This is a genomic window from uncultured Dysosmobacter sp. (genome assembly GCF_947631165.1).
Classification (GTDB): Bacteria; Bacillota; Clostridia; order Oscillospirales; family Oscillospiraceae; genus Oscillibacter.
The window spans coordinates 56,410-154,139 of sequence record NZ_CANRKH010000004.1 but is presented as its reverse complement, the minus strand read 5'-3'; the positions used below and the strand labels follow the sequence as shown (position 1 = coordinate 154,139).

The following is a 97,730-nucleotide window of genomic DNA, read 5'->3' as shown; positions in this document are numbered from 1 at the left end:
CTTGAAAATCACGATGTAGTGGGGCGGCTGGGTGGTCTTGTCCTTTCGCAAGGTGAAGTCCACGCCGTATTTCTTGGCGCAGGGCTTGAAAGCGGCGATATTGGCGTCCGTGATCTCGATGTTGGACAGCGCCGCCCCGTGCTGTTTTAACTGTTTTAGGCTCTGCTGGCCGTGGTGGAGCTTGGGGCCGTGCTTCTGGGCCTCCAAAAACTTTTTCAGGGCCATTTGTAGCACTTGGGCCGTCAGCTTCCCGGTTTTCATGGATAACGCGATGGTCTTTTGAGTGACTTCCTCCTGCAAACCTCATACCTCCTTTGCCAGAAGTCAGAAAGGGGCGGCTAAGGTGGAACCACCAGCCGCCTAAGATAAATCCGCATTAGATACGCACCCGCAGGCCGTTCAGATCGTCGGCCCGGATGCCCACCAGATACCAGGCGTGGCCGTACTCAATGCGGGTGGGCTTCCACCGGCCTCCCACCATTACGTCGAAGCACTGTCCACAGTGCAAGCTGCCATAGTAGTCCGCCAGGTCAAAGCGGATGTCGTAGCGGTCTGCCCGCTCGTCGAAGATCAATGCGCCCTGTTTCATATTCGGGGCCTCCTTTTTCAGATTTTGCCCTCCGCCATGTCGTGGGCGACGAGGGCTGTGTAATAGCTGCCCATTGTGCTGGGGGCGTTGAACAGCACCGCCAGCAGGTATTTCTTGATATTGCGGATTTTCGTGGTGTTCTGCCGCATACAGTCCATGACAAACTCGATATGCCCACTGTTCAGTTTCAACAGCTTGGCCTTTACCAGCTCGGCGGGGTAGTCGTCACCGGCCACCCGGATCGTCTTGCGGGCCGTGCAGACGGTTTCCACCAGCAATTCCACGATGCCGTCCAATTCTTCCCGGTCGATCTTGGAGTAGCGCAGGAGGTGGTCGTACTCGATGTTCTCCTTGATGATGTCCTGATAAATCTCTACCGCGCTCTGCGAAGCCGCTTCCGTTCTTTTCCTTTCCGGCGGCGAAGCCGCTCCTGCCTCGACGGGAGGGGCAGAATGGGAGGGAAAGGAATGGGTACTTGATGCGTCAGTAATAGATTGGTCTTTAGTTACTCTATCTTTAATTTGTTGCGTTGGATTTTCCGACGTCGGTTTTTCCGTTGTCGGGTTTTCCGACGACGGTTTATCCAACGACGGCGGCAAGGAAATGGGGCTTTCGTGGATGATGTACTCGTTGCTGCTGAACTTGCCGCCCTCGTCGGTGGTCTGGTGGCGCTCGATGTACCCGGCCCGTTCCAGCTCATTGACGGCGGAACGAATAGCGTCCTTGCTCTCACGGTTGATGTAGCACAGCCCGGACAGGGTGTAGTCCCAATCTTCCGGGAGTGAGAGGATTTGCGACAGCAGCCCCTTGGCTTTCAGGGACAGCCGCTTGTCCCGCAGGTGGTAGTTTGACATCACCGTATAGCCCGTGTTCTTTTCCACGCGGAATACTGGCATGGCTTTCCGCTCCTTTCGGTGTTTGGACATGAAAAAACGCCGCAGATTTTTTGAAACCTGCGGCGTTGGCCGGGACGCAGAAACGGGCGTTGTCTTGCCGACATCGCCCGTTTTCTGTGCTTGTTGTTCAGTTGTTTGCGCCGCCCCGTTTTCCGCTGCCCTTAAAAAACATTGATTTTACTGGGTTTTCTCATGTTTTCTTATGGCACCATGGCTAAAGCCGTTCCTTTTTTCGCATCCATTACGCCGGGGTCTTGGGGAGATTGATGCGCTCATCGATGGGGGTCAGCAGGTACAGCCGCAGGAGCTTCGCCCAGCCCTCCTGCTCCTCCGTGAAAACGCCGCCGTCGATGGCGCTGTCCAGGGCGTTCACTGCCGCGTCCAGCTCCACCGGGTACAGCTCCGCGTCATAGGCGGTGTCTCTGATAGCGTGCCATTTTACCTCCTCGTCAACCCCATCTACGGCAAGGGCTTTGGCGAAAGATACCGGGTCATAGAACATTGCGTGGGAGAGAATTCCATCATAGGAATCCATGTATGCGCCGTCAAGTCCTTTCGCTGTACATCCCATTTGAATGTCCAGCATTTCGCTCTGTGAGTAGCTGTCCTGTCTCGCCAGCCAGTCCATGAAAGCGAAGGCCGTATCGTCTGGGTACCCCGTGCCGCCGAGGGTCATGAACTCCTGCCAATCCAAATAGGGCAGGAGGGTAAACGCGTCCCGGCGGTAGGCGTACCGCTCCTCGGCGGAGAGATTGTTATTGGTCACTAACTGGTTCCACGCGATATAGGCTCTGCGGGTGTCGTCGATGTCCTCCCGCTCCGGTTCCCGGCGTTGGGAGAAATCCGGCTCGCCGTTGATGGTTGGGAAACGGGAGACATTGTTGGGCAGGAAGAAGTTGTTTCCCGCGTCAATCAGATCCTCCACCCACAGCCCGGCCACCAGGCCGTCCCGCATGTAGATAGCGAGATAGCGGGAAAAGGCGGATTCGGGCTGATAGATGTAGTAATAATCGTGGGACGTCAGGGTATAGCCGCCCTCTTCCTTCAAACAGTACACCAGTTCGTCGCCGTAGGCTGCCGCCACGTCGGCCTTGGTGCTGCCGGCGTGGATGCCGCGGGGGGTGTGGACGCTGGGGGCGATGGTAGACAGACGGATGACGGATTCACACTCCACAGATGGCGGGTCCGTTTCCAGGTCTTGCTCCGTGTGCAGATAGGAGAGGTTGATGGCGCCGCAGACGGCGTCGTGCAGGACTGTCAGGTGAAAGTCCGTGTCCAGGACCTCCTCCGGCGCAGTCAGCTCCAGAGAAGTCCCAAAGGGGAAGAAGTCCTCCTGTTCCCCCAGCTCCAGAAATTCCTCGTTCCCGTCGCGGTTGGTCCACAGCAGGGCGAAGTCTGTGGCGGGATAGGGGACCGGGGACGTTTCATCTGCGGCAGGCGGTTCGCCTGCGACGGCCTCCTCGCTGGGGAGGATCCGCTGAGAGCGGATGTGGAGAAAGACCGCTGCCAGTACCACCACCAATAATGCCGCCAGCACGCCGCACAGCACCGGCCAGAAGAAACGGGGCTGTCCGGCGGCGGGACCTGAGAACGGCGACGTTTCCGGCGCGGGAGCGTCCTCCGAGGGCGTCCCCTCCGGCGTTTCCGTCAGCTCCGCCATGGAGATGTGGAACTCCCGGGCCAGCGCCATCAGATTATTCATATCCGGCGCCGCCGCGCCGGTCTCCCACTTGCTGACGGCCTGACGGCTGATGCCCAGCCGTGCCCCCAGCTTCTCCTGGGAGATGCCCAGGTTTTTCCGATACTGAGCGATCCGATCTCCCAATGTCATAGGCATCCCTCCCGAAAATCTTCACGTTAAACGCTTCAATCTTCCATCTTTTCAAGAACCAGTATGCCATATTTGAGCTTGTAAATCTACCACCCGCGTGTCAAATATCGGTTGCGGGACCTAAAAAAGCGGGGGAGGAGCCGGTTTGTGCCTCCGAAGGCGGGGAGAGGGTCCTGTGCTTTTTTTGTGAAAATCTGGCCGGACCCCCTATGCAAACGAAAAAAAATACGGTAAAATAGAAACGATATAACTTCCAAGGAAAACAGGGAGGTCATTTACATGGCAAAACCGGTATACAAGCGGGTCCTGCTGAAGATCAGCGGCGAGGCCCTGGCCGGCGGCAAAGGCTCCGGCCTGGATTTTGAGATGATCGGCAGCGTCTGCGACGTCATCAAGGAGTGCCTGGACATGGGCGTTCAGGTGGGTCTGGTGGTTGGCGGCGGCAACTTCTGGCGGGGCGCCAAAAACAGCGGCGGCGGCAAGATGGAACGCACCCGGGCCGACCACATCGGCATGCTGGCCACGGTGATGAACTGTCTGGCGGTAGCTGACGTGTGCGAGCAGAAGGGCATTCCCGTCCGGGTCCAGACTGCCATCGAGATGCGGGCCGTGGCCGAGCCGTACATCCGCGGCAGGGCGATCCGGCATTTGGAGGAGGGCCGTGTGGTCATCTTCGGCGCGGGCACCGGCAATCCCTATTTCTCCACCGACACGGCGGCGGTGCTGCGGGCGGCGGAGATCAACGCCGACGTGATCCTGCTGGCCAAGAACGTAGACGGCGTGTACACCGCCGACCCGGCCAAGGACCCCTCTGCCGTGAAGTACGACAGTATCAGCTACGACGATGTGCTGGCCCAGCACCTGATGGTGATGGACACCACCGCTACATCCCTCTCCATGGACAACCACATCCCCGTGCTGCTCTTTGCCCTGAAGGACCCCCGGAACATCATCCGCGCCCTGTGCGGCGAGAAGGTCGGCACCATCGTCAAGGAATAAGACCGCGCGTGTCCGCGCTTTCCATTTAAGAAACGTGAAAGGAAGGACCCTATTATGTTGAAGGACGAATACAAAGTATATGAAGAGAAGATGAAGAAGAGTATTGACTCCGTTGCCGCGGACTTCGCCTCCGTGCGGGCGGGCCGCGCCAACGCCGCCGTGCTGGACCGCATCATGGTGGATTATTACGGCAGCCCGACCCCCATCCAGCAGATCGCGGCCATTTCCTCCCCGGATCCCCGGGCGCTGGTCATCTCTCCCTGGGACAGCAAGGCACTGAAGAATATTGAGAAGGCCATCCAGAACTCTGACCTTGGCATCAACCCCCAGAACGACGGCCGCTGCATCCGCCTCACGTTTCCTCAGCTGACGGAGGAGCGCCGTAAGGAGTTGGTGAAGCAGATCCGCAAGTACGCGGAGGGCGGCAAGGTGGCCGTCCGCAACATCCGCCGGGATGCCATGGACAACTTCAAGAAGCAGGAGAAGAAGTCCGAGATCACGGAGGACGAGATGAAGCAGGTGGAGAAGGATCTGCAGAAGCTGACAGACGACAGCTGCAAAAAGCTGGACGAGCTGCTGGCCAAGAAGGAAAAGGAACTGATGGCGGTCTGAGTTCTTTTCTTGAAAGAAAAGAACCAAAAGAATTTTAGCGCGCTCTGGGGCGTTGGGCGATTGACCAGCGACCCTACGACGGCAATTGGGGGATAGAAGAAGCTTTCAGGATTTTCGTGTTTTCAGGAACGGGGCTGCCGAAACCGGCGGTGCGCTTTTCAGCAGCAAAATACCAGTTCCTGGGCGAGCGAATTCTGATTCAGCCGAGGGCCGGCCTCTGGGCCGGCCATTGGTTCGTTTTGAGCGGAAAAGGAGGATGCCGTGGCAGCGAGAGAAGTGGACCCCATGCAAACGCCCCGGGCGGACAGCTGGGCGCTCTATCACCGTGCGCCCATGCCCATGGTCACGCTGTTCAAGACCCTGGACATCACGCCGCTGATGGCGATAAAGGAACGGGGATATAAGCTGAACATGCTGCTGTGCTGGTGTGTCGCCCAGGCGGCGGAGGCTACGCCGGAGTTTCGCCTGCTGCCGGTGGGGGATACCCTGGTCCAATATGACCAGCTGGGCGTCAGTGTGATCGTGGCCAATGACAAGGGCGGCCTCAATTCCTGCGACCTGCCCTGCCTGCCGGACCTGGAGGCTTTCAACCAGACCTATCTGGAGCTGACGGCGCGGACCCGCCGGGACTGCGCGGACCACGAGCTGCCGGACCGCATGATAGTGGGCACCTCCAGCCTGGTCCGGTATGACATCGACGGCGCGGCGAACATGTACTCCGGCATTTTCAACAATCCCTTTCTGATTTGGAGCAAATACCGGGAGGAGGACGGCAGGGCACTGCTGCCCCTGTCCTTCCAGTTCCATCATGTACAGATGGACGGCCTGGGGGCCTGCGCTTTTTTGGAGCGGCTCCAAGAGGCTGTCCGCGAGACCGGGCGGGCGTGAGCGCCCACCGGAAGGAGAGAAACCATGTCAAATGAGACCGGGCGGGCGGCGCAGCCGCCCCGCCACATCGCTATCATCATGGACGGCAACGGCCGCTGGGCCACGAAACGGGGCCTGCCCCGCACCGCCGGACACAAGGCGGGGGCAGAGACCTTTCGCCGTATTGCCACCTACTGCAAGAATATCGGCGTCAAATACTTGACGGTGTACGCCTTTTCCACGGAGAACTGGAAGCGCTCCACTGATGAGGTGGGGGCCATTATGGCGTTGCTGAAAAAGTACCTGCTGGAAGCGGTGGACACCATGGAACGGGACCATATCCGACTCCACTTCTTCGGGGACATGACGCCCATCAGCCCTGAGCTGAGGGCATTGGCCCGGGAGACCGATGAGATTACAGAGCATCTTTCCAAGGATGATTTCCAGGCCAACGTCTGCTTGAACTACGGCGGGCGGGACGAGATCCTGCGGGCGGCGCGGCGGTTTGCCGCCGACTGCGCAGCGGGGAAGAGGCAGATCGAGGACTTGGATGACGCCCTGTTCTCCGGTTATCTGGACTCCAGGGGCATCCCGGACCCGGAGCTGATCATACGGCCCAGCGGGGAGCAGCGGCTGAGCAACTTTCTGCTGTGGCAGTGCGCCTATTCCGAGTTCTATTTCACAGACGTGCTGTGGCCGGACTTTGACGAGGCGGAGCTGGACAAGGCCATCGCGGCCTATCAGAGCCGGGACCGGCGCTTTGGCGGCGTGATGAAATAAGCCTTTATAGAAAAGAGGGCGGTTATGAAATCAAGAATTTTGGTGGCTGTCATCGGTGTGCCGGTGTTGGTATGGGTTGTTCTATGGGCGCCGTCCGTCGTGATGCTGGCAGCGCTGTGCCTGCTGGCCGGCATTGGCGGCATGGAATTACAGCAGTGTGTCAGCGGTGTGAAGCGGAGCGAACTGGTGGGACTCAGCGGCATCTGCGCGGTGTTCACTGTGGAATGGTACTGTGACCGGCCGGAGCATATGGCAATGCTGTTTATGATTGAAGCCGCACTGTTTTTTGGCTACGCCATCATAAAAGCGGGCGAGGTGAAGTTCGCCCAGCTCATGGCGGGACTGTTTGGCAGCATCGCAATCGGTTGGTCCTTTTCCGCATTTTTGCGCATGGAAGCCTCCGGCATCCACCGGGCCTATCTGCTGCTGCCGTTCATTCTCAGCTTTGCCTGTGACACGTTTGCCTATTTTGCGGGCCGGGCCTTCGGCAAGCATAAGCTGGCCCCCAAGGTCAGTCCCAAGAAAACCATTGAGGGCAGTATCGGCGGTATGGCAGGGAATGTTGTCTGCGGACTGCTGTTTGCTTTTGTGGTGGACCGCGGGTTCGGCGGCAGCATCGGCTATGTCCCCATGGTGCTGCTGGCCCTGCTGTGCGGCGTAGTGGCCCAGATGGGTGACCTGAGTTTTTCTCTCATCAAGCGGGAGTACGGCATCAAGGACTATGGCCGTTTGTTCCTGGAGCACGGCGGCGTGCTGGACCGGTTTGACAGCGTACTGTTTGTCACGCCGCTCATTGAGATCATTTTAAATTTTGTGAAATAAGATAAGCTATGACGAATACGATTTCTATACTTGGTTCCACCGGTTCCATCGGCCGCCAGACCCTGGACGTGGCGGAACAGATGGGCCTGCGGGTGGCGGCCCTGACGGCCAATTCCAGCGTGGAGCGGATGGAGGCCCAATGCCGTCGGTTCCGCCCCAGGCTGGCGGTGATGACCGATGAATCGGCGGCGAAGGACTTGGCGGTCCGACTGGCAGACACCGATATAAAGGTGCTGGGCGGCTTCAACGCATTGGAAGAGGCGGCGACGGCTCCCGAGGCCGGCACCGTGGTCACCGCCGTGGTGGGCATGGTGGGGCTGAAACCCACTTTGGCGGCCATCCGGGAGAAAAAACGCATCGCCCTGGCCAATAAGGAAACGCTGGTCTGCGCCGGAGAGCTGGTGATGGACGCGGCGGATACATACGGAGCGGAGATCGTGCCGGTGGACAGCGAGCACTCCGCCATTTTCCAGTGCGTGCAGGGCTGCGCCGGCCGGCGGGAGATACGTCGTCTGATCTTGACCTGCTCCGGCGGACCGTTTTATGGTATGACCCGGGCGGAAGCGGGCAAAATGACAAAGGCGGACGCTTTGAAGCATCCCAACTGGAAGATGGGACCTAAGATCACCGTCGACTGCGCGACCCTGATGAACAAGGGCCTGGAGGTCATCGAGGCCATGCGCCTCTACCGCCTGCCCCTGGAGCAGGTCAGTGTGGTGATCCACCGCCAGTCCATCGTCCACTCTCTGGTGGAGTATCGGGACGGCGCGGTGCTGGCCCAGCTGGGCACGCCGGATATGCGATTGCCTATCCGCTACGCCATGACGTATCCCCACCGGGGCGAAAGCCCTGAGGAGTCGCTGGACCTGCTGTCCTGTCCGCCCCTGACCTTTGCGGCTCCGGACCGGGAGACCTTCCCCTGCCTGCGGCTGGCGGAGGCGGCGGCGGCCGCGGGCGGCACTGCCTGCGCCATTCTGAACGCCGCCAACGAAGAGGCGGTGGGCCTGTTCCTGGCAGGCCAGATCGGCTTTTATGACATTCCCCGGCTGGTGGAAAAGGCCAGGGCGTCGGTGTCTGTGACGCAGGCTCCGGATTTGGAGGAGATCTTGGCGGCGGACCGGGAGGCCCGGCGCGCCGTCCTTGGGAAATAAATGATGCAGGAGCTTTTTGCATGAAACCGATTTTTATCCTGGCAGCGATCTTGATCTTCGGCGTTCTGGTGGTGGTGCATGAGTTCGGCCACTTCATCACGGCGAAGCTGTGCGGCGTGCGGGTCAACGAATTTTCCATCGGCATGGGTCCCGTGCTGTTCAGCAGGGCCAAAGGGGAGACCCAGTACTCCCTGCGGGCCTTTCCCATCGGCGGCTTCTGCGCCATGGAGGGAGAGGACGAGGACACCGGGGACGCTCGGTCCTTTGTCCGCCAGGGCTTTTGGAAGAAGCTGGTCATTCTGATCGCCGGCTCCCTCATGAATTTTCTGGCCGGCCTGCTCATCATCGCGGCGCTCTTCGCCGGCAGAGAGAGTTTTTACACGGATCAGATCGTGGGCTTCGCCCCCGGCTTCCCTCTGGAAGGGGAGGACGGCCTGATGGTGGGGGACGTGTTCCACAAGATCGATGGCTATCGAACCTATGTGAACGGCGACGCCGCCATGTTCCTGGCCTATCATCAGGGCGACAGCATCGACCTGGAGGTCATTCGGAATGGCCAGAAGGTGGTTTTGAAGGACTTTCCCATGAACCGCGGCACCTATAACGGGGAAGAGGGAAAATTTGGCCTGACCATCGGCCCACGGGAGATCCCGGCCACGCTGGGAGCCAAGCTGCGCTATACCTGTTATCAGGCGCTGGACTTTGTGCAGCTGGTGTGGTTCAGCTTGGTGCAGCTCTTTACCGGCGGCGCATCTATGCAGGATCTCAGCGGCCCGGTGGGCATCGTGTCCGCCATTACGGAGGTCGGCTCCGCTGTGGAGGCGGAAAACGGCCTGATGGCGGCGTTTTACAATGTGTTCTACTTTGCCGCCCTGCTGGCGGTGAATCTGGCGGTGATGAATCTGCTGCCCATTCCCGCGCTGGACGGCGGCCGGGTGTTTTTCTTGGTGGTGGACGCCATTGCGCTGCGGCTGTTCAAGCGGCCTGTGCCGGAGAAGTATCAGGCGGCGGTGAACACCGTGGGTCTGGTGGTCCTGATGGGCTTCATGCTGCTGGTGACATTCCAGGATGTGCGCCGGCTGTTCCGATAGGGAGAGACGAGAGATGACAAAACGACTGATGGTGGGAAAGGTCCCCGTGGGCGGCGGCGCTCCGGTGAGCGTCCAATCCATGTGCAATACAAAGACCGACGACGTGGCCGCCACCGTGGCCCAGATCAAAGCTTTGGAGGCTGCCGGATGTGAGATCGTCCGGGTCGCTATCCCGGATCAGGCGGCGGCGGAGGCGGTGGACCGGATCAAGGAGCAGATTTCCATCCCCCTGATCGCCGATATCCATTTCAACTACAAATTTGCCCTGGAATGTGCCGAGCGGGGCATCGACGCCCTGCGGATCAACCCCGGCAACATCGGCGGGGAGGAGAAGGTGAAGGCCGTGGCGGACGTCTGCCGCCGGAAGGGCATCCCTATCCGCGTAGGCGTCAACGGCGGTTCCCTGGAAAAGGAGCTGCGGGCGAAATACGGCGGCATCACCGCCGAGGCCCTGGTGGAGAGCGCCATGGGCCACGTGCATCTGCTGAACAAATTTGATTTTGACGATATCTGCATCTCCGTCAAGTGCTCCGATGTGCCGCTGACCATGCGGGCCTACACGCTGCTGAGCCAGCAGACGGACTATCCCCTGCACCTGGGCGTCACAGAGGCGGGCACGCCCTCCATGGGCATGGTGAAATCTGCCATGGGCATCGGCGGACTGCTGTGCATGGGCATTGGCGACACCATCCGGGTGACGCTGACTGCCGATCCTGTAGAAGAAATCTACGCCGCCCACAAGATCTTGAAGGCCGCCGGAGTGCGGAAGGAGGGGGTCAACCTCATCGCCTGTCCCACCTGCGGCCGCACCCGCATCGACCTGATCCCTATGGCGGAGGAAGTGGAGCGGCGGCTGGCGAACTGCAAAAAGAACATCACGGTGGCTGTGATGGGCTGCGCTGTCAACGGTCCTGGCGAGGCTGCCGCCGCCGATATCGGCATTGCCGGCGGCAAGGGCGAGGGACTGCTGTTCCGAAAAGGGGAGATCCTTTACAAGGCGCCCCAGGAGCAGCTTGTAGACGCACTGATGGCGGAGATCGAAAAGCTGTAGCGTTTCAGGAAGGGAATGTTTTTATGATGATAGTGATCTTAGCACTGGTATTGGGTGTCCTGCTCAACATGTCCACCGCCGGAGGCCAGGTCTGGCCATAGGCTCTGTTGTGGCTGTTGTGATGATGGGCGTGTGGCTGAAGGGCCATATCGATCGCCGGTTCAACGCGCTGGAGGCCGGGCTGAAAAAAGCAAAGAGAGTTTATTAGAGAATTTGGAAGAGAAGTAAAGGAACGATATGTCGAGAAACATCCCATTTTTTGAAATGTTCACGGAGCTGCAGCTCTCAGGCGAGCTGCGGCTGAAGCTGGCAGGCGCGGTGCTGACGGGGGCCTGCATCGACCAGGGCGCCATGAGCATCACCCTGCATTTGACCACAAAATTTCCCCTGACGGCGGCGGATATCCAGGGCATTGCGGACTGCCTGAAAGCAGTCTATGGCTTTGCCAAGGCGGACATCGACGTTACCTGCAAGGCCCCGGAGCAGCCCCGGCCCGTGCCCCAGGCCGCTCCCGACCGCGGAAAGAGCGGCGGGAAGCCGGTGGTGGGCAAGGTACTGATGGGCAATGCCATCAAGGGAAAGCCCGGCCCTATGAAGGACCTGAACCTGAAAATGGGCAATGCCACTGTGGCGGGCAAGGTGTTTGCCTTTGAGTGCCGGGAGACCCGTCGCCCCGGCATGTGGCGGCTCAGCTTTGACATGACGGACTACACCAACTCTGTAACAGTCCAGAAAAACCTGACCGCCAAGGAGGCGCAGACGCTGGAGAGCGCCATCAAGCCCGGCATGTGGCTGTGCGTTCAGGGAAAGATGGAGCCTACCTGGGACGGCAAAGACATCCAGCTCAATCCCTACCACATCAACGTCATCCAGCACCAGGAGCGGCAGGACACCGCCCCAGTAAAGCGGGTGGAGCTGCATCTACATACCAAAATGAGCAATATGGATGCCCTGACGGACACCAAGGAGGTCATCCAGGAGGCCATCCGCTGGGGCCATCCCGCCATCGCCATCACAGACCACGGCGTGGCCCAGTCCTTCCCAGACGCCTGGCACGCCGCGGGGGATAAAATAAAAGTCCTTTACGGCGTAGAGGGCTATTTCGTCAACAACATCGACGACCGGGTCGCGGTCCACGGCAGCCAGGACTGTTCTCTGGATGATGAATTCGTCTGCTTTGATATCGAGACCACCGGTCTGAAGGTGGACCGGGAGGCCATCACAGAGATCGGCGCGGTGGTGCTGAAAAACGGCGAGATCGCGGAGCGGTTCCAGACCTTCGTGAACCCCGGCCGCCGCTTGACACCGGAGATCATCGGCCTGACGGGCATTACCGACGATATGCTGAAGGACGCGCCGCAGCCGAAAGAGGCGCTGGAGGAATTCCTCAAATTCGTGAATGGCCGCCCCCTGGCGGCCCACAACGCGGAATTCGATATCGGCTTCATCCGCAAGGGCTGCCGGGACTGCGGCTTGGAATTCCAGCCCACCTATGTGGATTCCCTGATCCTGGCCCAGAACTTGCTGCCGGACCTGCACAAATACAAGCTGGACATCGTGGCGGAGCATCTGGACCTGCCCGCCTTCAACCACCACCGGGCCAGCGACGATGCCGCCACGGTGGGCTATATGCTGATCCCCTTCTGGAAAACGCTCCATGAGCGGGACGTCCACACCCTCCAGGCGGTGAACCGGGAAATGGAGAAGCTGCGGCCCCTGGGGAGCAGGACCAACCGCTTTCCCAAGCACATCATCCTCATTGCCCGGAACAAGACGGGGCTGAAAAACCTGTATCAGATGATCTCCGCCTCCAACCTGAAGTATTTCAAGCGGGTCCCCACCATTCCCAAAAGCTTGCTGCTGGAGCACCGGGAGGGTGTCATCGTGGGGGCTGCCTGCGAGGCTGGCGAGCTGTTCCGGGCGGTGGCAGACCATAAGGACTGGGAGGAGCTGAAGCGCATCGCGTCCTTCTACGACTATCTGGAGATCCAGCCCCTGTGCAACAACATGTTTATGCTCCGCAACGGCGATGTGCAGAGCGTGGAGGATCTGAAGGAGTTCAACCGCGTGATCGTCCGCCTGGGGGAGGAGATGGGAAAGCCTGTCTGCGCCACCGGCGACGTTCACTTCCGGGAGCCGGAGGACGAGGTGTATCGCCATATCATCCTGGCCTCGAAAAAATTCCCCGACGCCAACGAGTCCCTGCCTATCTACTTCAAGACCACCGACGAGATGCTGAAGGAGTTCAGCTATCTGGGGGAGGAGAAGGCCTATGAGGTGGTGGTGACCAACACGCGGCTGGTGGCGGATCAGGTGGAGACCTTCGAACTGCTGCCCAGCGAGCTGTTTCCGCCCCGACTGGAAAACTCCGAGGAGGACCTGAACCGCTTGGTCTGGGAGAAGGTCCACCGGCTGTATGGTGAGGACCCGCCCAAGCTGATCGTGGACCGGCTGAATGTGGAACTGGGCGGTATTCTGGGCAAGTACGACGTGGTGTACATGTCTGCCCAGAAGCTGGTGCAGCGGAGCCTGGAAAACGGTTATCTGGTAGGCTCCCGGGGGTCCGTCGGCTCGTCGCTGGTGGCCTATATGTCCGGCATCACGGAGGTCAACTCCCTGCCGCCCCACTACCGCTGTCCCAAGTGCAAGAACAGCGAATTTATCACCGACGGCTCCTATGGCTGCGGCGCGGACATGCCGGACAAGGTGTGTCCCGTCTGCGGCACGAAATACGTCAAGGACGGCTTCGACATCCCCTTTGAGACCTTCCTGGGATTTGGCGGCGGCAAGGTGCCGGATATCGACCTGAACTTCTCCGGCGAGTATCAGGCCCGCGCCCACCGCCACGCCATCGAGATGTTCGGCGAGACCCAGGTGTTCCGGGCAGGCACCATCGGGACCCTGGCGGAAAAGACCGCCTACGGCTTCGTGAAAAAATACCTGGAAGAGAACGGCATGACCGCAGGGCGGGCGGAGGAGAACCGGCTGACCCTGGGCTGCGTGGGCGCCCGGCGCACCACCGGCCAGCACCCCGGCGGCCTGGTGGTGGTCCCCGACGACAAGGACATGGAGGATTTCTGCCCCGTCCAGCATCCGGCGGACGCTGATGATTCCGACACCATCACCACGCATTTTGAATATCACTCCATGGAGGCCAATATCCTGAAGCTGGACATGCTGGGACACGATGACCCCACCATGGTCCGCATGATGCAGGACCTGACTGGGATGGATCCCCACGACATCCCGCTGGATGACCCGGATACTATGTCCATCTTTACCTCCAGCAAGGTCCTGGGCTATGAGAACGATGAGATCCTCGGCCCCACCGGCGCCGTGGCCATCCCGGAGTTCAACACCCGCTTTACCCGTCAGATGCTGATCGATACCCAGCCCAAGGACTTCAATACCCTGGTGCGGCTGTCCGGCTTCTCCCACGGCACCGATGTGTGGCTGGGCAATGCCCGGGAGCTGATCGTCAGCGGCACCGCCAGCGTTCTGGAGACGGTGGGCTGCCGTGACGATATTATGCTGTATCTGATCTCCAAGGGCCTGGATCCCAAGATGAGCTTCAAGATCATGGAAAAGGTCCGAAAAGGAAAGGTGAAGAAGGGCGGCTTTGACGAAGGCTGGGTGGAGGCCATGCGGGACCACGAGGTGCCGGAGTGGTACATCGAGTCACTGGCTAAGATCGGCTACCTGTTCCCCAAGGCCCACGCGGTGGCCTACGTCATGATGGCCTTCCGCATCGCCTGGTACAAGGTCCATGAGCCGCTGGCTTTCTACGCCACCTTCTTCTCTGTCCGGGCCAAGGCCTTTGATGCGGAATTCTGCTGCGCGGGAAAGGATGCGGTGAAACGGAAGATCCGGGAGATCGAGAACAACAAGGATGCCACGGCGGTGGAGCAGAACCTGCTGACGACCCTGGAGGTCTGCTATGAGTTCTATCTTCGGGGCTTCCACTTCGACACCATCGACATCTATAAATCTGATGCTACCAAGTTCATCGTGACGGAAAACGGCCTTCTGCCGCCCTTCACCACCGTCCATGGCCTGGGCGAGGCCGCAGCCATCGACACGGTGGAAAAGCGGAAGGGGAAACAGTTCATATCTATCGAGGAGTTCGCTATGTGCTGCAGCAAACTGTCCAAGACCCATATCGAGCAGCTCAAGGCCCTGGGCGCTTTCGCCGGCATGGCGGAGACCAGCCAGATCACGTTGTTTTGAATAGAGTAAAGATTTGTATTTGTGCATTTTAGCAATGGATTTTTGCAAAACGCAGGTGTAAAATAGACCAGAAAATTCAATAAGAAAGAGGTATGCCAACATGCTGAACGCAAACGTCAAGGACCTGCTGAACCAGCAGGTGAACAAGGAGTTTTACTCCGCCTATCTGTATCTGGACTTCTCCAATTATTTTGAAACCCGTGGACTGGACGGCTTTGCCAACTGGTATAAGATCCAGGCCCAGGAGGAGCGGGACCATGCTATGCTGTTCTATCAGTATCTGCACAACAACAACGAGAGCGTGACCCTGGATGCCATTGCCAAGCCCGACAAGGTGCTGGACAGCGACATGACCGTGCTGAAGGCCGGCCTGGAGCACGAGGAGTATGTCACCAGCCTCATCAACGGCATCTATGCCGCCGCCTATGAGGTGAAGGACTTCCGCACCATGCAGTTCCTGGACTGGTTCGTGAAGGAGCAGGGCGAGGAGGAGACCAACGCCAACGACCTGATTTCCAAGATGGAGCTGTTCGGCTCCGATCCCAAGAGCCTGTATATGCTCAACAGTGAGCTGGCGGGCCGGACTTACAGCGCCCCGTCCCTGGTGCTGTGATACCGGGATAGTCTACATAGAAAAAGTGGCCGCTCATGCGGCCGCTTTTTTATTTATACGGAGGAAGATGGAGTCAAACACTGATTTTTGATTCTTCATTTTTGATTTCCCAGTGAATGAGGAAGGTCAGGGCGCCTCGCAGTAGGATGATGGCCCCCAGGGTTATCAGTTCCTGGGGTTCCCGAACAATGGCCGTGCGGAGGACCTCGCCGCCCAACTTGAATTCCAAGGCCAGGGCGATGCCCTGAGCCAGAACAAGGCGGACATGAGGGTCCCTGCGGAAACAGCCGACGATGCTCCGCACAGCGGACACCAACAGCACCGCCACGCCTACGAATTCCAAAAACAAAACGCCGAATTGTACAATGAACTGAAATTCTTTTTCTAAATATTCAAGTATGGCCAAAAATCTCACCTCAAACGTTTGCGTTAATGACATCATACCATAAAATGGGGAAATTGCAAGAAGAAACAGAAAAAAGCGGAAAAACAGGCCACGGGTGGCCTGTTTTTCTATGGGAGCGGCGGAAGGCTTACCCCTCCAGCTTGGCGTTGCATTTGTTCAAAAAGCGCGCTTCGCTGATGATGGCCCGGGTGTGGGTCCCGGAGCCAATGGGGCCTTTTTCGTCCCAGGCCTTCACGTTGAACTCCACCATTTTGCCGTTTTCAGACACAGCAGTGATCTCTGCCTCGGCCCATACGGTCATGCCGACGGGAGTAGGGGCGTCGTGGCTGATGTCCAGATGGGTCCCCACGCTGCCCTGGCCTTCCTCTAGAAAGCTCTGAAGGCAGGTCTGTGCGGCGTTTTCCATCATGGCGACCATGAAAGGCGTGCCGAACACCGGCAGGGAGCCGGAGCCCACGGCGTCTGCCGTCAGCGACGGGGTGACGTTCTGCTTCAATTGACATTTTGTTCCGATCAGGATCATGATCAATTCCTCCTTGTGTATCATAGACAGCTAATGGTTCTGTGTTTCTTTAGCAGGGGATCCCCGCGTAAAACGGCTCCAGTCAAACGTTTTGATACCGTTTTATAGTCAAATAACTTGAAAAAACGCAAACGATTTTTCAAGTTATTTGATTATAACACAGGGAGGCGTTGGGTTTCAATGGTTTCTGTTTTGAAGCAATCCATGCTTGAAAGACCGCCTCAAAGGGATTTTTTTGATGGCCCGTTGCGGAAATCTTTTGTTCCTTCAGCAAATTTTTAGACCCGTCCATTTATCATGGTCCAGCGGGCGAAGGCATGTGAGGTCCGGTGGGAAGAACGGGCCGTCATTGTGCCGGTGATCCAGAAGAAGTAAGCGGGCGCCAGTCGCGGCGCACAGCTGCCGCGAGTTCAGCGGCGCTGTCAGGCAGGACCGGGTAGATCCAGCTCATTACGCCGGAGCTTTCTGGACGCGACCGGATATCATCCTTCTGGACACCTGAATATACAGCGCCAGAGCCAGTCCGATGGAGAGAATGTCCGCCGCCGGCTGCGCCCACACAAGGCCGGTGATCCCCAGGGCAGCCTGCAGCAAAAACAGGGCGGGGATAAAAATGATCCCTTGGCGGCTCAGATTGATGACGAGGGCGGGCGCGGCGGCGCCCATGGCCTGCAAGGTATTGATCAGGACGTAGAATACGCCGAACAGGGAGCTGGTAGTGAGCAGGATGCGGGAGAAGTCCACGCCGTAGTCATAGGCACGGGGATCGGTCAGAAACGCGCTGACGATCTGACCGGTGAACAGACAGCACAACAGGGTCAGCACGCTCCCCAGGACCAGGGCAAACAGAAGTGAAAATTTTAAAGACTGCTTGAATCGTTTCCACAACTGAGCTCCCACACAGTAACCCAGCAGGGGCTGAACGCCCTGTCCCAGTCCCATGCAGACCATGCCGGTGATGGTGACGACTTTCATAGCCACGCCCATACCGGCCACGGCCATAGCGCCGTCGGGATAGGCGGAGAGCCGGCTGTTGATGATGATCTGCGATATACTCATCAGAATAGAGCCCAGAGCTGCCGGAATGCCGATGGACAGAACGGCGGTAGTGGCCTTCTCTGGACAGGCCAGCGCCTGTAAGCCGATGCTGAGAGACGAACCGCCCCGCAGAAAATAGAGAATATAGCAGCCTGCTCCCGCCGCGCTGCCAATAACGGTAGCGATGGCGGCACCGGCAATATTCCAGCCGAAGCCCAGGATCATAATGGGGTCTAGGATCACATTGAGCAGATTTCCCAGGAGTTGTCCCATCATGGCCTGGCCAGACCGCCCCTCCGCCCGGATGACGTTGGAGCAGCAATTGGAGATCAGTACGAAGGGACCGCCGCAGCTGACGATGGTGAGATAGGTTTTGGCATATTCCCAGGTATCCGGGCTGGCTCCCACCAGGGCCAGGATCTTTTCTATAAAGAGCAGGAAGAGAAAAGACATCACCAAGCCGGTGACAATACAGCCCCACATACAAAAGGCGCAGGCCTTTTTAGCGTACTCTTGGCGGCCCTCTCCCAAAGCTCGGGAGATCACGGATGTGCCGCCCATGCCAAACACGGTGTCTGCCGCCATAAACAGCAAAAACACAGGCATGGCTAGCGATACCGCCGCTACCTGAAAATCATCGTGGGTCTGACCAATGAAAAAGGTGTCCGCCAGATTGTAAATGAGCACCATCAGCATGGCCGCCATGGCGGGCAGGGCATTTTTCAGTACTGCTTGGCCCACTGGGGCCTTTTCAAACAGTTCTGCTGCTTTGAGATCGTTCATCACATATAACCTCCTCAATTTGTTTGTGAAAACAATAGCATGCTATTAATGCGCGAAAAATAAATGTCCAACAAGGGACATTTATGGAATTCAGGGAAGGGAGGAGCATAGCTTTTCCAGCAGGCGGAGCAGAGTATCCTGCTCTTGAGCGGACAAGGCCGACAACATAGATCTCTCTGTTGCTTCCATATCCTGGTCGGCATATTGCAAACGCTTTTCACCTGCCGCGGTGATACGAACCAGCTTGATCCGCCGGTCTACCGGGTCGCCGAAGCACTCCACTAGTTTTTTCTGCTCCAAGCGGACCACGATGCCTGCCGTTGTAGACTGGGCCACATGGAGCCGTTGTTCCAGTTCTTTCAACGTCAGTTGTTTTTCAGCAGTCAATGACAACTCCACCAGCACGCCAAATTGAGCCATGGTCAGGTCCTGTGTACGAAGAAGAGAATTGGCCTGTTTTTCAAAGCTGTCATAAATTCGTTTCACCAGCGCCCCCAATGCTGTTCGGTTTTTCATAGTATCGCCTCCTTCAGGCAAGAATAATAGCATGCTTTTATTATAATGTCAATAGCCTGCGTTTGATTTTCGGTACGCCGGTCAAACGGAGAAGAAATCCTCTCGTAAACCATATTATGAGAGGATTTGCCGCGGCTGCTGGATCTGGGCTGGCAGCTCACGGAGCGGATCGTTCAGGCCGGTAAACGCCCCGAAAGATCTTTTATAAGGTGAACCCCGCGCATTCTCGATAAAGCTCGATCATAGCGGCGGCAAAATATCCGGCACGGTAGAAGAACACAGGCCGCTTCTCTTTCGTGTGATTTTTGGCGCAGCCTGCGGTACTGCTGATGCGGGAAATGACCTGAGCCGATCAGTCATTGCTCTTGAACATATCGGCCACCTCTTTGATCGTGACAAAGGCTTTTGGGTCTATGGTACGGACGATGGTACGCATTTTGGAGATCTGAAATCGGTTCACTACAAAATAGATGATCGTCTTTTCGTGATTGGAGTACCCACCGATGGCGGCGATCTTAGTAAGGCCGCACCCAAAGGTCGACATCAGCGCCTCACCGATCTCCTTGGGGCGGTCGGTCACGATCATGACTTCCTTGGAGCGATCGATGCCCTCTACAACAAAGTCCACGGTCTTTAGCCCGGCAGCGTAAGTCACGATGGAGTAGAGGGGAAGGATCCAGCTGCCCATCACAAAGCCGCAAATGACATATAAAATCACATTGTAGACCATTACAAAGGTCCCAACAGTTACATTGAGCCGCTTGGCAAAGATGACCGCCATGACCTCAATGCCGTCGATAGCGCCGCCGTAGCGCATAGTGAGACCGCTCCCTACGCCGGAGATCACCCCGCCAAACAGAGCGCACAGCAGCAAATCATCCCCCGCTAAAGGAGAGGCCAGGCTGACGTCGATCGGCAGTACGTCGGTGATGAGCCAGGAACCGGCGGAATAGACAATAACTGTAAAAATGGAGTACACTGTAAAGACGAGCCCCTGCTTCCGCAGGCCAAATAAAAATAGGGGAATATTCAGCAGCAGCAGGAAAAACGGCAGGGTCAAATGATCCGGCGTGACCTGGGAGAGCAGAATAGAGGTTCCGGAAATGCCGCTGTCATAAAGCTTGACTGGGGCCAAAAACACCGTCACGCCGAAAGCGTTGATGTTTCCCGCCAAGAGAAGGAACAGGAAATTTTGCCACCGCAGAGTCTTTAGCTCCTGGATCGATTTTTTCATAAACCCTCCATGATTAGATATGTTAGATATATTTATCATATGGCCTTGGAGGAAAGAAAACAAGTGAAAGATTGTTAAGGAACCACTGAATAAATCGTGACGCATGTCTTGGCGGCATCTTTTCTGCCTGAACTGCCGTCAATTTTTTGAATGTTGCTATAAATTTGCAACCACCGCAGACAGCGAAGTATCACAAGGGATGAAACCTTTTCATTTGGGTATAACGCTGGAGGGCAGGACGATTAGGGAGAGAGATGTAAAAAGGAAGGTCCCACAGGGGGGCCTTCCTTTTATGATAGCGGCAGTATCTCTATAAAGAGCAGATCTGCTCACTTTCGAACGCTGATGTATCCTTTATGAAAATATCGGGGTCCTCACGCTAATCTTGCCGGAGTTAGTCAAACTCGCCGGGGAACGCGGCGGCCCTAACCGCGGAAGGGACTGGCCACCGCAGGCTACAAAACTGCATAGCATTGTCGGTTGGAAGAAACTGTGTCAGACTATGATAGGTTCTTATGGATTCTGTAAGAACGGTGGAACTTTGTACCTTCCAGCGGTATCCGCCACTCAGTCACGCAGGTGGGCTTCCGCCCGGTATTCCGCCGTATCGGAAAAGGGGTAGAAATACGCCGGTACATGGCGGAAAGGCAGTGCGTTCAAGTCGGGGGAGGCCGCTCCCGGTGCGTCCGCATAGAAAATCTTCTCCGCAATGCGCTCAAAGGCCGCGCGGAAGGAGGTACACGCTTTGACTACCAGCATCTGGTAAAACAAAGGCTCGATTCCGAAGTGGCGGAAGAACTGGGGATCGCCAGGCTGAGAAACAGTGGTGGTCACCAGTACGTCGATATTGCCCACAGTCAGAACAGCGGTCCGGCCCAGGTTGCGGGATTGGCCGGCGAGGGCGGGACCCTCGTTGATGAAACAGCCGTCGTGGAGGGAACGGACTTGAGCCTCCGCCTCCACAGGGGAGGTCAGGCGGGCATCCTTGGTAGCGCCCAAGCAGAACTTGCCTTTCCATCCCACACCTACCTGGAACGCTTTTTCCACAGCCGGAACGTCAACCACGGGAAGCGCGGCCTTGATGGGAGATCCCGTTTCAAGCAGCTTTTGAAGCACGAAAGCACTGTCCCCGCAGGCACCAGCGTGGACTGAGTCAGAGGAGTCCACCAGCAGCACGGGTTTTCCCGAGGTGTTCCTTTCCGCCTCCTGGATTACTTCCTCAACGCTGGAGGAGTTGCTCCGGAAAGTCCCGCGCATCCTCCACAGCCTTGATGTGAGCTCCTCGACATAGGAACGGGCCGGTCCGTCTTTGTCCGCGAAGATGATGACCTCGGCACCGGCACAGCAGGATACATCCAGCCAAGGCTGAGCTTGGAACACTGAGAAATCTGCGATTTTCCCACCGGCTACCAAACGCTTTCCGTCTTGAATCAGTTCCCCAAAGGGTCCCCGCATGGTCGTATAGGTACTGGCGGATACGAGCATAGGTGCCTCGGCGTAGAACAGTCCCAGATTGTCCCCGCTTTGAAGCCGCCTCACACACAGCTCCGCCGTCCGGTGGCCTGTGTCATAGAAGTCCACATGGGGATACGTATGGAACCCGCATATAAAATCCGCATTGTCGCGGATTCGCTGGGTGATGTTGGCATGCAGGTCAAAGCTGGCGGAGATCACCACATCCGGCCCCAGTTCCTTGCGGAACTCCTGCAGGATATACCCGCACACATCCTCCATCTCCGTGGATTGGGTGGCGCCGTGGAGGGAAACACAGGCACCGTCAAAAGGCTGGTTGGCCCGGATGACTGCTATCGTGTCACGTACGAACCCGTCCACAACAGCTTGCTCTACCGGTCCTCCGGCTGTGCTGTACATGGCGCAGGAGGGGATGACCTCCGCCCCTGCAGCATCCAGAACGCCAAGTATTCCTCCCAGCATCGTCTGTGTGTTGCGGCACTTTTCCAAGAGTTCTCCATCCGTATAGATATAAGTGTACGCGAAATTCTCCCGAGTGGTAAGCTCCGGATTGAATGAATTGCTCTCTTGGAAGAACTCACAGATTAATATTCTCATAGCTATATCCTTTCCATTTTTTCGGCTGCTGGAAGCATGCGCCATATGGCCGCTGCTTCACCAGGTGGCAGGCGACGAAATGGCCCGGCCGCACCTCGATGAATTCCGCGTCATGTTTCCAGCATTCCTCCACGCATTGGTTGCAGCGTTTTACAAAACGGCATTCATTAGTCTGGTTCATCGGGCAGGGAATCTTCCCTTTGAACTGAATCCGCTGACGGCAGTCGTGGAGGGCCGGAACAGGAATGGTTGACAAAAAAACGTCTGTGTGGAGGGATGCAGCGGATTCTTAAAAGCAACATCGTAGAATTAACCATTGAGCGGGAATTTCAATGCTAGCAGGCAATGCCATCTGTAATATCGCTGGGATAGTGGGCAAGGGCACACCTAATCAGGCTGGCAAGCAGCGCTTGTTTGCCAGATACAGATTTGCTAAAGCTAAAGCAAACGTCATATTCAACTTTTCTCTTTGCTTCTTCGGCCCTCGGTATTGCGTTTTTCAAAAGTGAAATAATCGCTTGACCACAGCAAATATGTGCTCCACCTTGGCGCGTACCGGTGACTTCTCATGCTCCCACTGCTTGCTCTGTGCCTGGGAGCGATTAGAGTATTCGCACCTGTCACTTCCACATGCACATGGTGGACCAGACCTGCGTCCTTGTCTAGCGTCATTCCGCACTGGGGCAGCGCACCTGTAATGTCAACCGGGCGTTATGAAAAATTATTTGCCGTATGCAACGCTTGGCAACCACATGGAAATCGGTTCAATAAAAGTAACAAGCAACAGGCAAATCACCAGAACGCCGATCATGGGCACCAGCTTTTTTGAAATCTGTGCCACAGATATCCCCGTGATACCGGACGCTACAAAGAGATTAGCACCATAAGGGGGCGTTACGAAACCGATCGCCAGGGCGATGGTCATAAACACGCCGAAATGGGTCAGACTGTAGCCCAAACGTGTCACGATCGGGATCAGGATGGGGGCCAGGATCGTTACGGAAGTCACATTATCAATAAAGCATCCGATTACCAGCAGGAACCCGAGAATCAGCAGGATGATTACATATTTGTTATCTGTAACGCTTAGAAGGAATGACGCGAATTTAGCAGGCATCTGCATAGTGGTGAGCATATAGCCAAAGCTGGTCGCACAGGCAATGCAGATCAAGCCAGTACTGGTTGTCAGTGCAGCTCTTTTGGTCGCTTCGAAAAATGTTTTGAGAGTCAACTCTTTATAGATGAACACACCAGCAAAAATTGCCCAAATGCACGCGACGATCGCCGCCTCTGTTGGCGTGAAGACACCGGAATAGATACCACCGAGAATGATCAGCGGGGTCAGGATTGCGGCAAACGAATCCTTGAAGGTCGCCCATAGTCCCTTGTCGTCCTCATGTGCAACTTCAGCATCGGCACCAAAGCCAGACTTTTTGCAGCTGAAGTAGCTGTATACACACAGCGCAGCGGCAATCAGAAGGCCGGGGACTATGCCGGCAACGAACATCTCACCGATCGAGCAGTTGGCGATCACACCGTACAGGACCATGGGAATAGACGGGGGGATGATGGGGCCAATCACTCCTCCACAGCAGGTGATCGCCGTGGCCCAGGTCTTATCGTACTTTTCCTTGACCATCTCTGGGATCATCATCGTGCCAATGGCGGAAACGGTGGCCGGGCCGGAGCCGCTGAGCGCCGCAAAGAAAGCGCAGGCTCCTACGGTAATCATAGCCAAGCTTCCCGCTGCTTTCCGGACAAAACATTTGGCCAGACTCACGATACGCCTGGAAATACCGCCGGAGGACATCAGATCCCCTGCCAGGGTAAAAAACGGAACCGCCAGCAGCGCAAAGCTATCCAAGCCGGTGACCGCCAACTGAGCGGAAACGATCGTATCGACATTGCTGAAGAGGGCCATCGTGATAATGGAGGCTCCGCCAAGACAGAATGCAATGGGAACACCGGCGAAAATCCCGATAAACAGAACGATAAACAAAAATGCCATCGCCATGGATCATACCTCCTCTTTAATACAAATAGTCTCGCCCTTGGCCACCTTTATGATATAGATGATGGACCGCAGGATGATGAGTGAGCAGCAGACAGGAACGCTCAGATACACAAACTGCATGGGCAGGTGCAACGCGCCGGATATCTGTCCGCGCATTGAGATCATTGCTACGACAGCGCTCCCCTTGTAGAACAGGAAGCCGCAAAATACGATGTTGACAAGGGCTATGAAAATCTCGTAGATTTGCCTGACTTTTTTGGGCATCTTGTTTATAAGAATATCAATGCGGATATGGCGGTTTTCCTTTACGGCGTAGCTGGCGCCCAGCCAAATTTCCCAGATAAACATATATCGGGCAAGCTCTTCGGCCCAGCGGAAGGAATGCAGAAGCACATACCGGGAAAACACCTGCACCGCCAAAATTACCAACATGACGATATAGGCGATCGCCAAAACGGTTTCCTCGAACTGGTCGCAGTACTTTATCAGTTTCTTCCACATTTGAGAATTCCTTTCCCTTCAAACGGCAGGGGCCTGGAGGCATTCTCCAGGCCCCTGTCCAGCAACTTTTATATCATGCTATTTTAGAGTACACCCGTTATTTACTCTGGAAGGACAGCGCCATATCGATCACTTCATCGCCAAACTGCTCACGGGCATCCTCATAGACTGGGGCACATGCGTCAATAAATTTCTGCAGGTTTTCCTCCGTAAGTTCATTTGTTTCCATATGTTCCATCAAATAGGCCAACGCTTCCTCATTTGCCGCATCACACAGCTCATATTGAAGCTCGCTGCAAGCGGTCATGGCATCCTTCACAATAGTTTGTAGGTCCTCCGGCAGACTGTCGAAGAATGCTTTGTTCATAATAACCGGCAGTGTGCAATACCAGTGGGGAGTCAGCAACAGATAATCGGTGACCTCTTCAAAACGGGAACTCTTGATTAGGAAGATGGAGTTTTCCTGGGCATCAACGACACCCTGCTGCAAAGCTGTAAAGAGCTCGCTGTAGGCCATCGGATTTGGGGAAGCGCCCCAAGCACTGAAGAAGTTCATCTGGATCTCATTCTCAATAGTGCGGATCTTTATCCCCTTCATATCATCCAGAGTATTGATGGGGTGCTTGTTGTTGCTAATATACCGCACGCCATTTTCCAGCCAGCCCAGACTCACCAAACCGATGCTCTCCAGATTGACCGTGAGCAAATCACCAAAATCACCGCTCAAAGCGGAGCGAGCGGTCTCTGCATCGGGGAACAGGAATGGCAGGGACAAAACGTCAAGCATGGGGTCAAAGGTCGCAACAATGGCGGAGCTGGGAAGTGTTACCTCCAGTGTACCCATCTGAACAGCCTCCGTCATTGCCCGCTCTGTCCCGAGTGCGCCGTTGGCATAGATCTGTACATCGATCCGGCCGCCGCTCTTCTCTTCAACTTCTTTCTCAAAAGACAGCAGTGCCTGATGCGTGGGGGTTTCTTCCTGGATAGAATGGCCGACCTTGAGGATGAATTCCGCATTGCCGGAATCCTTTGAGGTGTTACCGTTTGCGCTGTCAGGCTGCGTGGTGGAACCGGTGGTATTTCCGCCGCAGGCGGCCATAGATACTGCCATGAGCATGACAAGAACGAGCGCTAAGATCTTTTTCACTTTCATTTCTTTTCCTCCTTAAATCCTTTACATAATTTTTCCGCACCAATTCTGAAGCCCGAAAAGCGTTTGTAAACAAGGGACCCAGGGTGTGGAATCAACTGACCATTCTCCGGTTTAGCGGTATAATAGAATCACAAGCAACAACTAACCATAGCCGAAGAAAGAGCCATGCGAAATAAATGCGCGCAGATGTCGCTGTCCGGCACCTACAAGAGCGAGAACGTTGGTATAAATGCCGCCGGAATCATCGGCATTATACCTGGCAGATGTGTGCAACCTCAGCCAGACCTCCTTTTTTCAAGAATGCGATGTCTTTGCAGACACTCTCAACTGAATTAAAATCCGCCACATATTCAATTGTGTAATCGGCATCTGGGGTATATTGGCGGGCGCTCCGCAGAAATTGCTTTATATCGAGGGTCCCGTCCAGAATGCGCCTGTGGGAATCGTGGAAACCATCATTATTATGCACGTGATAACCAACAATCTGGTCCTTCAGAGTCCGGATTAACTCGAGAAGGTCCCATCCCGCACAATTAGCATGGCCAATATCAATCAGTGCTTTGCAGCCTGTCTGTTCCAGAACAATGCGGATAAATTCCTCCTGCGTGAACATATTTTCCGCTGGATTTCGTGTGATTTCTGTATTTTCCAGTGCAAGCGCCACACCGTATTCCTTTGCGAGGGCCTTAAAGCGGACAAGATTTTCCATCGCAATATCTTGCTTTTTTTCCCGCTCTTCGACTGCAAAATGAAAGTTATAGAAATGGTGTACCATGTATTTCGCATTCAACAGTTGAGCGCACGCAAACGCTTTTTTGTAATAGTCCATATTGAGGTTGTATTCCATGGTCCCAGGTGAAAAGCAGGGATCTGTTGAAAAATATGGACAGTGTACCGAAATAGGACAGCCTTTTAATCGTTGAACATTTTGCTTCAGTACCTGTTCAAAGTACGTAAGGTGGTAATAGGGAAAAACTTCAATTCCAATCTGACCGCTCCCCTCCGTCTCCAATAAAGGCCACACGGCATCCAGATGATATGGTCCATACATGATTGTACTGACTGAAATAGACATCGTTGAGTCTCCTTTCGTATCCATATTATTTTTAGGACAACACTGCATAATTAATGCCGTGGTAACACGGTCTCACCATAATAGTGTGGGTCAATGATGACTTCCCATCCTGCCGGCGACTCTCCGCTTGCGCACGCTGGAACAGTCATTCCTAGATTGTTCGATTTTGTTCTTTTAATAAATGTTTTAGTTCTTTTTGCACTGGAATATGTTACATAACATATCATATTTGGATTTAACTGTCAACTAAACTTCTACTATAATAACATTTTTGTTCATTTGCATAATTTCTTCTTGCTTTTTTGTGTACATATGATATACTAACTTTGGAATTCTATGGCTCCGGCCGCTAAAATCACATCATATAAGGGGAATCACGCATGTTATCGCAAGAGCGTCACGCTATCATCCTAGAAATGCTCCGTGAGCATAATATCGTCAAGATCTCTGATATCGCCGCCCGCTTCAACATTTCCAATCTCACGGCCCGGCGGGATGTAGACACCTTGCAGAGCCAGAACCTTGTTCGCCGGATCCATGGGGGCGCAATCCTGGTCTCCCCGTCTGCCATTTCCACGGAGTCCCCGAAAGCGTACCGCAGCACCATCCACAAGGAACTGCGGGCCATCGGCAAGCTGGCCGCCTCCCTGGTACAGGAGGGGGAAAGCCTGTTTGTGGGCAACGGCTCCACCACGCTGGCCGCTGCCCATTACCTCCGCGGCATGTCCAGCCTGACTATTTTGACCAGTTCCCTGTCGGCCATCAATGAATTGGTGGGCACGGACAACACGCTATATGCCTTGGGCGGCTACCTGGACTACAACGAGCTCTTTTTTAGCGGCACTTTTGCCCAGGCGATGCTGGAGCAGTTCAGCGTGGATAAGGCCATCATCGGCTGCGGCGGCATCTCCATGGGGCTGGGCGTGCTTGAATACAATCCGGACGGTGCCAATCTACACCGCACAATTGTACGTAATTCCTCCCGGACGATCCTGGTGTGCAGCAGCAGTAAATTCCGCAACAACGCCCTGTCCATCGTCTGTCCCCTGACCGATATCGATGTGCTCGTCACGGATGAGAACCTCTCAGATGTGGACCGGGAAAAGATCCGCCAGCTGGGCATTGAACTGTACTTGGCGCCGGTCCACACCCCAGGGGATGAGGAGGAAGCTCCTTGAGCGGGCTTTCCCAGTGATGCGCATAAAATGATACCCACAAAACATGGCCGCCGGGAAATCCCGGCGGCCATGACCGTTGTCAGGGTCCTGCTATATCCGCAGTGTATCTGTAGTAAAGCGTGGTGCGCTTATTTTCCTCAATACCACCGGTAAAATGGCGGAAAACCCCCGATGTATACCACATAGGGCTGAGTGCCCAAAAAAGAGGTTTGCTGTTGGTGCGCCGTTTTTTCTGAAAGATGTTTATGGAACTGGAAGGCAGAAAGAATGCGCTGACAGAAGCAATCGGCGTCGGGGAGATCAAACATGCCGTCACAAAGAACGATATCAGTATCCAGTACTTTTTAGCGGGTACGCACATGTCGGCCTCAACGGTCCAGTTGTCCTGGCTTATCTGCTGGTCTACTTTGCGGAGAAGAATTTGTCAACTTATCATGGTACGCCCGACTGGATTCGAACCAGCGGCCTTCAGAGTCGGAGTTATCAGACCGTCAAATGGGAAAGCATTGCGGCACAGGCGTTTTATTGGTTTCGTACAAATTGAGCCAATTTTACGATATCCTGCGAGCCATTGCAACGCAATGGCTCGCAGGATATCTCATTTTCCCCAAATAGTAGTCAAACAGTGGCCGGCGTGTGCGGCGTATCTCTGCCGACAATACGGCCGTGCGTTTTTTATATGGAAAAAACTATATCATTTCAGAATACCAGAGAGAATACGCATGGGGCGAAGAACAGATTCGTGATACCGACTATTTCATTTCATGTTTGTGCTGCTTCGTATACACCGCAGTTACTTTGCCAGCCGGTTTTTTTCACCCCACTCACACATTTCGTCCAGTATTGGTATCAGAGACTTCCCGCGCTCTGTTAGACTGTATTCAACTTTCGGAGGAATTTGCGGATATTCTTCACGGTGAACAAGACCGTCTGCTTCTAATTCTTTCAGTGTGGCACTTAAAGTTTTATAAGAAATCGTTCCTATATACTTTTTCAACTCATTAAAACGGACAATTTCAAAGCCCATCAAGGCATATAGGATGAACATTTTATACTTTCCCTGAATAAGAGACATTGTATAATTGAACCCGGTTTCTTCCAGCTTTGCATCTTTAATGCACGCGATACTCATTTTACACTCTCCTTTTGGTAAGTACTTAACATCAATGTAAGTACCATACTTATATGTGCGTACTTGTTTTTTCTATTATTCTTGCTATGATTATAATATCAGCAACGGGAAAAGTCAATCCCGCAGAATTGGAGGATATATTTATGCGTAAGAAAATTGTAGTGATTACCGGAAGTCCCCGTAAGAACGGCAACAGTTTTGCCATGACGGATGCTTTTATCAAAGCAGCAGAAGCAAAGGGCCATACCGTGACCCGGTTTGATGCCGCCATGAAAAATGTGGGCGGCTGCCATGCCTGTGAAACCTGCTTTAAGACAGGAAAAGCCTGCTCTTTTGATGACGATTTCAATATCATTGCACCTGCTATTTTGGAGGCGGATGCAGTGGTCTTTACCACACCTGTCTACTGGTATTCCATTCCGGCACAGATCAAGGGTGTCATTGATAAATTGTTTTCTTTCTGTGTGGCAGGTAAGGATATTGCAGGCAAGGAATGTGCCCTGATCACCTGCTGTGAAGAAAATGATATGTCTGTTATGGACGGTGTACGTATTCCAATCGAACGTTCCGCCGCTTTGATGAAATGGAAAATGGTTGGCGAGGTGCTGGTTCCCGGCGTTTTGAACACCGGAGACATTGAAAAAACGGACGGCTGCAAACAGGCCGCTGCGCTGGCAGAGAAGATTTAAGCGAAGGGACGATTACAAGTATGGCAAAGAAAATTGTGATATTGAATGGAAGTCCCCGCAGAAACGGGAATACTTCCGCATTGGTAAAGAGATTCACTGAGGGCGCGGAAAGCGCTGGTAATACAGTGACTGAATTTTTCCTTGACAACATGGATATCAACGGCTGTAAGGGCTGCTTTGGCGGCCACAGCAGCCGGGCATGCCCCTGTGTCCAAAAGGATGATATGTCGCAGATCTATCCTGCTGTCAAGGACTGCGATGTAATTGTGCTGGCAACACCGCTTTATTATTGGAATATGAGCGGTCAGATCAGAACGGCGGTTGACCGCCTGTTTGCCCTGGAGGAAGGCGACGGCAATCTGCTCCGTGGACACGGCAGAGCATGTGCCCTTTTGATGGCGGCTGAGGGAAATGGTTTTGATGATGTACTGCTCTACTTCAACCACCTGATGGAGCATTTGCAGTGGAACAACCTGGGAGCCGTTCTCGCTGGGGGCAACGGGGATGTAGGCGACATTGCGGGAAAACCCGAGCTTGAGCAAGCCTATGAGCTTGGAAGAACCATTCAATAAATCACAGAAGGGAAGAAATTGCGAAACAGACAATCTGAGCTGCCTGCGGGCGTTGGATTTTTAGTTCTGCAAGTACATGGTCAGTAAACCGACACTCAAACAGGAAGAGTTGGAGTGAGCCATCCAGCCGCTTCAGAAATATTCCGAGGCCTGTGGGTTTCTTAATGGTGTCGCCTGCTCTAAATCCCGCGGACGTACCGGCTGCCAAGAGGAGGGTAGCAGTGTATCGGGAGTAAATCGAAGACATGCCGCCAGAAAAAATCGCCCATGTGGATGAATGAGGCATTGATACATACATGGTCAAGACCATGGGTAGAAATGCATACATACAGTGGCCATTACACGAATTTTAAAACTATTTGCTTGTTATAGAGATGTCAGGCGGAAAAACTTAACCTTGCCAAAGTGCAAAAGCTGCGCTACAATTTTAAATAAAGCAGACAGTAGAGTGGGCGGCACGATATATCGAGTACCGGTGTTCTGTAAACGGTGAATCGGTGAGGCAGGGCGGTGATCATATGAAAAAGCATCGAGTAACGGCAAAGGATGTTGCGGAATTGGCAGGTGTGTCCCAGTCCACAGTGTCTATGATTTTGAATAGTTACAAGAATATCAACTTTTCGGATGAGACGAGGGTACGGGTTCTGGATGCTTGTGACCGTTTGGGTTACCGCACACTAGGAAACAGCCGCCTGAACAGTGTGATGGGCCGCCTTTTACTGGTGGTATACCCCACCTTCCACAATGCGCTGTATTTGAATATGATCGATGGGATCCAGCAGCGGGCCGGTGAATTGGGATATTCCGTGCTGACGGTATGTACAGAGCGGAAAGAAGAACAGGAAGCCGACATTGTGCGGATCTGCCGGGAATTTCAGGTGGCGGGGGTCCTGCTGGTCTATCAGCCGGACAATATTTCCGCTGTCCAGCTGTTGAGTATGGAAGTACCGCTGGTCCAGCTTTACGATAAATCCGCTACAATGGGTGTCAATACGATGGAACTGGACAATTATAAGATCGGGCAGCTGATCGCGGAACATCTCATAAGCCTGGGCCACCGCTATATTGCCCACATTTCAAAGCCGCTCACCAAAACGCAGTCCGCCCGAAGCCGCCGGATCGAAGGACTGCGCAGCTGCATGTGGGAGCATGGCCTTGATCCGGATGAATATCTGCACATAAGTACAGTGGAAACGGAGCATCTGGAGAATGCGGAAAATCTGGAGGGCTATGAGACGGGGCATTTGCTGGTAAGCCATCTGCTTGACATTGGGGCGCCGGTTACAGCTTTTGCGGCCACGAATGATATGATGGCCTATGGTGTTATGGACGCGATTTTGGAACGTGGGAAGAAGATCCCGCAGGATTATTCCGTCTGTGGATGCGACAATCTGTCTTATTCTGCGTTTCAGCGGATCGCGCTGACGACGGTGGAGCCATATACACGGCAGAAAGCGCTGGACTCTGTGGATCTGCTGATCGGAAAGATCCGGACGAGAAACAGCAGCGACAGGGAGGACTCTCCGGTCAGCATCACCAGGATCGAATATGCTCCCCGCCTGATCTGCCGCAAAAGTACCGCCCGATGCTCGGAGCGATATATGGAGCAGGATCCGGCAAAAAATAACAAGTTGTAAACAGAAAAGGAAGTTCAGGAGCTATCAGCGCCTGAGCTTCTTTTTTCTCCCAAGATCAAAAAAATTTATTGAAATTTTTGCTAAAAATTTTAGTAACTATTTATCAGAAAATGGTCAACATTTCCGATACAAAGAGCCGAAAGCCCCGCAGGAGGCGTTTCTTTTTGATTTCACGCTAAAAAATTTAGTAATAATTTTAGAAACTTTTTTGAAGAGAAAAGATTTATTGAAAATTGTGAAAACTGTGTAAAATTCTCGGGTATTGACAACGCTTTTAGTGTATGATATACAAAATACTAAAGACTGAATGCAGGTCAACCTCATGGACTCTGGCATAAGTAAAAGATAAAAGGGGAGAAGCATACATGGAGGTGAAAATAGGCCGATGAGGTGTGTTGTCAATATGTGCGGCAATCATTCTTTCCATCGCGGCATCTGCCGCATATTACAATACTTATAATGTGCTTGTGACTATTCCAGATGCAAATGGATGTTCTAAGATGCAAGGCTTTGCGGCTGGAGATACATACCTGTATTGTGCAAAAATCAACGGTGCAGAAACCAAGCAGATCATTTATAGAGCGAGACAAAGTGATGGGACTTTGACTCAAATGAAAAATGGCGATACGAATAAAATGTTTGCAACTTACCTGGGACATGCAAATGATATTGTTTTAGCCAATGATGGAACCAGCAGCTGTATGTATATACCCACAATGAAAAATGACGGTCAGGGTTTTGTAAAACTCAGGTATTCAGGAACAACTTATTATCATGCGGCGGATTATGATTTACGGTACAATGGAGAGCCGATTCGCATGGGGGGTGCCGAACTTCTTGGCAAAGACACGGACAATTTATACTTCTTGTTTTTCGAATGGCCGGGAGATAATACGGGACATTCGTTTTACAAAGCCACTGTTGAAAAGAATCAGCCAAGCGGCATCGTGAATGTAACACATGCGTTTGATATTGATTATGAAAATGCAAAGGTGAACGGAAGTGTGATCGACAACATTTCTGCATATCGCCATCAAGGAATTGGCTATAAGGCAGGTACAGATCGGCTTTATGTTCCAATGACCTATGACAATATCAGTGTGATCTTGGTTTATGATAATGTATCTCAAGCGAGCGGAACGATCATGGCCTCTGAGGATTTATCATTCCGCATTACATCCAAAGCATTTCCGACGTTGTTTGAGATCGAATCCTGCGACAACGCAAACGGTAAATTATGGTTTAGCTGCAACCGCAAAACCGATCCGGATGACTTGGAGCATGACGCCATTTGTTATTTTAAAGAATATACCCCCTAATGTGTTCCCCTGCAAATTCCGTTGAATTTGTAAAAGATGAAGAAGGAGAGGTTTCAATGAAACGCATTACAAAGAAGTTTTTCTCACTGTGCCTGGCCCTGGTTTTGGCGGCAAGCTTGGCTGCCTGCTCGAAATCCGACTCGCAGCCTCCGGCAGATGAGCCTGCCCAGCCTTCGGTGAATGAGCCTGCCGCGGCACCCGAACCCGGAGCAAAGCCTGATGACTATCCCACAAAGAATATTTCCTGGATCGTTCCCGTGGCCGCCGGTTCTCCCACTGATTTGGCCAGCCGCCAGCTGGCGGATGCACTTCAAGCCAGTATTGGTACCAATATCAGTGTTGAAAATGTGACCGGCGGCAATCAGACGATTGGCATTAACGACGCACTGTCCCGCGGCAGTGACGGCTACACGATCTTCTCTCTGGCGAATGCCGGCCTGATCACGCAGCCATTGATGAATCCGGATATTGGTTACGGCTTGGAGGATATCAAGCTGATTGCGATGATCACGCCTGCCTGCATGGCTACCATCACAGTTCCGGTCGATTCCGATATCAAGACCTATGACGACTTTGTGGCCTTTGTTACATCCCATAATGAGTTTTCCTATGCGGTGCCCAACAGCGGAGGTTACGGCCATTTGAGCATTCTGTCTCTGCTGGGCCAAATCGAGGGAGCCAGTCTTGGCAAGGCGATCGCCTATGATGGCAATAATGGCGCCTATCAGGCTCTGCTGACCGGCGAAGTGGATTTCGCGATCTCTGATGATAACTTCATTTATACCCACTATAACGATGGCGAGTGCAATACCATCGCCTGCCTGGCCAATGAGCCCTCTTATTATCTGCAGGATGTTCCCGCCGTCGGCGATTACGGCATCAAAAACATGGACGCGCTGGCCGGCTGGAAGATCGTTGGCGTCAATGCGGATACGCCTGATGAGATCGTCTCGTATCTGACGAAGGAGATCGATGGTATTCTTGCTTCGGACGCTTACGCGGAGTATCTGCTGAACAGCGGCTGCGGTTCCTTCGCCTCTATTCAGGACTCTGAAGAGATCACTGCTCTTGTCAAAGACGCGTTTGTTTTGTATGAGGAGATCCTGACCAGCGCGGGCTTGATGTGAGTGTGAGTGGCTCCCCCGCATTCAGATTTTAAGAAGTAAGGGGTCAGGCTGCGCTGCCGCGGCCTGACCTTTTCCAATATGAGAGGAGGCGTTCGATTTGGATCGAAAAAAGGCAAAAACAGATATTTATATGATGCTCTTCTTTATCATTTTATCCCTTGTGCTGCTTTTTTGGGTCATCCCAACACAGATCAAGGTCACGGCCATGATGGAAGTGGAGTCCTTTACTCCCAAATCATTTCCCCAGCTGATCGCCAGTGGCCTGCTGCTGGTATCGGTGATCGGCTTTGTCAAGAGCCTGATCGTATATTGGAAGCTGGGCGTGTGTGGAGAGCGGGAGACGGCTGAGAAGAGGACCGCCGGACAGTGGCGGGAAGCGCTGTTTCCCTACGTTATTTTTGCACTTATTGTGATTTACGGGCTGCTGTTTAAATGCTTCGGTATCATTCCCGCAACGATAATCGTCCCGCCAATTATCCTTTGGTGCCTGCGCTGCCGGAAGTGGCAGATGTATGCCATATTTTATGCGTTCACAGCCATTATCTACTTGTTGTTTACAAAAATCCTGTTGGTACCGATTCGTTAAAGGAGACGCTTATGTCACTTGCCGTTTTAGCCGAGATCTTTACGATCCATAATCTTTTGATGATGAATCTTGGCCTGTTCGCAGGCATTGTAATTGGTGCCATGCCGGGCCTCTCTGTGTCCTTTGCGGTCACAGTGCTTTTGACCATGACCATCGGGATGGAGTCCATCCCAAGCATGTTCATGCTGTTGGGCGGTTATGTCGGCGGTATGTACGGAGGGAGCATCACCGCCATCCTGATCAACACGCCCGGCACGCCCAATTCCGCGGCAACGACGCTGGACGGCTATCCCCTTGCAAAGCAGGGCCGTGCGGGCGATGCGCTGAAAGCCGCCTTATACGGTTCTACGATCGGCGGGCTGATCAGCGCGGCCGCACTGCTCTTCCTGGCACCCCAGCTGGCGAAGATTGTGGAGGTGATCGCGTCCCCGGAGATGTTTGCGATCTGCCTGTTTGGCCTGTGCGCGACAATCAGTCTGTCAAAGGACAATATTATAAAGGGCCTGATCTCGGCGCTGCTGGGCCTGCTGGTCTGCTGTGTCGGGCTGGATCCTATTTTTGGGACGGGCCGCATGATCTTTGGGAGCCGCAGCTTGATGGCCGGGTTTCGCCCTGTTACCTGTATGCTGGGTGTGTATGCGTTGAGCCAGGTGCTGTTTGAGTGCAATACGGCACGTCAAAAGGGCGACAGCGGCACGCGGGGCTATGAGATCAGCAAGTCTGCCCTGCGGCTGCGGGATCTGCTGAAATATTGGAAAACCATTTTGAAATCTTCCGTTATTGGCGTCATTATTGGCGCGATTCCCGGTACTGGAGGCGGAATCTCCGCCATGTTTTCTTACAATGAGGCCCGTCGGGCCTCTAAAAACCCCGAGAAGTTCGGGAAGGGGAGTATTGAAGGTGTTCTGGCACCGGAAACCGGCAACAACGCCGTTACCGGCGCAACATTGATCCCCATGCTGACAATGGGGATACCTGGCGACGCTGTGATGGCGATCATGCTGGGTGCGCTGACCATGCAGGGCATTACACCGGGCGCAAAGCTGTTCAGTGCCGGCAGCATTTGGGTTTATGCCATTATGGGCGGTCTGCTTGTGATCAATATTTTCATGCTGCTTCAGGGGTCTTTGTTTATCAAGCTGTTTGTAAATGTGTCCCGCATCCCGGAAAATATTTTGCTGCCATGCATCGTTGTGCTGTGTACGATGGGCGCGTTCGCCATCAGCAACAGCATGATCGAGGTCGCTGTACTGATCGTGTTTGCGCTGATCGGCTTCCTGATGAAAAAATTTGGGATTCCTGTCATCCCGTTTACGATCGCACTGGTGCTTGGAACACTGTGTGAAACCAATCTGCGGCGCTCACTGATGGTGTCCTATGGCGATCCCATGATCCTTGTCAGACGCCCCATCTGCTTCTGCATTCTGCTGTTCTCTTTGCTGCTGTTGGTATATCCCACGATCTCCAAGGCAATCAAGGCCCTCAGGAAAAGAGCTGGAGAGGCGGCGGAAAAATGAGATACAGCATCAGTACCTGCAGCTTTTACAAATTTAAGATCAGACAGCTGCTAAAAATCGAAAAACCCTTTGGCGTAGAGATCTTTTATGAGTTTGGCAGTGAGGATCAATGGAACTGCCTGCTCACGGAATTATCTGTGCGTGATCCGGGGCCATTCAGCATTCACGCACCCTTCGCGTTCGTTGATATTGCTGCGGATTGCAGTGAGAGCAAGCTGTTTGAAACGCTGAAAAAGCCGTTTGACCTGTACCATCGATTCAACGGCGAGTTCTATGTCGTGCATACCTATGGTGAAGTGGAACGCCCTGACGACTCCGTATACAGGAGCGATTGCCGGCAGCGTGCCTTGGAACGCCTTGCCCGGTTCCACGAGATCTGCAAGGCGGAAGAGGTCGTCCTCGGCGCGGAAAATCTTTGCTCGGGAAGGGTTCCGTTGTTTAATCAAGAGCAGTTCCTGCGGCTGTTTAAAACGATTCCCGAATTGCGATGTGTGATAGACGTAGGACACGCAGCCGTTGCCGGCATGGATATCGCGCAGCTTCAAAAGACGCTGAACCACCGGGTTTGCGCGTATCATCTGCACAATAATAACGGCAGACAAGATTCCCACGAAAGGCTGCGGGACGGGATTATTGACTGGAGTGCCTTCGCGGAGGGGTGTGCAAAGTACACGCCGGACGCCGTGGGAGTATTCGAGTACATGAACTATACGGATATGGCTGTCTATCAAGATGATATGCGCTATTTAGAATCACTCTTTTGCAAAAGCTGAAGCATCCTCGCAGCATACAGAGGACATTGTCGCCCATCTCCGTATACGGCGGTCCTTGGTGCTGGAAGCCGCTGTTCACATTCCCCTGATGATCCGGGGCCAGAGAAAGACCGCGGAAGTGCCACGGCGGATGATGCGTCAGGCGGAGGAACTTGCCCGGATGCCGGCAGGCTATTCCATTGATCTCTGAAAATCGAGGCGAGAGTATGAGCAAACGTAAAAATATTTTGTTCATTCTGACCGATGACCACGGCGCATGGGCTATGGGCTGCGCGGGAAATCACGAATTGAAAACGCCGAATCTGGACCGCATCGCCGCCCATGGCGTGCGCTTTGATAACTTCTTCTGCGCGTCTCCAGTGTGTTCACCGGCCAGAATGTCCATTTACACAGGGAAGATCCCCTCCCAGCATGGCGTGCATGACTGGCTGGCTAAGGGCCATCTGGACGAACGGGTCCTGTCGGATGAATTGAAAAAAGCATTTGCATCCGATACGATCACTTGGGAGTATCGATGGCCCAAAAGCCAGCTCCATGGCGATAAGCCCATCCGGTATCTGGACAGACATGTGGCCTTTACCCAGCTTCTGGCGGAAAATGGCTATGAATGCGGCCTTTCCGGCAAGTGGCACATGGGCGACAGCTACACGCCGCAAGCTGGCTTCAGCTATTGGAAAACCACCGCCATGGGCGGCGAAAACTACTTCTATCCGGTGGTGCTGGAAAACGGCGTCATGGAATTGAAGCACGGCCAATATATCACGAACATCATCGCCGATAACGCCATCGCGTTTCTGGACCTCCGCCAGCGGCCGGAGGACCCGTTTTTCCTGGCAGTCCACTTCACGGCCCCTCATTCCCCATGGTCTGAGGTCAGTCATCCCAAGGAATATATCGATCTGTACCGGGACTGCCCCTTTGACTCCACGCCCAATGTCCCGCCGCACCCTTGGGCGCCCAATGGAAAAAAGACGCTGGCACAGTGGAACAGCGAGTCTCATGAGGGCATCCGCTTTTCCTCCGCCAAGTATGGGCCGATCCCGGAAACCTGGCAGGAGCACCGCAGAGAGAGCCTGACCGGCTACTATGCCGCTGTTACGGCGATGGACGCCCAGGTGGGACGCTTGCTGGACGAGCTGGAAGCGCGCGGGCTGGCTGAGGACACCATGATCGTATTCACCGGCGATAACGGCATGAATATGGGGCATCACGGCATATGGGGCAAGGGCAATGGCACGTTGCCGGTCAACATGTACGATACCTCCGTGAAGGTGCCGGGGCTGTTCGCCTGCCCGGGCGTTATCCCAGAGAATTGGGTGTGCCATGAGATGGCCAGCCATTATGACCTGTACGAGACGATTTTGGACATGGCGGACGTACCCTTTCAAAAGCCGGCCGAAATGCCGGGAGTCAGCTTTGCGAGGCTGCTGACCGGCAAAGCACAGCGGGTGCGGGACAGTGTCGTGGTGTTTGATGAATACGGTCCCTGCCGCATGATCCGCACTATGGAGTGGAAGCTGGTGCTGCGGTATCCCGACGGTCCCAACGAGCTTTACGATTTGGCAGGTGACCCCGGCGAGGAAAAAAACCTCTATGGAAGATCTCAGTATGCGGAGGTCCAGGCAGCTCTCGCGGCCCAGTTAGGCGATTGGTTTCAGCAGTATGTGGACCCCCGCTTTGATGGGAGAAAAGAGGCTGTTTGCGGCAGGGGACAATTGACCAGCCACTCCTTCCAATAACACGGGAGCTGAGACAAGACGGATAGGAAGCCTGCGTGGCCGCTCAAGAGCAAGCTGGTCGCCCCAGCCTATAATGTGCCCTGTCTGCATTGTTTTGTGTGGATGTGTCCAGCCTGTGAGAAAGCATGTGGGGGCACCGTGTTTTAAAGATGGCGGTGGACACCATGTTCATGCCGGAGGCGTTCATGCCCAGCGCCGCGCCGGTGTCGCCCACGGTCTGCAAAACCGGCAGAATGCTGTCTGCGCCATAGCTGTAGGTGGCCAGGGTCTTGCTCATGGCTGTCAGATCGTCATAGAGGAACGGCGTGTTGTTGGCCATTTCCACCAGGTCAGAAAGGTATTTGTCTGCGATCCCGGCGTCCTTGAACAGCGTAGCGAAGGAAATGCGGTCCGTTTCCCGCTGAGCCGCCAGAGCGGAGCCGGTGGTCAGACTGTCCGCCTGCTCCTGGGTCACAGTATCATACCGCTCTTGAACAACGGATTTAAAGGCATCGTCCTTTTTCTCAAAATTTTGGGCAATACCGTTGGCGGCACCTAATGCCGCGCCAGCCATAGCACCGATTGCTGTTCCAACACCTGGCCCCAAAACTGCGGTTCCCATTGCAGCACCAGAGGCTGTAGAAGAGAATGCATTAGATGCAATTGTGCCGCCATTAGAACCGAGTAAGCTTCCAACCATGGCATTACCGAGGTTAAGGGCAGTATCCCCAACCATTTGCCCGATTCCACTGGCGGCAATTGCAGAAACAATGGAATTGACTGTACCAGAACCACCACCAGATGCACGGTTGGTTACTTTAGAAATTGCTTTCTCTGTATCTCCTGCGGTCTTTGTGACTGCTTTGAGATTGCGAACAATACTGTCATAGTTAGCTTGCGCTGTTTCCATCTACAGCTTATCTGCAGCAGAGCGGGTTAAATCAAATTGCTTTTCTGCTGCACGCAGCTCAGACCGAGCCTTTTTTAGATCTAGTTTTAGAGAATGTTTGTTTTTATCCAACTTATGTAGCGTATCTTCCAACTCATCGATGTCTTTGCTGAAAGACTTCGTTACTTTTGACATTTTTTTACTGCATCCGAATATCTGTCTGTTGTTTTAACAACAATAGAGGTTTCGGCCATCAACACACCACCTTTCTTGACATTCTGCATAGGCTGTGTTATCATAATTTAAAACATAGGGGGTAATTATATGATGCGTCATATAAAAGAGCTTATGGCGGAAAGTCCAGTTATGGCCTTTTTTGTTTGCATGAGTTTGGGATTACTCCTGTTGGCTCTCTCGCTCTTATTTCTCTGATTTATTTGAAGCCGCTTCTCTCCGAGGCGGCTTTATTTTTTTGCCCTGGTCTTCACGATCTTGACCTTCGGGCGGTCCGTCAGACCTTTCAGATGCTCCGCCCGCTCGTTGGCCTCATAGGATGCCAGCGCGTAGATCAGGTCATGCCAGCCTGTCTATCCCTCCCATAGGGCCCGGAGATTGTGAAGTCCCCAGTGGTGGGCGGAGAACAGGTAGTACAGCAGGCCCAATTCCGCGTCGTCGCCGTCCCTCAGCCGTTTTTTACTTCACTGATGGTCTTCCGGCGGTAGCCGGTCAGCTGCTCCACAGCGTTGGACAGATCCACGATCTCGCCGGGCAGAAGCAGCTTCTTCACCGCCTCCGCCGGCGTGGGAGCGTTGTACTTTTCCATCAGCCGGGGATCCTTCAGGTCCGGCTCCGCGCAGCCCGCCAGCAGGATGTTCACGTCGGCGGCCTGGGTGAACCGCTCCCGCAGTATGGCAGGAAGTATACAAAATTCTGTTGGATAATTGTTGCTTCTGGTAATAGCTTCCTGAATTTTCTTTCGGTATATTGTGCTTATATAACCGGTCTCGACAGTGCCGAGGTCAAGAAAAGGGCGGAGAACCAGTATAGCAAGTATCCGAAAGAGAGGAAAAGGAACGCACCATCCACATCCAGAGGAACGTGGTCAAAGTCACCGGCGAGGACATCATCGTAAAAGACCCGAAGACCACAGCGGGAGATCGCTATGTGTACTTCTCGCCGGAGATGGCATCTCTGCTGAAGGAGTACCGTAAGGAGTGACGCTGGCAGACGGAAACCTATGAGGAACGGAAATTGACCGAGGATGACTATGTGTTCCGCCGCAATGGATTCCAACGGCCCATGACGCCCAACGGCTTCACCTGGCGGTTCAAGCTGATTCTAAGGAAGCACGGTCTGCCGGAAAAGCTGAATATCCATTCCTTCCGCCATACCAACGCCGGCCTCCTGATCGCCAACGGAACAGATATGGCAACGGTGGCTGGACTGCTGGGGCATAGTCAGCCTTCCACAACGCTGGATATTTGCATCCACGCCTTCGACAAGAAAGCGGCAAGTACGGAATTGCATCAGGGACTGGAAATTTAACGGAGGATACGATTATGAAAAAACAGATTCCCGTTACACGCTGTCAATACTGCGGCTCCGAGGACATCGGCCTTGGCTGGCAGCATGGTGAAGCGCTGGTAACCTTCAAATGCCACGGACTCTTTGGCAACCGACTTCGGCTTTATATCTGCCGCCGCTGCGGAGCGGTGCTGTGCCAGTGTGTGGCGGAGCCGTACAAATTTCCTCCAGTAAAAAATGGTCGCTACTAAGCATAGATTCACACAGAGCAAAAATTCCCTTGCAGCCGATTGATCTGCAAGGGAATTTATAATCGGAATTACTACAATTCTTCGGCCCTGAAGGTTGTATAACCCTCATAGTAGTAGCTGTGGTCAATACCTTTCATATACACTTTACGGCTGTCAATTTCGTTCGTAAGTGCATTTTTCAGGATATGCTTGATCTCCGTATCCCGGATAGGACTGCGCTCCATGGCCAGCAGATAATCCTCTTTATCCACATGGCTCCAGTCTACTACCTGATGCAGCTCGGCTTTCAGCAGCAGATCCAGCCAGATGCGGGTGCTGCGTCCGTTGCCCTCACGAAAGGGGTGGGCAATGTTCATCTCCACATACTTTTCGATGATCTCATCAAAAGTGGCCTGCGGCATCTTTTCAATATTTGCAATCGCCGAAGTTCTCCGGCAAAGTCGTAAATCTCGTCAAAGAGGTACTTATGGATGAATTGCAGGGAGGAGAAGGTCCCGGCCACCAGCTGATCCAGCAGGCCCCTGTCAAAAAGCTCGACAGCTTTCTTTTTGCTGATCCGCTCTTCTTCGCAGGCGAGGTCAGCAGAGGATGTGATCCCCAGTTTATTTTCAAGAGCCATGGCAATCCCTCCTTTGTCTGCATTAAACCAAAAGACACTTGCTTGCGCAAGTGTCTTTTAAGTGGTACGCCCGACTGGATTCGAACCAGCGGCCTTCAGAGTCGGAGTCTGACGCGCTATCCAACTGCGCCACGGGCGCGTTAGCAAGAGACATGTATCTCACACATCTTTTGGTAGTATAGCAGAAAAGATTTTCGATGTAAAGAACTTTTCAGAAAAAATATAAAAAAGATTGTTAAAAAAATTGACAACTTGAAGCTTTTGAGATAAACTATATATTGAAAAATATTTAACAAATTTCGTGGTTCATTGAAAAATACTTAACAAGACCTGTGACTTAGGAGTGAGTGCTTTGAAAAAAGAAAATATTTCTGACGCTGTCATTCGGCGGCTGCCCCGATACTACCGGCAATTGACGGATCTGTGCGCCAGCGGTGTGGTGCGGATATCATCTCATTCTCTGGGACAGGAGATGAACATCACCGCGTCCCAGATTCGGCAGGATTTCAGCTGTTTTGGTGAATTCGGCCAGCAGGGCTACGGCTACAATGTGGAAGAACTGCGTGCGGAGATCGGACATATTCTGGGCGTGGACAATGACCACCATCTCATTATGATCGGCGTGGGCAATCTGGGCCATGCGCTGCTGCAAAACTTCAAGTTCTCTCACGCGGGCTTTACCGTAGACGCGGCCTTTGACATCTCGCCGGCGGTGATCGGCTCCGTGGTGAACAGTGTGCCGGTGTATGCCATGAGCGTACTGGACAGCTACATCGAAAAGCACAGTGTGGATGTGGTGGTGCTGACCATTCCTCAGGCTGTGGCCCAGGATACGGCGGATCACCTCATCGAGCTGGGCGTCAAGGGCTTTTGGAACTTCACCAATGTGGAGCTTTCCAGTACGGACCCCAATGTAAAATTTGAGAACATCCACTTTGCGGACAGTCTGCTGACCCTCAGCTACCGCATCGCCAACCGCTGATGCCGACCCAGTCATGGGCCGCCAGACCGACGAAAGGATACATACCCGCTTATGAAAAAGAAATTCGCGCTGCTGGCGCTGTGCGTCGTGCTGGCTGCCGCCGGATGGGCGGTGGCGGCGGGAGACGCGGGGGACCCGCTGTCGTCCCTGTCCTATCTGAACGGCGTGTTTACGGCTCTGGTGGACAGCCGGGTCGATGAACGGCTGGATATCTCGGATCAGGCGCTGCTGGAGGCCGCGGAGAGCGGCGCTCTCAGCGCCGACCCCGCCGTTTGGACGGAGACCCGGATGAAAAAGGCCGATGTACTGGTGGGAGAGACCGGCGCCAATGTGCTGCTGTTGGCCGGAAGCGGCCGGATCACCTACGATTCCGGGGCAGTGGTGGATACTACCACCGGGACTGTGGCCGCCAGCGGGGCGGCGCTCCAAGCGAACCATCGCTATATCGTGGCGGAGGATACCGCAGCCTCCTTTATGATCACCTCGAAAACGGCGGTGCTGGATCATCAGGGCAGCGCCAGCCGCATGGAGTCCGGCGAAGTGGATTACAACGCCATGGCTGCCGCGCTGAAGGAGCTGCACCTGTTCAAGGGCAGCTTTACCGGCTATGGACAGGGCTTTGACCTGGAAGCAGCGCCCACCCGGCTCCAGGCGCTGATCATGTTCATCCGCGTGCTGGGGGAGGAGGATCAGGCACTGTCCTGGTCCGGAGCTATCCCCTTTACGGACATTGCCAAAGGCTCCGATGCGGAGAAATATGTGGGATATGCATATGAGATGGGCTACACCAACGGCTATACCGCCACACTGTTCAAGCCAACCGGAGCGGTGAATGCCTATCAGTACACAGAGTTCATGCTGCGGGCCATGGGATACAGCTCCGCCGCCAACACGGACCTGTCCGATACCCTGTCCCGCGCCCAGACGGCGGGACTGCTGACTGCCGGAGAGGCGGAGATGCTCAGGACAGACCGCTTCCTCCGGGCGGAACTGGTGTATATCTCCTGGTACGCGCTGGAGACATTTTTGCCTGACGGGAGCCGGACCCTGGGGGATATGCTGACGGAAAAGGGTGTGTTTACCCAGATGGAGCGGGAGAGCGCCGCCATGCTGGTGACCGGCTGGCGGCTGTGAGCTGAAATTTTCGGGAACCCCTGGCTGGGGACCGCATACTATGGGGTGAGGCCGGCAAATACGGCCAACATTTCATAGGAGGTCTCCTGTATGTGCAATAACGGCTTTGGCGGCGGCAACTGCTGCTGGATCATCATTCTGCTGATCATCATCTGGTGCTGCTGCGGAAACAGCGGCTCCGGCTGTGGCTGCAACAACAATTGCGGCTGCAACAACAATCCCTGCTGCTGATCGTTCATGAGTGAACAGCGCCCCGGACCCGAAAGGGTCCGGGGCGCTCAGATGTCAGCGTGTTTAAGAGAGGGAGGAGTCACTGCTCCTCCCGTTTGATTTTGCGGAGGGCCGCCCTCGCCAGTCCTGCCTGGGAGTGGAGAATGCGGAGGGGCAGTCTGTGCCCAAGAGCTGTTCTTCCGGCGTTCCACTGCAAAATCCGGAGTGACAAAATACAAAAATCGTGATATAATAAACGCTAAAGTGTAAATATATGAGGAGTGTTTCATGGAAAACGATTTTGCGCCGTGTCTCACGAATGATCAGCTTCGGGCCATCAGCTCCATCGGCCTGGCCCACATGGGGGACGCGGTGTTTGAACTTCTGGTCCGATCCTGGCTGTGCGCCCACGGCAAGGCCACCGGAAAGGGACTGCACCAAGCCACCATTCGGCTGGTGTGCGCCGAGTCTCAGGCGGAACGGGCTGAGCGCATCCTGCCGCTGCTGACAGCGGAAGAGCTGGCAGTATTCAAGCGGGGCCGCAACGCCCAGGTGAAGTCCATTCCCGGCCACGCCAGCCGCGCCCAGTACGGCGAGGCCACGGCGCTGGAAGCGCTGCTGGGCTGGTTGTTTCTGCGGGGGGAGCGGGACCGGATCAATGAGCTGTTTCAAAAGATGATGGAGGAAACTGACTGATGGCACTGGACGCGATCTGTTTACAGGCTGTTGTGGAGGAGCTGCGGCCCCAGCTGTTGGGCCTGCGCATCGACAAGGTCCAGCAGCCTGCCCGGGATCAGGTGATCCTGCTGCTGCGGGGAAACCGCCGGTTGCTGCTGAACGCCGGAGCCAATGCGTCTCGCATCCAGCTGACGGAGCTGAGCCGGGACAATCCGGCGGAGCCGCCCATGTTCTGCATGCTGCTTCGCAAGCATCTGGTGGGCGCCCGGGTGGCTGCCATAGCTCAGCCGCCCCTGGAGCGGCTGGTTCGGCTGGAGCTGGACATCACCGACGATTTTGGCCAGCCGGGCCGCCGGACCCTGGTGCTGGAGGCCATGGGCCGCCGGTCCAACCTGATCCTGCTGGACGGGGAAGGACGGATCATCGACTGCATGCGCCGGGTCGACGCGGACATGTCCGCCGCCCGACAGGTGCTGCCGGGGCTGTATTATGAACCGCCGGCCTCCACAGGCCGCCTGCCGGTGACGGAGGAGACTGAGGCGGGCTTCCGGGAGAAGCTGGCAGCCGCCGACCCGGAACAGCTGTTGGACGCCTTCCTGCTAGACCAGTATTTTGGCGTTTCGCCGCTGATGGCCCGGGAGCTGGTTTTTCGGACGACCGGGGAGACGGACAGCCGCGTCTTTGCTCTGAACGGGGAAGGCAGAGAATGCTTCTGGCGGGAAATACAAGGATTTATCAATGTAATACAGGAAAATCACTTTACACCTGTCTGCCTGAAAAAAGAGGGATATCCGGCGGAATTCGCCTGCCTGCCCATCACGCAATACGGCGCGGCCATGGAGCTGGAGCGGTTTGACAGCTTCTGCAAACTGCTGGACAGCTTCTATGAGGCCCGGGAGCGGCAGGAGCGGGCGCGCCAGCGGGGAGGGGACCTGCTCCGCACCGCCGCCACGGCCCGGGACCGCCTGCGCAGGAAGCTGGCGCTGCAGGAGAAGGATTATGCCGTGATCCAGGACCGGGACAAGCTGCGGATCAGCGGAGATCTGATCACCGCCAACCTCTACCGCATGGAGCGGGGACAGAGCAGGCTGACCTGTGAGAATTTCTACGACGAAAACTGCGCCAGCGTCACCATCCAGCTGGACCCGCTGCTGACGCCCCAGCAGAACGCCGCCAAGTATTACAAGCGGTACGCCAAGGCAAAGACCGCGGAGAAGTATCTGCGGGAGCAGATGGAGATCGCCCGCCGGGACCTGGAATATCTGGAAAGCGTGCTGGAGGAGATCGAGCACGGAGAGACAGAACAGGATTTCATCGATATCCGCAGCGAGCTGAAGGAAGCCGGATTCCTGCGGAAGCAGGGGAAGGGCAGGAAGGAACTGAAGCGGACAGCAAAGCCCCGGGAGTTTCGCACCACCAGCGGCTTCCGGGTCCTGGTGGGCCGCAGCAACCACCAGAATGACAAGCTGACGCTGAAGGACGCGGACCACCGGGACATCTGGTTCCACACCCAGAAGATCCACGGCTCTCATGTGATCCTCTGCACCGGCGGCCAGCCGGTGGACGACGACACCATCGTGGAGGCCGCCAAGTTGGCAGCCTACTATTCCAAGGCCCGGGAGAGTGGGAATGTTCCTGTGGACTACACACCGGTGAGATTTGTGAAAAAGCCTGCCGGCGCCCGCCCGGGCATGGTGGTCTATTCCACCTGCCAGACAATAAACGTCACCCCGGAGGAGGCCCTGGTCAAGCGGCTGTTGGTAAAGTAACATATGGAAAGGCCGCTGGGATGCCAGCGGTCTTTTTGACAAATATGACAAAATAGAACTGGTTCTCTTTGTGCGATTCGTTGCTTGTAAATCCATTCAAAAGGACTACAATAATGCCTGCCGAATAAACCGCTTTGCGGTTTATTCACGTGGCGTATGCCGCGTAATTCCATAAAAACGGCTCATTCAAACCGTTTTTATAGAATTTAGACATTGTTGCAATGTGTATTTCCATTGGTGTATCGCACTGCGCCAATGGAAGGTACAAGTTTTTTGCGCTAACTGGCGTAAAAACCTTGCACTTGAACAAAGCCATTTGACCTTGAAAGCCTCCAAGGTATACGGCTTTGTTCAATACACATTACAATAGGAGACCCCGGGAAAGAGGCCGTCGTGTTCGGGCAGCCGGGCGCTGTCCATTTCAAAGAGGTGACTTGTAATGTCCTATCATTATTTGTTAGACCTGGCTCTGATCTTATTGAGCACAAAGGTCCTGGGGATCTTGACCCGAAAATTCCAGATGCCCCAGGTGGTGGGGGCGCTGCTGGCAGGATTGATCCTGGGGCCTGCCATGCTGGATGTCCTGACTGAAACGGAGTTCCTCACCCAGCTCAGCGAGCTGGGCGTCATCGTGATCCTGTTCACAGCCGGCATGGGTACGGACCTGCGGGAGCTGCGGGAGGCCGGAAGGGCTGGATTTTTCGTGGCCCTGTGCGGCGTGCTGGTGCCGCTGGCCATGGGTACGGTGTTTGGCTATCTGGCAGGAATGGCGGGCTGGCTGCCGGAGACCAGTCTGCTGGAATCCGTGTTTATTGGCACCATTTTGACGGCCACCTCCGTCAGCATCACGGTGGAGACGCTGAAGGAGCTTGGCCGCCTGGATACCAAGGTGGGCGGCACGATCCTGGCCGCCGCGCTGATCGACGATGTGCTGGGCCTGATCGCTTTGACGGTGGTCACCAGCTTTGCGGGACAGGGCGTGAGCCTGCCGCTGGTGCTGCTGAAGATCGCACTGTTTTTCGTGTTCACTGTGGCGGTGGCGTTCGGGGCCATCCGCTTTTTCTGCTGGATGATCTCCCAGGCAGATGGCAGAAATCTCCGAAGGTACTCCGTGTTGGCCTTCGTGCTGTGCCTGTTGCTGTCCTACTGCGCCGAGGAATTCTTCGGCGTGGCGGACATCATAGGGGCGTTTGCGGCGGGGCTGGTCATCGCGTCCACGCCAAAGGCAAAATATGTCCAGTCCCGCTTTGAGCCGCTGAGCTATCTGCTGCTGACCCCGGTGTTTTTTGCGGGCATCGGTATCCAGGTGGTCCTGCCTGAGCTGAACGGGCGTTTACTGCTGTTTTCTCTGCTGCTGCTGGCGGTGGCGATCCTGTCTAAGATCGTCGGCTGCGGCCTGGGGGCCAGGCTCTGCGGCTTCAGCGGACAGGAGTGCGTCCAGGTGGGCGCGGGCATGGCCTGCCGCGGCGAAGTGGCCCTGATCGTTGCCAACCGGGGCCTGTCCATGGGCGTGCTCAGTCAGGCGGTGATGACGCCGGTCATCATCACGGTGGTGGGCTGCGCCATCCTGACGCCGGTGCTGCTGAAGCTGGTGTTCCGCAATGATCCCAAAGCGGCGCTGCAGGAGAACAATCTGGTGGACCATTACCGGGAGGGAGAGCAGCTGGATATCGTGTCCGCTCATCTGCTGGAACAGAATCAGGAACTGATGCGGAAAAAGAAATGATACCTGTGTAAAAAAGAACGGGACGCCTGAGAAGCGTCCCGCTTTTTTACGCAGCGTGGGGCGTGTGGCCCGTTTCCTCTCCCGTCCGAAACAGCAGAGTGATGCACCACAGGCCCGCCAGTCCCACCAGGGCGTAGATGACCCGGGACAGCAGGGCCAGTTGGCCGCCGCATAGAAAGGCCACCGTGTCAAAGGCGAACAGGCCGATGCCGCCCCAGTTCAGGGCGCCGATGATGACCAGGATCAGCGCGATCTTGTCGATCAGCATGGACAAACCTCCATTCAAGCCCCATACAGGGGATTTGCCAGTAGGTTTCCCCGATTTGCGGAAACTATGCAAAAAAAGGTAGACCTTTTTTGAAAAAAGAGAAAAGAGGATTGAAAGCGGCGGCGGGATATTGTATAATGACGGCAAGCATGATGTCCAATTGCTGTGATAGGGGGAATACTGATGAATGTCGTATGTTTAGATATGGAGGGCGTTCTGGTGCCGGAGATCTGGATCGCCTTTGCCGAGGCCAGCGGTATCCCGGAGCTGAAGCGGACGACCCGGGACGAGCCGGACTATGACAAGCTGATGCGCTGGCGGCTGGGTATTTTGAAGGAGCACGGATTGGGCCTGAAGGAGATCCAGGCCACCATCGCCAAGATCGACCCGCTGCCCGGCGCCAAGGAATTTCTGGATGAGCTGCGGTCTCTGACCCAGGTCATCATACTCAGCGACACCTTTGAGGAATTTGCCAAGCCCTTGATGAAAAAGCTGGGTTGGCCCACCATTTTCTGCAACTCTCTGGAGGTGGCTCCCGACGGCGAGATCACCGGCTGTAAAATGCGGTGTGAAAAGTCCAAGCTGACTACGGTGAAGGCCCTCCAGTCCATTGGATACGAGACCATCGCCAGTGGCGACAGCTACAATGATCTGGGCATGATCCAGGCCAGCAAGGCGGGCTTCCTGTTCAAGAGCACAGATAAGATCAAGGCGGACTATCCGGAGCTGCCCGCCTATGAGGAGTTCGGCGACCTGCTGGCGGCCATCAAGGCGGCGCTGTAAAAGAGGGGAAAAGACGTTGGGACTTTTGCAGCTTAACTACACTATATAAATACCAGGAATTGCGTAAATAAAATTTGGAAGGGAGACACAATATGAACGAAACATTCAGCAAGCTGGGCTTCTATCCCGCGGATATCCTTCTGCCTAAGGATGCGGACATGACCAAGTGGGCCGTGGTGGCCTGCGACCAGTTCACCTCTCAGCCGGAGTACTGGCAGGCGGTGGAGGAGACTGTGGGGGACGCTCCCTCCACGCTGCGGATGATCCTGCCGGAGGCCAGGCTGAACGATCCAAATGTGGATGAACACATCGCGGGCATCAACGCCGCCATGCAGGGCTATCTGGACCAGGGCGTGTTCCGTGAACTGCCCGCCTCCCTCATTTACATCGAGCGGACCCAGTCCGACGGCAAGGTCCGCCACGGCCTCATTGGCATGGTGGATCTGGACCAGTATGACTTTACCCCCGGCTCTGGTGCGCTGATCCGGGCCACAGAGGGTACGGTGCTCTCCCGCATCCCGCCCCGAGTGAAGGTGCGGCAGGATGCTCCCATCGAGCTGCCCCACGTTATGCTGCTGATCGACGATCCGGACCGGACTGTCATCGAGCCGCTGACCGCCCAGAGCGGCGCCATGGAGCCGGTCTATGACTTTACCCTGCAGCAGGGCGGCGGCAGTCTGAAGGGCTGGAAGCTGACGGACGCCCAGGCGGACGGCGTGGCGGCGGCCCTGGCGGGCCTGTGCAGCCCGGCGGAGATGGAGAAGAAGTACGGCATGAAGGACGCCGCGCCTTTGCTGTTCGCCGTGGGCGACGGCAACCACTCTCTTGCCACCGCCAAGCAGTGCTATGAAAATTTGAAGAAGGTCACGCCTGAGAGCGAATGGGCCAGTCTGCCTGCCCGGTACGCCCTGGTGGAGGTGGTGAACAACCACGACGACGCCCTTCAGTTCGAGCCGATCCACCGTGTGGTGTTCGGCGTGGACCCCGCCAAGATGCTGGAGGCATTTAAGACGTTCTATCCCAATGCCCATGAGGGCCGGGGCGAAGGACACACCATCGCCTATACCTACGAGGGCCACACGGGCTTTATCACGGTGCCGGACCCCAAGGTCCAGCTGGCAGTGGGGACCCTCCAGGCGTTCATTGACGTCTATCTCAAGGAAAACGGCGGTGAGGTGGACTATATCCACGGCGACGAGGTCACCGACGAGCTGGGCGCCAAACCCGGCAACATCGGTTTCAAACTGCCCGCCATGGGCAAGGAGCAGCTGTTCAAGACCGTCATGGCCGACGGTGTGCTGCCCCGCAAGACCTTCTCCATGGGCCACGCCCAGGACAAGCGCTACTATGTGGAGGCCCGCAGGCTCAAGTAAACAATTTGCAAAGACGCCCCGGCGGAACTTCCGCCGGGGCGTACTTTCTTGTCCAAACCATGGGCACAGAGGATTATGACACAGTGGTAATATTCAGGGTCTCGGTCACGGTCTGCCCGCCGCCGCATTCCAGCATGACATCCAAATGCCCCATGCTCATGATCTCCGGGGACATGTCCAGGGGGAGCAGGGCGATGGACCGGGCTGAATCCACTGCCTGGACCGCCACCTGCTGCCGCTCGTCAAAGGTCTCCGTCCCTGTGGGAGTGATGAAAGCAGAGACGGCGTGGACAGGGGATGTTTCATTGTCTTGAAAGCTGACCGCCATGAGTACCTGGGCCTCTGGGGCGAAAAGCAGCCAGCCGTCCCCCAGGTCCGGCCGGAGGGGCGTGCCGTCCGGGGTGAAAAAGGCGATGCTGGCAATGGATGGCAGATCCTGGCCGTCCTCCGGTGCTTCCCATGGCCGAAGGACGGCGCCCAGGGCCACCAGAGCCGCCAGCAGAAGACAGCCCAGGAGCAGGGAAAGGGGCTTCCAGGGATTTTTGGCGTTCTTCGGGAGTTCCTCGTCGGTGAATTCCACACCCAGGATCTCTGCAAGGGCGCTCAGGTTTTCCAAGCTCGGTTCCGCGTTGCCCAACTCCCACTTGGAGACTGCCTGGCGGCTGACGCCCAGCCGCTCCGCCAGCGTCTCCTGGGTCATGCCCGCCTGTTCCCGGGCCTCCCGTATTTGATCGGCTTTGTTCATGTATGATCCCTCCTTGTTTTCATGGGACCAGCATAGCAGATAGCGGGGGTTGCGTCCACCAACTTTTCGCAACTGGACGGTTGCGGCGGAAAAATTCTTCCGCCGTCCGGCTTTCCAGGCAAGAGAGGATATGGTATAATAGCCGCAGAGCGGCTATTATCCATTATTATGCGCCGTTTTGCTCCCCGGCCTTGCCGGGAACCGCAAAACATGGCATATTATACCATTCTGCTAGCGCTTCATGGTATAATACAAGGCATCGTCAACAAGGAGCGAGCGCGATGGAGCGGATGACACAACAGGCCCCGGCCAAGGTGAATCTGGCCCTGGACATTCTGGGGCGGCGGCCCGACGGTTATCACGAGATGCGGATGGTGATGCAGACCGTGTCCCTCTGCGATACCGTCACGGTGGAGAAACGTGGGGAAGGGTTCTCCCTTTACATAGAGGGATTTGAGCTGCCCTTAGGGAAAAAACCCCTGGAGCAGCGGGCGACGGAGGCCTTTTTTGCGGCCATTGGGCGGCCCATGCCGGGGCTGAGCGTGACGCTGAAAAAGCGAACGCCGGCCTATGCCGGTCTCGGCGGCGGCAGCGCCGATGTGGCGGCGCTGCTGCGGCTCCTGCGGGAAGCTTACTGCCCGGAGATGCCGGGGGAGGAGCTGGAGCGCATCGGCTTTCAGGTGGGCAGCGACATGCCCTTCTGCGTCCGGGGCGGCACGGCCCTGGCGGAGGGCCGGGGCGAGATCCTGACGGACCTGCCGCCTCTGCCCCCATGCTGGTTTATTCTCTGCAAGCCGGACTTTGACATCCCGACCCCGTCGCTGTTTGCCAAGGCCGATGGGGCTGAGCTGAAAGACCACCCAGACATCGGCAGTATGACGGCTGCCTTGGAGCAACGAGACCTGGCGGGGGTCGCCCGGCGGATGGGCAATGTCTTTGAGAAGGTCCTGCAGCCTGAAGCCCGCCGGGAGGTGGCATATATCCAGGAGGTACTGCTGCGCTGCGGTGCTTTGAACGCCGTCATGAGCGGCTCCGGTCCCACAGTGTTCGGCCTGTTCGGCCGGCGGGAGGAAACCGAATGGCCCTTGGAGGTCCTGCGCCGGAAATATAAACAGACCTTTCTGGCGGAGCCGGTAAAAAAATTCTAAAATAGGTATCAATATCCGTATTTTTGTCCATACTCTCCGCAAAGGTCCGGGAAGGACCTACATAGAAAAGGATGGAAATACGATGAAAACTGCTGCAAAGTCTGCAAACAGACTGAAAGTGATGGAGATCGTGCTGCTGATCGGCCTGGCGGTGTTTCTGGCCTCCGGGGCGCTGGCGCTGCGGGCCCAGGACGCGCTGGCGGATAAGGTGGTGCGGCTCCACGTGCTGGCCAATTCCGATTCCGAAGAGGATCAGGCACTGAAGCTGCGGGTACGGGACACGGTGCTGGAACGGGCTACGGAGCTGCTGCGGGAAGTGGCAGACCGGGAAGAGGCGGAGGTCCTGCTGCAAGGCCGCCTCTTGGAGCTGGAGCGCCTGGCGGGGGAGACGGTGGCCGCCAACGGGTATGATTACCCGGTGACGGTGGAATTGGCCGATGCGGAGTTTCCCACGAAGGAGTATGACGGCTTCACCTTGCCTGCGGGGCGGTATCTGTCTCTGCGGGTCCTGATCGGCGAGGCGGCGGGACAGAACTGGTGGTGCGTGGTGTTTCCGCCCCTGTGTACCGCCGCGTCCGCCGATGTGCCGGCCTCCGCGCTGGCGGCAGGATTTTCAGAAGAGGAGATCGGTCTGATCACCGAGGAGAACGAGGGCTATGTACTGAAATTCAAGGCGGTGGAGTTTTGGGAGGAGCTGCAGAGAAAATGGAATTGAGAGCGGGCAGTGTGCTGTTTGTTGTGCGGGATCTGAAGAAGTCCCTGGAATTTTACAGAAATGTACTGGGACTGAAAATTGTGAACGACTTTGGCACCAACGTGGTACTGACCGGCGGACTAGCCCTTCAAACCCTGGAGAGCTGGGCTGGCTTTCTGGGAAAGACGCCTGCGGACATCCGCTTTGGAGGGGCTGAAGCCGAGCTGTATTACGAGGCTGATGACTTCGACGCCTTTTTGAAGGTCCTGGAACAGCATCCGGAGACGGAGCTGGTCCATCCCGTTCAGGAGCACCGCTGGGGCCAGCGGGCCGTGCGGCTGTACGACCCGGACCGCCATATCATCGAGGTGGGGGAGAGCATGGCCAAAGTGGCCCGCCGTTTCCTTGACGGCGGGCTGAGCGTGGAGGGTGTGGCCCGGGGAATGGATGTCAGCTTGGAATACGTCCGGGAACTGCTGAAGTGAATGGAATGCCGCCGGGAGAGTTCTCCCGGCGGCATGATTGTTGAACTGGCCGTTGACCGGCTCGGCTGGATTTACTGTTTCCCGACAAACTGAAAGTTGCAGACTTATTTCCTTATAAATGCTTGATCTGTGGAAGAAATTCCATTTTCATCAGACACATATCGTTCCACTTTCATGTGTAAGTTATATTTCTCTCGAAGTTCCTTGATTTTTGCCATCATGGGGGAAGCATGGTGAACGTCTATTGAATGCTGATCTTTCCAGCTATCAATTAAAAGCACGGTTTCCGGATGATCCATGGGAAAAAAGTATTCATATCTGATGTTTCCATCTTCTGCACGAATATCACGAACGACTCCACTTGAAATCATTTCTTCCGCAAATTTTTTGGCATTTCCATTTGTGCCGCTGTAATAGATATTCACTGTGATCGTCACTTCATATACCTCCATCAAATCCCAGTTTTTTGCTCGATTACTTGGATTAAGTATATGTTTCCGAATATTATTCTATATATTTTCCCTTTGTCCACTTCCGCCTGGGAAACAGGGCGGAAATTTCACTTTTTCAGATATGCGCCGATATCAAACTCCATCAGCTTTGTATCCCCCTTGAGATACAGCGGATGGTGGGGCTGGCCGGATTTTAAAAGCGGCCCGGCAGTGTACCACCTAGCCCCCACGGCCTGGCCGTCGGCGGCAAAGTCCCGCATGCAGTCCATCAGATAGTCCCGCTTCAGGATGATGTTGCCCCAGGCGGCCCACACCGCCGGGCCCTCCGACAGTGACAGCAGATACCGGAACGCCTTCCGGTTCTCCCCGTGTAGCAGGGGATTGAGGGACGGCTCCATGTCATCGGGCCGGGTGGCCCGCTGAGCGTAGACGTTGAACATCAAAAAGCTGTCGTACCCGTTGGCCAGGGCGATGCGTTGGGCGGATTGCAGGGTGGGGTCCAGGGCATCCGGCGCGGCGGTGGAGGGGTTGATGCCCACGCAGATCAGGGGCTTTGCGCCCCGGGTCCCCAGGATGTACCGGTATTCGGAATAGGTGTTGGGGACGTAGAGCCAGCGGGATACGTCATAGTCCGGCGAGGGCCGCAGGGCGGCTTCCAGAGCCGGCTCAAACAGCTCCAATTTCAGAGCGTCGGTGGTGCTTTTGGGGATATGCTGCATGGGATTGCCTCCTGTTTCTGTGTTCTTGACGCGCCGCTCTTCGTTTTGAGCGGCGTGTTTTTCTTCCCGTGTCGGACGGATGCAGGCGGAAAGGGCTGCGGGAAACAGCTTTGCGGCTATCATACCATATACGCCCCTTTTTGACAACTTGAAAAAAGACTGTCCTAACGGGAGAATTGTGGTATAATGGCGGAGAGAACCACGGAAGGAGATACTTCTATGCTGACGATCCTGATGGGCCGGGCCAAGACGGGAAAATCAAATACGGTCCTGCGCCGCATCGCGGAGCTGGGGGACGGGAGCCGTCAGATCCTGCTGGTGCCGGAGCACGCCTCCCACCAGGCGGAGGTGGATCTGTGCCGGGCCTGCGGTCCCGCCGCCAGCCGCCACGCGGAGGTGCTGAGCTTCCGTCGGCTGGGGGACCGGGTGCTGAGCATCACTGGCGGCGCCGCCCAGACGACCTTGGACGCCGGCGGCAAACTGCTGACGCTGCAAAAGGCCCTGTTGGAGGTGGCGCCGGAGTTGACGGTATACCGCCGTCCCTCCCAGAAATCCTCATTTCTGCGGCAGCTGCTGGACCTTTTCGACGAGCTGCGGTGCTATGAGGTGACGCCGGAGACGCTGTATGTCCAAGCCCAGGATATCGCAGGAGCGACCCGCGATAAGTTACGGGACCTGAGCCTGCTGTACGCCGCCTACGAGGCACGGCTCCGCCGTCCAGGACTGGATGCCCGGGACCGGATGACCAAGCTGTGCGACAGCCTGGAGGATTCCGCCTACGTCTGCGGAAAAGATATTTTCATCGACGGCTTTACTTATTTCAACGCCCAGGAGCGGCAGGCGCTGGGGGTCTTTCTGCGGCAGGCCCGTTCTGTTACCGTGACGCTGCTGGGAGAGCCGGACAGCCGGGAAGAGATATTTGAGGCCAGCCTGAAGACCATGGAGCAGCTGCGCCGCCTGGGCCGGGACAACGGCTGTCCGGCGGAGATCTGCGTCCTGACGGCGGAGGACAGCACAGCCCTTGGTCATGTGGAGCGGTATTTTTTTGGGGAGACCGTGTCCTATGAAGGAGACAGCGGCGCCGTCCGGCTGCGGGAGGCGGACAACGTGTTCTCCGAGGTGGAGCAGACGGCGGCGGATATCCGCCGTCTGGTGGCGGCGGGAAAGTGCCGCTACCGGGACATCACCGTGGCCGCTCGGAACATGGGGGACTATGAGAGCGTCATTGAGACGGTGTTCGAGAGGTACAGCGTGCCGGCCTATCTCAGCCGCCGCAGCGACATTCTGGAAAAGCCGGTGCTGAGCCTGCTGGCCGGCGCACTGGCAGCCATTGGAAACGGCTATGAATACGACGATATGTTCCGCTGGCTGAAAACAGGTCTGGCGGGGCTGACGGCAGCGGAGTGTGATCTGCTGGAGAACTACGTGATCCGCTGGGAGGTCCACGGACAGATGTGGCTGCGGGAGACGGACTGGACGGAGAATCCGGACGGCTACGGTGCGCCATGGAACGAAGCCCGCCAGGCCCGTCTGGCTCAGGTCAATGAATTGCGCCGGCGTGTTCGGGAGCCGCTGCTCCGGCTGGCAGAGGGCTTGAAAGCCGGAGAAACAGCTGGGGAGAAAGTCAATGCGCTTTACAGTTTTATGGAGGAGCTGTCCCTCCAGAGCGCCCTGGAGAGCCAGATGTACGCCCAGGCCGGCGCGGGCCGCATGCAGGACGCGGAGGAGACCGCCCAGCTATGGGACATCCTCTGCGGTGTGCTGGACCAGTTTGTGGAGCTGCTGGGGGATGAGCCAATGGGGCTGGACGAATTCACCCGCTTGTTCCGCCAGGTGCTGGGGGAGTACAGCGTGGGCACCATCCCCGTTTCGCTGGATCAGGTGTCCGTCAGCGAGATAACCCGCAATGACCGCCACACGGTGAAGTATTTGTTTCTGCTGGGGGCCAATGACCATGTGCTGCCGGACCCCGGTCAGAGCGGCGGTATTTTGAACGAGGATGACCGTGAGCAGCTGGCTCAGCGGGGCATCCTGCTGTCTCCCACCGGCATGGACCGGATGAGCATCGAGCTGCAAAACCTCTACGCCGCCCTGGCTCAGCCTACGGAAGGATTGACGGTCAGCAACCCGGTGGCGGACGTGTCCGGAGCGGAGCTGCGGCCCGCCTTTGTGGTGGACCGGCTGCTGCGGCTGTTCCCTGCTCTGCGGGTCGAAAAGGAAAGTATTGACAAGACATATCGCTTAACAGCGGCGGCTCCAGCCCTGGAGATGGCGGGGCAGGCGCCCCAGGTGGAGCTGCGGCGGTTTTTCACGGCCGATCCCGCTTTCCGGGACCGGCTGGCCGCCATGGAGCGGGCGGCGGCGCTGAAGCGGGGCGCTCTGTCTCCCCGTGCTGTGCAGGCGCTGTACGGGGACCGGATCAGCATGTCCGCCTCCCGGCTGGAGCGGCTGCGGTCCTGCCATTTTGCCTATTTCATGGAATACGGTCTCCGGGCCAAGCCCAGGGAGACCGCTTCCTTCGACGCACCTCAGATCGGGACCTTCCTCCACTTCCTGCTGGAGAACGTCACCCGGGATGTGCTGGCTCAGGGGGGCTTTGCCAGTGTGGACGACGAGACCCTCCATGCCCTGACGCGGCAGTATATCCAGGTGTACGCCGCCCAGGAGCTGGGGGAGCTTCAGGAGAAAAATGCCCGTTTCCGCTATCTCTTTCAGCGGCTGCGGACCACGGCCTACGCCGTGGTGGATCAGGTGGCGGAGGAGCTGCGGCACTCGGACTTCATACCGCTGGAATTCGAGTTGTCCTTTGGGGACAACGGCAAGCTCCCGGCGGTGGTGGTCTCGGAGCCGGACGCGGAGCTGCGGATCGGCGGCAAGGTGGACCGGGTAGACGGCTGGATCAAGGGCGACAAGCTGTATCTGCGAGTCGTGGATTATAAGTCCGGCAAAAAACAGTTCGATCTGGCCGCTGTGCGGATGGGACTGGATATCCAGATGCTGCTGTACCTCTTTACGCTGCAGAAGGAGGGCGGCAGCTACTTCGGCAGGGAGATCGAACCGGCAGGCGTGTTGTATCTTCCCGCCAGAGACGGGATCCTAACGGCGGAACGGAACATCCCGCCGGACAAGCTGCGGCGGGCCCGAGAGGCGGAGCTGCGGCGCTCCGGTCTGCTGCTGGCGGAGCCGGAGGTGCTGCAGGCCATGGAGCATGAGGCGCTGCGGGAGCCGCGTTATCTGCCTCTGCGAGTCAACAGGAGCGGCGATATCTCCGGCAGCATCGCCTCGGCGGCTCAGCTGGGGCAGCTGGGGCGGTATGTGGACACCCTGCTCCACCAGATCGCGGGGGAAGTCCGTCAGGGCAACATCGACGCCGATCCCTGCTGCCACACCGAGGACGACAGCGTCTGCCAATACTGCGCCTGGGCCGGGGCCTGCCACTTCCAGGACGGCCGGGACGGCGACCATCTGCACTACATCCTGCCGGTGAAGGCAGAGGAATTCTGGAAACTGATCGAGGAGGGAGGCGGCTGACATGGCAAATCTGCGTTTGACGCCCCAGCAGCAGGCTGTGGTGGAGAACCGGGGCGGCAGCCTGCTGGTGTCCGCCGCCGCCGGCTCCGGCAAGACCAAGGTGCTGGTGGAGCGGCTCTTCCGCTATGTGACGGAGGAGCGGTGCAATGTGGACGATTTTCTGATCATCACCTATACCAAGGCCGCCGCCGCTGAGCTTCGGAGCAAGATCGCCTCGGAGCTTTCCAAGCGGCTGGCGGAGACGCCCGGCGACCAGCACTTGAAGCGGCAGATGCTGCGGGTCTATCAGGCGGACATCAAAACGGTGGACGCATTCTGCACGGCGCTGCTGCGGGAGAACACCCATCTGCTGGCCCGGGAGGGCGACCGCCACGCCCTGACGCCGGATTTCCGGGTCCTGGACGAGAGCGACGCCAAGCTGGTGCGGGAGCGGGTCCTGCGACGGGTCCTGGAGAGCTTTTACGAGCAGATGGATCAGGGCCGTGCCCAGCTGGCGGATACACTGGGAGCCGGACGGGACGACCAGGCGCTTGCCTCTCTGGTGCTGGAGCTGTATGAAAAGCTGCAGAGCCACGCCTATCCGGACCGCTGGCTGGCGGAGAATCAGAGAAACTGGGCCGGCCTGGACGGCGCTTTTGACGAGACGCCCTACGCTGGGGAGCTGCTGGTTATGGTGCGGCGAAAGGCCAGGCATTGGGCGGCGTTGCTGCGGCAGGCGGCGGAGCGGACTGAGGGGGACGCGGCGCTGTCGGCTGGCTACGGCGCAAAATTTCTAACGGCCGCCCAGGGCTTTCAGCGTCTGGAGGATGCCGGTGACTGGGATGCGGCCCGCCTTGCTGTGGATATGATAGCGTTTCCCAGGCTGGTCACGCCCAAGGGCCGGAAGGACGATCCGGATCTGGCGGCGCTGAAGCAGGTGTGGGAGAGCTGCAAGGATGACATGAAAAAGCTGAACGGCCTGCTGGATATCAGCGGGGAGGAGGCGATGGAGGACCTGCGGACCATGGCTCCTGCCATGCTGGCCCTGCTGGAACTGACGGCGGACTTCAGCCGCGCCTACAGGGCGGAAAAGCTGCGGCTGAACGCTGCCGATTTCTCCGATCAGGAGCATTTGGCGCTGCTGCTTCTGGTCAGGGAGGGCGGCGGCCCCACAGAGTTGGGCGAACAGGTGGCATCACGGTATGCGGAGGTATTGGTGGACGAGTACCAGGACACCAACGAGGTCCAGAACGCCATTTTCCAGGCGGTGTCCCGCCATGGGCAGAACATCTTCACTGTGGGCGACGTGAAGCAGAGCATCTACCGCTTCCGGCTGGCGGACCCCACCATTTTCCTGGGAAAATACGAACGCTTCAAGTCCTATGAGGACGCCGCCGACGGTGAGGAGCGAAAGATCCTGCTGTCCAAAAACTTCCGTTCCAGGCGGGAGATCCTGGACGCGGCCAACTTCGTGTTTGGAAATATCCTCTCCCCGGAGATGGGGGAGATGGAATACGGCGAGGACGAGGCGCTCCACTTCGGCGCGGAATACTATCCCCAGCGGCTCGACTGCGGCACGGAGTTCCACCTGATCTCTGCCCAGCGGAAGTCGGCGGAGAACGACCGGCCGGTGAAGCGGATCGTGGCGGAGGCCCGTTTTGTGGCCCAGCGCATCCGGCGGCTGCTGGACGAGGGCTATCCCGTCACCGATGGGGACGGGACTCTCCGTCCCTGCCGCCCGGAGGACATCGTGATCCTGATGCGCTCCCCCGGCAGCCGGGGCGCCGTGTTCGCCGAGGCGCTGGCGGAATGGGATGTTCCCTGCTCCTTTGAGGAGAGCGGCGGCTTTTTCGATACCATGGAGATCTCGGTGATGCTGTCCCTGCTGGAGCTGGTGGACAATCCCCGGCAGGATGTGCCGCTGATCTCTGTGCTGCGCTCCCCGATCTTTGGCTTTGCGCCGGACCGTTTGGCGGAGATCCGGACGGCAGACCCCGCCGGCGATTACTATGACGCCGTGGCGGCGGACGGCGGCCAGGACTGCGCCGCCTTTTTGGATACTCTGGGGCAGCTTCGGCAGGCGGCCCGGGACATGAGCGTCCACCGGCTGATCTGGCATATTTACAATACGCTGAATATCCTGGGTATTTTCGGGGCCATGGACCGGGGCGGAGAGCGCCGGGAGAACCTGATCGCTTTCAGCCGCCACGCCCAGCGCTTCGAGAGCGGCGGCTACCGGGGCCTCTTTGCCTTTGTGACCCAGCTGCGGCGGCTGCTGGAATCCGGTCAGGCTCCAGTCACCAAGGCCGCGGCGGCAGTGAACGGCGTACGCCTCATGACCATCCACAAGTCCAAGGGACTGGAATTCCCCATCGTTATTCTGGCGGACCTGGAGCACACCTTTTCTCGGATGGACTTCAACTCGCCGGTGCTGGTCCACCCCGCGTTGGGCCTGGGTCCGCAATGCGTGGACCTGAAACGGAAGATCCGGTATCCGACCCTGGCCCGGCTGGCCGTCAGCGAAAAGATGCTGCGGGAAAATCTGGCGGAGGAGCAGCGCATTTTGTACGTGGCCATGACCCGGCCCAAGGAGAAGCTGATTTTGACGGCTTCTGTCTACGGGGCGGAGAAGCGGGTGCGGAAGCTGGCGTCCATGGCCGCCTGCCCGGTGCCGCCGGAGACGGTGGCGGCAGGCAGGACCTATACCGACTGGCTGCTGCTGCCGTTGCTGTGCCGCCCGGAGGCAGCCCCCCTGCGGAGCTGGGCCGACGGAACGGTGAATGCCCTGTATGGGGGGGACGATAGCAGGTGGCAAGTAGAAATACATGACAGTGAGGACTATCGGGACCGGCCCAGACAGTCCTTCACCGAAGAGGCAGAGATTTCCGGCGGGATCGCTTTTGACCCAGCGCTGCTGCGCTTTGTCTATCCGTATGACCGGGAGACGGGCCTGCCCGCCAAAGTGACGGCGACCCAGCTGAAGGGCCGTGCGCTGGACGAGGAGATCGCGGAGAATGCGGCTCACACGCCCTATATCCGGCCGCTGTCCCAGCCCAAATTTCGCCAGGAGCACTATGGCCTGACCCCGGCGGAGCGTGGCACCGCCACTCACCTGGTTTTACAGTATCTGGACCTGGCGGACCGGGATGTGGAGGGGCAGGTGGAAGCGCTGGAGGCGCGGGGCTTGCTGACGGCGGAACAGGCCGCCGCGGTGGACATCCCGGCGTTGAAACGGTTTTTGGCCTCGCCCTTGGCGGAGGAGATCCGGCGGAGCGGCAATATTCTGCGGGAGTACCGGTTCACTCTGCTGATGGATGTCAGGGAATATGATCCGGCATCGTCGGGGGAGGACCAGATCCTTCTTCAGGGCGTAGTGGACTGCTGCTTCGAGACGGAAGCGGGTCTGATCGTGGTGGATTTCAAGACCGACCATGTACGAACGGCGGAAGAGGTGGCGGACCGGACGGAGCGGTACCGCCCCCAATTGGCTGCTTACAGCAAAGCGCTGGAGAAGGTGCTGGAAAAACCGGTAGTCCGGCGGGTCCTGTATTTCCTGAACGCCGGAGAAACAGTGGACGTTTGAAAGGAGAGGGAAGATGGCAGAGAAGATCGTCAGCGCCATGGAGGCGGTGGTTCCTCAGCCTCCGGAGACAGTGTGGGCCGTTGTGACGGACCTGGACCGCTGGCAGTGGCGCAGTGACCTGAAGGGCTTGGAGCGGACCGGCCCGGATACCTTCATCGAATATGATAAGAGCGGCTTTGCGACCCATTTCACAGTTGCTTGCCGCCGGGAGCCTGTTGAATGGGCCTTCGACTTGGAAAACGCCAATATGGCGGGCCAGTGGACTGGTGCGTTCCAAGCCGTTCCGGAAGGGACAAAGGTCACCTTTACCGAGTCCCTGACGCCGAAGAAGTGGTGGGTGAAGTTCTTGATCAAGAGCTATCTCAAGAAGCAGCAGGCCCGCTATTTCGCAGACTTGAAAAGGGCGCTGGGGGAGTGAGGGAAGAAGCTGGCAGAAGAAAACCAAAAATAAGTGCGAAAAATGCTTGCATTTCAAAAAAAGGCGTGTTATACTAATTAACGCCTTTGTGAGGTGAAAGCTTCTAAAAGGGTAGTCAGGATCAGAAAGAGGTGAACGAGAGCAATGAAGGAAGGAATCCATCCCAATTATCAGCAGACTACGATTACTTGCGCCTGCGGTAATGTGATTGAGACAGGTTCTACCAAAGAGAATATCAAGGTGGAAGTCTGCTCTAAGTGTCACCCCTTCTTCACGGGTAAGCAGAAGCTGGTGGATACCGGCGGACGCGTTGCCAAGTTCAACAAGAAGTTCGGCCTGGACAAATAAGTCTGACACAGTCACAAAAAGGGTCTGCCAGCGGCAGGCCCTTTTTCTGTTTACTTTTGCCGCAAGAGCGCATATACTAAATTTATATACCTACTCTATCGTGTTATTTTGAGAGGAGTGCTGTGTCATGAAACTGCATCCCGTGGATGTGAAAACGCTGACGCCGGAGATCTTTCAGGTGTTTGGGACCCAGAACGCCCTGCTGACCGCCGGCGACAAGACCGCTTGCAACACTATGACCATCGGCTGGTGCCAGCTGGGCCGGATCTGGAATCTGCCCGTCTGCACCGTTTATGTACGGCCGGAACGCTATACGTATCAGTTCATGGAATCTCACGACTATTTCACGGTGGCCATCCTGCCCGCCGGCGAGAGAAAGACCATGCAGGTCTGCGGCACCAAGAGCGGCCGGGACGTGGACAAGATCAAGGAGTGCGGCCTGACCCTCTGCTACGGCGCCGGAGACGCTCCTTTCTTTGACGAGGCGGAGTGGGTCCTGGTGTGCAAAAAAGCCTATGTGCAGGACATGGACCCCGCCTGTGTGGTGGATCAGGTCCACATCGCGCCGTATTACGGCGAAAAGGGCGGCTGGCACCGGATCTACACCGGGGAGGTCGTGGAGGCCTATACAAGGTAAGGAGACTGTCGAACACATGCGAGAAACTGACGAGATCCGTGACAAGGTGGTACTGGTGGGGCTGAACTCCCCGGTATTGAAAAAAGAGGAAAACGCCGACGAGGAGACCATGGAGGAGCTGTCCGCCCTGGTGGAGACCGCCGGCGGCGAGACCGTGGGTATTGTGCTGCAAAACCGTGCCTCTCCGGACCCCCGGACCTTCATCGGCGAGGGCAAGGTGGCGGAGGTGCAGCTCTACTGCGAGAACACAGGGGCCACCATGGCCATTTTCGACAATGACCTGTCCCCCTCCCAGCAGCGGGTTCTGACGGAGCTGCTGGGCGTCCAGGTGCTGGACCGCTGCGGCTTGATCCTGGACATCTTTGCCCAGCGGGCCAAGACCAAGGAAGGCCGGCTCCAGGTGGAGCTGGCCCAGTACAAATATCTGCTGCCCCGGCTGACGGGCATGTGGACCCATCTGGAGCGTCAGGCAGGCACCAGCGGCAGCGGCCCCATCGGCTCCAAAGGCCCCGGCGAGACCCAGTTGGAAACGGACCGCCGCCTGATCCACAAGAAGATCGACAAGCTGCGGGACGATCTGGAGGATGTGCGCCGGGTGCGGAGCACCCAGCGCCAGCAGCGGCGGAAGAACGAGATCCCGGTGGTGGCTATCGTGGGCTATACCAACGCGGGCAAGTCCACGCTGCTGAACAAGCTCACCGGCGCAGGCATCCCCGCCAATAACCGCCTGTTCGACACACTGGATACCACCAGCCGCCTGCTGACGGTCAGCGACACGCTGGACGTGGTGGTCAGCGACACCGTAGGCTTTATCCGCAAGCTGCCCCATCAGCTGGTGGAGGCCTTCAAGGCGACCCTGGAGGAGCTGGAATACGCCGACCTGCTGCTGCATGTCATCGACGTGTCCAACCCGGAGTGGCAGCTCCAGGCCCAGGTGGTGGAGGATCTGATCCAGGAGCTGGGAGCGGGGGAGCTGCCCCGGATCGATGTGTTCAACAAGTGCGACAGCCTGCCGGCAGGGGAGATCATGCCCCATGGCGAGGACATCTGCGCCATTTCCGCCCGCACCGGCGCGGGCCTGGACAAGCTGCTGGAGATGATCGACAAGCGGCTGGACAAGGGGACCCGCCGGGTCACCCTGCGTCTGCCCTATGACAAGGGCGGCCTGCTGGACACGCTGTACCGGGAGGCCAAGGTGGAGAACGTGGAGTACGGCGAGACCATCCAGGTCACCGCCGTCTGCGGCCCCCGGACCCTGGGCCAGGTGGGGGCGTTTATCGCGGAGTGAGGGGGGACAGGCCCTCGCCGGTCCGCAGGCCCAGGAGAAATGCGTGGATGGCGGTGAATTCCAGATTTTTGTTGTAGGCCTCCCGCAGCTCGGCTGTCAACAGGCTATCCATGAGGGAGAGCCACATTTCGTAGCCGTCCTGAGGCGCTTCATCCAGTTGGGGCTTGATGTAGGCGGTATAAAGCCATTTCATAAAATCAGTCATTTTTATTATCACCTCACAAAAACATAAATTTTGGCGTGCTTAGCAATAGTATCCTATCACATAAAATATGGCGTGTCAAGGGGGATTTATGCCTTTTCAAGAACGATTACGCGAATTGCGAAAAGAGAGACATGAAACGCAGAAGGCAGTCGCTGAAGCGATTGGCATCAATGAGCGTCATTATCAAAAATTTGAAGCAGGCGCTAATTTGCCCAGCTTCGATAACCTGTGTGCCCTTGCCGACCATTTCGGCGTCTCCATGGACTATCTGGCGGGCCGCACGGACCGGAGGGAGGTCCTGCGATGACCACAGTGCTGGAGACCCCGCGGCTGCGTCTGCGGCCCTTCCGGGACAGCGACGCGGCGGATGTTTACGCATACGCGCGGGACTCCCGGGTCGGCCCTATCGCGGGGTGGCCGCCCCATAAAAGCGAGGCGGAGAGCCGGGAGATCATCCGGACCGTGTTCTCCGCCCCCGGCACGTTTGCCATGGAGCTGAAGGAGAGCGGCAGGGTCATCGGCTCCGTGGGCTTTGTGGGGAACCACCCGGCGGGAGAGCAGCCGGACTGCCCCGACGACGAGATCGGCTATGCCCTGGGCGTGGCTCACTGGGGCAGGGGACTGGTGCCGGAGGCGGTGAATGCTGTACTGGCCTATGGCTTTACAGAGCTTGGCCTGCGGCGCATCTGGTGCGGCCACTACGCTGCTAACCGCCGGTCCTCCAGAGTCATCGGGAAATGCGGCTTCCGCTATCAGTTCGCCCGGCCCACGGATGTGGCCCTGTTGGGCGAGGTGCGGCAGACCTACTTTTATGTACTGACAAAGGAGGATTGGCGTGAGCGCGTATCTGGTGCCCTTTGAGAACGGCGAGAGCGAGTTTATGGAAAAGCGCTCCCGCTTCATCAGCCATCTCTGGCGGGTCGGGAGCGAGGCCGAGGCCCGGGGCCGCATCGAGGAAATGAAGAAGAAGTACTACGACGCCCGCCACAACTGCTGGTGCTACTTATTAAAAGAGGGGAACGTGGTCCGCTACTCCGACGACGGCGAGCCTCAGGGCACTGCCGGACAGCCCATGCTGAACGTATTCCAGCGGGAGGAAGTGACCAACGTCTGCTGCGTGGTGACCCGGTATTTCGGCGGCGTGCTGCTGGGAGCCGGCGGTCTGACCCGAGCCTATGCCAAAGGGGCCAAGGACGTGCTGGACGCGGTGGGCGTGGCCCGCATGAGCCTGTGGACCCTGTGGGACGTTCCCTGCACCTATCCGCTGTTTGAGCGGGTCAAGCTGGAGGTCGCCGCCTGTGGCGGCGTGGTGCGGAACGCGGATTACGGAGCAGGGATCACGCTGCGGGCGGCCTTTCCGGCGGGCGGCGCGGAGCGTTTCGCACTCCGGCTGACGGAGCTGTCCGCCGGCAGTCTTGCCATGACGGCGGCGGGGGAGGAGTTCCTGCCCGGTCCCCGGGAAAGGGCGAAATGATGAGCAGCGCCGGTCCGGTGACCGGCGCTGTTTTTTTATTCGTTATTCCACGTCCCGCAGATGATAGCCCAGCTCCTGGACCTTCCGCTGGATATCCGCCTGACGGATGCCGGTGGAGTCATAGTCCACCGCGAGACAGCCCTGGCCGTTGACGCTGACAGAGGTGACGCCGGGCAGAGTGTCCAGCTCCCGTTTCAGCCGGTGGACGTCATGCTGGTCCCCGGCGTTTTCCAGGGAGAAATACGCGCTGATATGAGCCATGTGTGACCACTCCTTCCGGCCTAGTCTGCCCCGGTGGAGCTATGTTCATGCGCATGAAAAATGACGGACGGTGCTGAAAAATCCAGGGGCCGCGCCGGAAGCCCCTGGCTGCTGGCGGCGGGGCGTGATACAAAAATGATGGAACTTTGATGTATGGTCAACGCAGTTGAAAGGGATCAAGTGCTCCTTTTCAACTGTGCCGGCTTATCAACTATCCCACAAGAGGTGAAGCCCATGAACAAGATCCTGATCGCGGAGGACGAGGCGGCCATTGCCAACCTGCTTCGCACGGCCCTGGAGGGGGCGGACTACCGCTGTGTTTGGGCGGCGGACGGCGCTGCCGCTGCCGACCTGCTGGAGCGGGAGCCCTTTGATCTGGCGCTGCTGGACATCATGCTCCCCAAGGCCGACGGGTATGAGCTGCTGGAGTACTGCAAATCCCTGGAGGTGCCGGTGATCTTTCTTACCGCCAAGGGGCGGCTGGAGGAGCGGGTGAAAGGCCTGCGGCTGGGGGCAGAAGACTACATTACCAAGCCCTTTGAGCTGATGGAGCTGCTGGCCCGAGTCGAGACGGTGCTGCGCCGCTGCGGCAAGACGGGGCGGGTGCTGTCCCTGCCGCCGGACATCGAGATCGACACCGCCAGCCATATCGTGAAAAAGAACGGCGTTCCGGTGGCCCTGACGGCCAAGGAGTATGACCTTCTGCTGCTGTTCGTCCAGAACAAGAACATTGCCCTCTACCGGGACCGCATCTATGAGCGGGTGTGGGGCGAGGAGTACCTGGGGGACAGCCGCACGGTGGACCTCCACATCCAGAGGATGCGGAAAAAACTGGGCCTGGAGCACCGTTTGGTGGCGGTCTATAAGGTGGGATACCGGCTGGAGGTGGCGCGTTGAAGCTGTTCTGGAAGCTGTTTTGCAGCATGGTCATCACCACCGCCCTGGCCTGCTCCCTGGGGGGCTACATCCTGATCGACGCCCAGTTCCGCACCTCCTTGGACCGGGAGGTGACGGCGGTGTATGAGGAGAACGACCTGCTGCGCTATACCCTGGCCCGGGAGATCCAGACCCATCCCGCCATGGATCGGGCAGGCCTCAGTCAGGCGGTCCAAAACATCACCATCAGCACCGGCCGGGGAAAGGTGGCCTTCCGCATCAGCGACGAGGCCGGGGCGGCTGTGTCCGTCAACGGCAGCCTGCCAGTGGAGGCCGTCGGGCTGACGGCGGGCCTCGGCCCGGACCGGCGGGGCTGGGAGCTGGCGCCAGTGTCCAATGGCCGCATCTATCTCCACGCCGCAAGTCCCTTGGTCCTGGGCGGCGGCACGCTGTATCTGGAAAACTGCCGGGAGGTCTCCTCTCTGTTTGTCAGCCGGCGGGAGCAGTACCAGAGCTTTTTCTACATGATGCTGGCTCTCACCGGGGCGGTGGGGGTTCTGTCTTTGCTGATCTCCGGCCTGATGGTGCGGCCCCTGAGCCGTCTCTCCGCCGCCGCCCGGCGGATGGCGGCGGGCGAGCTGGACGTGCGGGTACGGGTGGACAGCGGCGACGAGGTGGGGCGATTGGCGGCGGATTTCAACGCCATGGCCGCTCAGCTGGAGCGTCAGGTCCAGGAGTTGAAGGACGCCGCCAGGCGGCAGGAGGACTTCATCGGCAGCTTTGCCCACGAGATCAAAACGCCCCTGACCTCCATCATCGGCTACGCCGATCTGCTTCGATCCCGGCCCGCCACGGCGAAGCAGGTGCAGGACAGCGCCGGATATATCTTCCGGGAGGGCAGGCGGCTGGAGGCCCTCAGCCGGAAGCTCATGGATCTCATCGTGCTGGACAGGCAGGACTTTCCACTGCGGCCTGTGCCCATGGACGTCTTCCTCCGCCGGACCGGCGGCGCCCTGCGGCCTGCGCTGGAGCAGGCGGGCATCCAACTGGAGATATCGGCCCAGGCGGCGGCGATCCCCCTGGAGCCGGACCTGATGGAGACGGTCTGCCTGAACCTGCTGGACAACGCTCGGAAGGCCATGGATCGCGGCGGCCGGATCCTGTTGGAGGGCTTTCCGGAGCCGGGAGGCTACTGCATCCGGGTGACGGATACCGGCAAGGGCATCCCGGCAGCGGAGTTGGACCGTATTACAGAGGCATTTTACATGGTGGACAAGTCCCGCTCCCGGGCCCAGGGCGGCGCGGGGCTGGGGTTGGCGGTATGCCAGCGGATCGTGGCCCTCCATGGCGGCGCCATGGATTTTCAGAGTGCCGAGGGCGCGGGGACTGAGGTTCAGGTCCATTTAAGGGGAGGTGAGGGGGCATGAAGCGGCTGGATCGGATTCTGCTGCCCATTCTGACCTGCCTGGTGGTGCTGGTGGCGCTCCTGTTTCCCCAGCGGCTGTCCCAGTGGCGGGACGAGGCGGTGCTGAACAGCCCCCACACCGAGGAACTGAAAACAGAAAACGAACTGCCCACCCAGGCCCTGACCATCCAGGAGCGGATGCTGCTGGTGGCCCAGTATAACGAGGGCGCGGATATGACGGCCCTGGTCCAGGAGCTGGAGTGGGACAGCGAAACGGAGAACTTGGTGTGGAAGGAACTGGAAGGACTGTGCAAAGACGGCATTCTGCCGCCGGAGGTGCTGCCGGAGGACCTGACGGCTTTTCCGCTCCAGCGGTGCTATCTGCGCTCCCCAGAGGAGATCCGGGGCGCCAGCTTCCTGGTGGTGGAGGGCTATTCCAAGAAGAATGCCCTGAACCTCTCCCTGGCGCTGGATGAGGAGACCGGCGCTGCTCTGTGGCTGGAAGCGGACAGTCCCTTTTTGAGGAAGTTTGACGCCGATTCTCTCGCCATTGGCAGCATCTTCCTGGCCCGGCTGGGGCTGGAGAATGTCTGTGAGAACTATAGTCCGCAGGCCGCGCAGCTCACGCTGCCGGGCGCGGACTGATACTATTCGGTCATCAAGGATAGGTCCTTCCTGCACATTACTCCCTGGACGGCTGTCAATGTCTTAACAGATGCAACAGATGTGCGTGTTTCTGTGGACGGTGCAGAAAATCAGGCGGCTGTTGCAAAAAAATGATGGCATTTTGATACAAAAACGCCGGGAATTTGATGGGACGGCCCTTTAACATGAGACACAGAACCGATACAAAGGAGCGTGTCTTATGGAGAAGATCGTGGAATTTCCCCTGCCGGAGCGGGAGTATTATGTGGCCCCAAGAAAGAGCAGGAAACGGAGGCGCCGTCCGCTGACAATGCTGGTCCTGCTGGGGACCCTGCTGTTTGGATTTCTGCTGGGCAAGGCCAGCGCCGCGGCGCCGGGGGAGGATATCTCGCCGGATGGAACGCCGGTCCATGTACTGGAAGAAACTGGCAGAGACCCGGCTGCCGGTATCGTCCCGGAGCCTCTGAGAGCGGGCGGTGCGCAGGGTGCGGACGAAACCGCCGCAGCAGTGAGCGGAGCGGCAGCAAGCGTGTGGGGTAGCGGAGAAGGAAATCCATTTTCGGAGAATGGCGCACGGAAAGAGGAGCGGACAGCCCCAGTGAATGACGTCCAGCGCGAAAATAAAACCGCCATCCCGGCGGAGCCTGTCCAGAGCGCAGAGGATTGGGCGCTGCTGGTGGTCAACTGGGAGAATCCTCTTCCGGAGAATTTCCAGATCCCGGAGTTGACTCAGCTGCGGAACGGCCACGCCATCGACAGTCGGGCCTATCCGTCTTTGCAGGCCATGATGGACGCAGCCCGGGCGGAGGGCCTGGCGCCGCTGATCTGCTCCTCCTACCGCACCTGGGACAAGCAGGAGGAACTGTTTGCCAGAAAAACGCAGTATTATTTGGATCAGGGCTGCACACAGATGGAAGCGGAGGAACGGGCCGCCCAGTGGGTCGCCCGCCCCGGCACCAGCGAGCATCAGGTAGGCTTGGCAGTGGATATCGTGGACACGTCCTATCAGCTGCTGGATGAAGCGCAGGAGGAGACCGCCGTGCAGAAGTGGCTGATGGCCCACTGTGCGGAATACGGCTTCATCCTCCGCTATCCCACGGAGAAGAGCGCCCTCACCGGCGTGAACTACGAGCCGTGGCACTATCGCTACGTGGGCGAGGCCGCCGCCCGGGAGATCATGGAACAGGGGATATGTCTGGAGGAATATATCGCCTGACCGCCATTCGCGGTGCGGAGAGCGTCGCCTGTTATTCCATATTTTATCAACGGACCTGCTGAAAAAGCAGGCCCGTTTTTCCTGTGGGGCAGGGTGCTGCCGAAAAGTCAGCGCCTCTGCCGAAAAATTTTATTTACCAATCCTATCCATTTCCTTATGCTTTTGTTTAGGGAGGTGGCTTATATGCAAATAGAGAAAAATATTGCAGCCACATTGAGAAGTGAAATGGAGAGACAGGGGAAAACGCTTATGGAGTTTTCCACAGAGCTTGGTATCCCGCGGTCCACGCTGCAGGGGTATTTAAAGGGGACCTCTCACCCGCGAGCGGACTCCATGGAAGAATTGGCGTATAAATTGGGGATCTCTCTGGCGGACCTGGTATCCGGCGGGACTGCCGCAAACATGCGGGCAGCCTGGATGCGATCCTTTTGGAGGCCCAGGCTCTGCACCCCTGCGCAGTGCCGATGGTAGAGACGCAAAGCCAGAGGCTAAGCGCCGTTTTGCGGCGTAATGCTCGTTCGGTTGCATGGCAAACTGGTGGAAACGCTGGGACGCAAAACCAGGGGTTAAGGGGCCAAGGCGACCCCGCAAGGCTCTCTATGCTCGTTCGGATACCGGATCCTTTGCGTCCGCAAAGCAAAGAAAGGAATTGGTGAGATGAAACCAAGACACAAACTATTATCCGTGCTTTTATCCCTGGCAATGTGTCTCAGCATGCTGTCCGCCGTGGCGGAACTGAACGGTATCGGTGACAAGGAAACACTGCTGGAGGCAGCCAGAGAAAAGCTGAAGCAAGCCTAAGAGAAGCTGGACGGTACTACTGCGGCCCGTGAAGAGCTGGAGAAAGCTCGAACGGATGCGTGGGATGTAGCGAACACTGCCCATCAGAGTGCAAAAGCTGCTGTCGGAGCCTGGGAGGCCGCCGCCAGTGCGAAAGGCGACCTGGATACTCTTCAGGAGGTTAAAATCACAAAGGAAGAGCGAATATGAAACCGCAAAAGGGCGCCACCATCCTGGACCCCGCCGTGCCTCTGACCAGCGGCCCGGTGACCCGCGCTAAATTTGTGGGCTATCTGTGGACGTACGAAGGGCAGCCCGCCGGCACGGCTGCTACTTTCGCGGATGTGCCTGCCGATCATGAATTTGCCGCGGCCATCGGCTGGGCGCAGTCCAACGGACTGGTGAACGGCTGCGGAGACGGCAGCTACAAACCCGACGAACTGGTGACCGTGTCCACTGTGGAGGCCATTCTCAACCGGTTCGCGGCTTGGGTCGGTATGGCTATGCCCGCGCTGAGCAGGCTCACCGGCGAGGCGGATGCGGCCGTGCTGAACTGAGACGAAGTACTGGCCCAGTTCTTTGGCGAGGAAGCGCAGAAGGACGATGCGGCATAAACCGCAAGCATCAATCCGCAAAACGCAAAAATAAAGGGAGAGTGACAGCTCTCCCTTTATTTTTTTGCAGGTCCGACAGAAAAGTTTCCTGTTTTGGCCCGGGTTCTGGGTCAAGTCGCCCACGAGCGTTTTTCTCAGATTTCTTTCAAAATCTCTCCCAGCCTGCGGATACCTTCCCGGATCGTCTCACAGTCGGCGTTGGTGTAGTTCAGCCGCATAGTATTGACATTTTGCATATCTATATAAAACGGATCGCCGGGCACAAAAGCGACCTTCTTTTCCAGCGCCTTCGGGAACAGGGACATGGCGCTGATCCCTTCCGGGAGCGTAACCCACAAAAACATCCCGCCATGAGGCCGGGTGTACTGGACGCCCTCTGGGAAATACGCATCCATTGCGTCCATCATAGCTTGGGCCTGCTTTTGATACAGCGCCTTGATCTTGGCGATATGCGCATCTAAATCATGATGAGTCAAGTAATCCCAGATCAAATATTGGGAGAAAATATTAGTGTGCAGATCGCTGGCTTCTTTTGCGATGGAGATATGCTTCAGCAGCTCTGTATTCTCTGAGATGATGAAGCCTGTCCGCATACCGGGCGTGACAGTTTTGGAGAAAGTCCCCAAGAGGATGCTGTATGGCAGACGGCCCGCGCCGATGTATGGCAGATGCTCTCCATCGAACCGTAGCTCGCCGTAGGGATCATCCTCGATCAAAACGATTTCCCGGTCCTTTAAAATTTCATAGATACGCTTCCGGTTTTGGGCGGAGTAGGTCAGCCCGGTGGGATTCTGGAAGTCAGGAATGGTGTACATGAACTTGACGTTATGATCTAGCGCCTTTTCCAGTTGCTCCGTGTTCAACCCATCCTCGGACAACTCTACCGGATAAAAGACCGGCTGCTGCAGGGAAAACGCCTGGATCGCCGCCAAATAGGTGGGCTTTTCCACGATCACACCGTCCCTGGCGTCCAGAAGCACCTTCGCGATCAGGTCCAGGGCCTGCTGAGAGCCGGTGGTGATGAGGATATTGTCAGTCGTGAGATGCAGGCCAAACCGCCGGTTGTAGCGGTTCGCGATATACTGCCGCAGCTCAGGGAGACCTGCCGTAATTGAGTACTGGAACACGCTGCTGCCGTAGACCTTTACAATGCGCTCCATAGATTCCAGCAATTCCTCCTGGGGAAAGGAGATCGGATTGGGCAGCCCTCCCGCAAAGGAGATGATCTCCGGATCAGATGCGGCCTTCAGAATGCCCCGGATAAACGAGGGCGGCGTGGCCTGGATTCCCTTCGATAACAAACGTTCCACGGAGGCCAGGAACAAGCCGAAGGGACTCAGCGTCAAGACGGTCCGGAACATCAACCAGATGATCTCCTCTGCGTTGAACTGCGCCGTGGAACAGCGGCTGATCCTCAGCAATCCCACAAGGGGCTGTGTACTCCCGAAGCTGGAGAAGAAGGAGATGAAGATCCTGCCTCCAGAGAGCCTCGGCACCTTCTTCGAAGAAGCACAGCGCAGCGGCGTGTTCGAACTCTACTACGTCGACCTGGCAACGGGCCTCAGACGGGGCGAACTGCTGGGGCTGAAATGGAACGATATTGACCTCAAAAAAGGAATTATCCACGTCCGACGGCAGATCCTCAGACAGAACGGAGAAGTCATCGAGGCCCCGCTGAAAACGAAAAACTCCTACCGCAATATCGCGATAGGAGCGGACGCCGTCGAGGTCCTCAAAGGCATGGACCAGACCGACGAGTATGTGTTCCCGTCCCCGCACGGAGGCCCGATGTCACCGGACAGCGTCCTGCACATGCTCCAGCGGGTGCTGAAACGGGCTGGGCTAGAACGGATACGCTTCCACGATCTTCGTCACACATTCTCGGTCCTGGCCCTCCAGAACGGCGTAGACATCAAGACCCTCTCCGCCATGCTGGGACACTACAGCGCCGGCTTCACCCTCGATACCTACGCCCACGTCACGACCTCGATGCAGAAACAAGCGGCGAACGCGGTGGGGAATTTCCTCTCTGGCGCTCTCCAGCCCTGACCGCTCCGAAGTCCCGTATGGGTCACGGCTTGGGTCGGAAAAAGCGAACATCTCGGAAAAGTGCTGAAAGCAAAGGCAAAGCCGCGGAAATTCAACGAATTTCCGCGGCTTTGGTACGCCCTGAGGGATTCGAACCCCCGGCCTTCTGGTCCGTAGCCAGACGCTCTATCCAGCTGAGCTAAGGGCGCATGTCTATCAGACAGCTTTATCATATTAGCACGTCCGTTTCTGAAATGCAAGAGTTTTTTTCTGTTTTTTTGGTTTTTTTTCGAGGACTTGTAAAATGGTGGTTTTTGTGCTAAAGTGGCATACAAAGACAGAGGAAAGCGGTGAAGGCTATGGAGAATCATACCTTTAAGAGCGTTGCGTTCGGCGGCTTTGACAAGCAGGACGTGATCGCCTATATCCAGCAGACCGCCCAGGAGACGGCGGCGGAGCAGGAAAAGCTGCGCCGGGAAAACGAGGCTCTGCTGTCGGAGAAAGAAGCGCTGACCGGCCGAGCGGCGGAAATGGAGAGTCAATTGGCGGCATTGACCGCTGAACGGGACCGGCTGGCGGCCCAATTGCGGGAGGAGACCGCCGCTCGGCAGGCGCTGGCTTCGGCCAAGGAAGAGGTGGAGCACCTGACGGCGGAGGTGGAAAAGCTGCGCCCCGACGCGGAGGCCTACGCGCAGTTTCGGGAGAAGATCGGTGCCATTGAGTGCGAAGCCCGGAAGCGGGCGGCGGACCTGGAGGCGTCCACGGCATCCCGCCTGGAGGGTATGGTGGCGTTGTTCCGGCGGCGGTACGAGACCTTGACAGAAAACTTCGATGCAACGGCGACCCATGTCAACGCGGAGCTGCGGAAGGTAGAGGTCAATCTCACCCAACTGCCCCACGCCCTGGATCAGGCCGGGGTCGAGCTGGAAGAGCTGGCGGCATCGCTGAAAAAGCCGGAGTGACTTTCGGCGGATCTGAACTGGAAGAGCCGGGCGGAGATACCTGGCTTTTCTTTTTAGGCGGGAAGGAAGCCCCACAGTTTCGGTCGGAGCCTGCGGCGGAGGGTATAAAACAGCAAATGTGTGCAAAAAATGAAGTGAAAACGACTTTCTGAAGCACGTATTCGATTACGAAAATTTACGCACACGTTTGCGTTGAATTTACAGAAAAAGCAGTCGCAGCTTTGTGCAAAAGGAAGAAAGCGCCATGTCAGTGGAAAATTTCCTTGCATTGACGCAGGGGATGCCCTATACTGAGGTGGAGAAATGCAGTCCCCGCCGGTGAAAAAACGCTGGAACCAGGACCAGATATGGAGCTGGCGGCGGTCCGGAAGGGACAGCGGGTCTTGAGAAGAGCATGTTTCAAATTGAGCTGCGCAGCAGGAGAGAAGGTGAGAACGGATGTCCTTGGAAGCAATCGAAAAGGTCACGCAGATCGAAGATCAGAGCCGGGAACGCAAGGCGGCCGCGGAAGTGGAGGCGCGGCAGCTCGTCGCTGATGCGGAGCGGGAAGGACTTGCGCTTTTGCAGCAGACCCGCGCCGACGCGGCGGAAGCCGGCCGGCAGCTGCTGCGGGAGGCGGAGGAACGGGCCGCCGGCAAGGCGGCTGAGATCAGCCGCGCTGCGGAGGCGGAAAGCGCCGCGCTGCGGCAGGCGGCCGACAAGCACCTGGATGAGGCCGCAGAGTTTATTGTCGGAAGGATTGTGAAGCACTGAAATGGCCATTGTAAAAATGAAAAAGCTCCGTGTGATCGCGATGGCCGGATGCCGGGATGAGCTGCTGAAGGGCCTTTTGCGGCTGGGATGCGTGGAGATCAGCGAGCCGGACGGCAAGCTGGCCGACCCGGCCTGGGCCGCGCTCTTGAAGCGCGGGACCTCCGGATTGACAGAGCGGCGGAGCGAGATCGCGGATGTGAACACCGCCCTGGCTGCCATCAAGCGCTACGCCCAGATGAAGGACGGCATGTTCATCCAGCGCCACCCCATTTCGGAGGAGGATTTCCTCAGCAGCAAGACCGTGGAGCAGCCTCGTGCGATCAGCCTGAGGATCGGCCGCCAGCTGCAGGAGCTGAACCGCCTTCAGGGGGAGGAGAGCAGACTGATGTCCCGCAGGGCGGGCCTGCAGCCCTGGGCCTCGCTGGACATGCCGCTGGAGCAGGAGGGCACGGTCCACGCGGCTTTTCGCCTGGGCGTCTGTCCCGCTGGAACGGACATCGGCGCCATTCGCACGGATCTGGCCGGTACGGCGGCGGAGATCTACGAGGTCGGCGCAGACAAGCAGCAGAAGTACTGCCTGATGATTTATCACCGGGCAGAGGAAGAACAGGTCCAGGAGATTCTCCGGCCATACAGTTTCAGCGTGACGGCATTTCAGGGCGTCACCGGAACAGTGGGGGAGAACATCCGGAAGTTGGACCAGCAGCTGGCGGAAAACCGGGCCGCACAGGAAGCGGCCGCCGCTGATATCGCGGCCTGCGCCGAGGCCCGGGACGCTCTGCGGGTTTACGCGGACCGTCTGAATGCGGAGGCGGCGAAGGAAGCCGGCGCGGAACGGCTGTTGACCGACGGTACGATCCTCTTCTTTGAGGGATGGATCCCGGCGGAGAGAACCCAGAAGGTGGGCGAATTCCTGGAGCGCAGCGGCTGCGCCTGGGAGACACTGGACCCGGCGGAGGAGGAGATCCCCGACGTGCCGGTCCAGCTGAAGAACAACTGGTTCACCAAGCCGCTGAACATGGTGACGGATATGTATTCCCTCCCCGCCTACAACGGGGTGGACCCCAACCCGCTGATGGCGCCGTTCTTCATCCTGTTTTACGGCATGATGATGGCGGACATGGGCTATGGCCTGCTGATGATAGCGGCTTCCGTATTCATCATGAAAAAGGCAAGGCCCAACGGTCCCACGATGCGTCACATGATCCCGCTGCTGGGACTCGCGGGCGTGAGTACCTTTATCTGGGGCGCGCTGACCGGCGGCTTCTTCGGCGACTTTTTGACGCAGATCGTGAAGCTGACCACAGGCGGGGATTTCGCCCTGCCGGCGCTGTTCTCGCCGCTGGACGACGCGGTCCCGGTGCTGATCGGCTCCCTGATCCTGGGCGTGCTCCAGGTATTCACCGGCATGGCGGTCAGCATGTATAAGCAGATCAAGCGGGGGGAGACCATGGCTGCTCTGTGCAATGAGGGCGCGTGGTATCTGGTGTTCCTGCTGGGCGGTCTGGCCGCTCTGGGCGTGCTGCCCATGAAGGCGGCCCTGATCGCCATCGTGGTGGTGCTCGTTCTGGCGCTGAGCTATGGCAAGAAGGGCGTTTTCGGCAAGATCATCGGCATTTTCGGCGGTATCTACAACGGCGTCACCGGGTATTTCAGCGACATCCTGTCCTATTCCCGGCTGATGGCCCTGATGCTGGCAGGCGCGGTGGTGGCCCAGGTGTTCAACCAGCTGGGCGCGATGACGGGCAACGTCATCACCTTTGTCATCATCGCCATGATCGGCAACGCGCTGAACTTTGCATTGAATCTGCTGGGCTGCTATGTTCACGACATGCGCCTGCAGTGCCTGGAGTTCTTTGGCCGGTTCTATGAGGACGGCGGCAAAGCCTTCACGCCTCTGGATGCGGCGACAAAATACGTTGACATTGTAAAAGAATAAATATACAGGAGGAGTTTCTTATGAGTTTCGTTGATTCTTTTGGTGGACTGGCTCTGGCCCTGTTGGGCGCTGGTCTCGCGGTGGGTCTGAGCTGCGTGGGTTCCGCGAAGGGCACCGGCATCGCCGGTGAGGCTGGCACCGGCCTGCTGTGCCAGGATCCCTCCAAGTCCGGTAAAGTTATGGTCCTGCAGCTTCTGCCCGGTACACAGGGCCTGTACGGCATGGTGGTGTTCTTCTTCGCCATCGCCCGCATGGGCTTGATGGGCGGCGATTTCAGCGCGCTGGTGAATATGTCCACTGCGGAAGGCATGGCCTATTTTGCGGCCTGCATGCCCATGGCATTGGGCGGCCTGCTCTCCGCCATCGCCCAGGGCCGTGTGGCCGCCGGTTCCATCAACATCCTGGCCAAGAAGCCCGATGACTGGTCCAAGGGCCTGCTGCTGTGCGGTATCGTGGAGTTCTACGCCATCCTGTCCCTGCTGGCTTCCATGCTGATGCTGCTGCAGTTCTGATCCCGCAGAAAGGGGATTCGATATGAACGGAATCGAAAAGATCACGCGGCTGATCGAGTCTGACGCCCAGGCGGAGATCGACCAGATCCTGAGCGCCGCGAAGGAAGAGGCCGCCGGGATCGCCGCCCGATACCGCCAGCAGGCGGAGAATGAGGCCGCCGGCCTGGCCGCCAAGAATGAGAAGGCCGCCAGCCAGCGGGAAGAGCGTTTGGTGAGCGTGGCCCAGATGGAAGCCCGCAAGGTGACGCTGGCCGCCAAACAGGACATGGTGGAGCAGGCTTACATCCGGGCGCTGGAAAAGCTGCGCGCCCTGCCGGAGGACCGGTATGTGGCTCTGCTGGCCGCCCTGTTGACCCAGGCGTCCTCCACCGGCCGCGAAGAGGTCGTGTTCTCTCAGAAGGACCGGGAACAGGCGGGAAAGGCCGCGGTGGAAAAGGTCAACGCTGCGGGAAAGGCTCTGGTCCTGTCGGAAGAGACCCGGCCTATGAAGGGCGGCTTTATCCTGAAGGACCAGAACGTGGAGGTCAACTGCTCGTTCGACACCTTGGTGCGCCTGCAAAAGGCGGAGACTGCGGGAGCGGTGGTGAAAAAGCTGTTCCCGGAGGGATAAGGAGGCAGTGTCTTGGCTAAAAAAATCAAAGACACCGATTACCTGGCCGTCTCCGCCCGCATCCGGGCAATGGAGAATGGCTTGCTGACCCGGGAGCGGATGGAGCAGGTCCTGGACGCCCGCACCGATGAGGAAGCCGTGAAGATCCTACAGGAGTGCGGCTACCCCGAGCTGGACCCGACTCATCCGGAGGCCATGGACGCGGCCCTTTCGGCAGCCAGGGAAGCCACGCTGGCAGATCTGGCGGACAGCGCGCCGGACCCCAGGTATATCGACATTTTCAAGCTGAAATATGATTATCACAACGTAAAGGCCATCCTGAAGGCGGAGGCCATGGGGACAGACCCCAGCCGTATGCTGATGGATATGGGCCGCGTGCCGGCGGAGACCCTGCGGGAGGCGCTGCGGACCGGCGTTTTGACGGACCTGCCCGTTCGTCTGGCAGCTGCCGCGGCGGAGGCCCGGGAGGTGCTGGACACCACCAGGGACCCGCAGCTCAGCGACATCGTGCTGGACCGCTGGTGCTATCAGGACATGGATGATGTGGCAGAGGCCACCGGCAGCGCGTTTCTGCACGGCTATGTGAAAGCCCAGATCGATGCGGCCAACCTGCGCTCCCTGATCCGCACCATCCGCATGGGGAAAAACGCCGATTTTCTGCGGGGCGTTCTCTTCAGCGGCGGCGATATCGGTACCGGTGCGGTGCTGAAGATCGCGGCCAATGGAGGCCAGGGACTGGCTGAGGTATACGGTCCCACCCGGCTTCAGGAGGCGGCAGAGGCCGGTGCCGAAGCGCTGCGTGGAGGCCCGCTGACAGAGTTTGAAAAGCTCTGTGATGATGCTGTGGGCGGCTATCTGGCCGACGCGCAGTTCGTCCCCTTCGGCGAAGCGCCCCTTCTGGCTTATCTGGCGGCCCGGGAGACGGAGTATACCAACCTCCGCATCCTGCTGCTGGGGCGCAGCACCGGTCTGAGCGCCGATGTGATCCGCTCCCGGCTGCGGGCCAGCTTTGTGTAAGGCGGTGTGACTATGGCTGCAACGTATCAAATCGCCGTGATCGGCGACTGGGAATCCGTCATGGGATTCCGCGCTTTGGGCCTGGACACCTACCCTGTCGCCTCCGTGGAGGAAGCCAGGGAAAAGGTCCGGGAACTGGCAAAAACCGACTGCGCGGTGATCTATCTCACTGAGAGTCTCGCCAAGGATATGGAAGATGTACTGGCCCGCTATAAGGATGAGCTGCGGCCCGCCATCATCCTGATCCCTGGCCGGGAAGGCTCTCTGGGTATCGGCAGAGACAATATTCAAAGAGCGATAGAGTGCGCTGTGGGTGCTGACATTTTATAGGTCCTAAAGAGGGGACTTTGTCCCCCCTTTAGATTCCCCCTCTCCAGTGACGTCGGTCACTGGAGCGTGCGCCCCAAAGGCGCACAGGCCGGGGTATTTTCGCCACGCACAGAAGGTGAATTGCCCCGCAGGGGCAAGAGAGGCCCCTCTGGAGGGTATCGCGGCGAAAATGATTTGATTCTCTTTCTCCACCCTTGGCGGAGAAACCAAGGGGAGACCTGGTTTTCCCCTGGACCCTTTTTTGGCGTGCTTTTTGGGTGCACTGAGATAAACGGGTCCGACTTCCGGCGAATCTATCCTGAAAGAAGGTTGCATAAGTTTGAGCGGTAAAGTTGTTAAAGTTTCCGGACCGCTGGTCGTGGCCACGGGCCTGTCGGACGCCAATATGTCCGACGTGGTGCGTGTCGGCCCCCAGCGTCTGATCGGCGAGATCCTGACCATGAAGGGCGACACCGCGTCCATCCAGGTCTATGAGGAGACCTCCGGCCTGGGCCCCGGTGCGGAAGTGGTCACCACCGGTGCCCCCATGAGTGTGGAGCTTGGCCCCGGCATGATCGAGGGCATCTACGACGGCATCCAGCGCCCGTTGGAGAAGATCGTGGAGAAGGTAGGCGCCAACATCTCCCGCGGCGTGGAAGTCCCCGCCGTGGACCATGAGAAGAAGTGGGAGTTCACCGCCACCGCCCAGGTGGGCGACAAGGTCACCGGCGGCGATATCCTCGGCACCGTGCCGGAGACCCCCGTGGTGCTCCACAAGATCATGGTGCCTCCCAATATGAGCGGCACCATCACTGATATCAAGAGCGGCTCCTTTAACGTGACGGAGACCATCGCCACCCTGAAGACCGACGACGGCAGGGAAGTGGCCCTGACCATGCTGCAGAAGTGGCCTGTCCGTGTCGGCCGTCCCTACCAGAAGAAGTATCCCCCCAAGCGGCCCCTGTGCTCCGGCCAGCGGATCATCGACACCATGTTCCCCATCGCAAAAGGCGGCACCGCCGCTGTGCCCGGCCCCTTCGGCTCCGGCAAAACCGTGGTGCAGCACCAGCTGGCCAAGTGGTCCGACGTGGATATCGTGGTCTACATCGGCTGCGGCGAGCGCGGCAATGAGATGACCGACGTTCTGCGGGAGTTTCCCGAGCTGAAGGACCCCCGCACAGGCGAGTCCCTGATGAAGCGGACCGTGCTGATCGCCAACACCTCTGATATGCCCGTGGCCGCCCGTGAGGCCAGCGTGTATACCGGTATCACCATCGCTGAGTATTTTCGGGATATGGGCTATGACGTGGCCGTCATCGCCGACTCTACCTCCCGCTGGGCCGAGGCCCTCCGTGAGATGTCCGGCCGTTTGGAAGAGATGCCCGGCGAAGAAGGCTATCCCGCCTACCTGGCCTCCCGTCTGGCCCAGTTCTACGAGCGGGCCGGCAGCGTGGAGTGCCTGGGCGCCGACGAACGCCGTGGCAGCCTGACCGCCGTCGGCGCGGTCTCCCCTCCGGGCGGCGACCTTAGTGAGCCAGTTTCTCAGGCCACCATGCGTATCGTCAAGGTGTTCTGGGCGCTGGATTCCTCTCTGGCGTACAAGCGTCATTTCCCGGCCATCAACTGGCTGAATTCCTATTCTCTGTACCTGGATACCCTGAAGCCCTGGTTCGATGAGAACTTGGGAACGGACTTCATGGCGAACCGGGGCCGGGCCATGAGCGTTCTGCAGAACGAGGCCAGCCTGAACGAGATCGTTCAGCTGGTGGGCAAGGACGCCTTGTCTCCCAACGACCAGCTGACGCTGGAGGTGGCCCGGATGATCCGAGAGGACTTCCTGCAGCAGAATGCCTTCACCGATATCGACGGCTATTCCAGCTACGACCGGCAGGAGAAGCTGCTGGCCATCATCCTCAGCTATGACAAGCTGTGCCGCGCGGCTATCGGCCAGGGCGCACAGGTGACCAAGCTGTTTGAAATCCCCGCCCGCGAGAAGATCGGCCGTGCCAAGAGCGTGCCTGTAGAGGAATATGTTCATGCCTATGCTGCGATCCAGGCGGAGATGGAGCAGGAGATCGAAGCAGTTGTCGAGCAGGGAGGTGAGCAGGCATGATCCGTGAATACAAGACTGTAGAAGAGATCGTCAGTCCGCTGATGATGGTCCGCATGGTGGAAAACGTTACCTATGACGAGCTGGTGGAAGTGGAGCTGCACGACGGTTCCATCCGCCGGGGCAAGGTTCTGGAGGTCAACGGCGACACTGCTGTGGTCCAGCTGTTTGAATCCGCCGCCGGCATCAATCTGGCAGACGCCAAGGTCCGCTTCCTGGGGCATCCCCTGCAGCTGGGCGTGTCCGGCGATATGCTGGGCCGCGTGTTCAACGGCATGGGCCAGCCCATCGACGGCGGTCCTGACATTCTGGCGGAGGAGTACCGGGATATCAACGGCCTGCCCATGAACCCCGCCGCCCGTGACTACCCCAACGAGTTTATCCAGACCGGCGTTTCTACCATTGACGGCCTGAATACTCTGGTCCGCGGCCAGAAGCTGCCCATTTTCTCCGGCTCCGGCCTGCCCCACGCCAATCTGGCGGCGCAGATCGCCCGTCAGGCCAAGGTGCTGGGCGACGAGGCCACCAACTTCGCCGTGGTGTTTGCTGCCATCGGTATCACCTTCGAGGAGTCCGAGTTCTTCGTCAGCGAGTTCCGCCGCACCGGCGCCATCGACCGTACCGTGCTGTTCAGCAACCTGGCCAACGACCCCGCTGTTGAACGTATCAGCACGCCCCGTATGGCGCTGACAGCCGCTGAGTATCTGGCCTTTGAAAAGGGTATGCAGGTGCTGGTCATCATGACCGATATCACGAACTACGCTGAGGCCCTCCGCGAGGTCTCCGCCGCCAAGAAAGAGGTCCCTGGCCGCCGTGGCTTCCCCGGCTACCTGTACACCGACCTGGCGACGCTGTACGAGCGCGCCGGCCGCCAGTTGGGCAACAAGGGCTCCATCACTCTGATCCCCATCCTGACCATGCCCGAGGACGATAAGACCCACCCCATCCCCGACCTGACCGGTTATATCACCGAGGGCCAGATCATCCTCAGCCGCGCGCTGTACCGCCAGGGCATCCATCCCCCTGTGGACGTGCTGCCCTCGCTGTCCCGTTTGAAGGATAAGGGCGTTGGCAAGGGCAAGACCCGTGAGGACCACGCGGACACCATGAACCAGCTCTTTGCCGCCTATTCCACCGGCAAGGACAATAAGGAGCTGATGTCCATTCTGGGCGAGGCGGCCCTGACGCCCACGGACCTGCTGTATGCCAAGTTCGCTGATGAGTTTGAGCGCCGCTATGTCAACCAGGGCTACGAGGAGAACCGCTCCATCGAGGAGACGCTGGACCTGGGCTGGGAGCTGCTGAGCATCCTGCCCAAGAGCGAGCTAAAACGTATCAAACCGGAACTGATCGAGAAGTACTGGCCGAAGAAAGACGAGAATTGAGGAGGGGTGAGCCATGGCGAATATCACGGTAAGCCCTACCCGTATGGAGCTGACCCGCCTGAAAGGCAAGCTGCGGACCGCCCAGCGGGGCCACAAGCTGCTGAAGGATAAGCGGGATGAGCTGATGAAGCAGTTCCTGGACACGGTGCGGGAGGTCCGCTCCCTCCGGGCTGAGGTGGAGGAGGAGCTGATGACGGTGCACAAGTCCTTCACCGTCGCCTCTGCTCTGATGTCCTCCGAGGCTCTGGAGCAGGCTTTGCTCTATCCCAAGCAGAGCGTGGAACTGACCATGACCTTCCAGAATATCATGTCCGTCAATGTCCCTGTGTACGACTTCCAGACGCAGACCCGCTCCAATTCCGACATCTATCCCTATGGCTTCGCGGCTACCTCCGGCGAGCTGGATACCGCTGTGGATGCTCTGGGCCATGTGTTCCGCAAGATGCTGAAGCTGGCGGAGATCGAAAAGTCCGCCCAGCTCATGGCGGAGGAGATCGAAAAGACCCGCCGCCGCGTCAACGCACTGGAATACGTGATGATCCCGGACACCCAGGAGGCCATCCGCTATATCACCATGAAGCTGGATGAGAATGACCGTGCCACCACGACCCGGCTGATGAAGGTGAAGGATATGATTTTGAAAGAGGCCCTGGAGGAGAAGCGCGCACAGAGCGCCAAGGCCATCGAGGCCTTCGGCACTGCCCAGGAGCCGGTGTGACGACGGCACATTCTACGAAACAAAACAACGGGACGGCCAGAAGGCCGTCCCGTTGTTCGGAGCAGATAGTTAGTTATAATAAACCTTGACAAACGGGCTTGTTTGGAATAAATTATTGGAAAAGAACATAAAAGGAGTGATACGTATTGCACTGCATCCAATCCGTGACCCAGGATATCCGCTATCTGGGCATCTCTGACCGGCGATTGGCGCTGTTTGAGAATATATATCCCATTCCCAGGGGCATTTCCTATAATGCCTATTTGGTGCTGGACGAGCAGACGGTGCTGATGGACGCTGTGGACAAGGCCGTGGAGGACCGTTTCCTGGAAAATCTGGAGGCCGCCCTGGAGGGCCGTTCCCTGGACTATGTGGTGGTGAACCATATGGAGCCGGACCACTGCGCATCTCTGACAGAGGTGCTGCGGCGCTATCCCCAGGCCCAGGTGGTGGGCAACGCCAAAACAATCGGTATGATCGGTCAGTTTTTCGATCTCGATGTTTCCAGCAGGTGCATGGCGGTGAAGGAGGGAGATACCCTGACTACCGGGCGGCACACCTTTACCTTTGCCATGGCGCCCATGGTCCATTGGCCGGAGGTCATGGTGACCTACGATGCCGCTGACAAGGTGCTCTTCTCTGCGGACGCCTTTGGCACCTTTGGCGCATTGAACGGCAACATTTTCGCCGACCAGGTGAACTTTGAGCGGGACTGGCTGGATGATGCCCGTCGGTATTACACCAATATCGTGGGCAAATACGGCGTTCAGGTCCAGGCGCTCCTGAAAAAAGCGGCCGCGCTGGATATTGCCTGTGTCTGCCCGCTCCACGGTCCTATTTGGAGACAGAACATCGATTGGTTCGTTAGCAAGTACCAGCAGTGGAGCACCTACACGCCGGAGGACCGGTCCGTGGCTGTTTTCTGTGGTTCTGTCTACGGACATACGGAGAACGCCGCCGAGATCGTGGCCAACCGGCTGGCCGAGAAGGGGGTCAGGGACATCCGGCTGTACGACGTATCTCACACCCACGTTTCCGACCTGGTGAGCGAGGCTTTCCGGTGCAGCCATCTGGTACTGGCGTCCTCGACCTATAATGGCGGGATCTTCACGCCTATGGAGACTTTGCTGCTGGATCTGAAGGCCCACAATCTGCAAAACCGCACGGTGGCCATTATCGATAACGGCACCTGGGCCGCCACGGCAGGGCGGCAGATGGCGGAGATCATCGGCTCCATGAAGAACATGACGCTGATGGAGGAGACCATCCATGTGAAGTCCGCTGTGAAGGAAGCCCAGCGGGCGGAGCTGGAAGGCCTGGCTGACCGGCTGGCGGCAGATGTCCTGGCGTAAATACATAGAAAGGAACGCCCTTTTCCTATGGGAAAAGGGCGTTTTTCTGTAAATATTATGAACTTTACAGCAAGGTGATCCCAGCCTTTTCACAGGCTTCCACGGTCTCATGATCCCACAGGCTGGCCTGGACCTCGCCGATATGGCAGGCGCCCAGCAGCAGCATGCACAGCCTGGACTGGCCGATGCCGCCGCCGATGGACTGGGGAAGCTGGCCGTTCAGCAGCATCTGGTGGAAGGGCAGCTGGCGGCGGTAGTCGCAGCCCGCCAGGGTCAATTGGCGGTCCAGCGTCTCGGCGTCGACCCGGATGCCCATGGAGGATACCTCAAATTGGCGTTCCAGAACGGGATTCCACATCAGAATGTCGCCGTTCAGCTCCCAGTCGTCATAGTCAGGAGCGCGGCCGTCGTGCTTGATGCCGGACTTCAGTGTTTTGCCGATCTGCATGAGAAAGACGGTGTGGTGCTCTTTGCAGATGGCGGCCTCCCGCTCGTCGGGGGACAAGTCGGGATAGCGGTCCTCCAGCTCCTGAGTCGTGAGGAAGAAAATCTCCCGCTCCGGTTTGCAGGTCAGCACAGGGAAGGTGTTCCGCAGGGCGGTGGCGGTGTCGCAGATGCAGCCCACGATATCCCGTACAGTATCCTGCAAATACTCCATGGTGCGATTTTGGGAGTCGATATGCTTCTCCCAGTCCCATTGGTCTACATAGATGGAGTGGAGGTTGTCAACCACTTCGTCCCGGCGGATAGCGTTCATGTCGGTGTACAGGCCGGTACCAGGCTTGAATTCGTACCGCTTCAGGGCCAGCCGCTTCCACTTGGCCAGAGAGTGGACTACTTGGCCGTCAGTCCCCACGTCTGGGATGTCAAAGGACACAGGGCGTTCCACGCCGTTCAGGTCGTCGTTCAGGCCGGTTTTGCCGTCTACAAACAACGGCGCGGAGACGCGGTGCAGGTTCAGCCGGACCGTCAGGTTGTGCTGGAAATCCGCGTGGATCAATTCAATGGCCCGCTGCAGCTCGTTATTGGTCAAGGGCATCTTATAGCCGGAGGGAATGGTCAGTTTACTCATGAGTCAACAGTCCTTTATGTCAGATTTATTCAATACTTCCTTAGGAGATCAGCAGAGATACAAAGGCCGGGGTCACATAGGCCTCCAGCAGGGAGGCCGCAGCCAGCACGGGCAGCAGAACAAACAGTGTCCGGGATATCAGCAGCAACCGGTCCCACAGACGGAGGGCCGTTTCATCCCGCCGGCAGCGGCGGGTCGCTTGGCCGCAGACGTACAGCCCCACGGCGAAGGACAGGATCAGGGCCGGGAACTCCAAAAGACCATGGGGAAAGAGAGCAGCCAAATAGATCAGCAGGGAGGAACCCTCCGCCGCGTAGCAGGCGGCCAGCACGCCCAGCAGCATGGCGTTGACGCCCAGGGCCAGAGCTGGAAGCTGAAGAAAGGGGACCAGGCCATAGGCCATGGTGAACACGCAGGCCTCCACATTGTTTGAAAAGATGCGCAGAGCGGAAATGCTGCCATCCTCACGGATAGCGCCTGTGCCGCTGACCGCTTCCACCGCCCAGGACATCAGCTGTGTCCGCAGGTCCGGCAGGGCCAGGGCGGCTCCGAAGGCGATCACCGCCAGGACACAGAAAGCGATGGCGGAGCGAAACACCTCCTGCCGCAGACCGTCGTCCCAGGCGGCTTTCAGACCCTGAAGGTGGTGCTGAAGAATGCCCCTCATGCCCGCAGCTTGTCCAGCCCCAGCGTTAGACGGCGGAGAGTCTCCGCTTTGCCCAGGATGTGGCAAAGCTCCACGGCTCCGCCGGGGGTCACCAGCTTGCCGGCCACGGCGATGCGCACGGGCCACATCAGCGTGGCGTTCTTCACGCCCAGCTTTTCCGCAAGGCCGATCAGCGTGTCATGGACCGCCTCCTGGGTCCAGTCCGCCACAGCCTCCAGGGCGGGGATAGCGGACTCCAGCATATTTTGAGAGACCTCGGCATTGGTCTTGGACTTCTTGTTGGTGAAGAACTCCACATCGTAGTCAGGCAGCGCGTCAAAGAAATCCACCTTTTCAGGGATGTCCGTCAGCTTTTCGCAGCGGGCCTGGAGCAGGGCGGCGATGGCGGCGGTATCGATAGCGGGATCCTTCACAGCCTGGCGGATGTAAGGCTCCGCTGTTTGGGCGAAGTCCTCCGGCGCCATAGCCCGCAGATAGGTGGCATTGAAGTAGGTTAGCTTTTCAATGTCGAAGATGGCGGGAGATTTGGAGATGCCGGCAATGTCGAATGCGTCCACCAGTTCCGCCAGGGAGAATATCTCCTGCTCGCTGCGTTCGCCCTTGGGCGCCCAGCCCAGCAGGGCCACATAGTTCAGGATCGCGTCGGTCAGATAGCCCTGGGCCTTCAGATCCTCGTAGGAGGGATCGCCATGGCGCTTGCTCATTTTGTTGTGCTGGTCCCGCATGACGGGAGAGCAGTGGACATAGGTGGGGATGTCCCAGCCAAAGGCTTCATACAGCAGATTATATTTCGGCGCGGAGGAAAGGTACTCGCTGCCCCGGACCACATGGGTGATGCCCATCAGGTGGTCGTCCACCACGTTGGCGAAGTTATAGGTGGGGAGGCCATCCCGCTTCAGCAGCACCTGGTCGTCTAGAGTGGCGTTCTCCACAGTGATGTCGCCGAAGGATACGTCGTGGAAGGTGGTGGTCCCCTCGTGGGGGATACGCTGGCGGATGACGTAGGGCTTTCCGGCGACCAGATTGGCAGCCACCTCTTCCGGAGAGAGAGACCTGCAGGGATCATCGGCCCGGTCAAAATTTCCGGAATCCTCCTCGGACTCCGTCTTTTCGCAGAAGCAGTAATAGGCTGCGCCCTTTTCCACCAGCAGTTCGGCGTATTTACCGTACAGCCCCCGGCGCTGGGACTGGATATAGGGTCCCACGGGACCGCCTACGTCGGGGCCTTCGTCATGGGTCAGGCCGCACTCGGCCATGGTCCGGTAGATCACATCAGTGGCACCCTCCACCAGACGGCCCTGATCGGTGTCCTCGATGCGGAGAATGAACGTGCCGCCGGCATGGCGTGCAATGAGCCAGGTGTACAGCGCGGTGCGCAGGTTGCCCACGTGCATGTAGCCGGTGGGGGAGGGGGCGAAGCGGGTGCGGACCTTTCCCTTGGGGATGCGAGCCTCCATCTCTTCAAAAAATTGCATATCAAGTGCCATGAAAGTACCTCCATGTCAGGAATTTACGAAACATAACAACCTACATTATCGCCATTTCCGGGGAGATTGTCAAGGAATATCCTGGGATTCAGTCCTCCCGGAGAAAATTTTTCCGCAGCAGCTCCAGGAACAGAGCCATAGCGGGGCTAGCCCAACGCTTTTTACGGTGGGCGCACAGGATGGGGTCGCGGATGCCGGAAATGGGAGCGGACAGCTCCCGCAGCCGCCCGTCCGCCAGCTCCGGCGCTGCCACGAACCGGGGCAGGAAGGTGAAGCCCAGGTCGCTCATGACACAGCGCTTGATGGTCTCGATGCTCCACAGCTCGATGGTATCGTCCAGGACCAGGGACCGTTCCTGAAAATACTGTTCCAGCTGCCGCCGGAAGATGCTGTCTGGTTCATCGGTGACCAGGGAGGCGGGGATGCGCTGTCCAGGCGTGGAGAGGTCTGGATATGCGAAGTCCGGCGCTGCCAGCAGGATGATCTCCGCCTCTCCCAGCGGTTCGATCTCCAATACCTCCCGATCCCAGTCCATGTCATAGCCCACGCCAAGATCACAGGCACCAGTGCGGATGTTTTCCGAGATCTGGCGGCAGTTGCAGCTGCGGATGATGAGCCGCACCTGGGGCGCCTGCTCCCGAAAGGCCCGGATGACCGGCTGCATCCGGTAGCAAAGGAGTGTTTCCGCCATATCGACCCGAAGCGTTCCTGCGGGAGCTGTGCCGTTCCGCCCCAGAGCGGAGAGCCGGTCCGCCGCCAGCAGCAGCTCCCGGGCCTGGGAGAGAGCCTGTTCCCCGGTCTGGGTCAGCACCATCCGGCGTCCTGATTTCTGAAAGAGGGGGACGCCCAGTTCCTCTTCCAGCCGCTGGATATGGACCGTTACTGTGGACTGGGTGTAACCCAGAGCTTGGGCGGCCTTCTGATAGCTGCCCTGATCCACCACGGCCTGAAATGTGAGGAGATTCTTCAATTCCATTCTGGTCACGACCTATCGATTTTATTAATATAACAGTTCAAAAACTTTCGCTTTTCAAATATATGATAGCCTGTTATGATGCAAATATCAAGCGGAAGGATGTGTGTCATATGCCGGTGTCTCTGTTTCCAGCGTTTTTGACCTATTGCTATGTCTGCGGCATTACGCCGGGACCGGCGAACCTATGCTCCCTGTCCGCTGCCCTGCGGTACGGAAAGGGACCGGCTCTGCGGCAGTGGCGCGGCTTGTTCGCCGGCTTTTTCATCGTGTCCATGGGAGCGGTGGCAGTGACCTGTCTGCTCGGCGCGGTGCTGGATCGATATGTGGGGGTCCTGTCCTGGATCGGGGCGGCGTACATCCTGTGGATGGCCTGGCACATGCTGCGGTCCTCCGGCGGCGGAGCGGAGCGGGACCCGGCGGCGCCTAGCTTCCGCACGGGATTACTGGTGCAGCTGACCAACGTGAAGGTCATGGTATTCTGCCTGACAGCGCTGGCCTCTTATGTGCTGCCCTATACGGATTCCTTCTGGCGCTTGCTGGCTGTGGGGCTGTTTCTGCCGTTTACAGGCCCGGTAGCCAATCTGGTGTGGCTGCTGGCGGGGGCGTCATTGCAAAAGCTCCTGGACGGACACAGGCGGGCGGTGGATATCGCCATGGCGGCGGCGCTGGTCCTATGCGCGGTCAGCCTGGTCTGGCCCCATTGATGCGAAGAGTCCCCCAGCACAAAAATCGTGCCGGGGGACTTTGATTCTCAGTGGACACAGCGTATAGATGTCTTTGTGAGATTGACAGAAAATAAAAGCCGGTGAGCGCATATTTCCTCTCAAGAGCGGATTGCGCTTTTCCTGATTCCGTGCTACAATAACAAATAATTGCCGCCTTAGGGTCTTTTGGCGGCGGTAGTGAGAATTGAGGTGCGAGTTATGGAAAACAACGTACAGAAAAAGAGAATTTTCAGCGGCATCCAGCCCAGCGGTGAGTTGACTCTGGGCTCTTATATGGGCGCTATCAAAAACTGGGTCGCGCTGCAGGATGAATATGACTGCCTCTACTGCATCGTGGATATGCACGCCATCACCGTGCGGCAGGACCCCGCCGAGCTGCGCCGCCGGGCGCTGGCTCAGCTTGCCCAATACATTGCCTGCGGCCTGGACCCGCAGAAGAGCATTCTCTTCATCCAGAGCCATGTGCCCCAGCACGCGGAGCTGAGCTGGATCCTGGGCTGCTATACTCAGTTCGGTGAGCTGAGCCGCATGACCCAGTTCAAGCAGAAGGCCCAGCAGCACGCCGACAATATCACCGCCGGATTGTTCACCTATCCCGTGCTGATGGCGGCGGATATCCTGCTGTATCAGGCGAACCTGGTGCCGGTGGGCGAGGACCAGCGGCAGCATGTGGAGCTGACCCGGGATATCGGCCAGCGCTTCAACGGCGTCTACGGCGAGACCTTCGTTCTGCCGGAGGCGTTCATTCCCAAGATGGGCGCCCGCATCATGAGCCTGGGCAACCCCGACAACAAGATGAGCAAGTCCGACCCTGAGGGCTGCGTCTATATCATGGATCAGCCGGAGGTCATTCAGCGCAAGTTCAAGCGGGCCGTCACGGACAGCGAGACCGCTGTACGATACGATAGAGAGAACAAGCCCGGCGTCAGCAATCTGTTGACCATCTACTGCGCCGCCACTGGCAAGACCTTGGAGGAGGCCGAGGCGGAGTTCGCCGGTCAGGGCTACGGCGTGTTCAAGCCTGCTGTGGGAGACGCGGTCATCGAGCTGATGCGTCCCATCCGGGAGGAAGCGGAGCGCCTGATGGGCGACAAGGCGTATCTGGAGGGCATCTATCGGGACGGCGCCCAGCGGGCGCAGTATCTGGCTCGCAAAACGCTGTCCAAGGTGCAGCGCAAAGTGGGTTTCATCGCCCGTTGACGGAGGCCGACATGGTAGTAGACAATCAGCTGGTGGCCTATGTGGTGCTGGCGCTGCTGGCGGCGCTGGTCATCAGCTTCCTGATGACGCCGGTGGTCAAGACCTTCGCCTATAAGGTGGGCGCTATCGACGTACCCAAGGACGCCCGCCGGATGCATAAGGTCCCCATCCCGCGGCTGGGCGGTCTGGCCATTTTCATCGGCTTCATGGTCAGTATTTTGCTGTTCGTGAACATCCGGGGCAACCAGCAGATGCAGAGCATCCTGCTGGGGGCCGTGATCATCGTGGTGCTGGGCGTGGTGGACGACATCATGGCCCTGCCCGCCATGCTGAAATTCGTGGTCCAGATCGTCGCGGCCCTGATCCCCGCTATGAACGGCGTCACCATCCTGGCCTTTTCCAACCCCAATATTTTTTCGGACAAGCTATATTGGGTCCTGGGGGGCTTGTCGATACCCTTTACCGTGATCTGGATCGTGGCCATCACCAATTCCGTGAACCTGATCGACGGCCTGGACGGCCTGGCCAACGGCGTTTCCGCCATTTCCGCCACCACCATGCTGGTTATTGCTCTGCTGTATTCCGAGGCGCAGGTGGCCATCGTCATGGCGGCGCTGGTGGGGGCCTGCGTGGGCTTTATGCCCTATAACCTGAATCCCGCCAAGATGTTCATGGGGGATACCGGCGCCACCTTCCTGGGCTATATCCTGGCCACTATGTCCATTCAGGGCCTGTTCAAGTACTACGCCGTGATCTCCTTCGTGGTGCCGTTTTTGATCCTCGGCCTGCCGATCTTTGACACGACTTTTGCCTTTATCCGGCGCATTGCCCACGGACAAAGCCCCATGCACGCGGACCGGGGCCACATCCACCACCGGCTGATCGACATGGGTCTGAACCAGAAACAGGCGGTGGCGACGCTGTACGTTATCTCCGCTATCCTGGGCCTTTCCGCCGTGGTGCTGACCACCGGCGGCGAGCAGCGGGCCATGCTGTTCTTCCTGGCGCTTTGCATTGTGGCGGTGGTGGCCGCCCGGGTCGTTTTCCCCAAGGAGGTCAAGGAAGAGCTGAAAGAGGAGCTGGAGGAGCTGCGGGACGGTTTGCACCATGAAGAGAAGAAAGACGAGGATGCGTAAATGGAAAAGCTCCGTGTTATGAGTGTGTTCGGGACCCGGCCGGAGGCCATCAAAATGTGTCCCCTGGTGAAGGAACTGGCCTCCAGGCCGGAGATCGAGAGCCTGTGCTGCGTGACGGCCCAGCACCGTCAGATGCTGGACAGCGTGCTGGAGGTCTTTGGGGTCAAGCCCGACTGGGATCTGGACATCATGGCTCCCCGGCAGACGCTGTCCTCCATCACCAGCAAGTGCCTGATGGGCATGGACAACGCCATCGACGCCTTGAAACCGGATATGATCCTGGTCCATGGAGACACCTCCACCACCTTTGCCGGGGCACTGTCCGCTTTCTATCATCAGGTGCCTGTAGGCCATGTGGAGGCCGGTCTGAGAACATATGACAAGTATTCTCCCTTTCCAGAGGAAATGAACCGGAAGCTGGTCTCTTCCATTGCGGAACTGTATTTCTGCCCTACAGTGAACAACAAAAACAACCTTCTGAAGGAAGGCGTCACCGATGGCCTGTTCATCACCGGCAATACGGTCATCGACGCGCTGCAAACCACTGTCCGGCAGGACTACCGATTCGATGTGGAAGAACTGAACCGCCTGCCCTACGGGGAGAAAAAGATCATTCTCGTCACCTGCCACCGGCGGGAAAATTACGGCGAGCCGATGCGGAACATCATGCTGGCCCTGCGGCAGATCGCGGAGCAGAACCCGGATGTGGAGCTGGTGTATCCTGTCCACCTCAGCCCGGTGGTCCGGGAGGCGGTGGACGCTTATCTCCGGGGAGCGCCCCGGGTCCATCTGATCGACCCGCTGCCCGCCGACGAAATGCATAATCTGATGGCCCGGTGCTATCTGGTGCTGACGGATTCCGGCGGCCTTCAGGAGGAGGCGCCCGCTCTGGGTAAGCCTGTTTTGGTGATGCGCCGGGAGACGGAGCGGCCGGAGGCCGTGGAGGCCGGCACAGTGAAGCTCTGCGGCGTGGTGCAGGATGATATCGTCACCATGGCGGAGCGGCTGATCCGGGACAGGGCCGCCTACGCCAAAATGGCTCACGCGGTGAACCCCTACGGCGACGGCCACGCCTGCTGCCGCATCGCCGATGCGATTTTGTGGTACTTCGGCCGGGGAGAGCGGCCCGCGGATCACCAGGTCTGAGGAGGAGCCGACTGGAGAAGGGAGGCTGATGCGGTGAAACGGAGCCTGAAGTGGATCACCTGGGGCTTTATCGTCCTGACCATGCTGGCGGCGGCTTTTATGCTGGGGGGAACGCTTCGCAGGACCTCCCACATCACGCTGCCCGCACCGGACGATCCCGCCCAGGCGGCGGAGGAGGACCCCGCCGTGTCCGGCGATGTGCTGACGGTGGTGGCGGTTACGCCGGAGACCGTGCAGGCCGCCGTCGAGACCCTGGCCCGGCCGGAGACTTACAGCCGCACCGTTACCATTGAGCAGTTCTGGGAAGGCGGCAGCGGGACCTATGAGCTGACGGTATCGGTCAGCGGCGGATGGACCCGCGTTGACCGGGCCATGCCGGATGGCCGGGTCCGCCACACCGTTACCGGAGAGGACGCTGCCTATATCTGGTACAACAACGAGGAGAAGGTCTATACCGCCCCGGCAGGCGGCATTACGGCGGACAATGAGCAGTCCATCCCTACCTATGAGGATATCCTGGCGTTGGACGCGGAGACCATCACGGCGGCGGATTACCGCTCGACCTTGGGGCTGCGGTGCATCTATGTGGAGACAGCGGCGGACGAGGCAGGCTATGCCCTCCGCTACTGGGTCAGTGTGGACACTGGGCTGCTGGTGGCGGCGGAAAAGCTGCTGAACAGGGAGACCGTCTACCGCATGGGTGCCCCTACGGTGGACCAGACGGAGCCGGCAGCCTTTACCCTGCCGGACGGAACGGTCCTGGAGACTTGAAAAAAGGGCGGAGCGCATTGCGCTCCGCCCTTTCTGTGTTTTACAGGATCAGCAGCAATCCAAGGGCCACCAGCAGCTCCTCGTCGGCGTTTTCCCGGAAGAGGAAGTACAGCAGGACCAACAGCAGCAGGTCGCCGGTGTCCACGCTGTCCAGGTGGAACTGATCCAGCAGGTGCCGCAGAAAGCCGGAAAGCCCGTCAGAAAAACGCGGCGGTCCAGTGCGGCTGCCGCAGTTGGACTCATTGGACTCGTCAGCCGCTGGCGGATGGGGCGGGGGACTACGCTCCTGGGACGGCGGGTCCTCCTGCTGGACGCGGGTGTAGCCGCCGTCGCCGCTCCGGATATAGCGGTTATACATACCTCAGCCCTCCCAGTCCGCCAGAAATTTCTTTCCCAGATGGAACAGCCGCGCCAATTGGAGCGCACGTTCCACCTTCGCCTGCCGTTCTTCCTTCAAATAAGGGCGCAGAGCGTAAAGCAGCTGGCGGGCGTTGGAATCCCCGCCAAGCTCCTGGACCAGGGGCAGGAGCTTGGCAAGCAGCTTGGGGTCTCCTCCGAAGCCCTGGAAGGGACTGCCGGAGGGCGCTGGCGGCGGGGGAGCGGGGGACGGTCCCGGCGGCGCTTCTTGGCCGCCGGAGAGGGACTGGGCCATCTGCATGATCTGGGCCATGGCGTCCGGGTTGGACAGCAGGCTGTTCAGTTTTTCGTCAAATCCCTCCATGCGCCCCGCTCCTTTTTATTTCTGGACTGCCTGGTTGATCCGCGCCACCAGTTCCGCGCCGCCCGGGCTTTTTGTCACCTGCTCCACCAGCTTCGCCATTTCCGCCGTGTCGCCCTGCATGGCGGAGCGGATGGCCCGCTGCAATCCGGCTCCCCGGTCCTTCTGGGTCAGCAGCCCCATCAGGGCCTGCCCGTCCCGGGACTGCATCAATGCCTGCAAGGCGGCCGGATTGCCCTGAAGCTGCTGGACCATCCGCGCCATTTTTTCATCCATGGACATCTCCTCCTGTCGAACGGGTTACAGGCCAGTATATGATTGGCGGGGCAAAAAAGTGCCTGCGTATTGACGCAGGCACGGAAAATATCTTTTATTTGACGGCCTTGCCGGTGTCGCAGTCCTTTATCAGGGGGCAGCCCTCGCACCTGGGGCTTCTGGCGGAGCAGGTGTCCCGGCCGAACAGCACCATGCGGTGGCAGAAATTGCTGGATTCCTTGGGCGGGATGACCTGGCGGAGCTGTTTTTCCACCTGAAGGGGATCCTTGGAACCGTCAGTGATGCCCAGCCGTCCGGTGATACGGATGCAGTGGGTGTCGCAGACATAGCCCTCCTGACCGAAGATATCGCCCAGGATCAGATTGGCGGTCTTGCGGCCCACGCCGGGAAGAGCGGTCAGCTCCTCCATGGTGCCGGGGACTTTGCCGCCGTGCTTTTCCAAGAGCTGCTGGGCGCAGGCCACGATATCCCGGGCTTTGCCGTTGTAAAAGCCGCAGGAGTGGATGTATTCGCCCACCTCCCGGGGATCGGCTTCCGCGAAGCTCTCCAGGGTCGGGAAGCGCTCATACAGCGCTGGAGTCACCTTGTTGACCCGCTCATCGGTACACTGGGCGGAGAGCCGCACGGCAAACAAAAGCTCATAGTCCTTTTCGTATTGCAGGGAGCAAAGGGCGTCGGGATAGATGCCCTTCAGCGTTTCAATGATCCGCTTGACAGCGGCTTTGGATTTCATGGCATTCACCTCTTGCTGACAGGATACCACAAAATCCGACGTTTGGGGAGGGGGAATTTTGCGAAACGGCGGGATTTTTCAGCGGACCTTCCATTCTTCTGCCTGCCAGTATAACACGGCAGAAGAGTGAGCGCAAGGCGCGGCGTTTTTTGGAAATAAGCGTGGAAATCTCATTTGGACTGTGATACAATGTAAAATCAGACAGCAAGAGAGGAGCGTGCGCCATGCAGCGGCCTTTGGCGGATGAGATCCGCCCAAAAACTTTAGAGGAAGTGGTGGGACAGCGCCACCTTCTGGCCCCCGGCGCGGTGCTCCGGCGGCTGATCGAA

The 97,730-nt window shown here is 57.6% G+C and carries 100 protein-coding genes, 3 tRNA genes, 2 pseudogenes and 1 riboswitch (1 of these 106 running past the window's edge); of the genes and pseudogenes, 67 read left to right on the top strand and 38 right to left on the bottom strand.

Annotated features, from left to right (window positions below; all coding sequences use genetic code 11):
* The 4 genes from Q0Z69_RS03815 to Q0Z69_RS03800 form a co-directional block, all read right to left on the bottom strand.
* Positions 1–300 (bottom strand): PcfB family protein (locus Q0Z69_RS03815; protein ID WP_298029887.1); only part of this gene is annotated, 300 nt, incomplete at its 3' end.
* Between the two features lie 76 nt (positions 301–376).
* Positions 377–589, bottom strand: coding sequence for a DUF5348 domain-containing protein (locus Q0Z69_RS03810; protein ID WP_298029886.1), 213 nt, complete (start codon positions 587–589; stop codon positions 377–379).
* A gap of 17 nt (positions 590–606) precedes the next feature.
* Positions 607–1,485, bottom strand: a complete 879-nt coding sequence (locus tag Q0Z69_RS03805) for a DUF6017 domain-containing protein (RefSeq protein ID WP_298029885.1) — start codon at positions 1,483–1,485, stop codon at positions 607–609.
* 241 nt (positions 1,486–1,726) lie between these two features.
* Complete coding sequence (locus Q0Z69_RS03800; protein ID WP_298029884.1) at positions 1,727–3,316, bottom strand: helix-turn-helix domain-containing protein; 1,590 nt, start codon at positions 3,314–3,316, stop codon at positions 1,727–1,729.
* A gap of 279 nt (positions 3,317–3,595) precedes the next feature.
* Between Q0Z69_RS03800 and pyrH the strand changes: the two genes are divergently transcribed.
* The 10 genes from pyrH to Q0Z69_RS03750 all read left to right on the top strand — a co-directional run bounded on the left by pyrH (position 3,596) and on the right by Q0Z69_RS03750 (position 15,529).
* Positions 3,596–4,315: a UMP kinase gene (gene pyrH / locus Q0Z69_RS03795; protein ID WP_298029883.1), complete on the top strand. Its 720-nt coding sequence runs from the start codon at positions 3,596–3,598 to the stop codon at positions 4,313–4,315.
* A gap of 54 nt (positions 4,316–4,369) precedes the next feature.
* Positions 4,370–4,927: a ribosome recycling factor gene (frr, locus tag Q0Z69_RS03790; RefSeq protein ID WP_298029882.1), complete on the top strand. Its 558-nt coding sequence runs from the start codon at positions 4,370–4,372 to the stop codon at positions 4,925–4,927.
* Between the two features lie 261 nt (positions 4,928–5,188).
* Positions 5,189–5,815, top strand: a complete 627-nt coding sequence (locus Q0Z69_RS03785; protein ID WP_298029881.1) for a CatA-like O-acetyltransferase, family 2 — start codon at positions 5,189–5,191, stop codon at positions 5,813–5,815.
* A gap of 24 nt (positions 5,816–5,839) precedes the next feature.
* Entirely contained in the window at positions 5,840–6,574 is a 735-nt protein-coding gene (gene uppS / locus Q0Z69_RS03780; RefSeq protein ID WP_298029880.1) for a polyprenyl diphosphate synthase, read from the top strand.
* A gap of 24 nt (positions 6,575–6,598) precedes the next feature.
* The gene (locus Q0Z69_RS03775) at positions 6,599–7,396 is read left to right on the top strand and encodes a phosphatidate cytidylyltransferase (protein WP_298029879.1); all 798 of its coding nucleotides are present in this window, start codon (positions 6,599–6,601) and stop codon (positions 7,394–7,396) included.
* Positions 7,397–7,404: 8 nt separating this feature from the next.
* Positions 7,405–8,547, top strand: coding sequence for a 1-deoxy-D-xylulose-5-phosphate reductoisomerase (locus Q0Z69_RS03770; RefSeq protein ID WP_298029878.1), 1,143 nt, complete (start codon positions 7,405–7,407; stop codon positions 8,545–8,547).
* A 20-nt stretch (positions 8,548–8,567) separates the two neighbouring features.
* Entirely contained in the window at positions 8,568–9,638 is a 1,071-nt protein-coding gene (locus Q0Z69_RS03765) for an RIP metalloprotease (RefSeq protein WP_298029877.1), read from the top strand.
* Positions 9,616–10,689, top strand: coding sequence for a flavodoxin-dependent (E)-4-hydroxy-3-methylbut-2-enyl-diphosphate synthase (gene ispG, locus Q0Z69_RS03760; RefSeq protein ID WP_298029876.1), 1,074 nt, complete (start codon positions 9,616–9,618; stop codon positions 10,687–10,689). Before Q0Z69_RS03765 ends, ispG begins: the two co-directional genes overlap by 23 nt.
* Before the next feature lie 237 nt (positions 10,690–10,926).
* Positions 10,927–14,916, top strand: coding sequence for a PolC-type DNA polymerase III (locus Q0Z69_RS03755; RefSeq protein WP_298029875.1), 3,990 nt, complete (start codon positions 10,927–10,929; stop codon positions 14,914–14,916).
* A gap of 100 nt (positions 14,917–15,016) precedes the next feature.
* Positions 15,017–15,529, top strand: coding sequence for a ferritin (locus tag Q0Z69_RS03750; RefSeq protein ID WP_298029874.1), 513 nt, complete (start codon positions 15,017–15,019; stop codon positions 15,527–15,529).
* 73 nt (positions 15,530–15,602) lie between these two features.
* On the opposite strand, the gene Q0Z69_RS03745 is transcribed toward Q0Z69_RS03750, so the two are convergent.
* The 11 genes from Q0Z69_RS03745 to Q0Z69_RS03700 all read right to left on the bottom strand — a co-directional run bounded on the left by Q0Z69_RS03745 (position 15,603) and on the right by Q0Z69_RS03700 (position 26,842).
* Positions 15,603–15,935 (bottom strand): DUF1622 domain-containing protein, encoded by a 333-nt coding sequence (locus tag Q0Z69_RS03745; RefSeq protein WP_298029873.1) that lies wholly within the window; start codon positions 15,933–15,935, stop codon positions 15,603–15,605.
* Between the two features lie 127 nt (positions 15,936–16,062).
* Entirely contained in the window at positions 16,063–16,458 is a 396-nt protein-coding gene (locus Q0Z69_RS03740) for a thioesterase family protein (protein ID WP_298029872.1), read from the bottom strand.
* A 450-nt stretch (positions 16,459–16,908) separates the two neighbouring features.
* Entirely contained in the window at positions 16,909–18,279 is a 1,371-nt protein-coding gene (locus Q0Z69_RS03735) for an MATE family efflux transporter (RefSeq protein WP_298029871.1), read from the bottom strand.
* A 90-nt stretch (positions 18,280–18,369) separates the two neighbouring features.
* Entirely contained in the window at positions 18,370–18,795 is a 426-nt protein-coding gene (locus Q0Z69_RS03730) for a MarR family winged helix-turn-helix transcriptional regulator (protein WP_298029870.1), read from the bottom strand.
* 352 nt (positions 18,796–19,147) lie between these two features.
* The gene (locus tag Q0Z69_RS03725; protein ID WP_298029869.1) at positions 19,148–20,029 is read right to left on the bottom strand and encodes a YitT family protein; all 882 of its coding nucleotides are present in this window, start codon (positions 20,027–20,029) and stop codon (positions 19,148–19,150) included.
* Between the two features lie 567 nt (positions 20,030–20,596).
* A complete protein-coding gene (locus Q0Z69_RS03720) occupies positions 20,597–22,099 on the bottom strand; it encodes a M81 family metallopeptidase (RefSeq protein WP_298029868.1) in 1,503 nt (500 codons plus the stop codon).
* Positions 22,080–22,355 carry an oligopeptide/dipeptide ABC transporter ATP-binding protein gene (locus Q0Z69_RS16840; RefSeq protein WP_367272226.1) on the bottom strand — a complete coding sequence of 92 codons (276 nt, stop codon included), beginning with the start codon at positions 22,353–22,355 and terminating at the stop codon, positions 22,080–22,082. The genes Q0Z69_RS03720 and Q0Z69_RS16840 overlap by 20 nt, the downstream gene beginning before the upstream one ends.
* Positions 22,356–22,820: 465 nt before the next feature.
* Entirely contained in the window at positions 22,821–24,113 is a 1,293-nt protein-coding gene (locus Q0Z69_RS03715) for a TRAP transporter large permease (protein ID WP_298029867.1), read from the bottom strand.
* Between the two features lie 3 nt (positions 24,114–24,116).
* Positions 24,117–24,614, bottom strand: a complete 498-nt coding sequence (locus tag Q0Z69_RS03710; protein WP_298029866.1) for a TRAP transporter small permease — start codon at positions 24,612–24,614, stop codon at positions 24,117–24,119.
* Positions 24,615–24,711: 97 nt separating this feature from the next.
* Complete coding sequence (locus Q0Z69_RS03705) at positions 24,712–25,767, bottom strand: TRAP transporter substrate-binding protein (protein WP_298029865.1); 1,056 nt, start codon at positions 25,765–25,767, stop codon at positions 24,712–24,714.
* 250 nt (positions 25,768–26,017) lie between these two features.
* Positions 26,018–26,842, bottom strand: coding sequence for a sugar phosphate isomerase/epimerase (locus Q0Z69_RS03700; RefSeq protein WP_298029864.1), 825 nt, complete (start codon positions 26,840–26,842; stop codon positions 26,018–26,020).
* A gap of 380 nt (positions 26,843–27,222) precedes the next feature.
* On the opposite strand from Q0Z69_RS03700, the gene Q0Z69_RS03695 reads away from it, so the two are divergent.
* On the top strand, positions 27,223–28,020 hold the full coding sequence (locus Q0Z69_RS03695; RefSeq protein WP_298029863.1) for a DeoR/GlpR family DNA-binding transcription regulator: 798 nt from the start codon (positions 27,223–27,225) through the stop codon (positions 28,018–28,020).
* A gap of 435 nt (positions 28,021–28,455) precedes the next feature.
* On the opposite strand, the gene Q0Z69_RS03690 is transcribed toward Q0Z69_RS03695, so the two are convergent.
* Both Q0Z69_RS03690 and Q0Z69_RS03685 read right to left on the bottom strand, forming a co-directional pair.
* Positions 28,456–28,541: transfer RNA gene (locus Q0Z69_RS03690), tRNA-Arg, on the bottom strand.
* Positions 28,542–28,813: 272 nt separating this feature from the next.
* The gene (locus Q0Z69_RS03685; RefSeq protein ID WP_298017521.1) at positions 28,814–29,152 is read right to left on the bottom strand and encodes a helix-turn-helix domain-containing protein; all 339 of its coding nucleotides are present in this window, start codon (positions 29,150–29,152) and stop codon (positions 28,814–28,816) included.
* 143 nt (positions 29,153–29,295) lie between these two features.
* Between Q0Z69_RS03685 and Q0Z69_RS03680 the strand changes: the two genes are divergently transcribed.
* The 9 genes from Q0Z69_RS03680 to Q0Z69_RS03640 all read left to right on the top strand — a co-directional run bounded on the left by Q0Z69_RS03680 (position 29,296) and on the right by Q0Z69_RS03640 (position 39,111).
* Complete coding sequence (locus Q0Z69_RS03680) at positions 29,296–29,841, top strand: flavodoxin family protein (protein WP_298029862.1); 546 nt, start codon at positions 29,296–29,298, stop codon at positions 29,839–29,841.
* Between the two features lie 20 nt (positions 29,842–29,861).
* Complete coding sequence (locus Q0Z69_RS03675; protein ID WP_298029861.1) at positions 29,862–30,413, top strand: flavodoxin family protein; 552 nt, start codon at positions 29,862–29,864, stop codon at positions 30,411–30,413.
* 518 nt (positions 30,414–30,931) lie between these two features.
* Positions 30,932–32,050, top strand: coding sequence for a LacI family DNA-binding transcriptional regulator (locus tag Q0Z69_RS03670; protein WP_298029860.1), 1,119 nt, complete (start codon positions 30,932–30,934; stop codon positions 32,048–32,050).
* A 395-nt stretch (positions 32,051–32,445) separates the two neighbouring features.
* The gene (locus Q0Z69_RS03665) at positions 32,446–33,369 is read left to right on the top strand and encodes a hypothetical protein (protein WP_298029859.1); all 924 of its coding nucleotides are present in this window, start codon (positions 32,446–32,448) and stop codon (positions 33,367–33,369) included.
* 56 nt (positions 33,370–33,425) lie between these two features.
* The gene (locus Q0Z69_RS03660) at positions 33,426–34,496 is read left to right on the top strand and encodes a tripartite tricarboxylate transporter substrate binding protein (protein ID WP_298029858.1); all 1,071 of its coding nucleotides are present in this window, start codon (positions 33,426–33,428) and stop codon (positions 34,494–34,496) included.
* Between the two features lie 97 nt (positions 34,497–34,593).
* Entirely contained in the window at positions 34,594–35,082 is a 489-nt protein-coding gene (locus Q0Z69_RS03655; RefSeq protein ID WP_298029857.1) for a tripartite tricarboxylate transporter TctB family protein, read from the top strand.
* An 11-nt stretch (positions 35,083–35,093) separates the two neighbouring features.
* Positions 35,094–36,599 carry a tripartite tricarboxylate transporter permease gene (locus tag Q0Z69_RS03650; RefSeq protein WP_298029856.1) on the top strand — a complete coding sequence of 502 codons (1,506 nt, stop codon included), beginning with the start codon at positions 35,094–35,096 and terminating at the stop codon, positions 36,597–36,599.
* Positions 36,596–37,372, top strand: coding sequence for a sugar phosphate isomerase/epimerase (locus Q0Z69_RS03645; protein WP_298029855.1), 777 nt, complete (start codon positions 36,596–36,598; stop codon positions 37,370–37,372). Before Q0Z69_RS03650 ends, Q0Z69_RS03645 begins: the two co-directional genes overlap by 4 nt.
* Before the next feature lie 206 nt (positions 37,373–37,578).
* Positions 37,579–39,111 carry a sulfatase gene (locus Q0Z69_RS03640; protein WP_298029854.1) on the top strand — a complete coding sequence of 511 codons (1,533 nt, stop codon included), beginning with the start codon at positions 37,579–37,581 and terminating at the stop codon, positions 39,109–39,111.
* Positions 39,112–39,154: 43 nt separating this feature from the next.
* Here Q0Z69_RS03640 and Q0Z69_RS03635 read toward each other — a convergent pair whose 3' ends face one another.
* From Q0Z69_RS03635 to Q0Z69_RS03625, 3 genes are all read right to left on the bottom strand, one after another.
* Complete coding sequence (locus Q0Z69_RS03635) at positions 39,155–39,664, bottom strand: hypothetical protein (RefSeq protein ID WP_298029853.1); 510 nt, start codon at positions 39,662–39,664, stop codon at positions 39,155–39,157.
* Positions 39,665–40,000: 336 nt separating this feature from the next.
* Positions 40,001–40,174 carry a hypothetical protein gene (locus tag Q0Z69_RS03630; RefSeq protein WP_298029852.1) on the bottom strand — a complete coding sequence of 58 codons (174 nt, stop codon included), beginning with the start codon at positions 40,172–40,174 and terminating at the stop codon, positions 40,001–40,003.
* A gap of 487 nt (positions 40,175–40,661) precedes the next feature.
* Positions 40,662–40,856, bottom strand: a complete 195-nt coding sequence (locus tag Q0Z69_RS03625; protein WP_367272224.1) for a phage tail assembly chaperone — start codon at positions 40,854–40,856, stop codon at positions 40,662–40,664.
* Positions 40,857–41,227: 371 nt separating this feature from the next.
* On the opposite strand from Q0Z69_RS03625, the pseudogene Q0Z69_RS03620 reads away from it, so the two are divergent.
* Positions 41,228–41,524, top strand: a pseudogene (locus Q0Z69_RS03620) (tyrosine-type recombinase/integrase); the annotation flags it as partial.
* A 14-nt stretch (positions 41,525–41,538) separates the two neighbouring features.
* The gene (locus Q0Z69_RS03615; protein ID WP_298029850.1) at positions 41,539–41,754 is read left to right on the top strand and encodes a hypothetical protein; all 216 of its coding nucleotides are present in this window, start codon (positions 41,539–41,541) and stop codon (positions 41,752–41,754) included.
* Positions 41,755–41,825: 71 nt separating this feature from the next.
* Here Q0Z69_RS03615 and Q0Z69_RS03610 read toward each other — a convergent pair.
* A pseudogene (locus Q0Z69_RS03610) lies at positions 41,826–42,373 on the bottom strand (Fic/DOC family protein).
* A gap of 62 nt (positions 42,374–42,435) precedes the next feature.
* Positions 42,436–42,512, bottom strand: a tRNA-Arg gene (locus tag Q0Z69_RS03605).
* A 213-nt stretch (positions 42,513–42,725) separates the two neighbouring features.
* Between Q0Z69_RS03605 and Q0Z69_RS03600 the strand changes: the two genes are divergently transcribed.
* From Q0Z69_RS03600 to Q0Z69_RS03575, 6 genes are all read left to right on the top strand, one after another.
* Positions 42,726–43,355, top strand: a complete 630-nt coding sequence (locus Q0Z69_RS03600) for a redox-sensing transcriptional repressor Rex (RefSeq protein WP_298029849.1) — start codon at positions 42,726–42,728, stop codon at positions 43,353–43,355.
* A 51-nt stretch (positions 43,356–43,406) separates the two neighbouring features.
* Positions 43,407–44,489, top strand: a complete 1,083-nt coding sequence (locus tag Q0Z69_RS03595; protein ID WP_298029848.1) for an S-layer homology domain-containing protein — start codon at positions 43,407–43,409, stop codon at positions 44,487–44,489.
* Between the two features lie 90 nt (positions 44,490–44,579).
* A complete protein-coding gene (locus Q0Z69_RS03590) occupies positions 44,580–44,720 on the top strand; it encodes a hypothetical protein (protein WP_298029847.1) in 141 nt (46 codons plus the stop codon).
* A gap of 267 nt (positions 44,721–44,987) precedes the next feature.
* Positions 44,988–45,395 carry a Mini-ribonuclease 3 gene (locus tag Q0Z69_RS03585; RefSeq protein WP_298029846.1) on the top strand — a complete coding sequence of 136 codons (408 nt, stop codon included), beginning with the start codon at positions 44,988–44,990 and terminating at the stop codon, positions 45,393–45,395.
* Positions 45,395–47,146 (top strand): NFACT family protein, encoded by a 1,752-nt coding sequence (locus Q0Z69_RS03580; protein ID WP_298029845.1) that lies wholly within the window; start codon positions 45,395–45,397, stop codon positions 47,144–47,146. Before Q0Z69_RS03585 ends, Q0Z69_RS03580 begins: the two co-directional genes overlap by 1 nt.
* A gap of 439 nt (positions 47,147–47,585) precedes the next feature.
* Positions 47,586–48,872, top strand: a complete 1,287-nt coding sequence (locus tag Q0Z69_RS03575) for a cation:proton antiporter (RefSeq protein ID WP_298029844.1) — start codon at positions 47,586–47,588, stop codon at positions 48,870–48,872.
* A 46-nt stretch (positions 48,873–48,918) separates the two neighbouring features.
* Here Q0Z69_RS03575 and Q0Z69_RS03570 read toward each other — a convergent pair whose 3' ends face one another.
* The gene (locus tag Q0Z69_RS03570) at positions 48,919–49,140 is read right to left on the bottom strand and encodes a DUF378 domain-containing protein (protein ID WP_298029843.1); all 222 of its coding nucleotides are present in this window, start codon (positions 49,138–49,140) and stop codon (positions 48,919–48,921) included.
* 183 nt (positions 49,141–49,323) lie between these two features.
* Between Q0Z69_RS03570 and thrH the strand changes: the two genes are divergently transcribed.
* Entirely contained in the window at positions 49,324–49,923 is a 600-nt protein-coding gene (gene thrH / locus Q0Z69_RS03565) for a bifunctional phosphoserine phosphatase/homoserine phosphotransferase ThrH (protein ID WP_298029842.1), read from the top strand.
* Between the two features lie 92 nt (positions 49,924–50,015).
* Positions 50,016–51,296 carry a DUF1015 domain-containing protein gene (locus Q0Z69_RS03560; protein ID WP_298029841.1) on the top strand — a complete coding sequence of 427 codons (1,281 nt, stop codon included), beginning with the start codon at positions 50,016–50,018 and terminating at the stop codon, positions 51,294–51,296.
* 73 nt (positions 51,297–51,369) lie between these two features.
* Here Q0Z69_RS03560 and Q0Z69_RS03555 read toward each other — a convergent pair whose 3' ends face one another.
* Positions 51,370–52,041 (bottom strand): helix-turn-helix transcriptional regulator, encoded by a 672-nt coding sequence (locus Q0Z69_RS03555; protein WP_298029840.1) that lies wholly within the window; start codon positions 52,039–52,041, stop codon positions 51,370–51,372.
* A gap of 281 nt (positions 52,042–52,322) precedes the next feature.
* Here Q0Z69_RS03555 and ispE point away from each other — a divergent pair, with 281 nt between their 5' ends.
* From ispE to Q0Z69_RS03540, 3 genes are all read left to right on the top strand, one after another.
* Positions 52,323–53,189, top strand: a complete 867-nt coding sequence (gene ispE, locus Q0Z69_RS03550; RefSeq protein WP_298029839.1) for a 4-(cytidine 5'-diphospho)-2-C-methyl-D-erythritol kinase — start codon at positions 52,323–52,325, stop codon at positions 53,187–53,189.
* Between the two features lie 82 nt (positions 53,190–53,271).
* Complete coding sequence (gene spoIIR, locus Q0Z69_RS03545; RefSeq protein ID WP_298029838.1) at positions 53,272–53,904, top strand: stage II sporulation protein R; 633 nt, start codon at positions 53,272–53,274, stop codon at positions 53,902–53,904.
* Positions 53,895–54,368: a VOC family protein gene (locus Q0Z69_RS03540; protein ID WP_367272220.1), complete on the top strand. Its 474-nt coding sequence runs from the start codon at positions 53,895–53,897 to the stop codon at positions 54,366–54,368. The genes spoIIR and Q0Z69_RS03540 overlap by 10 nt, the downstream gene beginning before the upstream one ends.
* A 104-nt stretch (positions 54,369–54,472) precedes the next feature.
* Here the strand turns inward: Q0Z69_RS03540 and Q0Z69_RS03535 are convergent, their stop codons facing one another.
* On the bottom strand, positions 54,473–54,805 hold the full coding sequence (locus Q0Z69_RS03535) for a putative quinol monooxygenase (protein ID WP_298029837.1): 333 nt from the start codon (positions 54,803–54,805) through the stop codon (positions 54,473–54,475).
* Between the two features lie 122 nt (positions 54,806–54,927).
* Entirely contained in the window at positions 54,928–55,539 is a 612-nt protein-coding gene (locus Q0Z69_RS03530; RefSeq protein WP_298029836.1) for a DUF1643 domain-containing protein, read from the bottom strand.
* A 219-nt stretch (positions 55,540–55,758) separates the two neighbouring features.
* Here Q0Z69_RS03530 and Q0Z69_RS03525 point away from each other — a divergent pair, with 219 nt between their 5' ends.
* From Q0Z69_RS03525 to hflX, 6 genes are all read left to right on the top strand, one after another.
* Positions 55,759–59,070, top strand: a complete 3,312-nt coding sequence (locus Q0Z69_RS03525) for a PD-(D/E)XK nuclease family protein (protein WP_298029835.1) — start codon at positions 55,759–55,761, stop codon at positions 59,068–59,070.
* A gap of 1 nt (position 59,071) precedes the next feature.
* A complete protein-coding gene (gene addA, locus Q0Z69_RS03520; RefSeq protein WP_298029834.1) occupies positions 59,072–62,632 on the top strand; it encodes a helicase-exonuclease AddAB subunit AddA in 3,561 nt (1,186 codons plus the stop codon).
* A 13-nt stretch (positions 62,633–62,645) separates the two neighbouring features.
* On the top strand, positions 62,646–63,050 hold the full coding sequence (locus Q0Z69_RS03515) for an SRPBCC family protein (RefSeq protein WP_298029833.1): 405 nt from the start codon (positions 62,646–62,648) through the stop codon (positions 63,048–63,050).
* Positions 63,051–63,194: 144 nt separating this feature from the next.
* Positions 63,195–63,398: a 50S ribosomal protein L31 gene (gene rpmE, locus Q0Z69_RS03510; protein ID WP_298029832.1), complete on the top strand. Its 204-nt coding sequence runs from the start codon at positions 63,195–63,197 to the stop codon at positions 63,396–63,398.
* Positions 63,399–63,525: 127 nt separating this feature from the next.
* Complete coding sequence (locus tag Q0Z69_RS03505) at positions 63,526–64,035, top strand: flavin reductase family protein (RefSeq protein WP_298029831.1); 510 nt, start codon at positions 63,526–63,528, stop codon at positions 64,033–64,035.
* Between the two features lie 16 nt (positions 64,036–64,051).
* Positions 64,052–65,323 (top strand): GTPase HflX, encoded by a 1,272-nt coding sequence (gene hflX, locus Q0Z69_RS03500; protein ID WP_298029830.1) that lies wholly within the window; start codon positions 64,052–64,054, stop codon positions 65,321–65,323.
* On the opposite strand, the gene Q0Z69_RS03495 is transcribed toward hflX, so the two are convergent.
* Positions 65,310–65,528 (bottom strand): hypothetical protein, encoded by a 219-nt coding sequence (locus Q0Z69_RS03495; RefSeq protein ID WP_298029829.1) that lies wholly within the window; start codon positions 65,526–65,528, stop codon positions 65,310–65,312. The two genes, hflX and Q0Z69_RS03495, sit on opposite strands and share 14 nt — an antisense overlap.
* Positions 65,529–65,595: 67 nt before the next feature.
* Here Q0Z69_RS03495 and Q0Z69_RS03490 point away from each other — a divergent pair, with 67 nt between their 5' ends.
* The 3 genes from Q0Z69_RS03490 to Q0Z69_RS03480 are packed head-to-tail and all read left to right on the top strand — an operon-like array spanning position 65,596 to position 67,002.
* On the top strand, positions 65,596–65,835 hold the full coding sequence (locus Q0Z69_RS03490) for a helix-turn-helix domain-containing protein (protein ID WP_367272218.1): 240 nt from the start codon (positions 65,596–65,598) through the stop codon (positions 65,833–65,835).
* Positions 65,832–66,389 carry a GNAT family N-acetyltransferase gene (locus Q0Z69_RS03485; protein ID WP_298029827.1) on the top strand — a complete coding sequence of 186 codons (558 nt, stop codon included), beginning with the start codon at positions 65,832–65,834 and terminating at the stop codon, positions 66,387–66,389. Before Q0Z69_RS03490 ends, Q0Z69_RS03485 begins: the two co-directional genes overlap by 4 nt.
* A complete protein-coding gene (locus Q0Z69_RS03480; protein WP_298029826.1) occupies positions 66,364–67,002 on the top strand; it encodes a YigZ family protein in 639 nt (212 codons plus the stop codon). Before Q0Z69_RS03485 ends, Q0Z69_RS03480 begins: the two co-directional genes overlap by 26 nt.
* A gap of 42 nt (positions 67,003–67,044) precedes the next feature.
* Here the strand turns inward: Q0Z69_RS03480 and Q0Z69_RS03475 are convergent, their stop codons facing one another.
* Complete coding sequence (locus Q0Z69_RS03475; RefSeq protein WP_298029825.1) at positions 67,045–67,263, bottom strand: heavy-metal-associated domain-containing protein; 219 nt, start codon at positions 67,261–67,263, stop codon at positions 67,045–67,047.
* Between the two features lie 234 nt (positions 67,264–67,497).
* Here Q0Z69_RS03475 and Q0Z69_RS03470 point away from each other — a divergent pair, with 234 nt between their 5' ends.
* From Q0Z69_RS03470 to Q0Z69_RS03445, 7 genes are all read left to right on the top strand, one after another.
* Positions 67,498–68,160, top strand: coding sequence for a response regulator transcription factor (locus Q0Z69_RS03470; RefSeq protein WP_298029824.1), 663 nt, complete (start codon positions 67,498–67,500; stop codon positions 68,158–68,160).
* A complete protein-coding gene (locus Q0Z69_RS03465; protein ID WP_298029823.1) occupies positions 68,157–69,566 on the top strand; it encodes a cell wall metabolism sensor histidine kinase WalK in 1,410 nt (469 codons plus the stop codon). The genes Q0Z69_RS03470 and Q0Z69_RS03465 overlap by 4 nt, the downstream gene beginning before the upstream one ends.
* The gene (locus Q0Z69_RS03460) at positions 69,563–70,189 is read left to right on the top strand and encodes a hypothetical protein (RefSeq protein WP_298029822.1); all 627 of its coding nucleotides are present in this window, start codon (positions 69,563–69,565) and stop codon (positions 70,187–70,189) included. The genes Q0Z69_RS03465 and Q0Z69_RS03460 overlap by 4 nt, the downstream gene beginning before the upstream one ends.
* Before the next feature lie 220 nt (positions 70,190–70,409).
* On the top strand, positions 70,410–71,405 hold the full coding sequence (locus Q0Z69_RS03455; protein ID WP_298029821.1) for a D-alanyl-D-alanine carboxypeptidase family protein: 996 nt from the start codon (positions 70,410–70,412) through the stop codon (positions 71,403–71,405).
* A 156-nt stretch (positions 71,406–71,561) separates the two neighbouring features.
* The gene (locus Q0Z69_RS16835) at positions 71,562–71,876 is read left to right on the top strand and encodes a helix-turn-helix domain-containing protein (protein WP_367272227.1); all 315 of its coding nucleotides are present in this window, start codon (positions 71,562–71,564) and stop codon (positions 71,874–71,876) included.
* Positions 71,877–71,923: 47 nt separating this feature from the next.
* Positions 71,924–72,024: riboswitch (cyclic di-GMP riboswitch) on the top strand.
* A gap of 38 nt (positions 72,025–72,062) precedes the next feature.
* Positions 72,063–72,206, top strand: a complete 144-nt coding sequence (locus tag Q0Z69_RS03450) for a hypothetical protein (protein WP_298029820.1) — start codon at positions 72,063–72,065, stop codon at positions 72,204–72,206.
* Between the two features lie 185 nt (positions 72,207–72,391).
* Positions 72,392–72,742: an S-layer homology domain-containing protein gene (locus tag Q0Z69_RS03445; RefSeq protein ID WP_298029819.1), complete on the top strand. Its 351-nt coding sequence runs from the start codon at positions 72,392–72,394 to the stop codon at positions 72,740–72,742.
* A 191-nt stretch (positions 72,743–72,933) separates the two neighbouring features.
* Here Q0Z69_RS03445 and Q0Z69_RS03440 read toward each other — a convergent pair whose 3' ends face one another.
* Positions 72,934–73,959, bottom strand: a complete 1,026-nt coding sequence (locus Q0Z69_RS03440; protein ID WP_367272216.1) for a PLP-dependent aminotransferase family protein — start codon at positions 73,957–73,959, stop codon at positions 72,934–72,936.
* Between Q0Z69_RS03440 and Q0Z69_RS03435 the strand changes: the two genes are divergently transcribed.
* Complete coding sequence (locus tag Q0Z69_RS03435) at positions 73,949–74,848, top strand: tyrosine-type recombinase/integrase (protein ID WP_367272215.1); 900 nt, start codon at positions 73,949–73,951, stop codon at positions 74,846–74,848. The two genes, Q0Z69_RS03440 and Q0Z69_RS03435, sit on opposite strands and share 11 nt — an antisense overlap.
* A gap of 111 nt (positions 74,849–74,959) precedes the next feature.
* On the opposite strand, the gene Q0Z69_RS03430 is transcribed toward Q0Z69_RS03435, so the two are convergent.
* Positions 74,960–75,036: transfer RNA gene (locus tag Q0Z69_RS03430), tRNA-Arg, on the bottom strand.
* Between the two features lie 150 nt (positions 75,037–75,186).
* Between Q0Z69_RS03430 and Q0Z69_RS03425 the strand changes: the two genes are divergently transcribed.
* The 11 genes from Q0Z69_RS03425 to Q0Z69_RS03375 all read left to right on the top strand — a co-directional run bounded on the left by Q0Z69_RS03425 (position 75,187) and on the right by Q0Z69_RS03375 (position 86,494).
* Complete coding sequence (locus Q0Z69_RS03425) at positions 75,187–75,789, top strand: hypothetical protein (RefSeq protein ID WP_298029816.1); 603 nt, start codon at positions 75,187–75,189, stop codon at positions 75,787–75,789.
* Positions 75,790–76,227: 438 nt separating this feature from the next.
* Positions 76,228–76,542: a hypothetical protein gene (locus Q0Z69_RS03420; protein WP_298029815.1), complete on the top strand. Its 315-nt coding sequence runs from the start codon at positions 76,228–76,230 to the stop codon at positions 76,540–76,542.
* A 1-nt stretch (position 76,543) separates the two neighbouring features.
* Positions 76,544–78,481, top strand: a complete 1,938-nt coding sequence (locus tag Q0Z69_RS03415) for a V-type ATP synthase subunit I (RefSeq protein ID WP_298029814.1) — start codon at positions 76,544–76,546, stop codon at positions 78,479–78,481.
* 20 nt (positions 78,482–78,501) lie between these two features.
* On the top strand, positions 78,502–78,993 hold the full coding sequence (locus tag Q0Z69_RS03410; RefSeq protein WP_298029813.1) for a V-type ATP synthase subunit K: 492 nt from the start codon (positions 78,502–78,504) through the stop codon (positions 78,991–78,993).
* A 22-nt stretch (positions 78,994–79,015) separates the two neighbouring features.
* Entirely contained in the window at positions 79,016–79,603 is a 588-nt protein-coding gene (locus tag Q0Z69_RS03405; protein ID WP_298029812.1) for a V-type ATP synthase subunit E, read from the top strand.
* Between the two features lie 12 nt (positions 79,604–79,615).
* Complete coding sequence (locus Q0Z69_RS03400; RefSeq protein ID WP_298029811.1) at positions 79,616–80,620, top strand: V-type ATPase subunit; 1,005 nt, start codon at positions 79,616–79,618, stop codon at positions 80,618–80,620.
* A 12-nt stretch (positions 80,621–80,632) separates the two neighbouring features.
* Positions 80,633–80,950 (top strand): V-type ATP synthase subunit F, encoded by a 318-nt coding sequence (locus Q0Z69_RS03395; RefSeq protein ID WP_298029810.1) that lies wholly within the window; start codon positions 80,633–80,635, stop codon positions 80,948–80,950.
* 319 nt (positions 80,951–81,269) lie between these two features.
* The gene (locus Q0Z69_RS03390) at positions 81,270–83,042 is read left to right on the top strand and encodes a V-type ATP synthase subunit A (protein WP_298029809.1); all 1,773 of its coding nucleotides are present in this window, start codon (positions 81,270–81,272) and stop codon (positions 83,040–83,042) included.
* Positions 83,039–84,424, top strand: coding sequence for a V-type ATP synthase subunit B (locus Q0Z69_RS03385; protein WP_298029808.1), 1,386 nt, complete (start codon positions 83,039–83,041; stop codon positions 84,422–84,424). The genes Q0Z69_RS03390 and Q0Z69_RS03385 overlap by 4 nt, the downstream gene beginning before the upstream one ends.
* 13 nt (positions 84,425–84,437) lie before the next feature.
* Entirely contained in the window at positions 84,438–85,142 is a 705-nt protein-coding gene (locus Q0Z69_RS03380) for a V-type ATP synthase subunit D (RefSeq protein ID WP_298029807.1), read from the top strand.
* A gap of 146 nt (positions 85,143–85,288) precedes the next feature.
* A complete protein-coding gene (locus Q0Z69_RS03375) occupies positions 85,289–86,494 on the top strand; it encodes an FprA family A-type flavoprotein (protein WP_298029806.1) in 1,206 nt (401 codons plus the stop codon).
* A 64-nt stretch (positions 86,495–86,558) separates the two neighbouring features.
* Here Q0Z69_RS03375 and asnA read toward each other — a convergent pair whose 3' ends face one another.
* From asnA to Q0Z69_RS03355, 4 genes are all read right to left on the bottom strand, one after another.
* Entirely contained in the window at positions 86,559–87,566 is a 1,008-nt protein-coding gene (asnA, locus tag Q0Z69_RS03370) for an aspartate--ammonia ligase (protein WP_298029805.1), read from the bottom strand.
* Between the two features lie 40 nt (positions 87,567–87,606).
* The gene (locus Q0Z69_RS03365; RefSeq protein WP_298029804.1) at positions 87,607–88,233 is read right to left on the bottom strand and encodes a stage II sporulation protein M; all 627 of its coding nucleotides are present in this window, start codon (positions 88,231–88,233) and stop codon (positions 87,607–87,609) included.
* Complete coding sequence (gene gltX / locus Q0Z69_RS03360; RefSeq protein ID WP_298029803.1) at positions 88,230–89,720, bottom strand: glutamate--tRNA ligase; 1,491 nt, start codon at positions 89,718–89,720, stop codon at positions 88,230–88,232. The genes Q0Z69_RS03365 and gltX overlap by 4 nt, the downstream gene beginning before the upstream one ends.
* An 88-nt stretch (positions 89,721–89,808) precedes the next feature.
* Positions 89,809–90,696 carry a LysR family transcriptional regulator gene (locus Q0Z69_RS03355; protein WP_298029802.1) on the bottom strand — a complete coding sequence of 296 codons (888 nt, stop codon included), beginning with the start codon at positions 90,694–90,696 and terminating at the stop codon, positions 89,809–89,811.
* A gap of 110 nt (positions 90,697–90,806) precedes the next feature.
* Between Q0Z69_RS03355 and Q0Z69_RS03350 the strand changes: the two genes are divergently transcribed.
* From Q0Z69_RS03350 to Q0Z69_RS03330, 5 genes are all read left to right on the top strand, one after another.
* Positions 90,807–91,400 (top strand): LysE family transporter, encoded by a 594-nt coding sequence (locus Q0Z69_RS03350; RefSeq protein ID WP_298029801.1) that lies wholly within the window; start codon positions 90,807–90,809, stop codon positions 91,398–91,400.
* Between the two features lie 219 nt (positions 91,401–91,619).
* Entirely contained in the window at positions 91,620–92,621 is a 1,002-nt protein-coding gene (trpS, locus tag Q0Z69_RS03345; RefSeq protein WP_298029800.1) for a tryptophan--tRNA ligase, read from the top strand.
* Positions 92,622–92,632: 11 nt separating this feature from the next.
* Complete coding sequence (locus Q0Z69_RS03340) at positions 92,633–93,757, top strand: MraY family glycosyltransferase (protein ID WP_298029799.1); 1,125 nt, start codon at positions 92,633–92,635, stop codon at positions 93,755–93,757.
* Positions 93,758–94,903, top strand: a complete 1,146-nt coding sequence (wecB, locus tag Q0Z69_RS03335; RefSeq protein WP_298029798.1) for a non-hydrolyzing UDP-N-acetylglucosamine 2-epimerase — start codon at positions 93,758–93,760, stop codon at positions 94,901–94,903.
* A gap of 33 nt (positions 94,904–94,936) precedes the next feature.
* Positions 94,937–95,674: a hypothetical protein gene (locus tag Q0Z69_RS03330; RefSeq protein WP_298029797.1), complete on the top strand. Its 738-nt coding sequence runs from the start codon at positions 94,937–94,939 to the stop codon at positions 95,672–95,674.
* A 40-nt stretch (positions 95,675–95,714) separates the two neighbouring features.
* On the opposite strand, the gene Q0Z69_RS03325 is transcribed toward Q0Z69_RS03330, so the two are convergent.
* The 4 genes from Q0Z69_RS03325 to nth form a co-directional block, all read right to left on the bottom strand.
* Positions 95,715–96,032 (bottom strand): hypothetical protein, encoded by a 318-nt coding sequence (locus tag Q0Z69_RS03325; protein WP_298029796.1) that lies wholly within the window; start codon positions 96,030–96,032, stop codon positions 95,715–95,717.
* Positions 96,033–96,035: 3 nt separating this feature from the next.
* Positions 96,036–96,395 (bottom strand): hypothetical protein, encoded by a 360-nt coding sequence (locus tag Q0Z69_RS03320; RefSeq protein WP_298029795.1) that lies wholly within the window; start codon positions 96,393–96,395, stop codon positions 96,036–96,038.
* A gap of 15 nt (positions 96,396–96,410) precedes the next feature.
* Positions 96,411–96,668, bottom strand: a complete 258-nt coding sequence (locus Q0Z69_RS03315) for a hypothetical protein (protein WP_298029794.1) — start codon at positions 96,666–96,668, stop codon at positions 96,411–96,413.
* A 94-nt stretch (positions 96,669–96,762) separates the two neighbouring features.
* Entirely contained in the window at positions 96,763–97,401 is a 639-nt protein-coding gene (gene nth, locus Q0Z69_RS03310) for an endonuclease III (RefSeq protein WP_298029793.1), read from the bottom strand.
* 224 nt (positions 97,402–97,625) lie between these two features.
* Between nth and Q0Z69_RS03305 the strand changes: the two genes are divergently transcribed.
* Positions 97,626–97,730: the 5' end (the start) of a replication-associated recombination protein A gene (locus Q0Z69_RS03305; RefSeq protein WP_298029792.1), read on the top strand. Its footprint extends 1,158 nt past the window's final position; the window shows 105 of its 1,263 coding nt (coding positions 1–105); the start codon lies at positions 97,626–97,628; its stop codon lies off the right edge, out of view.

What these genes read in the sequence shown, in the direction of transcription:
- Q0Z69_RS03385 (WP_298029808.1), top strand. Translation starts at nt 83,039, where the DNA reads ATGATCCGTGAATACAAGACTGTAGAAGAGATCGTCAGTCCGCTGATG.
- Q0Z69_RS03640 (WP_298029854.1), top strand. Translation starts at nt 37,579, where the DNA reads ATGAGCAAACGTAAAAATATTTTGTTCATTCTGACCGATGACCACGGC.
- Q0Z69_RS03355 (WP_298029802.1), bottom strand. Translation starts at nt 90,696, where the DNA reads ATGGAATTGAAGAATCTCCTCACATTTCAGGCCGTGGTGGATCAGGGC.
- Q0Z69_RS03470 (WP_298029824.1), top strand. Translation starts at nt 67,498, where the DNA reads ATGAACAAGATCCTGATCGCGGAGGACGAGGCGGCCATTGCCAACCTG.
- Q0Z69_RS03675 (WP_298029861.1), top strand. Translation starts at nt 29,862, where the DNA reads ATGGCAAAGAAAATTGTGATATTGAATGGAAGTCCCCGCAGAAACGGG.
- Q0Z69_RS03765 (WP_298029877.1), top strand. Translation starts at nt 8,568, where the DNA reads ATGAAACCGATTTTTATCCTGGCAGCGATCTTGATCTTCGGCGTTCTG.
- wecB (WP_298029798.1), top strand. Translation starts at nt 93,758, where the DNA reads ATGGAAAAGCTCCGTGTTATGAGTGTGTTCGGGACCCGGCCGGAGGCC.
- Q0Z69_RS03635 (WP_298029853.1), bottom strand. Translation starts at nt 39,664, where the DNA reads ATGGCTGGCGCGGCATTAGGTGCCGCCAACGGTATTGCCCAAAATTTT.
- Q0Z69_RS03700 (WP_298029864.1), bottom strand. Translation starts at nt 26,842, where the DNA reads ATGTCTATTTCAGTCAGTACAATCATGTATGGACCATATCATCTGGAT.
- Q0Z69_RS03340 (WP_298029799.1), top strand. Translation starts at nt 92,633, where the DNA reads ATGGTAGTAGACAATCAGCTGGTGGCCTATGTGGTGCTGGCGCTGCTG.
- Q0Z69_RS03525 (WP_298029835.1), top strand. Translation starts at nt 55,759, where the DNA reads ATGCTGACGATCCTGATGGGCCGGGCCAAGACGGGAAAATCAAATACG.
- Q0Z69_RS03720 (WP_298029868.1), bottom strand. Translation starts at nt 22,099, where the DNA reads ATGAGAATATTAATCTGTGAGTTCTTCCAAGAGAGCAATTCATTCAAT.
- Q0Z69_RS03740 (WP_298029872.1), bottom strand. Translation starts at nt 16,458, where the DNA reads ATGATCCTGATCGGAACAAAATGTCAATTGAAGCAGAACGTCACCCCG.
- trpS (WP_298029800.1), top strand. Translation starts at nt 91,620, where the DNA reads ATGGAAAACAACGTACAGAAAAAGAGAATTTTCAGCGGCATCCAGCCC.
- Q0Z69_RS03425 (WP_298029816.1), top strand. Translation starts at nt 75,187, where the DNA reads ATGGAGAATCATACCTTTAAGAGCGTTGCGTTCGGCGGCTTTGACAAG.
- Q0Z69_RS03630 (WP_298029852.1), bottom strand. Translation starts at nt 40,174, where the DNA reads ATGTCAAAAGTAACGAAGTCTTTCAGCAAAGACATCGATGAGTTGGAA.
- Q0Z69_RS03800 (WP_298029884.1), bottom strand. Translation starts at nt 3,316, where the DNA reads ATGACATTGGGAGATCGGATCGCTCAGTATCGGAAAAACCTGGGCATC.
- Q0Z69_RS16835 (WP_367272227.1), top strand. Translation starts at nt 71,562, where the DNA reads ATGCTTTTGTTTAGGGAGGTGGCTTATATGCAAATAGAGAAAAATATT.
- spoIIR (WP_298029838.1), top strand. Translation starts at nt 53,272, where the DNA reads ATGAAAACTGCTGCAAAGTCTGCAAACAGACTGAAAGTGATGGAGATC.
- Q0Z69_RS03730 (WP_298029870.1), bottom strand. Translation starts at nt 18,795, where the DNA reads ATGAAAAACCGAACAGCATTGGGGGCGCTGGTGAAACGAATTTATGAC.
- Q0Z69_RS03805 (WP_298029885.1), bottom strand. Translation starts at nt 1,485, where the DNA reads ATGCCAGTATTCCGCGTGGAAAAGAACACGGGCTATACGGTGATGTCA.
- Q0Z69_RS03685 (WP_298017521.1), bottom strand. Translation starts at nt 29,152, where the DNA reads ATGAGTATCGCGTGCATTAAAGATGCAAAGCTGGAAGAAACCGGGTTC.
- Q0Z69_RS03420 (WP_298029815.1), top strand. Translation starts at nt 76,228, where the DNA reads ATGTCCTTGGAAGCAATCGAAAAGGTCACGCAGATCGAAGATCAGAGC.
- rpmE (WP_298029832.1), top strand. Translation starts at nt 63,195, where the DNA reads ATGAAGGAAGGAATCCATCCCAATTATCAGCAGACTACGATTACTTGC.
- hflX (WP_298029830.1), top strand. Translation starts at nt 64,052, where the DNA reads ATGCGAGAAACTGACGAGATCCGTGACAAGGTGGTACTGGTGGGGCTG.
- Q0Z69_RS03615 (WP_298029850.1), top strand. Translation starts at nt 41,539, where the DNA reads ATGAAAAAACAGATTCCCGTTACACGCTGTCAATACTGCGGCTCCGAG.
- Q0Z69_RS03810 (WP_298029886.1), bottom strand. Translation starts at nt 589, where the DNA reads ATGAAACAGGGCGCATTGATCTTCGACGAGCGGGCAGACCGCTACGAC.
- Q0Z69_RS03710 (WP_298029866.1), bottom strand. Translation starts at nt 24,614, where the DNA reads ATGTGGAAGAAACTGATAAAGTACTGCGACCAGTTCGAGGAAACCGTT.
- Q0Z69_RS03580 (WP_298029845.1), top strand. Translation starts at nt 45,395, where the DNA reads ATGGCACTGGACGCGATCTGTTTACAGGCTGTTGTGGAGGAGCTGCGG.
- Q0Z69_RS03645 (WP_298029855.1), top strand. Translation starts at nt 36,596, where the DNA reads ATGAGATACAGCATCAGTACCTGCAGCTTTTACAAATTTAAGATCAGA.
- Q0Z69_RS03750 (WP_298029874.1), top strand. Translation starts at nt 15,017, where the DNA reads ATGCTGAACGCAAACGTCAAGGACCTGCTGAACCAGCAGGTGAACAAG.
- addA (WP_298029834.1), top strand. Translation starts at nt 59,072, where the DNA reads ATGGCAAATCTGCGTTTGACGCCCCAGCAGCAGGCTGTGGTGGAGAAC.
- Q0Z69_RS03505 (WP_298029831.1), top strand. Translation starts at nt 63,526, where the DNA reads ATGAAACTGCATCCCGTGGATGTGAAAACGCTGACGCCGGAGATCTTT.
- Q0Z69_RS03660 (WP_298029858.1), top strand. Translation starts at nt 33,426, where the DNA reads ATGAAACGCATTACAAAGAAGTTTTTCTCACTGTGCCTGGCCCTGGTT.
- Q0Z69_RS03725 (WP_298029869.1), bottom strand. Translation starts at nt 20,029, where the DNA reads ATGAAAAAATCGATCCAGGAGCTAAAGACTCTGCGGTGGCAAAATTTC.
- Q0Z69_RS03680 (WP_298029862.1), top strand. Translation starts at nt 29,296, where the DNA reads ATGCGTAAGAAAATTGTAGTGATTACCGGAAGTCCCCGTAAGAACGGC.
- Q0Z69_RS03775 (WP_298029879.1), top strand. Translation starts at nt 6,599, where the DNA reads ATGAAATCAAGAATTTTGGTGGCTGTCATCGGTGTGCCGGTGTTGGTA.
- Q0Z69_RS03530 (WP_298029836.1), bottom strand. Translation starts at nt 55,539, where the DNA reads ATGCAGCATATCCCCAAAAGCACCACCGACGCTCTGAAATTGGAGCTG.
- thrH (WP_298029842.1), top strand. Translation starts at nt 49,324, where the DNA reads ATGAATGTCGTATGTTTAGATATGGAGGGCGTTCTGGTGCCGGAGATC.
- Q0Z69_RS03440 (WP_367272216.1), bottom strand. Translation starts at nt 73,959, where the DNA reads ATGGAGCGCATTGTAAAGGTCTACGGCAGCAGCGTGTTCCAGTACTCA.
- ispG (WP_298029876.1), top strand. Translation starts at nt 9,616, where the DNA reads ATGTGCGCCGGCTGTTCCGATAGGGAGAGACGAGAGATGACAAAACGA.
- Q0Z69_RS03595 (WP_298029848.1), top strand. Translation starts at nt 43,407, where the DNA reads ATGAAAAAGAAATTCGCGCTGCTGGCGCTGTGCGTCGTGCTGGCTGCC.
- Q0Z69_RS03475 (WP_298029825.1), bottom strand. Translation starts at nt 67,263, where the DNA reads ATGGCTCATATCAGCGCGTATTTCTCCCTGGAAAACGCCGGGGACCAG.
- Q0Z69_RS03435 (WP_367272215.1), top strand. Translation starts at nt 73,949, where the DNA reads ATGCGCTCCATAGATTCCAGCAATTCCTCCTGGGGAAAGGAGATCGGA.
- Q0Z69_RS03395 (WP_298029810.1), top strand. Translation starts at nt 80,633, where the DNA reads ATGGCTGCAACGTATCAAATCGCCGTGATCGGCGACTGGGAATCCGTC.
- Q0Z69_RS03695 (WP_298029863.1), top strand. Translation starts at nt 27,223, where the DNA reads ATGTTATCGCAAGAGCGTCACGCTATCATCCTAGAAATGCTCCGTGAG.
- Q0Z69_RS03770 (WP_298029878.1), top strand. Translation starts at nt 7,405, where the DNA reads ATGACGAATACGATTTCTATACTTGGTTCCACCGGTTCCATCGGCCGC.
- asnA (WP_298029805.1), bottom strand. Translation starts at nt 87,566, where the DNA reads ATGAGTAAACTGACCATTCCCTCCGGCTATAAGATGCCCTTGACCAAT.
- Q0Z69_RS03540 (WP_367272220.1), top strand. Translation starts at nt 53,895, where the DNA reads ATGGAATTGAGAGCGGGCAGTGTGCTGTTTGTTGTGCGGGATCTGAAG.
- Q0Z69_RS03560 (WP_298029841.1), top strand. Translation starts at nt 50,016, where the DNA reads ATGAACGAAACATTCAGCAAGCTGGGCTTCTATCCCGCGGATATCCTT.
- Q0Z69_RS03485 (WP_298029827.1), top strand. Translation starts at nt 65,832, where the DNA reads ATGACCACAGTGCTGGAGACCCCGCGGCTGCGTCTGCGGCCCTTCCGG.
- gltX (WP_298029803.1), bottom strand. Translation starts at nt 89,720, where the DNA reads ATGGCACTTGATATGCAATTTTTTGAAGAGATGGAGGCTCGCATCCCC.
- Q0Z69_RS03585 (WP_298029846.1), top strand. Translation starts at nt 44,988, where the DNA reads ATGGAAAACGATTTTGCGCCGTGTCTCACGAATGATCAGCTTCGGGCC.
- Q0Z69_RS03445 (WP_298029819.1), top strand. Translation starts at nt 72,392, where the DNA reads ATGAAACCGCAAAAGGGCGCCACCATCCTGGACCCCGCCGTGCCTCTG.
- Q0Z69_RS03715 (WP_298029867.1), bottom strand. Translation starts at nt 24,113, where the DNA reads ATGGCGATGGCATTTTTGTTTATCGTTCTGTTTATCGGGATTTTCGCC.
- Q0Z69_RS03490 (WP_367272218.1), top strand. Translation starts at nt 65,596, where the DNA reads ATGGCGTGTCAAGGGGGATTTATGCCTTTTCAAGAACGATTACGCGAA.
- Q0Z69_RS03380 (WP_298029807.1), top strand. Translation starts at nt 84,438, where the DNA reads ATGGCGAATATCACGGTAAGCCCTACCCGTATGGAGCTGACCCGCCTG.
- nth (WP_298029793.1), bottom strand. Translation starts at nt 97,401, where the DNA reads ATGAAATCCAAAGCCGCTGTCAAGCGGATCATTGAAACGCTGAAGGGC.
- Q0Z69_RS03755 (WP_298029875.1), top strand. Translation starts at nt 10,927, where the DNA reads ATGTCGAGAAACATCCCATTTTTTGAAATGTTCACGGAGCTGCAGCTC.
- Q0Z69_RS03365 (WP_298029804.1), bottom strand. Translation starts at nt 88,233, where the DNA reads ATGAGGGGCATTCTTCAGCACCACCTTCAGGGTCTGAAAGCCGCCTGG.
- Q0Z69_RS03555 (WP_298029840.1), bottom strand. Translation starts at nt 52,041, where the DNA reads ATGAACAAAGCCGATCAAATACGGGAGGCCCGGGAACAGGCGGGCATG.
- Q0Z69_RS03320 (WP_298029795.1), bottom strand. Translation starts at nt 96,395, where the DNA reads ATGGAGGGATTTGACGAAAAACTGAACAGCCTGCTGTCCAACCCGGAC.
- Q0Z69_RS03670 (WP_298029860.1), top strand. Translation starts at nt 30,932, where the DNA reads ATGAAAAAGCATCGAGTAACGGCAAAGGATGTTGCGGAATTGGCAGGT.
- Q0Z69_RS03735 (WP_298029871.1), bottom strand. Translation starts at nt 18,279, where the DNA reads ATGAACGATCTCAAAGCAGCAGAACTGTTTGAAAAGGCCCCAGTGGGC.
- Q0Z69_RS03705 (WP_298029865.1), bottom strand. Translation starts at nt 25,767, where the DNA reads ATGAAAGTGAAAAAGATCTTAGCGCTCGTTCTTGTCATGCTCATGGCA.
- uppS (WP_298029880.1), top strand. Translation starts at nt 5,840, where the DNA reads ATGTCAAATGAGACCGGGCGGGCGGCGCAGCCGCCCCGCCACATCGCT.
- ispE (WP_298029839.1), top strand. Translation starts at nt 52,323, where the DNA reads ATGGAGCGGATGACACAACAGGCCCCGGCCAAGGTGAATCTGGCCCTG.
- Q0Z69_RS03325 (WP_298029796.1), bottom strand. Translation starts at nt 96,032, where the DNA reads ATGTATAACCGCTATATCCGGAGCGGCGACGGCGGCTACACCCGCGTC.
- Q0Z69_RS03315 (WP_298029794.1), bottom strand. Translation starts at nt 96,668, where the DNA reads ATGGATGAAAAAATGGCGCGGATGGTCCAGCAGCTTCAGGGCAATCCG.
- Q0Z69_RS03450 (WP_298029820.1), top strand. Translation starts at nt 72,063, where the DNA reads ATGAAACCAAGACACAAACTATTATCCGTGCTTTTATCCCTGGCAATG.
- frr (WP_298029882.1), top strand. Translation starts at nt 4,370, where the DNA reads ATGTTGAAGGACGAATACAAAGTATATGAAGAGAAGATGAAGAAGAGT.
- Q0Z69_RS03570 (WP_298029843.1), bottom strand. Translation starts at nt 49,140, where the DNA reads ATGCTGATCGACAAGATCGCGCTGATCCTGGTCATCATCGGCGCCCTG.
- Q0Z69_RS03495 (WP_298029829.1), bottom strand. Translation starts at nt 65,528, where the DNA reads ATGACTGATTTTATGAAATGGCTTTATACCGCCTACATCAAGCCCCAA.
- Q0Z69_RS03350 (WP_298029801.1), top strand. Translation starts at nt 90,807, where the DNA reads ATGCCGGTGTCTCTGTTTCCAGCGTTTTTGACCTATTGCTATGTCTGC.
- Q0Z69_RS03575 (WP_298029844.1), top strand. Translation starts at nt 47,586, where the DNA reads ATGTCCTATCATTATTTGTTAGACCTGGCTCTGATCTTATTGAGCACA.
- Q0Z69_RS03515 (WP_298029833.1), top strand. Translation starts at nt 62,646, where the DNA reads ATGGCAGAGAAGATCGTCAGCGCCATGGAGGCGGTGGTTCCTCAGCCT.
- Q0Z69_RS03410 (WP_298029813.1), top strand. Translation starts at nt 78,502, where the DNA reads ATGAGTTTCGTTGATTCTTTTGGTGGACTGGCTCTGGCCCTGTTGGGC.
- Q0Z69_RS03460 (WP_298029822.1), top strand. Translation starts at nt 69,563, where the DNA reads ATGAAGCGGCTGGATCGGATTCTGCTGCCCATTCTGACCTGCCTGGTG.
- Q0Z69_RS03415 (WP_298029814.1), top strand. Translation starts at nt 76,544, where the DNA reads ATGGCCATTGTAAAAATGAAAAAGCTCCGTGTGATCGCGATGGCCGGA.
- Q0Z69_RS03405 (WP_298029812.1), top strand. Translation starts at nt 79,016, where the DNA reads ATGAACGGAATCGAAAAGATCACGCGGCTGATCGAGTCTGACGCCCAG.
- Q0Z69_RS03650 (WP_298029856.1), top strand. Translation starts at nt 35,094, where the DNA reads ATGTCACTTGCCGTTTTAGCCGAGATCTTTACGATCCATAATCTTTTG.
- Q0Z69_RS03590 (WP_298029847.1), top strand. Translation starts at nt 44,580, where the DNA reads ATGTGCAATAACGGCTTTGGCGGCGGCAACTGCTGCTGGATCATCATT.
- Q0Z69_RS03455 (WP_298029821.1), top strand. Translation starts at nt 70,410, where the DNA reads ATGGAGAAGATCGTGGAATTTCCCCTGCCGGAGCGGGAGTATTATGTG.
- pyrH (WP_298029883.1), top strand. Translation starts at nt 3,596, where the DNA reads ATGGCAAAACCGGTATACAAGCGGGTCCTGCTGAAGATCAGCGGCGAG.